We start from the raw sequence: 111800 nt of genomic DNA on the forward strand, positions 1-111800 counted from the left end.
CGCGGCGCTCATCCTTGTCGGCATATTCGTCCCAGGCGCTGTTGAACGCCTCCTTGTAGATCTCCTGCGCGTGCTTCGGCACATGGCTGCGCACGGCATCGGGCAATTCGCTGATGGATGAGTACGGCATGGCTCGGACTCCGCAGCTGACGAAACGCTGCCGGCAACCGTGGACCACGCGCGATCAAACCGCCGTCAACTTCATGTTGCCTCCGCGGCAACCACGACGCTCCGTTCAGCGACGCGAGACGTGCGGGTCGCCAGGCACGTACCAGCGCCAGGGTTCGTCCATTGCCCGGCTGATGCCGACGCGCGCCGTGGCCACTGGCGCAGCGGGCGGCGGCATGCCGTCGTCGACGATGCTGAATCCGCCGGCGCCCCCGACCAGGTCGATGCCGTCCTGCGCGCGGCCGATGCCCATGGCCTGGCACAATCGTGCCGGCCCGCGGCACAGGTCGCGGTCGCTGCGGCAACCCGCTCGCGCCGCACGCATCGAGGCCAGTCCGTCCAGCGGCGCCAGCGCGCGCAGCAACACCGCGACGCCTTCGCCCTCCTCGCCGCAGACCGGGTTGCAACACCAGTGCATGCCATAGGTGAAGTACACATAGAGCAACCCGGGCGCGCCGAACATCGTTGCATTGCGCGCCGTGCGACCGCGCCACGAGTGCGCGGCCGGATCCAGCGGCCCGCAGTAGGCCTCGGTTTCCACGATGCGGCCGCTGCGACCGTCTGCATGCAGCAACACCTTGTTCAGCAGGTCGGGCGCGACCGCGCGCGTATCGCGCCGGTAGAACGCGCGATCCAGCGCCACGGGCCGGTCAGGCATGCTCGCGCATCCGCGACACGAACGCCGCTGCCGGCTTGCGGCGGGACAGCAGCGGCGCCACGCTCAGCCCGCCGACTTCGGCTGGTAGCTGCCCACGTCCGCGCGAAAACCGATCGCCAGGCGGTTCCAGCCGTTGATGGTGATGATGGCCAGGGTGAGGTCGACCATCGACTTGTCGTCGAACTGCGCATGCACCTCGTCGTACAGGTCATCGGGCAGTTCGTTCGTCGACACCAGGGTGACCGCCTCGGCCCAGGCCAGCGCGGCACGTTCGCGTGCCGAGTAGAACGGCGCCTCGCGCCACGCCGCCAGCACATGCAGGCGCTGTTCCGTCTCTCCGGCGGCGCGCGCGTCCTTGCTGTGCATGTCCAGGCAATACGCGCAACCGTTGATCTGCGACACGCGCATCTTCACCAGCTCGATCAGCGAGTGCTCCAGGCCCGAGCCGTGCACATACATTTCCAGGCCCAGCATGGCCTTCAGGCCCGCCGGTGCCGCCTTGCCGTACTCAATACGCTTGCTCATTGCAGACTCCTCGATGAAAAAACTGCCTGCGTCGCTCAGGCCGGCTCGAACAGCCGCTGTGCGTCCGCATAAGTGAAAGTTGCCGCCAGGCCGTCGAAGCGGCCGCTCTCGCGCAGGGCCGCGGCGGCGCGATCCACTGCCGCCATCGCCAGCGTGGCGAAACGCGTGGCCGTGCTCACGCGGGCCACGCCGAGCCGGGCCAGTTCAGCCAGCTCGGGCATGCCGGGGCCAGCAGCCACGTTGACCGGGGCAGCGACCGCCTGCACCAGCGCGGCCAGCGTGGCGCGGTCGCCTAACCCGATCGGATAGATGCCGTCGGCGCCCGCCGCCAGATAGGCCTGCGCACGCTGCACGGCATCGGCGAGCGGTGCGGCCGGGTCGGCAGCGTGCTGCATCCAGTTGTCCACCCGCGCGTTGATCATGATCGGCACGCCAGCCGTCTCGGCTGCCCCGCGTGCGGCGTGGATGCGGGCCGCGGCTTCCTCGACGGGTCGCAGCGGGCCGTGGCCGGGGCGCCCGTCCTCCAGGTTGATGCCCACCGCACCCGCCGCGATCACCGCGCGCACCGTGGCGGCCACCGCCTCCGGCATCTCGCCGTAGCCGGTCTCGATGTCCGCCGTCACCGGCAGCTCGACCACCCGCGTGATCCGCGCGATCGCCGCCAGCACTTCGGCCAGCGGCACCTGCTCGCCGTCGGCGTAGCCGAGCGACCAGGCCATGCCGGCGCTGGTGGTGGCGATCGCCGCGAAGCCGCGCTGCGCGAACAGCCGTGCGCTGCCCGCGTCCCACGCGTTCGGCAACAGCAGGATCGCGGTGCGGTCGTGCATCCTGCGGAACGCCTGCGCCCGGTCGATCTGCACCTGCTTGTCCATGGCTTGCAACCCTTGTCCGCCGATGGCGGTGAAACGCGCAGCGTACGCCGCTTGCGCCCCGCGCGGAAACTACTGAAAAATGGCCGCCTCCGGTGCCGGCAGCCCACGCCGATGGCACGTCCTTCGAAAGAGAACCAGCATGCTCCGAACCGCACGCCTCCTGCTCGGCCTGGTCGCCGCGCTGACGCTGGGCAACGCCACGGCGGCCGCCGTCGACAGCGCCGCCGCGGACCAGGCCTTCATGCACCTGGCCGACGGCTACTTCGACAGCTACTACTTCCCAACCAACCCCTCCACCGCCACCCTCGACGGCATCCACGCCTACGACAACAAACTCGAAGGCTATTCACGCAGCGACATCGAGGCCAACGTCAAGGCGCTCAGGCAATGGGAGCGGCGCGTGGCGGCGGTCGATCCCGCGCCGCTGGGCGAGCGCGTGCGTGGCGATCGCGAGCTGGTGCTGAACAACATCCGCAGCACCCTGCTGACGCTGGAGACGATCCGGCCGTGGCAGAAGAACCCGGACATCTATTCCAGCGGCATCACCAGCAGCGCGTTCACCCTGATGGAACGCAAGTTCGCCCCGCCGGAAACCCGCCTGCGCGCGCTGATCGCACGCGAACGGCTGATGCCGGCGGTGCTCGCCGCGGCACGCCGCAATCTCGACAACCCGCCGAAGATCTACGTGCAGATTGCGCTGGAACAGCTGCCGGGGCTGGTGCAGTTCTTCCGCAACGACGTGCCGGCGGCCTTCACCGCAGTCACCGACGCGGAGCTGAAGCGCCAGTTCGCCAGCAGCAACGCCGCCGTGATCCAGGCGCTGGAGGATTACCAAGGGTGGCTGAAGAGCGCCGTGCTGCCGGGCGCGCACGGCGACTTCCGCATCGGCGCCGCCGCGTTCCGCGACAAGCTGAAGTACGACGAGATGGTCACCCTGCCGCTGGACCGGCTGCTCGCCATCGACATGGCCGACCTGCGCCAGAACCAGCGCCACTTCGCCGAAGTGGCGCACCAGCTCGACCCGACCAAGACTCCGCGCCAGGTGCTGGCGGAACTTGGCTCCGACTACCCTCCCCCGGACAAGCTGCTTGAGAGCTTCCGCGCCACCTTCGACCACCTGACCGCCTTCATCCGGCAGAAACGGATCATCACGATTCCCTCGGACGTGCGGCCGATCCTGGAGGAAACCCCGCCATTCATGCGTGCCACCACGTTCGCCTCGATGGACACGCCCGGGCCGTACGAGACCGTCGCCAGGGAGGCCTACTTCAACGTCACGCTGCCCGAGCCCGGCTGGAACAGCCAGCGCACGCAGGAGTTCATGGCGCAGTTCAACTACCCGGTGATCAGCTCCGTCGCCACCCACGAGGCCTATCCCGGCCACTACATCCAGTTCCTGTGGATGCAGCGCCTCGATGACCGCGTGCGCAAGCTGCTCGGCGCCAACACCAACGTCGAGGGCTGGGCGCACTACTGCGAGCAGATGATGCTGGACGCAGGCTTGGCGCAGTTCGAATTCCCGCACGACCGGCGCCAGCAATTGCTGCTGCGGCTCGGCCAGCTGCAGGATGCCCTGCTGCGCAACGCGCGCTTCGTGGTCGGCATCAAGCTGCACACCGGGCAGATGACGATGGACCAGGCGGTCGACTTCTTCGTCAACGAGGGCTACCAGTCGCGCGCGGTCGGCGAGGTCGAGACCAAGCGCGGCACAGCCGATCCCACCTACCTGTACTACACGCTGGGCAAGCTGCAGATCATGAAGCTGCGCGCCGATCTCGAAGCGCGGCAGGGCAAGGACTTCAACCTGATGGCGTTCCACGACGGCTTCATGCAGCAGGGTTTCGCGCCGATCCGCATCGTGCGCCGGGCGATGCTGCACGACGACTCGCCCACCTTGTAGGAACGACACCGGCCGGTCGCGGGTGCCGCCGATACCATTCGCGCGGCACTGGCCGGGCACGGCATCACGGCCTAGAGTCGGCGCAGACGAACCGGACGACGGAGGGCGCCATGGCCACGCGCAGGCTCGTGCTGCTGTTCGACGGCACCTGGAACAAGCCCGAATCGAACACCAACGTGGAGCGCCTGCGCCGACTGCTGGCGCCGCGCGACGACGCCGGCAACGCGCAGCTCATCAACTACATCCCCGGTGTGGGCGTGAAGCCCGGCCTGGCCCACCTGCTCGGCGGCGCGTTCGGCTACGGCCTGTCCGGCAACGTGCTCGATGGCTACCGCTGGCTGTGCGAAACCTGGCAACCCGGCGACCTGCTCTACCTGTTCGGCTTCAGCCGCGGCGCCTATACCGCGCGCAGCCTCGGCGGGCTGATCCGCAAGTGCGGCCTGCTCCGCTGCGATACCCACGGCCGCGTGGCCAGGCCGGACGTCTCCGCCGCCTATGACTTCTATCGCGACACCCGCAGCAAGCCCGACGACCCGGCCGCGGTGGCATTCCGCGCCAGCCATTCGATCGTGATCGACATCCACTTCATCGGCGTGTGGGACACCGTCGGCTCGCTCGGCATCCCGGGCACCGCCTCGTGGTTTCCCTTTGCGCGCAAGCGCTACCAGTTCCACGACACCGAACTCAGCAAGATCGTGAAGTATGCCTACCAGGCGCTGGCGCTGGACGAGCACCGCGCCGACTTCGCGCCCACGGTATGGACGCGCAATCCGTACACGGTGAAGCCCGGCGAGACGCTGACCTCGAAGAAGCTCGAACAGATCGAGATCGAGCAGCGCTGGTTCATCGGCGCGCACTCCGACGTCGGCGGCGGCAACCAGTGCGATGGCGCCGGGCGCCGGCCCGACCCGCTGCCCGACCTGCCGCTGGCGTGGCTGCAGCGCAAGGCCATCGCCGCCGGACTGGCCAGCGACGCGCTGTTCCTGCCGGAGGACGACGCCGACTGCGGCGTGCCGCGCAATTCGTACGCTGAGTTCATGGACGGCCTCTACAAGGAGTTCAAGCCGCCGTTCGACCGCAGGCTCGGCACCGGCGTCAACGAGAAGATCGACGGTTCGGTATGGCAACGCTGGCTCGCCGACTCCAGCTACCGCTCGCCTTCGCTGGTCAGCGCACTGGCCGACAACAGCGCTCTGGCATTGGCAGATGCCGTGACGCGCATCCCCGCTGCCATGCCGGGCTCACCGGCGTAGCCAGTGCGGCGGCGCCTCAACGCGGCTCGGCGATCCCTGCCTGAATCCCGGCCGCCGTATCGACGTCGGCCAGCGGCGGCTCCAACGGATAGCGCGTGATGCGGTGATACCACCACCACGCCAGCACGCCGAGCAGGGTCAGCGCCGACGCGCCCAGCGCCAGCTGCAGCATGCTCGCCGACAGCAGCGGCGACATCACCCCGGCCACGAAGCTGCACAGCAGCAGGCTGGCGAACGCCTGCACCGAGGAGATCCCGCCGCGGTGATGCGGGAAGCGGTCCAGCAGCAGCAAGGTCAGCGTCGGGAACGCCAGCTGCACGCCGATGCCGTGCAGGATCAGCGGCAGCATCGACCACGGCAGCCGCGGCGCAGGCAGTGCCAGCGCCAGCAACAGGTGCGCCGCGCACGCCAGCAGCATCACCGCATAGCCCAGGCTCACCGTGGATTTCGCGCTGTGCCGCCCGGCCATCCACCCGGACAGCCAGGCGCCGCCGATCAGTCCACTCACCACCGGCACGAACAGCCACGGAAAACCCTGCGCCGACAATTGCAGCAGCCCGCGCACGATATGCGGCGCCGAGGCGATGTACAGGAACAGCCCGGCGAAATTGACCGAGCTGGAAACCAGCAGCGGCCAGAACACGCCGTCGCGGCCGAACGACAGGTAGCCTGCCAGCAGCGGCCGCGGCGCAAACTGCGTGCGCCGTGCCGGCGGATGGGTTTCGTCCAGGAACTGCTGCAAGGCCAGCGCCAGCAACAGCGCGAACACGGCGAGCAGCCAGAAGATGCCGTGCCAGCCGCCCAGCGGCAGCAGCAGCGCGCCGACCATCGGCGCGATCACCGGCGCCACCCCGAAGATCATCATCACCTGCGACATCAGCCGCTGCGCAGCCGGCCCTTCCAGGCTGTCGCGGATCACCGCCCGGCCCACTACCAGCCCGGCGCCGGCGGACATGCCCTGCAGCGCGCGGCACGTCAGCAGCATGGCGAACGAGCTGGATACTGCCGCGCCCACCGACGCCACCGCGTACACCAGCAGGCCGGCGACCACCACCGGCTTGCGCCCCACCGCGTCGGAGATCGCGCCATGGAACAGACTCATCACGGCATAAGTGGCCAGGTACACGCTGACCAGCTGCTGCAGCGCCGTGGCGTCCACGCCGAAGCGTGCGCCGACCAGCGGAAACGCCGGGAACACCGCGTCGATCGAGAACGGCCCGATCATCGACAGCGCGGCCAGCAGCCACGGCAGGCTGCGGCGCACGGGGCGATGGGCTGGGCTCATGGCGGCACGGTGGCTACGAGGGGCCGCGCAGTATAGAACCGCTGCGCTTGACGATCGACCGGCCCGATCCATTAGGATGGCCGCTCGGAGATGGCATGCCTCCTGTTCCGGCACCTTCATGCGCGCCGGGCCAAACCGCTACTCGCGATCCTGCGTTGAAGCTGATGATGCCTGCACCTCCGGTTCCCGGCGGCGCAGGCGCGCCTGCCGCGGCAACCGGACACTTTCACTGTCGGGAGGCACGCACGTGGGCTTGAACGGATTTGTGGCAATCGGCATCGGCGGCGCGCTGGGCTGCTGGCTGCGCTGGGGACTGGGCGTGCTGCTCAACCCCGTCTTCCCCACCCTGCCGCTGGGCACACTGGCGGCGAACCTCGCCGGCGGCCTGCTGATGGGCTGCGTGATGGGCCTGTTCGACCACTTCCAGACGCTGTCGCCGGCGCTGCGGCTGTTCGTGTTCACCGGCTTCCTCGGCGGACTGACCACGTTCTCCACCTTCTCGGCCGAGTCGGCCACGCTGCTGCTGCGCCAGCAGTACCTGTGGTTCAGCGGCCACGTGGCCGTGCACGTGGCCGGCTCGCTGGCGATGACCGTGCTCGGCATCGCGCTCACCCGCAGCCTCTTGCGCCACTGACCGGGGGTACCGCATGAACCACGAAAACCTGCAGCAAGGCGTGCACCTGACCTTCTATTGCCACTCACGCGCGAAGCACGACGGCATGCTGCTGTCCGAGTGGCTGCTGGAACAGGCCAGGGCGCATGGCCTGGGCGGCGGCTCGGTGTTCCGGGCGATCGCCGGCTTCGGCCGGCATGGCGTGCTGCACGAGGAACAGTTCTTCGAGCTCGCCGACGACCTGCCGGTGAAGATCGAATTCCTGCTGCGCGAGGAGCAGGTCGAACTACTGCTGCAGCTGGTGCGCGCAGCCGGTGTCGACGCGACGTATGCACGTTCGCCGGCAAGCTTTGCCGTGCTCGGCGGCCGCTGACCGCCGCGATTCCATCCACCGCGAGACGACGCATGAGCCAGGACGACTTGAAGAATCGCGCCAGCGAACTGCTCGAACAGGCCGGCATCCACATCGACGGCGACGCCCCGACCGACCTGCGCGTGCACGACAAGCGCCTGTACGCGCGTGTGTTCGCGCACGGCTCGCTGGGCCTGGGCGAGGCGTACATGGACGGCTGGTGGGATGCCGACGACCTGCCCGCGCTGTGCACCCGCCTGCTCACCGCCGGGCTGGACCAGGAACTGCGAACACTCGACACCCTGCTCGCCCACCTCAAGGCGCGCTTCGTCAACCTGCAACGCGGCGAGCGCGCGTTCGAGATCGGCAAGGTCCACTACGACCTCGGCAACGACCTGTTCCACGCCATGCTGGGCAAGCGCCTGGTGTATTCCTGCGGCTACTGGGCCAAGGCCGGCAACCTCGACGACGCGCAGGCCGCCAAGCTCGACCTGGTCTGCCGCAAGCTGCAGCTGAAGACCGGCCAGCGCGTGCTGGACATCGGCTGCGGCTGGGGCGAGGCGCTGAAATACGCAGCCGAACACTACGGCGTCGAGGGCGTCGGCATCACCGTGTCGCAGCAGCAGGCCGATTACGCGCGCGAGCTGTGCAGCGGGCTGCCGATCGAGATCCGCCTGCAGGACTACCGCGAGGTCAACGAGCAGTTCGACGCGGTGTATTCGATCGGCATGTTCGAACACGTCGGCGGCAAGAACTACCGCACCTATTTCGAAACCGTGCGCCGCTGCCTCAAGGACGACGGCCTGTCGCTGCTGCACTGCATCGGCAGCAACGGCGCGCCGGCGCAGCCCGACCCGTGGATCGAGAAGTACATCTTCCCCAACTCGATGATCCCCGCCGCCAGCCAGGTCGCCGCCGCGCTGGAGGATCTGTTCGTGGTCGAGGACTGGCACAACTTCGGCGCCGACTACGACCGTACGCTCACCGCGTGGCGCGCCAACGTCGAAGCCGCCTGGCCCAGCCTGCCGGCCAGCTACGACGAACGCTTCCGGCGCATGTGGCGCTATTACCTGGCCGTATCGGCCGCGGTGTTCCGTAGCCGCCGCGACCAGCTGTGGCAACTCACCCTGAGCCCGCGCGGCGTGCCGGGTGGGTATCGGGTGCCGCGGTGAGCTTTGCGCGGCTGTTCGCGTGGCGAGCATTGCGAAGAAGCACCGCACAGGCCAGTTCCTGCCACGCCCGAACGGTGGTCGTATGGCGATGTAGGATGACCGGCAGGGGTATTTCGAGACGGTGCCGTGTCTTCGCGAGATGACCTGACATGACGCGTCGAAACGCTGCGAAATCAGATTGCGCCACCAAGCTGCGCAGGACAAGCCAAGTACTGAATCAGGTAGTAAAAGCCGGAAAGATGTCACCACTGGTGTGGGATAAGCCGCGGGCTTACGCTGCAATTTGAAATCCAATTCGAGTGAGTCGCCATGGACGCATTGCGTCGCATGCTCATGCTTCGAGAAAGCCTGTCTTGGACCGAGGCCGCTAACACCTTGACCGAATCGGGCGAGCATTTCGACGCTGCCACACTTCTTCGACTGCTCGCTTTTGAGTTGGCCTTGAAAGCTCTTGTAGAGCAATACACCACCTCTCAAGCGCCGAAACATCATCGGTATGCCGAGATCTTCAAGTTACTCCCGGACGATATTCAGCGGCGCTTGCTGGAGGTGGCTGGGGAGCGCATCGGCCCATCTAGGCTCGGACGGGATGCAAACGCAGTGCTGGAAGAGCTCGGGGAGAATTTCAAGGGTCTTCGATATCCTTGGGAGCGGTACGCCGGACTCTCCGAGGAGCAGTATTCCCGGTTAGGGCAAGACTGGATCGCTGCAGGAGCCCAAACGGACCACGCAGCATTCCGCTTTTACCCAGAGGAGCTCTTCGGACTTACATATGCGGCACGCCATCTGGCTGGCTGCTGACAATTAGCCCCAGCCGACACCACTTTCATACGATGGGTTAGTGCATCGCCATGCGCCACAGCAAAGTCGCAACCGACATAACAGAAAGGTGTCAGGAGCAATTTTCTCACATACCCTTCCAGATCCGGTGAGCCGGCGTATCTGGTCTTGTGCAATGTGGAATAACAGTTCGTTCGAGGCGGACGGCTGCGGCGCCACTCAACTACAACGTTAATCTATCTCAAGGGACAATAGTGATGAAAGGCAAGCTTCTTTCTCTCCTTGCAACGTTTCTTGTAGCACCGGCGCTTGCTACGACACCTGTCCCGGTTTGCGACATCGAGATGCAGAGCAATCAGATGGAACGGGGCATGTGCGCTGCTCGCCTTTATAAGCAGGCGGACGACTACCTCAATCAGCTTTATAAGCAACAGGTCAAGTATGAGGTCGATGCCAAAGACCTCCGTGATGCTCAGAAAGCCTGGCTTGAGTACCGGGATAAATCTTGTGCTTATGAAGCCCCTCAAAGCCCGCCTGACGTACAGGGTGGAAGCGACGAAGCCGAGGAGAAATATCGGTGTCTTGCCTCTTACACGCTCGAACGTGCACGAAGGCTTGAGGACTACATTGAATGTCAGTCCTGGAATGGGCCATGCATAAGCGGCAGAGCATCGAAATAACAGGACGGATGAAATTGAGTCAGCCCTTCGAGCAAAGTAGGCGCAGGTGATCAATTTGATGTAATCACCTTCGCCCCGAAACCATCACCACACGCGATCCGCCGACCGAACATGACCACCTCAGCCCTGGTACTTATCCTGTTCCTCGCCTGGACGCTGCTCCTGCTGGTCGTCATGGAGGCGCTGCGCGGCTACCTCGTGGTCACGGGCCGCGTCCGTTCGAATGAGTTCAAGCCCGACAACGCGAATATCTCGCCGTTCATGCAGCGGCTCGCCCGCGCACACGCCAACTGCGTCGAGAGCCTGCCGGTCCTCGGCGGCCTGCTGCTGGTCGCCATCGTGATGGGCCGGGCGGAAGTCACCGATACGCTTGCGCCCTGGCTGCTGGGCGCCCGGATCGTCCAGTCCGGCATTCACCTGGCCTCGACCAGCGTCATCGCCGTCAATGCCCGCTTCACCGCCTTCGCCGTGCAAATAGGCATAGGCGTCTATTGGGTCTGGAAGCTGCTTGGCCTGTAGCCATGGACGGCCATTGCAAACCCCGCGGGCTCGATGCCGGGACTTTTTTCCTCGCGGCCGATTGAACAACTACGAGCTTGCCGCGACACTCCCCGCATGAAACCCTCGCTTACCCTGCGCCTGCTCGCCTGCCTCGCCCTGCTGTTCGCCTGTACCTCGGCGCTGGCGAATCCTGCCTTGTGGGTGGTGAAGAAAGCCGACGCCACGATCTATCTGTTCGGCACCGTGCACCTGCTGCCGAACGACGCCAGCTGGCATTACCCGGCGCTGGACCGCGCGCTTTCGGACAGCCAGACGCTGTATATCGAGCTGGTTGACGACGATGCGGCGAACATGGCCGCGCTGGTGCTGCGCCACGGCATGGACCCGACGCACCCGCTGTCGACCCAGCTTGGCGAGGCGGATGCGCAGCGGCTGCGCATCCTCGCGAACAAGGCCGGCGTACCCGGTGGCATGCAGACGCTGGACATGATGCGTCCGTGGCTGGCCGCGCTGACACTCACCGTGTCGCCGCTGCTGAAAGCCGGGCTCGATCCGGAGCATGGTGTGGACAAGCAGCTGAAGGCGCAGGCCTCCGCCGCCGGCAAGCCGGTGCTGGGACTGGAAACCGCGGAGCAGCAGATCCGCCTGCTCGCCGACATGCCGCGCTCGGTGGAACTGGACTTCCTGCGCTCGACCATGCGCGAGGCGGCCGACGACTCGGCCAAGCTCACCGAGCTGATCGATGCCTGGAAGTCTGGCGACGTGGATGCGATCGCCCGCATCGGCAACGACGACATGCGCCGGCGCGAACCGAAGCTGTACCAGCTGCTGCTGGTACAGCGCAACGAGGCCTGGGCAACCAGGATCGCCACCATGCTGCAACAGCCCGGCACCGTCTTCATCGCGGTCGGCGCCGCCCACCTGGCCGGGCCGGACAGCGTGCTGGTGCAGCTACGGCAGCTGGGCATCGAGGCGGTGCGCGAGTAGACGCCGCCGGCCCCACGCCGTAGGGCGGGCACCGCCCGCCGGCTTTTGACCGGTGGCGGCAAAGAGCGGCGGGCGGTGCCCACCGTACGCGGCGCCGACCCTGCGCTCCTACAAGAACAGGGAGCTTTCTGGCACCATCGACCGGTTATCCCGCGCGTCGCGCGCCACTTCCCTGATCCAACCGCATGAACCTGCAAGCCAATTACGAACAGATCCCGCTCAAGGAATACGCCGAGCGGGCCTATCTCGACTACTCGATGTATGTGGTGCTGGACCGCGCGCTGCCGTTCGTGGGCGACGGCCTGAAGCCGGTGCAGCGGCGCATCATCTACGCGATGAGCGAGCTGGGCCTGGCCGCGACCGCGAAGCCAAAGAAATCGGCGCGCACCATCGGCGACGTGATCGGCAAGTTCCATCCGCACGGCGATTCCTCGTGCTACGAGGCGATGGTGCTGATGGCGCAGCCGTTCTCGTACCGCTACCCGCTGGTGGACGGCCAGGGCAACTTCGGCTCGCCGGACGACCCGAAAAGCTTCGCGGCGATGCGTTACACCGAGAGCAAGCTCAGCCCGATCGCCGAGGCGCTGCTGGGCGAACTGGGCCAGGGCACGGTGGACTGGGTGCCGAACTTCGACGGCACGCTGGAGGAACCGAGCTGGCTGCCTTCGCGCATGCCGCACGTGCTGCTGAACGGCTCGATGGGCATCGCGGTGGGCATGGCCACCGACATCCCGCCGCACAACCTGCGCGAGCTGGTTACCGCCTGCATCCGACTGCTGGACGAGCCGGACGCCACCATCGCCGACCTGTGCGAGCACGTGCGCGGGCCGGATTACCCGACCGAGGCGGAGATCATCACCCCGCGCGCCGACCTGCTGGCGATGTACCAGAGCGGCGGCGGCTCGGTGCGCGCCCGCGCGGTGTACCAGCGCGAGGAGGGCAACATCGTGATCACCGCGCTGCCGCACCAGGTCAGCCCGTCGAAGATCCTGGAGCAGATCGCCGCGCAGATGCGCGCGAAGAAGCTGCCGATGATCGAGGACCTGCGCGACGAGTCCGACCATGAGAACCCGACCCGGCTGGTGATCGTGCCGCGCTCGAACCGCGTCGACGCGGACGAAACCATGCAGCACCTGTTCGCCACCACCGATCTGGAGAAGAGCTTCCGCGTCAACCTCAACATGATCGGCCTGGATGGCCGGCCGCAGGTGAAGGACCTGAAGAAGATCCTCGCCGAGTGGCTGACGTTCCGCACCAGCACGGTCACCCGCCGACTCAACCACCGCCTGGCCAAGGTTGAGCGTCGCCTGCATCTGCTGGAAGGTCTGCGCATCGCCTACCTCAACCTCGACGAAGTCATCCGCATCGTGCGCAGCGAGGACGAGCCCAAGCCGGTGCTGATGGCGCGCTTCCGGCTCAGCGAGGAGCAGACCGACTACATCCTCGAAACCCGGCTGCGCCAGCTGGCACGCCTCGAGGAAATGAAGATCAACGCCGAGCGCGACCAGCTCGAAGAGGAGCGCGCGCGCATCAACGTGTTGCTGAAATCGCCGGCCAAGCTGAAGGGCCTGATCAAGGACGAGCTGCGCGCGGATGCGGCGAAATTCGGCGACGACCGCCGCTCGCCGCTGGTCGAGCGCGAGGTGGCGCATGCGCTGGACGAGAGCGCGCTGGTGGCGAGCGAGCCGGTCACCGTGGTGCTCTCGCAGAAGGGCTGGGCGCGCGCGGCGAAGGGCCACGACGTCGACGCCGATGCGCTCAACTACCGCGAGGGCGACGGCCTGCTCGCCGCGGTGAAGGCGCGCACCACGCAGCAGGTGGCGTTCATCGACTCCACCGGCCGCGCCTATTCCACACCCGCGCACACCCTGCCCTCGGCGCGCGGCAACGGCGAGCCGCTGACCGGCCGCTTCAGCCCGGCCGCGGGCGCCAGCTTCGACGCGGTGATCGCCGGCGACAACGACACCCGGCTGATCCTCGCCACCGACTTCGGCTATGGCTTCGTCACCCGCTTCGAGGCACTCACCGGCCGCAACAAGGCCGGCAAGCAGATCATCTCGCTCAGCGACGGCGCGAAGGTGCTGGCGCCGCAGCTCAGCGCCGACCCGGCGCGCGACCGCATCGTGGTGGTCAGCAGCGAAGGCCACCTGCTGATGTTCTCGGTGGCCGAGCTGCCGGAACTGGACAAGGGCAAGGGCAACAAGCTGATCGAGATCCCGAAGAAGCAGTTGGCCGAGGGCGAGCGCGTGGCCGGCGTGGCCGTGGTCAGCGAGGGCAAGGGCGAAGTGACAATGTACGCCGGCGCGCGCAAGCTCACCCTGAAGTGGGCCGACCTGGTCGAGTACGGCGGCAACCGCGCCACCCGCGGCGGCCTGCTGCCGCGCGGCCTGCGCCACGTCGAACGGATCGAAACCACCGGTTGAACCAACCCGCATTCCATCCGCAGGACGGCTTCGCAGGGCGGGTATTGCCCGCCGGCTCTTCAACAGGCATCGCGGCCAGCAGCGGCGGGCATTGCCCGCCCTGCGGCGAGAGGCAGGAACTTGTCGGCGCGCGACCTTTCCAACAGGGATGTACACGCCAGCGCAGCCTTGCGCGTTGGATCCGTGACAGCCTCGGAGCACGCATGAACATCCCACGTTTTCTTCCCGCCCTGCTGGTCACGCTGCTCGCCGCGCCGGCATGGGCGCAGAGCGCCAGCAAGCCGCTGAACCTGAAACTGCCGCCCGACAGCCTGCCGGCCGCCAGCAGCACCGCCGCGGCACCACCGCGCCACGACGCACCCGGCACGTACTACGGCGATACCAGCGGGCGCATGGGCAACAACAACACCGTCGACACCGCGACGGGCACCGACTGCGATGATTACAGCTACAACCAGCCGCAGATGCACGGCAGCGTCGGCATGGGCGTGGTCGGCGGCAACCACGTCAGCGGCAATTACCAGACCGGCACGGTGAATCTCAGCCAGGCCTTCGGCAGCTGCGACCATCCCCGCGGCGGCGTCAGCATCTCGATCGGCGCCGGCACCGGCCACTTCCACGACCGCGGCCACTGAATACGACGATAGTGGGGGTGTCCAGGCGGCGCGTCGACTTCGTTCGCTGGCGCGAACTACGTTCAGCGTGATCGGTTCGGGGCGGCGGGTTTTCCCCCGAGCCAGCCGCAAGGCTTCATGCTGCACCCTGTGTAAATGGGCTCATCGCGGATCAGTGTGGGTGGATTGATCGCCACGCCCGCACCGCCGCGCGTTATGCTGCCGCCATGAACATCGATGCGCCATCGCTGCAACATCTGCAGGCCCACCGGGAGGGCCTGGCCACGCTGTGCCGCCGCCACCGCGTGCGCCGACTGGCAGTGTTCGGCTCGGCGGCACGGGGCGAGGCCAAGGCCGGCAGCGATTACGACTTCCTGGTGGAGTTCGATACCTTGCCGCCGGGTGGTTACGCCACGGCTTTCTTCGGTCTGCATGAGGATTTGCAGGCCTTGCTGGGCGCGCCGGTCGAGCTGATCGTGGAACGCGCCATCCGCAACCCGTACTTCCGCCAGTCGGTACAAGCTCAGCGCCAGGAGTTGTATGCGGCTTGAAACCGCCAAATATCTGTACGACGTGCAGAGCGCAGCCACTGCGCTTGCCGGGTTCGTGGACGGATACGACTGGGCGGGATACCAGCGCAATGCCATGCTGCGCGCCGCCGTGGAACGCCAGTTCGAAATCATCGGCGAGGCGCTGGCCCAGCTCGCCCGCCACGATATGGCGCTGCTGGCGCAGATCGAACACCACCGCCAGATCATCGCGTTCCGCAACATCCTGATCCATGGCTACGCGGAGGTCGACGATGCCCTGGTCTGGGATGTGGTGCAGTCACGATTGGAGCCGTTGCGCCGGCAGATAGACGAGCTGCTCGTGGATCGCTGATGGCAGCGCGGGGTCACACCACAGCGCCGCCACCACACCGCCGCGCGACCCGCCGGGCGTCTACTACGGCGACACCAGCGGGCGCATGGACAACAACAACACCGTCGACGCCACGACGGGCACCGACTGCGACGACGCCACCTACAACCAGCCGCAGATGCACGGCAGCGTCGGCATGGGCGTGGTCGGCGGCAACCACGTCAGCGGCAATTACCAAACCGGCACGGTGAATCTCAGCCAAGCGTTCGGCAGCTGCGACCATCCCCGCGGCGGCGTCAGCATCTCGATCGGCGCCGGCACCGGCCATTTCCACGACCGCGGCCACTGAGCGGGCAAAGCTATAATCGCCGGATCACGCAAGGGACGCTCTCGATGCACGGCGAATACAAGATGCCCGGCGGCAAGCTGGTGGTGATCGACCTTGAGCTGCGCGACGGCTGCCTTGCCGACGTGCAGCTCAGCGGCGATTTCTTCCTCGAACCGGACGCCGCGCTGGGCGCGATCAACGGTGCGCTGACAGGTCAGCCCGAGCATGCCGACGAAGCTGCGCTGGCCGCCGCCGTGCGCGAGGCGCTCGCTGCCGACGTCATGATGTACGGTATTTCCCCGGAAGCCATCGCGGTGGCCGTGCGCCGCGCCCTGCACAAGGAACCCGCCGCATGATGCGCACTGACTGGCGCGACCACGACTGGCAGCTGATCCACACCGCACCGCAATCACCCACCCTGCACATGGCGCTGGACGACGTGCTGACCCACGAAGTCGGCGCCGGCCGCCGCGTGCCCACCCTGCGCATCTGGGAATGGGCCTCGCCGGCGGTGGTGATCGGCCGCTTCCAGTCGCTGCGCAACGAAGTGGACGGCGCGGCAGCGAAGCGCCACGGCATCGAGGTGGTGCGCCGGGTCTCCGGTGGCGGTGCGATGTTCATCGAGCCGGGCAATACCATCACCTATTCGATCTACGCGCCGCAGTCGCTGGTCAAGGGGCTGTCGTTCCAGGAAGCCTATGCCTTCTTCGACGCGTGGGTGCTGCAGGCGCTGGCCGAACTGGGCATCAAGGCGTGGTACCAGCCGCTCAACGACATCACTTCCGAAGGCGGCAAGATTGCCGGCGCCGCGCAGGTGCACCGCGGCGGCGCGGTGCTGCATCACGTCACCATGGCCTACGACATCGACGCGGCGAAGATGCTGGACGTGCTGCGTATCGGCCGCGAGAAACTGTCCGACAAGGGCACCGCCAGCGCGGCCAAGCGGGTCGACCCGCTGCGCAGCCAGACCGGCCTGCCGCGCGAGGCGGTGATCGAACGCATGGTCGCCACCTTCCGCCGCCTGCACGGACTCAGCGACGACCACCTGCGTGCCGACGAACTGGCCCAGGCCGAAGCGCTTGCGCAAAGCAAGTTCGGCAGCCACGAATGGACGACCGACGTGGCCTGACCTGCGTCGGTTCCACGCCGCCAGCGCTCACAGCCGGCTGTACGACCACGACTGCATGCGGCCATCCCGGTACGGCATCACGCCGTGGAACGGGCGTGGGTCGGCGTCGAACACCAGCGGCAGGAAGTGGCGGTCGCCTTCCCACATCGGCAGCTCCATCAGGCGCGCCCGCGGCACCCATTCCAGCGTGCCCTCGTGGTTGCCCTGGTGCGCCTCGCCACTGAAGCTGTCAATCAGGAAGATGAAACCCAGCCAGTCCTCACCATGCTTGCCAAAGCCGGGCCAGTTCAGCGTGCCGCGCAACTGCATCGACGCGCATTCGATGCCGGCCTCCTCGCGGATCTCGCGGCGCATGCAGGCGGCGATGTCCTCGCCCGGTTCCATCTTGCCGCCGAGGCCGTTGTACTTGCCCAGGTGCAGGTCGTCCGGGCGGGCGTTGCGGTGGATCATCAGCACTTCGCTGCGATCGGGCGACAGTACATAACCGAGAGTCGCCACTATCGGGGTATAGGGCATGGCCGGGCACCGCGAAAAGAACCGAGTTTAACGGCAGCCGTCCCCCGACGCAGGGGCGGGCTTGCACCCGCACGGCTGGGCGGCGACCATCGACGGATGCGTCCATCCACTTTGCTGTCCCGCCGCTTTCCACTCCCGCCACTGCAGCGCGTGTTGCCGCCGGTGTTGTTACTCTTGCTGCTGTTCGCCGGCGTGCCCGGCTGCACTCCGGGCGCACGGGCGCTGGACAGCCGCGAGCTGGCGTTCGAGGGCCAGAACTACCGCATCGTGCACGTGAACCTGAAACGCGAGGCGCTGAGCCTGCACTGGCGCGAACCGGCCAGCGGCCAGCCGTTCGGCAGCATCGAGGCGCTACGCCAGTGGGGCGAGGCGCATGGCCAGCGACTGCTGTTCGCGGCGAATGCGGGCATCTACGACCACAAGTTCGCGCCGCTCGGCCTGCACGTGGAGAACGGCAGGACCGTGGTGCCGCTGAACCTGGCGCACGGCAACCCCGCTTCGGGCAATTTCTCGCTACTGCCGAACGGCGTGTTCGCCATATACCCGGACGGCCATGCCGCGGTGCGTACCAGCGCCGCGTTCAAGGCTGACGGCAAGAGTGCGCAATGGGCTACCCAGTCCGGGCCGATGCTGCTGATCGACGGCAAGCTCAACGAGCAGTTCGTCGACGACTCCGCCAGCATGAAATGGCGCAGCGGCGTGTGCGCGAAAACTCCCACCGAGGTGGTATTCGCCGTGAGCGAGACGCCGGTGAACTTCCACGCATTCGGACGGCTGTTCCGCGACAAGCTGGGCTGCCGCGACGCGCTCTACCTGGACGGCAGCATCTCGCAGCTGTACGTCGACGGCGAAGGCTACGCCGGCGCGCCGGCCTTCATGGTCAAGCCGTACGCAGGCATCTTCGCGGTGTTCGCCAAGCCATGACGTCCACGTCTGGGACGACGTCCGGCCGGCACGTCCTGCGCGGCTTGCTGCTGGCCCTGCTGGCCCTGCTGGCGCTGTTGCTGCTGGCCTTCCTCGTGCTGTGGTGGCTGCTCGCCGGCAGCCGGGCGCAGCTTGACGGCACGCGCCAGGCCGCCGGCCTGACGGCGCCGGTCAGCCTCGACCGCGACGCGCTGGGCACGGTCACCCTCGTGGGGAAAAGCCGCACCGACCTCAGTTACGCGCTGGGCTACGTGCATGCGCAGGAGCGCTTCTTCGCGATGGACCTGATGCGCCGCATGAGCGCCGGCGAGTTGTCCGCGCTGGTCGGGCCGGCTGCGCTGAAGGTCGATCTCGACCATCGCCGCCACCGCCTGCGCGCCGTGGCCGAGGCCGCCTACGCGCAACTGCCGCCGCAGCAGCGGCACGAACTCGACTGCTACCGCGACGGCGTCAACGCCGGCCTTGCCGACCTGCGCGTGCGGCCGTGGGAATACCTGCTGCTGGGCAGCCAGCCGCAACCGTGGCGTCCGGAAGACAGCATGCTGGTGATCGCCGCGATGTACCTGGACTTGAACAGCGACGGCCGCAATGAACGCGAGTTGCGCATGGCGCAGATGCGCGCGGTGCTGCCCGGCGCACTGGTGGATTTCCTGCTGGCACCCGACCCCGACTGGGAAGCGCCGCTGAGCGGCCGCTTGTCGCGCCCGCCGGTGGTTCCCGGCGCCGACGTGTTCGACCTGCATCGGCTGCCGGCCGCTGCGGCCTCGACCAGCCTGGTCGCCGCACTGGCGCCGGCACTCGACGCCGCACGCCCCGGCAGCAACAACTTCGCGGTCGCCGGTGCGCTCACCGGCAGCGGCGCGGCGATGCTGGCGAACGACATGCACTTGGGCCTGCGCGTACCGAACATCTGGTTCCGCACCCGCCTGCGTTATCCCGATCCCACGGCACCGGGCGGCCAGCGCGACGTCAACGGCGTCAGCCTGCCCGGCACGCCGGCGATCGTCGTCGGCTCCAACGGCCAGATCGCCTGGGGCTTCACCAACAGCTACGGCGACTGGCAGGACTGGGTACGCGTGTTGCGCGATCCGGCCGATGCTTCCCGCTACAAGGTGCCTGAGGGCTGGGCCCGCGTGGAAAGCCACGACGAGCACATCCGGGTCAAGGGCCAGCCCGACACCATCCTCAAGGTCGAGGACACCCGCTGGGGCCCGATCATGGGCCAGGACGCCGACGGCACGCCGCTGGCGCTGGCCTGGATCGGCGGTCGGCCACACGGCTACAACGTCGAGCTGATGCAGCTGGAGCGCGCCACCGACGTGGCCGCCGCGCTGGCGCTGGCGCCACGGCTCGGCATGCCACCGCAGAACCTGCTGGTCGCCGACCGTGCTGGCCACATCGGCTGGACCCTCGCCGGCAACAGCATCCCGCTGCGCGCCGGCATCGACCCGCTGCTGCCGTCGGACTGGTCGAAAGCCGGCAGCGGCTGGCAGGGCTGGGCCATGCCGGCGCAGTACCCGCGCATCGAGAACCCCGCCGACGGCCGGTTGTGGACGGCGAACAACCGCACCGTCGACGGCGAGGCGCTGGCCCTGCTCGGCAACGGCGGCCACGACCTCGGCGCCCGCGCCCAGCAGATCCGCGACGACCTGCGCGCCCACGCCAGCTTCACCCCCGGCAACCTGCTCGACATCCAGTTGGACGACCGCGCCGTGTTCCTCACCCGCTGGCAACGCCTGCTGCAGGACACCCTGGCCGACAACACCGAACCAGCGCTGCAGCAGCTGCGCCAGCTCACCGCTTCATGGCGCGGCCACGCCGCCGTCGACAGCGTCGACTACCGGCTGGTACGCGCGTTCCACGACCGGGTCAGCGAAGCGGTGCTGGCCCCGTTCGCGGCACGGGTGCAGCAGCGCTACCCGGACTTCAGCTGGCCCGGCGAGAACAGCGCGGAAGCCGCCGTGTGGGCATTGCTGCGCGCGCAGCCCGCGCACCTGCTCGATCCAACATACCCCGACTGGCACGCCCTGCTCGTCGACGCCGCCCGCCAGGTGGCAGCCGAACTCGGCCGGCAACCCGGCGGCCTCGCCGCACGCCGCTGGGGCGCGCACAACCGCGCCGACATCCGCCATCCGCTTTCCCGCGCCCTGCCGCGCTGGCTCGCGCACTTCATCGACATGCCCGACCAGCCGATCCCCGGCGACCACAACATGCCGCACGTCGCCGCGCCCGGCTTCGGCGCCTCCGAACACCTGGACGTGGCGCCCGGCCACGAAGCCGACGGCATCCTCAACATGCCCGGCGGCCAGAGTGACCACCCGCTGTCGCCGTACTTCGGCGCGGGGCATGCGGATTGGGTCAACGGCCGCCCCACCCCGCTGCTGCCCGGCAAGAGCGAGCACACGCTGACGCTGCAACCGGCGACACGCTGAGCGCCCTGCATCCACGACGACCGGGCACCCGTTTACCGCGCTTGCCCGCCCCGGCGAGAGGCAAGGCAGCGCTGGCCGCATGGTCAGTCGGGAAAATGCGAAAAGTGTGATGCAAATCATGTTCATTGGTACTATCTTGCGCTAGGCGGGGACAGCCAGCACGGCAGGCACGGGGGTTGCCGCCGGCCATCTCGATGCAGGGGACCATCCGGCAAGGACTGCTTGACCAGGCACGGGAGTGCCGGATGTCATGACGCAGGACTCAGCTTCACCAGCCTTCCGCTATTACGCCTTCATCAGCTACAGCCACCAGGACCGGGCCTGGGCCGACTGGCTGCACAAGGCGCTGGAAACGTATGCGGTGCCGAAACGGCTGGTCGGCCAGGCCACCGCCGTCGGCATCGTTCCCGGGCGCCTCACGCCGATCTTCCGCGACCGCGACGAGCTGGCCAGCGCGCATGACCTCGGCCGCAAGGTCAACGAGGCACTGGCGCAATCGGCCAACCTGATCGTGATCTGCTCGCCGCAAGCGGCGACGTCGCGCTGGGTCAACGAGGAAGTGCTGGCATTCAAGCGGCTGGGCCGCAGCGAGAACGTGTTCTGCCTGATCGTCGCGGGCGAACCGAATGCTGCTGCGTTGCCCGGTCGCGAAGCCGAGGAATGTCTTGCGCCGGCGCTGCGCCAGCTCCTGGATGCGAATGGCGAACCGACGGCCGAACCTGCCGAACCGATCGCCGCCGATGCGCGCCCCGGCAAGGACGGCAGGAACAACGCCAAACTGAAGCTGATCGCCGGCCTGCTGGGTCTGGATTACGACAAGCTCAAGCAGCGCGAGCTACGGCGGCACAACCGGCGCATGGCCGCGATCACCACGCTGGCGCTGGTGGTCATGGCGCTGACCACCACGCTCGCGATCGCTGCCTTGTTTGCACGCCATGCCGCCGTCGTCGCCCGCCTCGATGCCGAGCGTCGGCAGAAGCAGGCGGAAGACCTGGTCGGCTTCATGCTCGGCGATCTCAACGACAAGCTGGCGCAGGTGGCGCGCCTGGACATCATTCAAAGCGTAGACGACAAGGCGATGGAGTATTTCGCTGCATTACCTACCTCAGACGTAACCGACGAGGCACTTGAACAGCGAGCCAAGGCGTTGGAAAAAATCGGGACTGTGCGCCTGGACCAGGGCGCTCTGCCGGCGGCGCTGAAATCGTTTCGGGCCTCCGCCCAACTCTCATTGCAGCTGGCTGCCGCCGCTCCAACGGACATCGCTCGTCAAGCGGCTTATGCACGCACGTTGTCCTACATCGGCATGACCGAATGGACCCAAGGGAGCCTGGACGCCGCCCAGCAATACTTTGAATCTGCGCACAAGGCACTGCTGTTGGCGCAATCGCACTCCATCCATGACTTGTCGCTGAAATTCGAACTTCAAACGACCGAAAACAATATTGGCCACGTCTTGGAAGCACGCGGACAATCGGACGCCGCCGCCATCGCGTATCAAGAAAAGCTGAAGCTGTCAGGCGAGCTGGTCGCTGCCAATCCAGCCAACACCAAATGGATGTCCGCGCTGGGTGACGCACACAACAATCTCGGCAAGCTGGCGTTGCAGCGCGGCGATCTGGCCGAGGCCGCTGCCGAATACCACGCCGACGACATCATCGAGACTCGCTTGTCGGTGCGCGATCCCCGCAACAACTCCCAGCGTGAGAACGTGCTGCGGGTACGCGCCATTCTCGGCCGTACCCTGGCAATGACCGGCGACATCGACAACGGCATGCAGGACCTGCAACAGGCGATCGACATTGCCACCCAGCTGGTTCAGATAGATCCAAAGCAAACCAGCTTTCAGCTGAAATTGGCGATCTATCTTTCGCAGCTGAGCCGACTGAAACGCCTGAATGGCGATCTGCCAGCGGCACAAGTCATGACCGACAAGTCGCTGAACATTCTTTCAAAGCTGATCGAGCTGGATCCAGCCAACGCCAGCTGGAAACAGTACGGCGCCGAAGTGCAGATCGAGCAGGCTGCCGAATCCCTGGCTAGTGGGCAAGCCAGCAGAGCGCGTGCGCAGGTGCAAACTGCGCTGGACACACTCAAACCTCTATTCGCCAAGCAACCTGAAGATCGCAGCCTGCTGCTGGATACAGTGACAGCGAACTTGCTGCTCGCCGATGCAAGCAGCGACAGGCAATCGGCACAGCGGCTGCGGTCCGACGCTTTGAAGGTGACACAAGGGGTGAATGGTGAAGACTCCGACCCCCGCTTGCTCGCGCTGAAAGTCGAGGCGCTGCTGAACTTGCAGAAACGTTCCGAAGCCACACCGCTGATTCAACGATTGTGGAAAGCCGGCTATCGCGACCCCGCACTGCTCGCAGTATTGCAGCGAACAGATGTCGACTATCCGGTCAACGCCCCGTTCGCGAACCGCATCGCACAAATCATGCAGGTCGATGCCACCCAAGTCGCCCATCCGACCCCAGTCGCGCAAACGATGGGCAAGCGGTAGTGCCACAAGGCGTTGCGGGCCGCCTCTCGTGCCTCGCGTGAATTTCCCGGAGCAGACCATGCCGAATGTAATTCTCAAGGTGTCACTCAAGGACAACAGCCTGGACGTCGATCAGGCAGGAAATGGAAACCAGATGGGCCACGGTCAGGTGACCACGATCTCCTGGCAGCTGACCGGCAACGCGGCCGGCGGGTCATTCAATTCCATCAACGCTACCAGCCCAGGCTTTGCCTGGATCCAGACGCCAACCAATAATGTGTTTACGGGACTGCAGTTAACGAACAACGGAGAAATCCAGATAACGGACAACAACAACGACCCTGGCGGCATCAGTTCGATAGGCGAATGGATTTACCAGCTGTGCGCCACCATCAATGGCAAACCGTATTCCACGATAGCTACTTCTCCTCGGGCAACCACAACAGACCCGACGATCAAGAACTTGTAGCGGCCCAAGATCGCTCGGAAGAACCCGCCGAGACTGGACCAAAGGGGTCGGACCAAAGGGGGTCAGGTCCACTTTTCCACGCCGTGGTCATCCAGGGTGGTGAACCCGAATCCCGCTGGCAGATCCCTGAAAGCCAGCAGGGCCCCGTCAGGGAGTCGTCACAACGGAACGCAGGTACAGCTGCGAGATTTCATGATGCAAGGCTCGAGACTTACCTGCGTTCTGCTATTACACCTTCATCGGCTACAGCCACCAGGACCGGGCCTGGGCCGACTGAAACGTATGCAGTGCCGAAACGGCTGGTCGGCCAGGTCACCACCGCCGCCATCAACACCGCTTCAGGGGCACCGATGCTGATCTGTCCTGCCACCATGCGAACGTCATGCAAGCCCATGCGTGCAGCCATCACGTACTGGTCCACACCATGATGACGCCTGAAAATTCCATCCTGCCGATCACCGTGCCCCTGGTGGTCGGCGTGACCAGCCACCGCAACATTCCCGCCCACGAAGTCGCGATGGTCCGGCGACGCGTGCGGGGATTCTTCACGCAGTTGCAACACGATTTCCCCACGCTGCCGCTGGTGGTGCTGTCGGCGCTGGCGGAGGGCGGCGATCAACTGGTGGCGGAGGAAGCGCTGGCCGTCGGCGCGCGACTGATCGCGCCCCTGCCGCTGCCACGCGATCTCTATGTCGAGGACTTCCACCACCAGGCCACCCGCGCCATCTTCGATGCGCTGTGCGCCCGCGCGCAGGTGATCGACCTGCCCCTGCTGCCGGACAGCACGCACCACGGCATCGGCAGCGATGGCCCCCAGCGCGATCGCCAGTATGGGCAGGCTGGCGTGTTCATCGCCCGTCACTGCCATCTGCTGCTGGCGATCTGGGACGGCAAGCACTCGGCCCGGCTCGGCGGCACCGCCCAGGTGACGGAGTATTTCCTCAGTGGCGTGATGCCCGGCCTGATCGAACGCCGCCGTGGCGGCCGCCGGCATTTGCTGGGCAGCGGCGACGAGCGCCTGGTCTGCCAGATCGTCTGCTCGCGCGATACGGCAGACGGCGTACCGCTGCCGCCGCTGCAGCCAGGGCAGCTGCTGTGGCGTACGCAAACGGAGATCTCACCACCCGATACGCCCATGCCAATGGCGTTTCAGCATACCTTCGCGCACATGGCCGAGTTCGATGCGGATGGCGCGAAGTACCACCAGCAGATTGAAGACCACGCGACAGCCGGCGGCACGCCCGCAAGCAGCGCCGCCACGCTGGCGCGCCCCGAGGCGGCGCTGTTCCGCGCGGCGGACTGGCTGGCGGTGCATTTTCGCCAGCGCGTCCTGCTGGCGATGCGGGTGATCTACACGCTGGCGGCAGTGATGGGCATCGCCTTCACGATCTACGACAACCTGCCCGACCAGGACGACTTCATCTACGTGTTCCTGCTGTTGTTCGCCAGCGGCGTGTGGCTGAGCACGCTCGCCAGGCGGCGCGGCTGGCATCGCAAGTACCTGGACTATCGCGCGCTGGCGGAGGGGCTGCGGGTACAGGGCTACTGGCGCCGTGCCGGGATCTCGCTCACCGGCGACCCCGAGTTCGCGCAGGACAGTTTCATGCAGAAGCAGGACATCGAACTGGGCTGGACGCGCAACGTGATGCGCAGCGCGGGACTCGACCGCGCAGCCGCACGCCTGGGCGACCCGGACGAGGAGTTGCGCGAAGTCATCAGTGAATGGATCGGCGACGCCGCGCACGGCGGCCAGGTGGACTACTTCCGCAGCAAGGCCGTGCAGCGCGCCCGGCAGCACCACCTCACCGAGATGCTGGGTTTTGCCAGCCTGTTTGCCGGCATCGGCATCAGCATCGTGCTGGCCGCGCTGGCGCATCGGTTGTCGGCCGACACCAAGAATATCCTGGTGGTGGTCATGGGCATCCTGTCGATCCTCGCCGCGGTGCGCGAGGCTTATGCGTTCAAGAAGGCCGACAAGGAGCTGATCAAGCAATACCGCTTCATGCAGCGCATCTTCGACGAGGCGCGCGAGGCGCTGGCCAGGACCAGCGACGCGACGGAACAACGCGAGATCCTGCGCGCGCTGGGCGAGGCGGCGCTGGCCGAGCACGCCGAGTGGGCGCTGATGCATCGCCAGCGGCCGCTGGAGCACGGCAAGATGTAGCTGTCGCAAGCCGCTGCGCACCCGTGGCCGCGACGCCGTTTGCGCAAGGACAGGCCCGTCAGCGCGGGCCTGTCCGGCCAGCGTGTTACCTGGTGATGACCACCGGGTGCATCGGCGCCAGCTTCGCCAGCAGTTTGTTCTGCGCGCGGAACGGAATGTCGTGCTTGTTCATGGCCACCTGCAGGTCCTCGACCAGCGCATTGAAGGCCGCGCGGTTGATGCCGAGGTTGCGATGCACCTTCTCCATGTCCCTGCCGGTGTAGGTGCAGGGGCCGTCGAGGATCACGCAGAACTGGTCGACCAGTTCGACCTTGATGTGCTCGCGATCGGAGTTGGCGAAGTACGGGCGCGTGCGCGCATCGGCCATCAGGTTGGCCATGAAGTCGTTCATCAGCGCCACCAGCCCCGGCTTGCCGCCGAACTGGTCGAACACTGGTTTGAGCGCGGGATCACGCGGCGCGCTGGCGGCCATCGCCGCCGACTCCGGCGACATCGAGGCGGCATCCTGCGCGATGGCGCCCTGGGCAAACAGCAAAGCGATGGCGAGCAGCGCGGTGCGCGGAAGGCATGTATTCATTGACGTACTCCGAAGCAAGGGGGAATGATCAGAAACCGACCTGCACCGAGGCATACAGGCCGCGTTGCTTGTCCTTGATGACGATATTGCCGAGGTCCGCATACGCCAGCGTCAGCGAGACGTGCTTGGTCGGCGCCCAGGCGACGAACGCGTCGTACCAGTCGTCCTCCTTCGCGATGCCGAGGTTGTTCGGCTTCTGCCGATACTCCGCACCGACCGCCCAGTGGCGGCTGAGCAGGTACGCCACCGAGCCTTCGAATTCCGGCTTGTACGCGTTGTTCCGGTCGCCGCCGAAACCGAGGATGCCGATCTGGTTAGCGTTGGTCATGCGCAGCGTGGCGTTGACCAGCAGGCTCTGGTTGAGGAACAGCTTGGTCGCGTTGACGTAGTAATCGGTGCCTTCATCGGACCTGGCGCCCACGAAGGCCAGTACGGCCGCCTGGTTGTTCTTCTTGTGCTGCGCACCGATCGACACCTGCGGCATCCAGCTGTCCTGGTCGAGCACCACGTCGCCGAACAGGCGGACCTTCACGCCGATGATGTTCTGCTGGAACGTGAATCCGCGGCCCAGCCCCAGCGCCGCGCCCACCTGTTCGGTGTCGAAACGCTGCTGCGCGAACGACACCTCCACGCGGTTGTACAGGCCGACCATCGCGCCGACTTCGTTGACGTGGTAATCCGGCAGGTTGATGTGGGTGACGAACGCGTTGGCGCCGATCTCGTCACCGGTGCCGTAACCACCGATCACCGCCCACGGCGTCAGCCCGCCACCGGCCGAACCTTCGACCTGCGTCACGCCGCCAGTGAGCAGCAGCTTGTCGCTGAACGCGGTTGCGCCGGTGCCATCGGCTGCCATGGCGGTCGATGACGCCAGGCAAACGCCGAGCACGCACCCGGTCAGCCAGGCGATCCGGTTCCTTCGATTGTTCTGCATGGGTAGCCCCTTCAAGACGCGCGGAATGCGCATGTGCATGCAGGTACGCAGGACATCGCCGGACGGATGCACGCGGAGGTGGGTTGCATCAATGCACCACGTGCCAGTTGCCGTTCACGCCATCGCCGGCGCGATCGCCCGGCTTGTCATCGCCGGCGAAGAGGTACAACGGAGAACCCCGGTAAACCCATTGGCGGCTGCCGTCGGCGCGCGTGGCCAGCTGGTAATCGCCGGCGGCCTTGCTGTCGGCATCGGCCAGATACGGCGGCCACGCGGCCGCGCACGGACCGCTGCACTGGCTGTGGCCGGACGCAGCATCGACGTCGTAGCGGTACAAGGTGTGGCCGCTGCCATCGACCAGCAGGCCCTGCGCATCATGCTGCGGAAGGGATGCCGCCGCGGTCGCGCCGCTCAGCATCAACAACGCGACAGCCCATCGGGAAACGTTCATGGCGAGGCCTCCGGCACGCAGGCCGGTTGCCTGCTCCAGCTTGTACGCAGCAGCCGGCCGCATGGACGCACGCAAGGCGGTGGCGCCGCCGGACGGACCACTTGCCAGCGCGCAAGGCCCCTTTCATGCTATGAGACGTAACCTCCCGTCGCTGCACGCCGGCCGGGACCGATCACTACAGGATGGTTTGCCCATGAGTGTCAGCAGTCCTGCCGAGCGTGACGAGCTGAATCAGCTGTTGCTGCAGACCGGCCGCAATGACCAGAAAGCGTTTGCCGAGCTGTACCGGCGCACCTCGTCCAAACTGTTCGGCGTGTGCCTGCGCATGCTGCGCGACCGCGGCGAGGCGGAGGAAGTGCTGCAGGAAACCTACACCACGGTGTGGCGCCGCGCCGCCACGTTCGATGTGACCAAGGCCAGCGCCATCACCTGGCTGGTCACACTGTCGCGCAACAAGGCGATCGACCGGCTGCGCCAGCATCGCGAGGAGCTGCTGGACGATCCGGCACGACTCGACGAAACCGTGGACGAGCAGCCCACGCCGGCGGCCGGCGCGGAAACCAGCCAGGAGTACCAACGGCTGCAGCAGTGCCTGGATGAACTGGAGCCGCAACAGCAGCGTTCGGTGCGTGAAGCCTTTTTCACCGGCGCCACGTATAACGAACTGGCGACACGCTGCAAGGTGCCGCTCGGCACCATGAAAAGCTGGATCCGCCGCAGCCTGATGCAACTCCGCACGTGCCTGGACTCATGAACACGCCCATCGATGACGGCAACCACAACCTGCGCTACGCCGAGTACGTGCTTGGCGTGCTGGACGCCGACACCCGCGCGGAAGTGGCGCGCGAGGTGCTGGCCTCGGACGAGGCCGCCACCGCCGTGGCCTTGTGGCAGCGCCGCCTGATTCCGCTGGCCGAGACGGTCGGCGACGTCGCACCCGCCCCGTATGTGTGGGCGCGCATCCACGACGCCCTGCAGCTGGATGCACCGGCCCGGACGCCGCTGGCGCAGCCGCGCCGCGGACTGTGGAACAACCTGGCGCTGTGGCACTGGCTCGGCATCGGCGCCAGCGCAGTGGCCGTGGCGCTGCTGGTGGTGGTCTCGCTGCCGCGCCCGGCGCCCACGCCCAAGGTGGCCGGCATCGCCTACATGGCCTCGACCATTCAGCAGGACAACGGCACCACCGGCTGGACCGCCACCATGGACCTGCAGCACGCGCGCATGGTCGTGGTGCCGGCGACGCCGGTCGCCTTCGCGCAGGGGCATGCGCCGGAACTGTGGCTGATTCCGGCCGGTGGGAAACCCATCTCGGTGGGCATGATCGCGCGCGACAAGCCCACCACGATCGCACTTGATCCTGCGATGCTGGCACGACTCGGACCGACCGCCGCGCTCGCCGTGTCGGTGGAACCGGTCGGCGGCTCGCCGACCGGCCAGCCGACCGGTGCAGTGATCGCCAAGGGCGCGATCGGTGCGGCACCGGATGCCGGCGCCGGCAAGGTGGCCATGCTCGGCAACGTGCGGGCGGATCGACCCTGGATCTGAGCACGCTTGATCTGAACAGGACGCCCGTCCGCCCATGAGCACGGCCATCGTGCTGTTCCGGCGCGACCTGCGCCTGGCCGACAACCCCGCCCTGGCCGCGGCCTGCGCGGCGCACGCGCAGGTACTGCCTGTGTATGTCCACGCCCCCGGCGAAGACGGCGCATGGCCGGCTGGCGCAGCCAGCCGCTGGTGGCTGCACCATGCGCTGGCCGCGCTCGATGCGCGGTTGCGCACACACCATGCCGCGCTGCACCTGCGCCGGGGCGATACGCTGGAGCAATTGCGCGAGCTGATCCGCCACAGCGGCGCCGGTGCGGTGTACTGGAACCGATTGTACGAACCGGCCTCAATCGCCCGCGACACGCGCATCAAGAGCGCGCTGCGCCAGGAAAGCATCGAGGTGCACAGCCACAATGCGGCACTGTGGTGCGAACCATGGACGATCGCCACGCAGCAAGCTGACCCGTACAAGGTGTTCACGCCGTACTGGCGCAACCTGCGGCCGCAGTTGCAGGTAATCGAACCGCTGTCCGCGCCGATCCTGCATGGCTGGCACGAACTGCCCGGCGGTCTGCCGCTGGAAGCCCTCGGCCTGCTGCCGCGCATCCCCTGGGATGCCGGGCTGGCCGGGGCGTGGCAACCGGGCGAACACGGTGCGCACGAACAGCTGGAAATCTTCGCCGACGATGCCATCGGCGACTATGCGCACGCGCGCGACCTGCCCGCACGGCACGGCACGTCGCGGCTGTCGCCGCACCTCCACTTCGGCGAAATTTCGCCACGGCAGATCCACGCCGAACTCGATCGCCGCGCACGCGCGACGGACGCCAGATGCCGGCCGGACATCGAGCCGTACCTGCGTGAACTGGGCTGGCGCGAGTTCGCCCACCACCTGCTGTTCCATTTCCCGCAGACGCCGACCGACAACTTCAACCCGCGCTTCGCCGATTTCCATTGGGAACCGCGCGATGCGGCCGCACTGGAACGCTGGCAGCGCGGCCGCACCGGCATCCCGCTGGTCGACGCCGGCATGCGCGAGCTGTGGCACACCGGCTGGATGCACAACCGCGTGCGCATGGTCGCCGCCAGCTTCCTGACCAAGAACCTGCGCCAGCACTGGCAGCACGGCGCACGCTGGTTCTGGGACACGCTGGTGGACGCGGATCTGGCCAACAACACCCTGGGCTGGCAATGGGTGGCCGGCTGCGGCGCCGATGCCGCGCCGTATTTCCGCGTGTTCAACCCGGTCACGCAGGCGAAGAAGTTCGACCCGGATGGCGTCTACCTGCGACGCTGGCTGCCCGAACTGGCCGACGCAACGACCGCCCTGCTGCACGAACCGTGGAAGGATCCCGCCCTGCTCATGCGCAGCGGCTATCCCGCGCCGATGGTGGATCTGGCCGTCTCACGGCAGGACGCGCTGGACGCGTACAAGCGGCGCGACTGATCCACGAGAGCACGGGGCAATCATCCCCACCGGATTGCCGCCGCTTCCCGCGCGAAACAACCCGGACACACGGGACTGCCTGCATCCCGCGGCGGCTCCTGCACGTATCTGCTGGCGTACCCCGAAGATTCAACCTCGGATCTCGCGGAGCGCGGTCAATGCCCGCGTATCGCGTTCACCGGCTTTTGCAGGAAAACCGCATGCCATCGAACCCCACTTTCGCGCCTCATCATGCAGGCAGGCGCGGCCTGCTCGTCACGCTGCTGTTGCTGCTAGGCAATGCTTTGCTCACGGGATGCCAGGCGACGCTGTTCCGCAGCCTCAACGCCACCAGCAGCAAGGCCGATGTGGTGGTACGGCGCGACGTGACATATGACCCCACGCATCGACTGGCGCTCGATGTCTACCGGCCACGGGACGCTCACGATGCGCCTGTCGTGGTGTTTTTCTACGGCGGCAGCTGGAAATCCGGCAAACGCCAGTGGTATCACTGGGCCGGCGAGGCCTTGGCGCAGCGCGGGCTAGTCGTGGTGATCCCGGACTACCGCCAGTGGCCGCAGGTGCGGCTGGACGGTTTCATGCAGGACGCGGCACATGCCGTCGCGTGGGCCCATGCGCATGCCGCCGAGTACGGTGGCGACCCGGCATCGTTGTTCCTGATGGGCCATTCTGCCGGTGCCCATATCGGCGCCTTGCTGGCCACCGATGCCCACTGGCTGGCCGGTGTCGGCATGCAGCCCCGCCAGCTGGCGGGTTTCATCGGCCTGGCCGGCCCGTACGATTTTCTGCCGCTGAAAGATCCGGATTTCGTCGACATGTTCGGCAGTACACCTGCGGCGCAGCTGCGTTCGCAGCCCGTGCATTTTGTCGACGACGACGAGCCGCCGATGCTGCTGATGCAGGGCACCACCGACAAGGTGGTATGGCCGCGCAATGCCACCTCACTCGCCGCCGCACTGCAACGCAAGGGCGAACCCGTCGAAACGAAGATGTATCCGGACATCGGCCACGCCGCGATCCTGCTGGCCATATCACGGCCGTTCCGGCGCAAGGCGCCGGTGCTTGACGATGCCGTGCAGTTCATCAGGATGCATGCCGCGAAAAAACCGACTGAAGCCGACACGCTCGACATTATCCTCGGTCAGCCGGCGCGACTCAGCCCAGGGCCTGCAAATTCATCTGCCATACCGCGAAATTCAGCGCCGCGGCAAAGCTGACCCAGCACAGGTACGGAACCAGCAGCGCGCCGGCCATCACGCGCACGCGCCAGAACCCGACCAGCGTGACCACGATCAGCAACCACAGCAGCACGATGTCGGCGAAGGCCAGTCCACCGCGGTGCCATCCGAAGAACAGCCAGCTCCACAGCACATTGACCGCCAGCTGGAGCACGAACAGGGCGAGCGCGCCGCGCTGCCGATGCCAGCCGCCTTCGCGCCAAGCCAGCCAGGCGGCGATGCCCATCAGCGCATACAGCACGGACCACACCGGGCCAAACACGTACGACGGCGGTGCCCAGGAAGGTTGGGCCAAATGCTGGTAGAAGATGGCCGCCTGCACCGAAGCGATGGCTCCCATCGCCGCCGCGGCAAAGCTCAGCAGCAGCCAGCCGGCCAGTCCAATGATCTGTCTTGTGCGAGTCATGCCCTGCTTCCTTGTGTGCCCCGTCATTCCAGCGTCTCGACTTTTCAACGGCTTGGAACCACGGGATGACCAGTATGCCTGTCGCAGGGATCTGCTGGCTTGCGCCGGGATGGTGATCCCGTTGAATACCGCCATGTAGCGCGTCCTGCCTTCGTTCCGTCAAGGTCCGCCGGGCTTTCTACGCGCTCGTGCATCCAAGTAGCCGCCTCGTCCGTATCTGGGGGTGACACGAAGACAGGTGCGTTCCCATGGCAGGCTTCAGACCCCACCCGAACACGCAGTATGAGGGCGTTCCGCCAGCCCCTGCGGGTACGGCTGATTCGCGCTTCTGGCTGGCACGTACGCTGCGCCGCTGGTTCGATACGAGTGCGGCGGTAACGCTCGACGAAAGCCGCGAGGATCGCATCGACTGGCTGCGCGCGGCACCGTTCATCGCCATGCACCTGGCCTGCATCGGCGTGATCTGGGTCGGCGTGTCGCCGATCGCGCTGCTCGTGGCTGCCACGCTCTACGTGGTGCGCATGTTCGCGCTCACCGCGTTCTACCACCGCTACTTCTCGCACCGCACGTTCCAGACCTCGCGCGTGGTGCAGTTCGGGTTCGCACTGATCGGCGCATCGTGCGTGCAGCGCGGCCCGCTGTGGTGGGCCGCACATCATCGCCATCATCACCGCGTGACCGATACGCCGGACGATCCGCATTCGCCGCGCGTGCACGGCTTCCTGTGGAGCCATGTCGGCTGGTTCCTCACGCCGCGCAATTTCCGCACCGATCTGGCGCGCGTGCCGGACCTGGCGAAGTTTCCCGAGCTGCGCTGGCTCGACCGTTTCGACATCGCCATTCCGGTCGCGCTTGCCATGGCGCTGTACGGCCTGGGCGCGCTGCTGCAGCACGTGGCGCCGCAGCTGGGCACCACCGGCGGCCAGATGCTGACCTGGGGTTTCTTCGTTTCGACCGTCGTGCTGTTCCACGCCACGGTGACGATCAACTCGCTGGCGCACCGCTTCGGCAAGCGCCGCTTCGATACCAAGGACGACAGCCGCAACAACGTCTGGCTGGCCCTGCTCACCTTCGGCGAAGGCTGGCACAACAACCATCACTTCTTCCCCGGCTCCAGCCGGCAGGGCTTCCGCTGGTGGGAAGTGGACCTGACCTGGTACGGGCTGAAGCTGATGTCGGCGCTGGGCCTGGTGCGCGGGCTGAAACCGGTGCCGGCCTGGGTGCTGGCCAGGGCGAGGAGCTGAGCATGCGCATCGCCATCGTTGGATCGGGCATCACGGGGCTGGCATCGGCGTGGCTGCTGTCGCGCCGGCACGGGGTGACGCTGTTCGAGGCCGACAGCTATTTCGGCGGCCACACGCATACGCATGAGGTGGAGCAACACGGTCGCCGCTATCGCATCGACAGCGGTTTCATCGTGCACAACCCGAACCACTATCCGCTGCTGACGCGGATGTTCGAGCAGGTCGGCGTCGCCTCGCAGCCGACCACGATGAGTTTCTCGCTGCACAACGAAGCCAGCGGGCTGGAATACAACGCGGCCACGCTGGACACGCTGTTCTGCCAGCGGCGCAACCTGCTCTCGCCACGCTTCATCAGCATGGTGCGTGACCTGGCGCGTTTCTACCGCGAGGCACCGGCGTTGCTGGACTCGCCCGACCAGGGCCCGACGCTGGGCGACTACCTCGCCGAGCACCGCTACGGCGCCGCCTTTCGCGACGAGCACCTGGTACCGATGGCGTCGGCGCTATGGTCGTCGCCGGCCGCGCAGATCCTCCGCTTCCCCGCGCGTTATCTGGTGCAGTTCATGGCCAATCACCAGATGCTGCAGATCAATGATCGGCCTGAATGGCGCGTGGTGCGCGGCGGTTCGTCCACGTATGTGCAAGCGCTGCGCGAGCGCTGGTCGGTACGCGAGCGGCTGCATTGCGCGGTGCGCTCGATTCGCCGCCATGCCGCTGGTGCCGAGATCACCAGTGCCGCAGGCGTCGAACATTTCGATCATGTCGTGCTGGCCTGCCACAGCGATCAGGCACTGGCCTTGCTGAGCGACGCGGACGAACGCGAGCGATCCATCCTCGGCGCGATGCCGTACCAGCTCAACGACACCGTGCTGCATACCGACGCCAGCGTGTTGCCGGTGCGGCGCAAGGCATGGGCGGCATGGAACGCGTGGTTGCCGCGCAATCCGGACGAGGCATGCACGGTCAGCTACTGCATGAATCTGCTGCAGGGCATCGAATCGCCGGAACCGTTCGTGGTCACGCTCAATCGCACGGCTGCGATCGACCCGGACAAGGTGCTGGCACGCATGCAGTACCACCATCCGGTCTACAGCCACGCGTCGGTGGCGGCGCAGATGCGCAAGGCCGAGATCCAGGGCCAGCGCCACACCTGGTTCGCCGGTGCCTACTGGGGCTGGGGATTCCACGAAGACGGCATGCGCAGCGCCGTCGACGTGGCGGCCGCCCTTGGCGTGCGCTGGCCGGTAGGTGTCGGTGCCATCCACGCGGTCGCATCACGTGCCGGGGAGATCGCGGCGTGAATGCCGAAGCGGGCAGGCCGCTGGCAAGCGCCGTGTACGAAGGCGTGGTGCGTCATCGTCGCCTCGTCCCGCATCCACACGCCTTCGATTACCGGATGGCCCAGCTCTATCTGGATCTCGATGAAGTCGATCGGGTGTTCCGGCAGCGCTGGCTGTGGTCCAGCAAGCATGGCAACGTCGCGCAGTTCCGCCGCAGCGATTATCTCGGCCCGACCGGACTGCCGCTGGCCGAAGCCGTGCGCCAGCGCGTCGAGCAGGCCACCGGGCATCGCCCGGTCGGGCCGGTTCGGCTGCTGACCCATCTGCGCTACTTCGGTTTCGTGTTCAACCCGGTCAGCTTCTACTACTGCTACGCCGAGGACGGCGTGAGTCTGGCCTGCATCGTGGCGGAGATCACCAACACACCGTGGAAGGAACGCCACGCCTACGTGCTGCCGATCGAAACTGCGAAGCCGCGTGGACGCGCGCTGCACTGGGCCTTTCCCAAGACGTTCCACGTATCCCCCTTCATGCCGATGGCGCGCGAATACGACTGGAGTTTCACCGTGCCCGCCGACGACCTGCACGTGCACATGGATGTGCTGCGCGATGGCCAGCGCGAGTTCGATGCCACCCTCTTCCTGCAACGCAAACCGTTGAACGGCACTTCACTGGCCCGCGTGCTGTGGCGCTATCCGCTGATGACGGCACAGGTCGTCGGTGCGATCCACTGGCAGGCATTGCGACTGTGGCTGAAGCGGAATCCCGTCCACGACCATCCCTCCCTTTCCTGACGCTGCACCGAGGTTCGCCATGAACGACATTGCCAAGACCGCCGACTACGACAGCCCCGGCATCGGCGCCTTCGATCGCTTCCTGCGTCAGCAGCTGCTCGATCGACTGCGCCAGCTACGGCACGGCCGACTGCTGCTGACCGATGACGGCGTGCAGCTCGAATTCGGCGAGGCCACTGCCGAACTACAGATCCATATGGAAATCCGCGACCCGGCCTTCTATCGCGCGATCGCAACCAACGGCAGCGTGGGCGCCGGCGAAGCCTACATGGACGGCCTGTGGCACTGCGACAACCTGGTCGGGCTGGTGCAGTTGCTGGTGCGCAACCGCGACCTGCTCGATGGCATGGAAAGCGGCCTGGCCCGGCTCGGTGGCATGGCGATGCGCGGCTGGCATGCGCTGCGCCGCAATACGCGCGACGGCAGCCGCCGCAACATTGCCGCGCACTACGACCTCGGCAACGATTTTTTCAGCCTGTTCCTGTCCCCAGACCTGATGTATTCGTCCGCGATCTGGACGGACCCGGCCGACACGCTGGAAGACGCCTCCACCCGCAAGCTCGAACGCATCTGCCGCAAGCTCGATCTGAAACCGGGCGACCGGGTGATCGAGATCGGCACCGGCTGGGGCGGCTTCGCGCTGTACGCCGCCCAGCATTACGGCTGCCACGTCACCACCACCACGATCTCGCGCGAGCAGCACGCACTGGCCAGCGAACGGGTCGCCGCCGCCGGCATGGGCGCGCAGGTCGAGCTGTTGCTGGAGGATTACCGCGACCTGCGCGGGCAATACGACAAGCTGGTCTCGATCGAGATGGTCGAGGCGATCGGCGCGCCCTACCTCGATACCTATTTCAGGCAGCTGGGTGCCTTGCTGAAACCAGACGGGCTGGCCCTGCTGCAGGCGATCACGATCGAGGATCACCGTTATGCGCAGGCGCTGAGCTCGGTCGATTTCATCAAGCGCCACGTCTTTCCCGGCAGCTTCATCCCGTCGATCAGCGCACTGCTCGCCTCGAAGACTCGCGCCAGCGATCTGGCGCTGGTCCAGCTGGAGGACTTCGGCCACTCGTACGCGCTGACCCTGAGGGCCTGGCGCGAGCGCTTCATGGCGCATCTGCCGCAGGTGCGCGCACAAGGTTTCGACGAACGCTTCATCCGCCTGTGGGAGTTCTACCTGGCGTATTGCGAAGGCGGTTTCCGCGAGCGCTCGATCGGCGTCGCGCACCTGCTGCTGGCCAAGCCCGGCAACCGACAGGCGACATGGCTGCCGCAGATCGAATCAGCCCAGGGCCTGCCGGCATGAAATTCTGGAGCAGCCTCGTCGGCTATCAACTGGTCTGGTTCGCTGCCGTGATCGGCGCCGGGCACGGACTGGCGTGGCCGGGGATCGCCGGCATGCTGGTTTACGCAACATGCCAGCTGGCGGTCGGGCGGCAGTACCAGGCGGATCTGTCGCTGATGCTGACGGCGATCGTGCTGGGACTTCTGCTGGATGGCGGGTTGATCCGCGCAGGACTGGCCAGCTATGCAACGCCATGGCCATCCGCCGCGATGGCGCCGGCATGGATTCTCGCGCTGTGGGTCACCTTCGCGCTGACCTTCACCCAATCGCTGGCGTGGCTGCAGACACGTCTGTGGTGGGCCGCGTTGCTGGGAGGGATCGGTGGCCCGCTGGCTTATCTGGGTGCATCACGAGGCTGGCACGTGGTGACGTTCGCGGCGCCCGCGTGGCGCGGACTGCTGTGCCTGGCGGTCGGCTGGGCCATCGCGACACCGCTGCTGGCGTGGCTGGCCCGGCGCTGGTCGAACGTGGCGATTCCCGCGTCTGCGCCCGTGCAAGGTCGTGCGTCATGACTGCGTGGCTTCAACTGGCCTGCCTGTGGCTGCTGGCGGCGTTGATCATGAGCCTGGGCTGGTTGTGGCAGCGCAAGCACGCCAATGCCGGCATCGTCGACGTGCTGTGGGCAGCCGGCGTGGGCAGTGGCACCGTGCTGCTGGCCCTGCTCGGCGCGGGCGCTGCGTCATCCCGGCTGGCGCTGGCGATACTTGGCGGACTGTGGGGCGCACGACTGGCAGCGCATCTGTGGAAGCGTGTGCGTGGCGAGCCGGAGGATGGCCGCTATCAGCATCTGCGCACGCACTGGCATGGCAGTCAGTCCAGGTTTTTCCTGTTCTTCCAGTTCCAGGCCTTGCTGATCGTGCTGTTTTCGCTGCCGTTCCTGGCCGTGGCGCGCAACCCGCGCGGATTCAGCCCGTGGCTGCTGGTCGGCATCGCGATCTGGCTGCTCAGCGTGATCGGCGAATCGATCGCCGACCGCCAGCTCGCCCGCTTCCGCGCCGACCCAGCCCATCGCGGGCAAACCTGCCGTGACGGCCTGTGGCGTTATTCGCGCCACCCCAATTATTTCTTCGAATGGATCCACTGGTTCGCCTACGTCGGCCTGGCGATCGGATCGCCAATCGCGTGGCTGGCCTGGGCCGGGCCGCTGGTGATGTATGTGTTCCTGCGCTGGATCAGCGGCATTCCCTATACCGAGACACAGGCACTGCGCAGCCGCGGCGACGATTACCGCGCCTATCAACGCAGCACCTCCATGCTGATTCCCTGGTTTCCGAAAAGGAGCGATCCATGAATACCGTCGCCACGGCTTCCCACGAGTTGCCGCATGAGCGGCCCGCCACCGGCCTGCTGGGTCTGGCCGAACGAGGGCATCTGCCCGATGCGCTGCTGCGGCAAGGCATCCGGCGCATGTGCGCGCAGCGCCTGCGCGAGGAGATGAGCGGCGGGCTGGATCAGCAAGCCGCCCGCTTCGCCGAACGTATCAACATGCTTCGGCACAGCCCGGTGGCGATCCACACCGACGCCGCCAATGCGCAGCATTACGAACTGCCGCCGGCGTTCTTCGAACTGTGCCTCGGCAAGCGCCTGAAGTATTCGGGCTGCTATTACCCGCGCGGCGACGAGTCGCTGGATCAGGCAGAGGAGGCCATGCTCACGCTGTATGGCGAACGCGCCGAACTGGCGGACGGCCAGACGATCCTCGAACTTGGCTGCGGCTGGGGCTCGCTCACGCTGTGGATGGCCGAGCGCTATCCGAATGCTCGGATCAAGGCAGTATCCAATTCGCACCAGCAGCGCGAACACATCGAGGCGCAGTGCCGCAAGCGCGGTCTGTTCAACGTGCGCGTGGCCACCTGCGACGTGAACCTGCTGGAACTCGACGCGGCGCAATTCGACCGCTGCGTGTCGGTCGAAATGTTCGAACACATGCGCAATTACGACATCCTGCTGGGCCGCATCGCCAGCTGGCTGCGACCCGGCGGCAAGCTGTTCGTGCACATTTTCGCGCACCGGACGCTGATGTATCCGTTCGAGACGACAGGCGAGGACAACTGGATGGGCCGGCACTTCTTCACCGGCGGCCTGATGCCGGCCTCCGACACCTTGCTGTGGTTTCAGCGCGAACTGCAGATCGAGCAGCGCTGGCATGTCGACGGCACGCACTACCAGCGCAGCGCCAATCACTGGCTGGCCAACCAGGACGCACGCAGGGACCAGGTGATGGCCACGCTGACTGACGCCTACGGCAGCAAGGCCGCATCACTGTGGTTCCAGCGCTGGCGGATGTTCTGGATGTCCTGCGCGGAATTGTTCGGCTACGCCAACGGCCAGGAATGGCTGGTGGCGCATTACCGTTTCGTGCGGCCTTGAGCGCCCCACTCCATCACCTTCCTCTTTCGCCTCGGAGTCATGGCATGTCCCTTCCAAGAACCTTGTTGATGGCCTGCGCCCTGGCGGCCGCCAGCACCGGCGTTCACGCCGGTGATCTGCCGCCGATCAAGCCGGTCGCCCATGTCGACCTGCCGCGCTTCATGGGCAAGTGGTACGTGATCGCCACCATCCCCACGCGTTTCGAAAAGAACGCCTACAACCCGGTCGAAACCTACACGTTGCAGCCGGATGGAAACATCTACACCCAGTTCCACTTCAACAACGGCGGCTTCGACAAACCGGTCAAGACGATCCACTCCACCGGCTTCGTGAAGGCGGACAGCGGCAATGCCGTCTGGGGCGTGCAGGTGTTCTGGCCGATCAAGGCGCAATACATCGTGGCGTACCTGAAGGACGACTACAGCCAGGTCATCGTCGCCCGCGACGCGCGCGACTACGCCTGGGTCATGGCGCGCACGCCCACCGTGTCGCAGGCTGACTACGACGCGCTGGTCGCTCGCGTGGTGCAGATGGGCTATCCGGCCGCAGACATCCGCAAGGTACCGCAACGGTGGCCGGCAACCGCCGACTGACGTTTCGCCGAACGGTCCCCTGGCCGGGAAATACCGATGCACCGGTTCGGGTCGCGGAGTTCTGCGGCCCAGTGCCTGAACGTGCTCATGCGTCATTCGACCACACGAACCGACCGGCCAAACCTGACTAAGGTCAAAAGCATCGCCTTCGGGCACGCGCATGATCCGCCTCGTCCACAAGGCGGATTCGTTCATGATCAGCTGCGACACTGTCATCATCGGTGCAGGCCCGGTCGGCCTGTTCCAGGTTTTCGAGCTGGGCCTGCTGGGGCTGGATACGCACGTGATCGATGCCGTACCGCATGCCGGCGGCCAGTGCGTCGAGCTGTATCCGGACAAGCCGATCTACGACATCCCGGCGCTGCCGGTGTGCAGCGGGCGCGAGCTGATCGAGCGGCTGCAGCAGCAGATCCGCCCGTTTGCGCCGAAGTTCCACCTGGGCCATACCGTCACCGCGCTGCAGCGCATGGACAACGGCCGCTTTCACCTGCAGACCAGTGGCGGCCTGGCCTTCGACGCCGGCGTGGTGATCATTGCCGGCGGCCTGGGCGCGTTCGCACCGCGCACGCTGGACCTGCCGGAAGCCGCACCGCTGGTGGGCCGCACGCTGCACTACAAGGTGACGCAGCCGGCGCTGTCCGACGACCAGGACATCGTGATCGCCGGCGGCGGCGACGCGGCGCTGGATTGGGCGCTGGCCCTGGTCGAGCGGGTACGCAGCCTGGTGCTGGTGCATCGCTCATCCAGCTTCCGCGCGGCACCGGCCAGCGTGGCGCGCATGCAGGCGCTGTGCGACGCGGGCCGCATGCAGTTCTGCGAAGGCGACATCGTCGGGCTGGAGACGGCCGCTGGCGCGCTGTCGCAGGTGCGCGTGCGCACCCGCAGCGGCATGGTCCAGCGCATCGAGGCGTCGCAGCTGCTGGTGTTCTGGGGCCTGCATCCGGCGCTGGGGCCGATCGCCGACTGGGGACTGGCCCTGGAACGCCAGCAGCTGGTGGTCGATCCATCGACGCTGCAGACCTCGGTGCCCGGCGTGTTCGCGGTGGGCGACATCAACACCTATCCCGGCAAGAAGAAGCTGATCCTTTCCGGCTTCCACGAGACGGCGCTGTGCGCCTTCGCTGCGCATGCGCACCTGCACCCCGGCGACAAGGTGAACCTGCAGTACACGACCACCAGCCCGGCGCTGCAGCGGCGGCTGGGCGTGCGCGATGCCAAAGGCACCGGTGTCGTGGCGCAACCGCCGCCACGGGTCGAAGCCAGCGCGGCCTGACGCCCCACACCTTTCGCCTTCGCACCAAGACGCACACCGGGAGGTCCTCCCATGCACCGCTCCATCGAACCCACCGAGCCGCGCTCGCCCGAGCGCCGGCGACTGCTGCGGCAGGCCGGCCAGCTCGCCATCGCCGGCGGCCTGCTGGCCGGCGGCGGCTGGGCGGTGCTCAAGCGCAAGCAGAACCTGTGGCAGGTGCGCCGCGAGCGCACGCTGATGCAGACCTCCGTTTCGGTGACCTGCCTGGCCGACGATGTGCAGGCCGCCGGCGTGGCGATCGAGGCGGCGTTCGCGCGCATGGCGGCGACCGCCGCGCAGCTGACCCGCTTCGACCCGGCCAGCCCGCTGGCGCGACTGAACCACGACGGCCAGCTGGCGCAGGTGCCCGCGCAGCTGGACGCCGTGCTGCGCCAGGCGCTGGCGCTCTCGCGGCTGACCGACGGCGCGTTCGACCCGACCGTGCTGCCGGTGCTACGCTACTTCGAGACGCTGCGCGGCGCAAGCCGCACCGACGCGCACGAGCAGCGCGTGGCCGAGGATCGCGATGCGCTGGTCGGCTACCGCGACCTTGCGCTGGACGCGCACGGCGCACGACTGTCGCGTCCGGGCATGGCGATCACGCTGGACGGCATCGCCAAGGGCCACGTGGTCGACCAGGGCATCGTGGCGCTGCGCGGCGCCGGCATCGAGTACGCCCTGGTCGACGCCGGCGGCGACATCCACGCGATCTGCGGCAACGACCCCGGGCGGCACTGGAACGTCGGCATCGTCGACCCGCGCGACGTGAGCCAGGTGGCGGCGGTGCTGCAGCTGCGCAACGCGGCGCTGTCCACTTCCGGCAACTACCGCGTGTTCTTCTCCGCCGACCGGCGCCTGTTCCACATCGTCAACCCGCGCACCGGCTGGTCGCCGCAAAGCTATTCGAGCGTCACCGTGATGGCGCAGCGTTCGGTGCTGGCCGACGGCATGAGCACGGCGGCGTTTTCGCTGGAGCTGCCGCGGCTGTCGTCGTTGATGGACGCGCAGGGCCACCAGTGGCTGGCGTTCTCGCGCACCGGCGAACGGCGCTGGCGCTCGCGCGAACTGCCGCTGATCGCCGGCACGGCGGAGCTGGCCTGATGCGCGACGCCCGCTCCCGCTCCCTCATCGCCCGGCTGCTGCTCGCGCTGCTGTTGCTGCTGCCCGCCTCCGCGGCGCTGGCCGGCATCGACGCGAAGTATCCGCAGCTGCACCAGGTATTCCCCGAGGCCGAGCGCTTCGGCGACATCGAGGGCACCCCGCCCGCCGCGGCCGTGTACCACGGCGACAAGGTGATCGGCTACGTGTTCGAGACGGTGATGGTGGCGCCGGTGCCGGCCTACTCCGGGGCACCGATCAACATGCTGGTGTCGATCGGCACCGACGGCACCATCCGCGACGTCCGCGTGCTGGAGCAGCACGAGCCGATTCTGCTGGTCGGCATCCCGGTGCAGAAGCTGTACGACTTCGTGGCGCGCTACATCGGCCATCGCGTGGACGACCAGATCGTGGTCGGCGGCGGCAGTAGCGGCAGCGTGCGCATCGACGCGATCAGCAGCGCCACGGTGACCTCGATGGTGGCCAACGAGACCATCATGAACTCGGCGCTGAAGGTGGCCGCCTCGCGCAAGCTGATCGCCGGCGCGGTCGACACCGGCGCGGCCGCCGCGCAGGTCCGCGCCGACTACTTCGTGCCGGCCGACTGGCAGACGCTGACCGGCAACGGCGCGATCGGCCACCTGCGGCTGGCGCGGCAGGCGATCACCGACGCCTTCAAGGGCCAGCCGGAAAGCGGCCTGGTCGACGACCCCACCGCACCAGCGCCCGGCCACGGCGCGGACACCTTCATCGACCTGTACTTCGCCGACGTCACCCCGCCCACGGTGGGCCGCAACCTGCTCGGCGAGGTGGCCCACGCCGACCTGATGAAGCAGCTCAAGCCCGGCGACTCGGCGATCGCGGTGATGGCCAACGGCATCTACTCGTTCAAGGGCGTGGGCTACGTGCGCGGCGGCATCTTCGACCGCGTGCACCTGCTGCAGGACGGCAAGCTGGTGCTGTTCAAGGACACCGACCTGGTGCAGTTGAACGACACTCCGCTGCGCGGCAAGCCAGCCTTCGCCGAGCAGGCAATCTTCATCGTGCGCCACGGCGTCAGCGGCTTCGACGCCACCCGGCCGTGGACGCTGCAGCTGATGGTGAACCGCCAGGTCGGTCCGCTGCAAAGCATCTACCACACCTTCACCCGCGACTACCGCATGCCGGCGGCCTACACCACGCGCCCGGAAGCGGCGACCGAAGCCGATACCGACGCGCTGCCGGCCGATGCGCCGCTGTGGCAGAAGATATGGCACGGGCGCCGGCTGGACATCGCGCTGCTGCTGGCGGGGCTGTCGGTACTCACCCTGATCCTGATGTTCCAGGACTGGATCGTGACGCGGCCGCACCTGCTCGAACGCCTGCGCGTGGGCTTCCTCATCTACACGCTGGTGTTCATTGGCTGGTACGGGCTGGCGCAGCTGTCGGTGGTGAACATCCTCACCTTCATCCAGGCGGTGCTGCACGGCTTCCACTGGTCCACCTTCCTGATGGACCCGCTGGTGTTCATCCTGTGGGTGTTCGTGGCCGCCACCCTGCTGCTGCTCGGACGCGGCATCTACTGCGGCTGGCTGTGCCCGTTCGGCGCGCTGCAGGTGCTGGTGAACAAGCTGGCGCGCCGGCTGCACGTGCCGCAGTTCGAGGTGCCGCAGTACCTGCACGAACGGCTGTGGGCAATCAAGTACATCATCCTGCTGGTGCTGTTCGGGATGTCGCTGCAGTCGCTCAACATGGCCGAGCACTACGCCGAGATCGAGCCGTTCAAGACCGCGATCACGCTGCACTTCGCCCGCTCCTGGAGCTACGTGCTCTACGCGGTGGCGCTGGTGGCGGTGTCGGCGTTCAACAACAAGTTCTACTGCCGCTACGTGTGCCCGCTGGGCGCCGGGCTGGCGGTGTCCGGCCGCTGGCACCTGTTCGAGTGGCTGCGCCGGCGCAAGGAATGCGGCCGTCCGTGCCAGATCTGTGCGAACGAGTGCGAAGTGAAGGCGATCAACGCGATCGGCCAGATCAACTTCAACGAATGCCACTACTGCCTGGACTGCCAGGTCACCTACGCCAACGACCAGAAATGCCCACCGCTGGTGGAGCGCCGCAAGAAGCGCGAACGCGCCGCGCGGCCGCTGCCCACCCCGGTGCTGACGATCATCCCGGCGGCGACGCCGGAAACCCACGAGCCGGCGAAGGTCGCCGACTGACCCACCACGATCCGAACGGATGAATGCCATGCACGACGAATCGAGCAACCAACCCGGCCAGTCCGGCCAGACCGCGGAACCGGGCAACCCCGCGCGCCGCAACTTCATGAAGAACAGCGCGCTGGCTGGCCTCGCTGGCGCGGCGGGACTGGCGTTGGCGGGCTGCGGCAAGAAGGGTGAGCCCGCGGGCGCAGCCGGCGCCGCTGCCGGCCCGGCCAAGGCTGCCTCGGCCGCGGGCGAACTGTCCGACCACGTGCCGCCCGGCCAGCTCGACGAGTACTACGGCTTCTGGAGCGGCGGCCAGTCCGGCGAGGTGCGCCTGGTCGGCGTGCCCTCGATGCGCGAGCTGATGCGCATCCCGGTGTTCAACCCCGACTTCACCATCGGCTGGGGCGTCACCAACGAGAGCAAGCGCGTGCTCGGGCCGAACTTCCCGCCCGGCGGCGACTGCCACCACCCGCACATGAGCCAGACCGACGGCCACTACGACGGCCGCTACATCTTCATCAACGACAAGGCGCACACCCGCGTCGCGCGCATCCGCTGCGACGTGATGCGCACCGACCGCATCACCGACGTGCCCAACGTGCAGGCGATCCACGGCCTGCGCGTGCAGCGCGCGCCGCGCACCGGCTACGTGTTCGCCAACGGCGAGTTCCTGATTCCGGCGCCGAACGACGGCCGCGACCTGGACGATCCGGCCAAGTACCAGACCATGTTCAGCGCCCTCGACGGCGACACCATGGAAGTCGCCTGGCAGGTGCTGGTGGACGGCAACCTGGACAACACCGAGGCCGACTACGCCGGCAAGTACGCCATCTCCACCTGCTACAACAGCGAGAAGGGCATGGACCTGCCCAGCACGATGCAGGCCGAGCGCGACTGGGCGGTGGTGTTCAATCTCGCGCGCATCGAGGAGGCGGTGAAGAAAGGCGAGTTCAAGACCATCGGCAGCTCCAAGGTGCCGGTGCTGGACGGCCGCCACGGTTCCTCGTTCACGCTGTACATCCCGATCCCGAAGAACCCGCACGGCATCAACGCCAGCCCCGACGGCAAGTACGTGGTGGCCAACGGCAAGCTCTCGCCCACCGTCACCGTGATGGAATGGAGCCGCATCGACGACTGGTTCGCCGGCAAGCTCAAGGACCCGCGCGACGTGGTGGTGGCCGAACCCGAGCTGGGCCTGGGGCCGTTGCATACCGCCTACGACGGCCGCGGCAACGCCTACACCACGCTGTTCATCGACAGCCAGATCGCCAAGTGGAACATCGCCGACGCGATCGCCGCCCACGACGGCAAGAAGGTCAACTACCTGCGCCAGAAGATCGACGTGGCCTACCAGCCCGGGCACTGCCATACCTCGATGGGCGAGACCCGCGATGCCGACGGCAAGTGGCTGGTGTCGCTGAACAAGTTCTCCAAGGACCGCTTCCTGCCCACCGGCCCGCTGCACCCGGACAACGACCAGCTGATCGACATCTCCGGCGAAACCATGAAGCTGGTCGCCGACGGCCCGGTCTACGCCGAGCCGCACGACGTGATCCTGCTGCATCGCCGGCTGCTGATCGACAAGGTCAAGAAGAGCTGGGAGCGCGACGACCCGTTCTTCGCCGAGACGGTGGCGATGGCCAAGAAACACGGCGTCAACGTGCTGTCCGACAGCAAGGTCATCCGCGAAGGCCGCAAGGTGTTCGTGTACATGACCTCGGCCGCGCCGATCTTCGGCATGGGCAGTTTCACGGTGAAGAAGGGCGATGAGGTGACCGTGGTGGTGACCAACATCGACGCGGTGGAGGACGTGAGCCACGGCTTCTGCATCGTCAACTACGGCATCAACATGGAGATCAGCCCCGGCGCCACCGCCTCGGCCACCTTCACCGCCGACAAGGCGGGGGTGTTCTGGTACTACTGCACGTTCTTCTGCCATGCGATGCACATGGAGATGAGCGGGCGGATGCTGGTCGAGGCCTGAGCCGCGCCGTGCCGCCGCGCCGCAAGCGCGGCGGCACGGCCGGGTCGTCCACTGCTGCCATGGACATGCTCCGTCTCCTTGCCATCCTCGCGCTGGCGCTGCCGCTGGCGACGCCGGCGCACGCGCGCGAGCCGCTGGAACAGGCCGTGGCCGACGCGGCGCCGGGCGCCACCGTCCACGTGCCAGCTGGCATGCACGCGGTGCACCTCAAGCTGGACAAACCCATCACCCTGCTCGGTGAGACCGGCGCGATCCTAGATGGCGGCGGCTCAGGCGACGTCGTGCGCATCCGCGCGTCGAACGTCACCGTGCGCGGTCTCACCGTGCGCCGCAGCGGCACCGACCTCACCGCGATGAACGCCGGCATCTTCGTCGAGCGCACGGCGCGCGAGGTCACGCTCGAGGGCAACCGCATCGAGGAAAGCCTGTTCGGCGTCTACCTCGACGGCGCCGCCAACGTACGCGTGGCGCACAACGTGGTGCGCGGCATGCGCTCGCTGCGCGTGGCCGACCGCGGCGACGGCATTCACCTGTGGAACGACACCGGCTGCACCATCGAGGACAACGACGTGGCCGACTCGCGCGACGGCATCTATGTCTACGTCAGCCCGCACAACACCATCGCGCGCAACGTGGTGCATGGCGTGCGCTACGGCATCCACTACATGTATTCGCAGGACAACCTGCTGCTGGACAACGTCAGCCGCGGCAACCTGGCCGGCTACGCGCTGATGTCCTCGCACCACCTGAAGGTGATCGGCAACAGCTCCGAAGACGAGCAGTCCTACGGCTTCCTGCTCAACTACATCGCGCACAGCGAGATCGCCGGCAACCGCGTGCACCGCATCGACGGCCAGCGCGACGACGCCGGCGGCACCGTCGAGGGCACCGATGGCAAGGGCCTGTTCGTCTACCTGTCGCAATTCAACGACTTCCACGACAACCTCGTCGCCGACTCGCAAATCGGCATCCACGTGACCGCCGGCTCGGAGAACAACCGCCTGTGGAGCAACCGCTTCGTGGACAACCGCATCCAGGTGAAATACGTGCAGAACCTCGCCCAGGAATGGTCGGCGCACGGCCGCGGCAATTTCTGGAGCGACTACCTGGGCTGGGACCTGGACGCCGACGACATCGGCGACGTGCCGTTCCGCCCCAACGACGGCGTCGATGTGCTGCTGTGGAAATACCCTTCCGCGCGCAACCTGATGTCCAGCCCCGCGGTGCTGCTGATGCGCTACGTGCAGCGCGCATTCCCGGTGTTCACGCCACCCTCGGTGCAGGACAGCCACCCGCTGATGAAAGCCTCCGGCCCCAACCCATGAACCACGCCATCGAACTGGACGCCCTGGCCAAGCGCTACGGCGCGCTCGCCGCGCTCGACGGCGTCACCGCCTGCGTGCCGCGCGGCCAGGTGATCGGCCTGCTCGGCCACAACGGCGCGGGCAAGTCCACGCTGATCAAACTCATTCTTGGCCTGATCGCGCCCAGCGGCGGCCGCCTCGAGGTGCTCGGCCAGTCGCCGTGGCGCGCGCACGCGTTGCGCCGGCGCATCGGCTACCTGCCCGAGAGCGCCACCTTCTACGCCAGCCTGAGCGGGCGCGAACTGCTCGACTACCTGGCCCGGCTGAAGCAGGCGCCGCGCAGCCAGGTAGCGGCGCTGCTGGAGCGCGTCGGCCTGGCGCACGCCGCCGACCGCCGCGTCGGCACCTACTCCAAGGGCATGCGCCAGCGCCTGGGCCTGGCGCAGGCGCTGCTCGGCTCGCCCGAACTGGTGCTGCTGGACGAACCGACCACCGGCCTCGACCCGCAGGCCACCCGCGAGCTGTACCGCATCGTCGGCGAGCTGCGCGCGGACGGCCGTTGCGTGCTGGTCTCCTCGCACCTGCTGGCCGAGCTGGAGCCGCACATCGACGGCGCGCTGATCCTGCGCCAGGGCCGCCTGCTCGCCGCCGGCAGCCTGCATGCACTGGGCGAGGCGGCCGCACTGCCGGCGCAGGTACTGTTGCGCCCGCGCGAGCAGGCCATGCCGGAATTGCTCGCACGCCTTGAAACCGGCGGCCTTTCCGCGCAATCGCGCCCCGATGGCCGGCTGGAGCTGCAGGTGCCGCGCGCCAGCAAGCTGCACACGCTGCGCGAACTGCTGGCCGACCCCGCGATCGTCGATCTCGACGTGCGCGAACCCACCCTGGCGCAGCTCTATGACTGGCTCGGCGCCGGACCCCAGGCTACCGCGGAGGCCCGCGCATGAACCCGATTCTGACCGTCGCCGCCAAGGAGTTCCGCGACGACTTCCGCAACCGCTGGACAGTGGCGCTGACCATCCTGTTCGCGCTGCTGGCGCTGGGCATCGCCTGGTTCGGCAGCGCGGCGGCCGGGCGCGTGGGCTTCACCTCGTTCGACGCCACGCTGGCCAGCCTGACCACGCTGGGCGCGTTCGTGATCCCGCTGATCGGCCTGCTGATCGCCTACGACACCATCGTCGGCGAGCGCGACGACGGCACCCTGCTGCTGATGCTCAGCTACCCGCTGGCGCGCGGCCAGCTGGTGGCCGGCAAGTTCCTCGGCCACTGCGGCGCGCTGGCCGTGGCCACGCTGGCCGGCTTCGGCCTGGCGGTGGCGATCATGCAGTGGCTGCAGCCACCGGCGCAGATGGCGCAGGCGTGGCTGCAGATCGGCCGCTTCATCGTGAGCGCCTCGCTGCTGGGCGCCTGCTTCGTCGGGCTGGCCTGCCTGATCAGCGTGCAGACCGCCGACAAGTCGCGCGCCGCCGGCCTGGCGCTGATCGGCTGGCTGGCCAGCGTGGTGCTGTTCGACCTCGCGCTGCTGGCGCTGCTGGTGGTCAGCGGCGGCAACCCGCTCGAGCGCGCGGTATATCCGTACCTGCTGCTGCTCAACCCGGTCGACGTGTTCCGGCTGGTCAACCTCACCGCACTGGGCGACGGCGCCGGCAACGACCTGCTGACCGGCATGACCGCCCACCACGCCTATTCGCCGATGCTGCTGGACCTGCTGTTGCTGGGTTGGGCGGCGGTGCCGTTCGCATGGGCACTGCTTGCGTTCCGGCGCAAGGAAGTCTGAAGGAAACCCACGTATGCAGCCCTTGCCGATGACCACCATCCACCGCGCCGCCCTGGTGCTTGCACTGGCCCTGTTCGCCGGCTGCGGCGGCAACCCGTCACCGGCGAAGCACGCCGTCGACACCCACGCGGACGACGCCTGCGCCGTGTGCGGCATGTACCTGGACGGCTCGCCCGGCCCACGCGCGGAGGCGTGGACCGCGGGTCGCGCCAAGCCGCTGGTGTTCGACTCCACCCGCGACTTCTTCGCCTACGTGCTGCAGCCGGAGAACCAGGCCGCGCTGCAGGAGCTGTTCGTGCAGGACAGTGCCCACATCGACTGGAAGCAGCCCAGCCACGCCGCGGTCAGCTTCATCGACGCGCGCCGCGCCTTCTACGTGGCCTGGCAGCCGCTGCCCGGTTCGATGGGGCCGACCCTGGCGCCGTTCGCCACCCGTGAGGCGGCGGAAGCCTTCGTACGCGAACACGGCGGTGCCGTGCTCGGCTTCGACGAGATCACGCCCGCGTTGGTGGCCGCACTGGACTACCGCTGCCCTGCCCGGGCAACCGCCGACGCCGGCGGCCCGCTGCAATGCCAGGCCGCACCCGCGGCATCCGCCGGCCTGCTGGCCACACCACCACCGGCTTCGCCTGCCTCGCAGGAGCGGCCGCTTCATCCACTTCCATAACGGGAATCCACACATGTTCGGATTGGACAGCTTTTCGCACTGGATCGTGTTGCTGGTGCTGGCACTCCTGGTGTTCGGCACCGGCAAGCTGCGCAACGCCGGCCGCGACCTCGGCAGTGCCATCGCCGATTTCCGCAAGGGACTCAAGGACAACCCACCGGACGAGAGCGTGCCGCAGGCGGTGCGGCTGGATGCCGATGGCGAGCAACGACACTGATGCGCTGATTACCTGGTGCGGGCACCGCAACGACGGTCGGCAATCGCCGGCCGAAGCGTCATCGCCCGGTCAGGTCCCGGCAAGCAGCCGCTCGCACACCGCCCGATACACCGCCGGCAGCTTCTCAAGCTCCGCCACATCCACACACTCGTCGACCTTGTGGATGGTCGCGTTGACCGGGCCGAGCTCGACCACCTCGGCGCCCAGCGGCGCGATGAAGCGGCCGTCGGAGGTGCCGCCGCCGGTGCTTTGTTCGGGGTCGATGCCGCACAGCTCGCGGCACACGGCCACCACCGTTTCACGCAGGATGCCACCGGGCGAGGTGAGGAACGGTTCACCGGAGAGGTTCCAGTCCAGCATGAAGTCCAGGCCGTGCCGTTGCAGGATTTCCTCGGTGCGCGCGCGCAGGTCGTCGGCACGACTGGCGGTGCAGTAGCGGAAGTTGACCAGTGCGGTGAGTTCGCCGGGAATCACGTTGTTCGCACCCGTGCCGGCGTTGAGGTTGGAGACCTGGAACGAGGTGGGCGGGAAATCGCCGTTGCCTTCGTCCCAGCGCGTGGCGGCGAGTTCGGCCAGGGCGGGAGCGAAGGCGTGGATCGGGTTCAGCGCTTTTTCGGGGTAAGCCACGTGACCCTGCACGCCGCGCACGACGAGCGTGCCGGAGAGCGAGCCACGGCGTCCCACGCGGATCAGGTCGCCCAGTGTCTCCTTCGCCGATGGCTCGCCCACCACGCACCAGTCGATGCGCTCGCCACGTTCACGAAAATGTTCGACCACCCGGCGCACGCCGTCGAGGTTGGTCGGGCCTTCCTCGTCACTGGTCAGCAGCAGGCCGAGCCGGCCGCGGTGATCCGGATGCGCCGCCACGAACTGCTCCAGCGCCACCACCATCGCCGCCACCGAGCCTTTCATGTCGGCAGCGCCGCGGCCGTATAGACGGCCATCCTTGAGGGTCGGCTCGAACGGCGGGCTTTGCCACGCGATTTCCGGGCCACTGGGCACCACGTCGGTGTGGCCGAGGAAGATCAACGTGGGGCCGGTTGCCCCATGGGTCGCCCACAGATTGTCGACTTCGCCGTAGCGCAGGTGTTCGACGTGGAAGCCCGCGCGTTCCAGGCGTTTGCCGATCAAGGGCAGGCAACCGGCGTCTTCCGGCGTCACCGAACGGCGGCGGATGAGGTCACGGGCAAGTTCGAGGACGTCGGACATGGTTCTTTGCGCGCTGCGTCGTGGCTGATGACGCAGCATACCAAGCTAGCTCAGCACCACGCCGAGCAGGTGCCCCACGCCATAGGTGATCGCGGCGGCGGCGGCCGTGATGCCGAACTGGCGGGCGATCGAGAACAGCATGCTGCGTCCGGTGAACAGCGAGGTGCCGATGCCGATCAGGGCCAGCCCGGCGGCAGTGGAACACGCGCTGGCCAACAGGGCGGAATAGCCGCCGAGGAAGAAATACGGCGCCACCGGGAACAGCGCACCGCAGGCGAACAGGCAGAACGAGGAGATCGCCGCACCCCACGCCGACCCGCCCAGTTCGGCCGGATCGACGCCCAGGTCTTCGCGCACCAGCATGTCCAGCGCGGCACGTGGCGTTTCGGCGATGTGTTCGGCCAGGTGCTCGGCGGCGGCTGGCTCCAGGCCTTTCTCGCGATAGAAACCGGCGATGTGTTCGAGGCCGTCTTCCGGCGCCACGGCCAGGCGTTCGGCGCGTTCGGTGATCTGCGCCTGGTAGAACTCGCGCGAGCTGTTGACCGAAAGCCATTCGCCCAGCGCCATCGAGCACGCGCCCGCGACCAGGCCTGCCAGCCCCGCCAGCAGCACGGCGCGATCGCCGGTGGCGGCGCCGGCCATGCCCATCACCAGGCTGACGTTGGAAACCAGCCCGTCGTTGGCGCCGAGCACGGCGGCACGCAAGGTGTTGCCGCTCTGTGCGCGATGGCGCAGCCCGTGCGGACCGGCCGCCTGCGACAACGGGAAATGATCGCGATGGCCGCTGCGATCGACCGGCGTGACCTGATGGTCGGCATGCGCCAGCCGCACCACGGTCGGCATCACGAATTCGGTGCCGAAACGCTGCGCGAACCAGCTCAGTGCGCGCACGCGCGGGCCGATCCGCGGTGGCGGCACGGCCTCGCCCACTTCGCGCAGGCGCGCTTCCCAGAACTGCGCATTGCTGTGCTCGCCCGCGGCAATGCGCCGGTAGACCTGGCTCAGCCGCGCATCGTCGGCCAGCTCGGCCAACCGGCCGTAAAGCGCGGCGTTGTCGCGCTCGATGCGAAGGTTGTTGCGGAAGTGGCGGGTGCGGTGATCGGCCATCTTCAATCGTCGAGCTCGTCGTCGCGCTGGCCCAGGCAGACCAGCGCCAGCAAAAGCACCACGACGAAACGGAACGCACTGGCCAGCCCGTTCCACTGCGTGGACATCCACATGCCGAACCATTCGCCGCCGATCGCCATGAAGCCGCCCAGCCACAGCAGCAGGCCCAGCGTGAGCCCGGCCACGGCGACACGTGCACTCCGGCGGAACAGCGCAGCCGGCGCGCGGCGCGCACGCCACAGGCGCCACGCACCCAGCCCGCACAGCACGGCGGCCAGCGTTTCGATGGCGATGATCAGCACATAGGCCGCATGCTGCAGCAGCGGCGCATGGATCGCGCGGTAGTGGATGCTGGCATCGGGGAAGATCGAATCCATCGCCAGCACGTGCTGCACGAAGACCAGGTTGCTGCGGTAGTCGGTGAGGTTGCCGAACGCGACCAGCGCCAGCCACAGCGCGATCGTCGCCACCAGCACGATCTTCGAGAGGCGCAGCGGCATGTCAGTGCGCGAACAGCTTCTTGAAGCCGTTGTCGGTGAAGCCCACGCTCACCGAACCATCGGGAAGCACCACCACCGGGCGGCGGATCAGCGCGGGATATTCCTTCAGCAGCAAGGTCCATTCCGGATCGCTGCCCGGGTTCTTGCGTTGCGGCAGCAGGTTGCGCCAGGTGGTGGAGGACTTGTTGACCAGCTTCTCCCAGCCGCCGAGCTGCGCCGCCCAGGCTTTCAGCGTGGCCGCTGGCACCGGGTTGGCGCGGTAGTCGACGAAGTCGTGCGCCACCTCGAAGCGGGCCAGCCAGTTGCGCGCCTTGCGGCAGGTGTCGCAGGTGGGCAGTCCATAGAGGACGGGATTCATTCGCCGCTCCTGAGCAGTTCGTTGATGCTGGTCTTGCCCCGTGTCTTCGCGTCCACCTGCTTGACGATGATCGCCGCGTACAGGCTGTGGCTGCCGTCGGCCGCCGGCAGGCTGCCGGCCACCACCACGCTGCCGGCCGGCACGCGGCCGTAGCTGACCTCGCCGGTGGCACGGTTGTAGATACGGGTGGACTGGCCGAGGAACACGCCCATGCCGATCACGCTGCCCTTCTCCACCACCACGCCCTCGACCACTTCCGAGCGCGCACCGATGAAGCAGCCGTCCTCGATGATGGTGGGGTTGGCCTGCAGCGGCTCCAGCACGCCGCCGATGCCGACGCCGCCGGACAGGTGCACGCCCGCGCCGATCTGCGCGCAGGAGCCGACCGTGGCCCAGGTATCGACCATGCTGCCGACGCCGACGAAGGCACCGATGTTGACGTAGCTGGGCATCAGCACCGCATCCTTCGCGATGTGCGCGCCGCGGCGCACCAGCGCACCGGGCGCCACGCGTGCGCCGAGTTGCTGCAGTTCGGCGTCGTTGCCGTGGGCGAAGCGCAGCGGCACCTTGTCGAACGCCTGCGCCGGGCCACCGTCGACCACGCGGTTGTCATTGATGCGGAAGTACAGCAGCACCGCCTTCTTGAGCCACTGGTTCACCGTCCAGCCGCCATGGCCGTCCGGCTCGGCGACGCGGCGCTCGCCGGATTCGAGCAGGTCGAGCACCTGGTCGATGGCGGGCCGCAGGTGGGTCTCGATCTCGGCCTGGGTGAGTGCGTTGCGGCGCTCGAAGGCGTCGTCGATCAGGGTTTCGATGGCTTGCATGAGGCTCGTTCGCTTGGGGCCGGCGCCGAATGCGGCGGCGACCAGGAGTACGTGCCGCGACGACGACGGCCGCGGCGGGATTCAGCCATCCACGATGGCAGGTTCTCCATTCTTCCACAGCCGGCCGGCCAGCCGCGAGTCGGACCATGGTCAAGCGGCGCGGGAGATTCCATTTTCACCGCGCCGAGACGATGGCTGTGCCCATCATGCGCCACGGCCCGCTACCGCCTCGCGGGGCCCTCCGCCAACCCGCCCCGGGGGATCACGACATGCACGATCAGATCAACGAGGGTTCCATGGTTTTCGTCGCCGACGGCAGCGAGGGCATCGGCTCCGTCCGCGAGATCCGGCATGGGCTGCCGGAGCTGTTGGTCTACATCGAGAACGCCGGCGATTTCGTGGTGCCGATGTCGGCCGTCAAGGCCGTGCATTCCGGCAAGGTCGTCCTCGATTTCGACCAGTTGGACCTGCGCCTGCGCAACGCCATCCGCCATGCGCGCGACTCGGAAGACCCGAACTACTTGTCCCCTTCGTCGGAGGACGAATAGAAGCGCCCCGCCCGGCGCAGGCGGCAGCGGCCGGTTTGCCGATACGATGGCGCCTTTCCGGTGCAAGGTAGCCTGCGTGGCATGATCGACAAGGACGAGGACAGGCTGAACCGGCAACTCGACCGCTTCGAACGGCAGTTGCCACAAGGCGTCGGCCGCAGCCTGCGCTGGCTGCGCGAACCGTCGGCGCGCTGGCTACGCATTCCGGTGGGGTTGCTGCTCGTCGCCGGGGGCATCTTCAGCATCCTGCCGCTCCTGGGCCTGTGGATGCTGCCGCTCGGCCTGTTGCTGCTGGCGCAGGACCTGCCCTTCCTGCGCCGCCCGACGCGGCGGGCCCTGTTATGGGCGGAACGGCGCTGGGTTCGATGGAAACGATCCCGCCGCCGTACGCGGCAGGGCAAGGGCTGAAATCCGCCCCCGACCGGCACATCGCTGCCCTCTGGCAGGGCCGCGCGGCCGGTTACCACGATACCGCCATCAAAATCCCGCCGCCTCGCGTTGGCCGATGGCACCACGATGACGGCGGCCCCAATCCGACCCGGCCAGCGACCGGTTTGGCATGAACGAAAAAGCCGCCCATGAATGGGCGGCTTTTCCTGGATTGCTGCGTACGACCGCGATGGAAGATGAATGCCAGCGCCACCGTATACAAGGTGGTGGGCGGTACAAGGATCGAACTTGTGACCCCTACCATGTCAAGGACCAAGGTCTAACCTCCTGATTGTAGACGGCTAAACGCCTCCTAGAGAACTCCCGTTCACACCTAAGGAGTTCACAACATGGCCAACATCCGCCAACTGCCTAGCGGCAGCTACAACGCTCAGGTACGTATCAAGGGACACCCTCAGAAGTCTAAGACCTTCCCCACAGAGGGGGAGGCTCAGGTATGGGCTAAGCAACAGGAAGCTCTCAGCAAGGAACACAAGGCTCATACCATCTACACCCTAGGCATGTCCTACAGGGAAGCCAGGCTGAAAGGGAGAGGAAGCTATGGGCAAGCTCTCATCATCCTTCAGCAACTGTCTACAGCCTTCCCTCAGCCAATACATGAGATCACCAAGGAGCAAGTGAACAAGTTCAAGCTAGACAGGCTCAAGATTGTGAAGCCTTCCACTGTCAGAACTCAGCTGTCTTTCCTGTCTAGGTTCTACAGGTGGGCAAAGAGGGAACTACTGATAGACGTAGTCAACCCTGTTGCAGACATAGCCCTACCAGCTCCGTCTAAGCCTAGTGACAAGGTGGTCAGTCCTGAGGAGCTAGCCCTTGTCATCAAGGAGCTTCCTAAGACTATGTCCCTCATAGTCGAGCTAGCCTATGAATCAGCCATGAGAAGGTCAGAGATGACTAAGCTAACTCCTTCCTGCCTACATCTAGAGGAACGGATAGCAGACGTCATAGACGGTAAGAACGGGACAAGGTCTGTCCCTCTCACTAGGAGGGCTGTAGAGCTTCTACAGGAGGCTCTAGCGCTCATGGGAGAGCATGCCTCTCCTAAGTCTCAGGTGTTCCCTGTCACCCCTCATGCTGTCTCTACAGCGGTTAGAAGGGCTAGGAGGCTGGCGGGGCTAGATGAGAGCGTGAAGCTCCATCAGCTTAGGCATACACGGATAACTAACGTAGCTAAGAGGGGGTTTAACAATAGTCAGATAATGATTGTGTCAGGTCATAGGGACACTAGATCAGTGGCTAGATATTCCCATCTAAATGCTAAGGATGTCTTACACCTGATAGATTGACTATAGATCAGGGGCTAGTGAGCCTCTGAGCCTTCCATAGAGCCTCTCTAAGAGCCTCCTAGGACATGACTAGTACGGATGTATTAGTTAGCCCCTAGGACAGCCTTAGAGAGGCTTATTTGTTATTGGTGCTAGATAAGAGCCAAGCCTTAGAGTTATGCGGTGTGGGACAATGGTACAAAAATTGTAGAAAATATCTTGGCGGATAACACCTACCCAAAATACTTTAACCAATCCTTGGTTTTTTTTCCACTTTTGGGGTCTATATACATATATAGAAGTAATTCTCTAGAGGAAGTAAGTACTATTCCCTAAATTCCCGATACTAGTATATATACCTGTACAGAAATATTTCCTGGATTGTCCAAATTTCCGGTAATAGTATATATAGAACTAATACTCTTAGAGGACTATATCTCTAACCTATTGATCTATCTACATTATCAAAAATAGTTGAAGTTTATTTACTCGATTGTCTAAATTTGAGGTCTATACACATATAGGAAAAGATTTCCTAGGGGATATTATTCATCATTAATACATAACTTCCCTAAGTAGGGAACAACAAGGAGTAATTATGAGCATCACCATTGAAGACGTAGTCAAGCTACAGCATGAGCAACTAAGAACCGTTGGACAAAAGATCATCTATCTAACTATCCGTAATGGTGGGCAAGAGAATGGATGGGCTAGTTTTAGTCTATCTGAGCTAGCTAGGGATACAGGACTCACTAGGAGAGGCTTGTATAAGACTCTCCATAACATGAAAGATTGTGGACTGGTAGAAATCTATAACGATAGAGCTACTACTACTTCTAAGAATAAATATCGAGCCATTGAACTATAAGGAACTAATAATATGAATGATCTATTTGAAGGAAACGTTAACCTATTTGATGAGCAAGAGGCAGAGAGTCAGCCTCAAGCTACTGCTACCACTAAACGTAAGCTCAACCCTAAGAATGACAAGGATGCAAGAGAGCTAATGACCTTGCTTCAGATCAAGGCTATGAGTGATCTATACAAGAATGATCCACTAGTTAGACAGGACATGGATGCTCAAGCGGCTAAGGAAGCTGCTAAGGCTTTACAGCAAGCTAAGGAGAGCAATGTTAAGCGTGATGCTCTAGGTAATGTCTCAGGGATTAACCATTCAGTGGTGACAGGTGTACACGCCACAGTTAAGAATCAGGTAGAGCTAGCTAAGGCTCTACAGGCTGAGACTTATAAGCGTCACGGTATTCAGTGAATATCTACCATCTAAAAGGACAGGTACATAACTATAAGGGTATTAGCTATAAGATGAACAATCTAGCCCTGTATGAGTGTGTGAACCTTCCTCCCAATAATGTATTGAATGGTATGTTTACTTCTACCGTAGACCTGCACGCTGCTATTGATGCGCTAGAAGTTCAGGCAAGAGAGAAGCTAACCAGCAACGTCCCTCAGGGTAAGCATTGAGTACGCTGTACATTGCTGAAGCATTACCCGGCTCAGGTAAGACAGAGAGATTGATAGCTAAACTTCCTTCTATCCTTGATGAAGGCAAAAGGGTTGTCTACTCACTCCCTACCAATAAGCTAACCAAGGAACTACAGGTTAGGCTTAGGACAGCAGGTGTAGAGGCTCGCTGTATCAATTCGGAGAGCACTACTTCAGTTATAACCAAGGTTGAGGAGGCACTAGCAGAACGTGCCTCAGACGTTCTAGTGATCACCCATGAAGCCCTACAGAGGCTTAGCCCTGTACTACTTCAAGGATGGACATTGATGGTTGATGAGGTGCCTAGCATCTCCTCCTGTCAGAGTCATAACTTCAACCACAATAGTTACCAGAAAGGGTTAGCTCCCTTTGTCATTGTGGATGAAACAGGAAGGGTTACAGTAAGCCCTGAGTATCGAGGAGAGCTAGAGGCTATAGTCAGGGAGGGAGCTAGTCAGAGTGCTTACCAGCAGACTACGCTAGAAGTATTTGAGGCTCTCCTAGATTGGCACTCAGTAGTAGAGGTAGATGGCCTAGATAAGAATATGAAACGTCTAGTTAGGATAGTTGCTTATAAAGACTACCTGTCTAGATTCTCTCAGGCTAAAGAGGTCCATATTCTAGCTAACAATGTTCGTAATACATTGCTAGGTGTACACGCTAAAGCCCACGGATGGGAGTTCAAGCCTTCCCCTTTTACTCCTGAGTTCGACGGCTATAACTGCCTAGTGACTATCTACCCGATGGTTACAGGTGACAGGTGGTCTAAGTCTCTCTGTCTAACTACCCCAGATGGAAGAGTACAAGACAAGTGGTCAGACGATGTACAAGGTAAGAAGCTCTTAGATAACCTCTATGAGTATGTAGAGGGTGAGCCTGTCCTAGTGTTCGCCCACTCATGGATGAACTACCAACACCCAGCTAATGGGCAAGAGTGCAGCATAGACAGTAGAGGCTTGAATAACCTACAGGGCTATCATGCTGCGGCTTGCTTCCAGCATGGGAATATGAGTCCAGACGATGCCAGGAGCTTAGACACTCTCAGTCAGATGATGGACGTATCTAATGAGAGGATTAGAGAGGCTCTAACCTATGAGCGTTTCTATGAGTCTAGCCTTCAGTGCTTTCTCAGAACTGCCATTAGGGACAGAGACAACCAGTCTAACGTTTCCCTATTTGCTCAGAATGAAGACATGGCTAAGCATCTAAAGGACTGTCTAGGACGTACAGCGTTCATAGACACAAGCCTAGCTCATAGCCCTTACCCTAGGGTCAAGAGTAATGAGGTAATGGCCAAGAAGGCTCTTAGGGATGAGGCTCAATACTTAGTTATTGAGCATGGTATGTCTAAAGCAGAGATAGCTAAGATACTTAACCAGCCGCTAGGAACGATCTATAGATGGACTAAGGGACTGATTAAGGTTGCCTAGCTTCGATTCTCAGCAGCGTCATAGGATTCTCAAAAAGCCTTAGGAGCTTCTAAGGGAAAATGAGAATGTCTAAGAACGGATTATTGGAGCTTGTTCTAAGACCTACTATATATAATATAGTGGAAAGTAGAACAGACCTAAGGAGCAAGGATGCCCCCAAGCGTAACCGGATGGGAAACTATTAGGCATTTTTCTAAGAAAATTCTAAGCCGGATATATCCTAAGTATATTGCTACTCCGTAGCCAATACTAAATTTAGTGAAAGAAGGAAGTATGCCCTATGTTGTAAAGAGCAACAACATAGGTGAAAGAGCAAAAGCATGCCTACGGCGTTAAAGAGCATGAAGTAAATCAAGAGCAAGAGCATTAGTCTAAGTAATTATATGCTCTTGATCTTGTCTTTTATTCGTGCTCTTGCTCTTGATCTACTACCTGTATCAGCTTGCTGATATAGGACACACTTCTTTGTTTTCTTATTCATTCATAACTATAAGAGACGTAGTCTCAATTATATATAAGAGGACTTATGAGCATACCTAAAGATGGTAAACAGAAATACAAGGAGGCATATTCACATAATCTCCTGGCTAAGGATTGGGATATTAGCCTAGCTGCCCTAGATAGCTACGCTACAGAACAGGGATGGGACAAGGAACATAAGCTATATTGGCAAGACGTAGCCCTAGAAGTTCTTAAGAAGGGCACTGAGGAGCATAACCTTGTAGCCACTAAGGAACTACTGAGGGCTGTAGGCATCACTAGACCTGTGGGACGTCCTTCTAAATCAGAGGTGCAGAAGCATTTAGCCATAGAAGCCCATATAGCTAATGAATTTGCTGAAGATGTGGCTAGATTGAAGGCTGTTAAGTAATTACGTTAGTAATTATAGTTATTTATTTAGTTAGTATTGGTGCATTGACCTAGAGGCCCATGTTCCAATCTCTAAGGCTCTACAATCAATTACTACACTGTAGGTAATAGCCTCTCCTAGGCCCACTGCTAGGAGGCTCTTACAGGAGCTTACAGAAGCTCTCAGAGGCTAATAGAACTCAGGGTCAATGTGTTTCACTACTACTGTAACCCCAGCGGTTAGCTCCTGTAATTGTTTAGTGGTTTCAATAGTCGAGTAGAGACTAATCCTAATAGAGACAGGCTGTGAGCTAGAGCTAGCCTCTACAGGTTGGGGTGATGTTGTACGAAAATTTGCATATTTGTCGATTGCATCCTGTTTTTCATACTCTGTGGACTTTGGGTCTAGAGCAATCTTTACAAGCCTTTCCTGTTCCTTTTCATCATCTATCTTTTTCTGTATGCGTATATGCCTCTCCTCTTCTGTTTCCTCATGAACAGGAGTAGGAGCCTTCTCTAGATGAACTGTAAAGGCTTCGTCTGAGAAGCATTGAAAGGACGTGCTAAAAGGGGCTGTTACAGTATCGAAGTAATACCATCTATTAGTAAGAATGTTCTTACTTCTGTTTCCTCTCCATGCCTCTAGCTCAATCCTTGCTCTAGCTAATCTGTGAAAGGTGTAATTATGGACAGTGACACCGATACGTTTAGATATTGGACAGTTACTTGGTTCATAGCCAGCATGTGCGACCCTAGCCTCTACCCTCACCCCATAGAACGAATAGGCAGCAATAGAGACAGCAACTAGCACTGTGCATATAAGCCAGAAAGTTCTTTTGGAGATGAGGACTAGCAGCCGTTGCTTCACTGGCAATTTAGACAATTCTGTCAAAGCTCTACCCTCCCCTGTAGGGCCAGCCTAACTCATAGGGACACGTTGCATGTCATCTATGTCTAGCGTTCGGCACTAGCAACCGGTCTCACCCTCCGAAGCTTGAGACACAACCCTCCCCATGTACTCACCCATAGGGCTAGGTGGGAGATTTACAGACTCTCTAGTCAGGAGCTAGTTTCCCTAGACGCCACAAGCCCGACCTAAGGTCTCTTGCAGTGGCTAGTTCCGCCAGTACCCAATGACCTAATGTCATCTACAGTTGGCTCCTGAGAGCTGGCCCGTTTGCCATTTGGCTATACACCGTACAGGAATGTTAAGAATTTGTCAAGCCCTAGGAATTTTCCCCAGAAAATATCTAGCTGCAATTAAGTATATACAGGGCAGCCCTACACCCCCTGCCTACCCCTGAGCATGGTTCTCAGCCGTTGCCCACAGAAACCAACCCTTACCTTTTCCCTGTCAGATACAGGACAGCGGGGACGGTTAGCTCAGCGGTAGAGCTACATGGACGCTAGGCCATGTCCACTACCTTCACAACGTAGGACTCTCCCTAAGTCTATCAATCACTTAGGCCAAGACGTGCACACTTTCCCATGTGAACCTGTCTCCGTGCACATTGCGTAGTGTGAACGGAGGGGGTAATTTGTGAACGTTCCTCAGGCACAAACGAAAGAAGCCACCCCTAAGAATGGCTTCAGACGTGGCTCTGAGATTGGTGGGCGGTACAAGGATCGAACTTGTGACCCCTACCATGTCAAGGTAGTGCTCTACCGCTGAGCTAACCGCCCGCTTCGCGCCGATGTACCGGCTACGCGAGCCGCGCAGTATACGGCAGCCGCCGGCGCTCGACAATATCCCGCGAACCACGCCGCTGACGGCTCAACGCAGGGCCTGCTCGCGCAGCTGGTGGATCTGGTCGCGCAGGCGGGCGGCGTCCTCGAATTCCAGGTTCTGTGCGTGCTTGTACATCTGGGTTTCCAGCTTCTTCAGCATGCCTGCCGCCTGCGGCGCACTGAGCCCGGCGTAGTCGGCGGCCTGCTCGGCCACCGCAGTACGGCCACGCGAGGACGACTTGCTGCCGCGGCGGTTGCCCACCTCGCTGCGCGCACCTTCCATGATGTCGGCGATGCGCCGCACGATGGTGGTCGGGGTGATGCCCTGCTGCAGATTCCACGCCATCTGCTTCTCGCGGCGGCGTGCGGTCTCGTCCATCGCCGCCCGCATCGAGCGGGTGACGTTGTCGGCATACAGGATCGCCTTGCCGCGCACGTTGCGAGCGGCGCGGCCGATGGTCTGGATCAACGAACCGGTGGAACGCAGGAAGCCCTCCTTGTCGGCGTCGAGCACCGCCACCAGCGACACCTCGGGCATGTCCAGGCCCTCGCGCAGCAGGTTGATGCCGACCAGCACGTCGAACTCGCCCAGGCGCAGGTCGCGGATGATCTCGCTGCGCTCGACCGTCTCGATGTCCGAGTGCAGGTAGCGCACCTTCACGTCGTGCTCGGCCAGGTATTCGGTGAGGTTCTCGGCCATCCGCTTGGTCAGCGTGGTGACCAGCACGCGGTCGCCCATCGCCACGCGCTTGTGCACTTCGCTGAGCAGGTCGTCGACCTGGGTGCGCACCGGGCGCACTTCCACTTCGGGATCGACCAGGCCGGTCGGCCGCACCACCAACTCGGTCACCGCGTCGCCGGATTTGTGCAGCTCATAGTCGCGCGGGGTGGCAGAGACGTAGATCGCCCGCGGCACGCGTTCCTCCCACTCCTCGAAACGCAGCGGGCGGTTGTCCACCGCCGACGGCAGGCGGAAGCCGAACTCGACCAGGGTCTCCTTGCGCGAGCGGTCGCCCTTGTACATCGCGCCCAGCTGCGGCACGGTGACGTGCGATTCGTCCACCACCAGCAGGCCATCGGCCGGCAGGTAGTCGAACAGCGTGGGCGGCGGCTCGCCCGGTGCGCGCCGGGTCAGATGGCGCGAGTAGTTCTCGATGCCCTGGCAGTAACCGACCTCGGCCATCATCTCCAGGTCGAAGCGGGTGCGCTGCTCCAGCCGCTGCGCCTCGACCAGCTTGTTCTCCTTGTACAGATATTCCAGCCGTTCCTTCAGCTCGACCTTGATCGTCTCGATCGCGTTGAGCACGCTCTCGCGCGTCGAGGCGTAATGGGTGCGTGGATAGACGGTATAGCGCTGCACCTTGCGGATCGTCTCGCCGGTGAGTGGATCGAACAACGCCATCTTTTCCACTTCGCCGTCGAACAACTCGATGCGCAAGGCCTCGGTCTCCGACTCGGCCGGGAACACGTCGATGATCTCGCCGCGCACGCGATAGGTGCCTCGCCGCAGCTCCATCTCGTTGCGGGTGTACTGCAGCTCGGTCAGCTGATGGATCAGCTTGCGCTGGTCGATCCGCTCGCCGGTGGCCAGAATCAGCCGCAGCGACAGGTAGTCCTCCGGATTGCCCAGGCCGTAGATCGCCGACACAGTGGCGACGATGATCGAATCGCGCCGCGACAACAGCGCTTTGGTCGCCGACAACCGCATCTGCTCGATATGCTCGTTGATCGACGAATCCTTCTCGATGAAGGTGTCCGACGCCACCACGTAGGCTTCCGGCTGGTAATAGTCGTAGTAGCTGACGAAGTACTCCACCGCGTTGTGCGGAAAGAATTCCCTGAACTCGCCGTAGAGCTGCGCCGCCAGCGTCTTGTTCGGCGCCATCACGATGGTCGGGCGCTGCACCCGCTCGATCACGTTGGCGATGGTGTAGGTCTTGCCCGAGCCGGTCACGCCGAGCAGGGTCTGCGCGGCCAGGCCGGCTTCGAAACCCTCGGCGAGGCGCGCGATCGCCTGCGGCTGGTCGCCGGCGGGCTGGTAGGGGGCGGCGAGTTGGAAGCGGTCAGTCATCGGCTACAGATGTGGGCGAGATGGGTCATTTTAAATCGCCCCTGCTGACAGCACGCGTCAGCAGGCACCGACATCCGGAGGGCGGCCGGACGGCTGGCCAGGCGAGGGCAACGCCCTAGCATGAACCTCCCGGACCACGCAGGAAGCGATGCCGTGTCGGACTCGAGGAACGCCCGGCCACGGTGCCGGCAACGGGGCATGAGCCTGATCGAACAGATCATGGTGCTTGCCATCATCGCCGTACTCCTGGGCATTGCCACGCCGCCCCTGCGGCAACTGTTGAGCCGCAACGCGCTGCGGGTTGCCCAGGCCGATTTCATCACCGCCCTGCGGTATGCGCGCGAGACGGCCATCATCAGCGGCAAGCGCACGCTGTTCTGTCCCACCCGGGACGGCAACAGCTGCAACGGCGCCACCCGCTGGGAGAACGGCTGGCTGCTCGGCCGTGACGGCAACCTCGACGACCAGCCTGACGACGGCCCGCTGCACGTTGGCCAAAGCTACGACGGAAAGGTCATCATCCACAGCAGCAATGGCCGGCATGCCGTGCGTTTCCAGCCCGACGGCAGCGCCCGCGGCAGCAACATCACCCTGCTGTTCTGCCAACCCTCCAGCGCGAGCCGCACGCTCGCCGTGGTGGTCTCCAATGCCGGCCGCATCCGCGGCGCTCCCGCCAATGCCGACCAGGTCGCCACCTGCGCCCAGCTGAACTGACCCGCCTCGGCACCATCCGCACGCCGGCATGGCATCCACTTGATCCCGGTCAACACCCGGATATGCCGGCGCGCACATGCTGTGCCACGATCCCCGCAGGAGGCACGGCCATGGGCAGATTGAGCGGCAAGGTAGCGCTGGTGACCGGCGCTGCGGTGGGCATCGGTGCCGCCTGCGCGCGCCGCATGCTGGAAGCCGGCGCGCGGGTGGCCCTGGTTGACCTGCACGACAGGCCGGGACAGCAACTGGCGGCGGAATTCGGCGACAACGCGCGCTACTTCCATGCCGACGTGGCGGTGGAGGCCGAGGTGGCCGCGGCGATCGCCGGCGCGGTGGCAGCGTTTGGACGTCTGGACGTCCTGGTCAACAATGCCGGCATCGCCGGCGCGAACAAGCCGACCCACGAACTCACCGAAGCCGAGTGGGACCGGGTGCAGGCGATCAACGTGAAAGGCGTGTTCTTCTGCACCAAGCACGCGATCGCGCCGCTGCGTGCCGCCGGCGGCGGCAGCATCATCAACCTGTCGTCGATCTACGGCCTGGTTGGCGCGGCGGATTCGCCGCCCTACCACGCGTCCAAGGGTGCGGTGCGACTGATGAGCAAGACCGACGCGATGCTGTATGCCGCCGACCGCATCCGGGTCAACTCGATCCACCCCGGCTTCATCTGGACGCCGATGGTGGAGCAGCACATCGCCTCGATGGGCGGCGACCCCGCCCAGCACCGGCGCGAAACCGGCGCGCTGCATCCGCTGGGCCACATGGGCGAGCCTGACGACATCGCCTGGGGCGTAGTCTACCTGGCGTCCGACGAATCGAAATTCGTGACCGGCAGCGAGCTGGTCATCGATGGCGGCTACACCTGCCGCTGATCACCCCGAGCAAGAGGAGCTCACCATGTTCAAGCACATCCTGCTGCCCACCGACGGTTCCGAACTGTCCCTGCGCGCGGTCGACACCGGCATCGAGCTGGCCGCCAGGCTGGGAGCCAGCGTGTACGCGTTCCATGTGATCGCGCCGTTCCCTGCTTCTGTCTACTTTGCCGAGTTCGTCGTGGCCAATGAGCCGAGCTACACCCGCGACGCCATCGCCAATGCCGAACGCTACCTGGCCGACGTGCGCCAGCGTGCGCAGGCCGCCGGCGTTCCCTGCGAAGGCAGCCACGAGATCGACGCGCGGCCCTATTCGGCGATCGTCGGCGCCGCGCGCAAGCAGCAGTGCGACCTGATCGCGATGGCCTCGCACGGCTGGCGCGGCTTCGACCGACTGCTGCTGGGCAGCGAGACGCACAAGGTGATACTCAACGGCGAAGTGCCGGTACTGGTTTGCCGTTGAGCAACACTCTCAGGCCGAGCGGCATCCGGACCGATTCATGAGCGAAGCAACGCCGTCGCAACCGGCCAGCCGCCCCGGGCTTGACCCCGCCGAGGCCGCGCGCCGACTGGCCGAACACGGCCCGAACCTGCTGCCGGGGAGCACGCCCAAGGGCCTGCTTGCGATCGTCGGCAGCGTGCTGACCGAACCGATGTTCCTGATGCTGCTGGTCGCCGGCGGCCTGTACCTGGCGCTGGGCGACCGCGCCGAGGCGGTGTTCCTGCTGTCGTTCGTGTTCGTCGTCATCGGCATCACGCTGGCGCAGGAGCGCAAGACCCAGCGGGCGCTGGAATCGCTGCGCGAGCTGTCCGCGCCGCGCGCACTGGTGATCCGCGGCGGCGAGGAAGTCCGCGTGCCAGGCCGCGAGGTGGTGGTCGGCGACCTGCTGGTGCTGCACGAGGGCGATCGCATCGCCGCCGATGCCGTGTTGCTGGACGGCCATCTCGACGTCAACGAATCGCTGCTCACCGGCGAAGCGGTGCCGGTGACCAAACTCCCCGGCGAGGACAGCGGCCAGCTGTTCGCCAGCACGGTGGCGACCAAGGGTGTGGGGGTCGCCGAGGTCCGCGCCATTGCCGGGGCCACCGCGGTCGGCCGTATCGGCCAGGCGCTCAGCGCCACCGTGGAACCGGTATCCGGCCTGCAGCAGGCCTCGCGCCGGCTGATCCGCAACCTCACCGTCGGTGGCCTGCTGCTGGCCACAGCCTACGCGCTGCTCGGCTGGCTGTGGGACGGTCACGGCCTGCTGCAAAGCGTGCTGGCCGGCATCGCGCTGACCATGGCGATCCTGCCGGAGGAGATCCCGGTGATCCTCACCGTGTTCCTGGCGCTGGGTGCATGGCGGATCTCCAAGCACAAGGTGCTGACCCGCCGCGTGCCCGCGGTGGAGGCGCTCGGCGCGATCTCGGTGCTGGCGGTGGACAAGACCGGCACACTGACGCAGAACCGCATGCAGGTCGCCGAATTGCGCCTGGTCGACGGCAGTTCGCACGACCGGGACGCGGCCGAGCTGCCCGAGCCGTTCCACGCGCTGGTCGAGTTCGCCATGCTGGCGACGCCGGCCGATCCGTTCGACCCGATGGAGAAGGCGATCCAGCAGTTCGGGCTGCGCTGGCTCACCGATACCGAGCATGTGCACGCCGAGTGGGCGCCGGAATTCGAGTACGCATTGTCGCCCGAGATCCTGGCGATGACCCATGTGTTCCGCGGCGATGCGCGCGACACGCACCTGCTGGCCACCAAGGGCGCGCCGGAAGCAGTGATCGACCTGTGCCACCTGGATGCGGACGCGGCGGCCGCGATCCTGCGCCAGGTCGAGTCGATGGCCGAGCGCGGCCTGCGCGTGCTCGGCGTGGCGCGCGGCGAGTGGCAGGGCGAAGCATGGCCGCGCAGCCAGCACGACTTCGATTTCCGTTTCCTCGGCCTGCTCGGTTTCGTCGACCCGCCGCGCCCGGAAGTACCGGCGGCGATTGCCGAATGCCGCAGCGCTGGCATCCGCATCATCATGATGACCGGCGACCACCCGGCCACCGCGCGGGCGATCGCGCGCGAGGTGGGTCTGAGCGAACGCGCCGAGGTGATCACCGGTGCGGAAATGGCTGCACTGGACGACGCCGCGCTACGCGAACGCCTGCGTCACGTCGACCTGTGCGCGCGGCTCAAGCCCGAGCAGAAGCTGCGCCTGGTGCAGCTGCTGCGCGAAGACGGCGAAGTGGTGGCGATGACCGGCGACGGCGTCAACGACGCGCCCGCGCTGAAGGCCGCCGACGTCGGCATCGCGATGGGCGAGCGCGGCACCGACGTGGCGCGCGAGGCGGCCGCACTGGTGCTGCTGGACGACAGCTTCGCCAGCATCGTCAGCGCGATCCGCCAGGGCCGGCGCATCTACGACAACATCACCAAGGCCACCCGCTTCGTGTTCGCCGTGCACATGCCGATCATCGCGCTGGCGCTGGTGCCCACCCTGCTGCACTGGCCGGTGCTGCTGATGCCGGTGCACATCGTGCTGCTGGAGCTGCTGATCGACCCGGCCTGCTCGGTGGTGTTCGAGGCCGAGCCCGCCAGCGATGACATCATGCGACGACCGCCGCGCGCACCGTCGGATTCCCCGTTCGCCCCCGCCAACCTGCGCCATGCAGTGCTGCAGGGACTGGGCTTCGCCGCCATCCTGCTGCTCGGCTACGGCCTGCTGCCCGGCCAGGGGCTGGATGCCGTGCAGAGCCGCAGCACGGTGTTCATCGCGCTGATCGTTGGGCTGTTCCTGCTGACCCTGGCCAACCGCGACCTGTCCCATCCCGCACTGGCCCGTCATCCAGTGCATAACCCCTGGCTGTTGCGCATGTTCGGCGCCGTGGCGGCGATGCTCGTCATCGTGATCGGCGTGCCGATCTTCCGCGACGTGATGGGCCTGGCGATACCGAACACGCCCATGCTGCTCGCCGGCGCGGTGATGCTGGCCGCCTGCATCGCCTGGCTGGAACTGCTGCGTCGCACGGGGCAACACTGGGACCTGGCAAGCCGGCTGAAATGAGTTCGGTCAGGGTGCGCGGCGCAGTACGCCGGACAACTGCGCGCCCGGCGCCACGGTGTTGAACACCGTGCCGAACTTGCGCACGTTGTCGTGCAGCAGGGCCAAGCGCTGCTCGCTCTCGTCGCTGTCCACCAGGATCTCGTAGTCGATCGATTCCAGCCGCGGCGGCACGTCCTGGCGCACGCCGTGTACGCGCACCTCGACCCCGCGCAGCTGGAACTGCAGGATCGGCGTGACACGCTCGATGCCCTTGAGCATGCAGGCCGACACCGCGGCCAGCAGCAGTTCAGCGGGGTTGAACGCATCGAGGCGGCCGGCCAGATCGGTGTCCAGCAACAGTTCGGCATCCTTGCAGCGGGCGACGCTGCCGTGGGCATCGGTGCGATGTGCCAAGACATGGAAACTCAGCTTGCGAGCGGGATCGGTCATGCGAGTTCTCCAGAATGAGACGGCCGATGGATCAAACGTAGCCGGGCGCATGCGCCGCGTCGGTCGCCACGCGCGGCAGGCTGAAACTGACCTGCGCGCCACCCTGCGCGGAGCGGCCGAAGGCCAGCTCGCCGTGATGCAGTTTGGCGATCGCCTGGGCGATCGACAGGCCCAGCCCGCTGCCTTCACCGACGCTGCCTTCGGGGCGGTGGAAACGCTCGCCCAGTCGCGCCACATCGGCCGCCGCGAAGCCGCTGCCGTTATCGTTCACTTCCAGCGTCACCTGTTCGTTGCGCCCGCCGACGCGCACGTTCACCTGGCCGTGGTCGGGCGCGTGGCGCAGCGCGTTGTCGAGCAAGTTCTGCACCAGGATGCCAAGCAGGCTGCGACTGCCCAGCACGAAGTCGTTGCCGTCGTGGTCCAGCGACAGCTCGATGGAGCGCGCCGCCGCGCGCTCGCTGGCGTCGCGCAGGGCAGCCTCGACCACGCTCACCAGGCGCAACGGTCCGGCGTCGTCCAGTTCGGCCAATTTCTCGACCCGCGCCAGCATCAAGAGCTGGGCCACCAGTCGCTGCATGCGATCCAGTGCCTCCTGCGCGCGCTGCAGGTGCCGCGCGCGGGCGACTGCATCGTCGCCGCGCCCGGCCAGGTCCAGCTCCAGCCGCAGCGCCGCCAGCGGATGGCGCAGTTCGTGCGCCGCATCGGCGGTGAAGCGGCGCTCGTGCTCGAGGCTGCGTTGGAGTCGCGCCACCAGCCGGTCGATCGCTTCGGTGAACGGTGCCAGCTCCACCGGCACCCGCGCATCGGTGAGCGAGGCGCCTGCCGCGTGGGTGTCGGCGGACAGCTGCCGGGTCAGCCGGCGCAGCGGCTTCAGCCCGCTGCGCAAGCCGGCGAACACCATCGGCGGCACCAGCACCAGCAGCGCCAGCAGGGACAGCAGGGCCGGCGCCAGCAGCTTGCGCATCAGCTCGTCGCGCTCATCCAGTGGCGCGCCGACCTGGATCCAGTACTGCCGCTGCGCATCCCAGCGCTGGAACACCCGCCAGCGCCGTTGCCCGTAGGTGACCGAATGGAAGTGCGCATCGCCCGGATCGAAACTCAGCGCGGGCAGCTCCGTGCTGCGAATCAGCAGCTGTCCGCTGGCATTACGCACGGTGATGGCCGGGCGCTGCGCGGTGGCATCGGAGTCCAGCGCATGCCGGTCCGGCAGGCGCGCCGTCCCACCCTGCACCGGCGTAGCTGGCATCACCGCGAACACGCTGGCGGCGGTGCGCACCAGCATCTGGTCGAAGATCTCATCGACCTCGTGCAGGCTGCGCCAGGCCAGCCAGCCGGCGGCGGCACACCACACCAGCACGATGCCGGCCAGCAGCCGCAGCACCAGCCGCCGGTTGAGCGAGGGGCGGATCATGTCGCCGGCCCGCCGGGCGGGTTGATCGCGTAGCCGATGCCGCGCAAGGTGCGGATCCAGCCCGGCCCGAGCTTGTGGCGCAGGTAGTGGATGTGCACTTCCACCGCATTGCTGGCTACCTCCCGGTCCCAGCCATACAGCGCTTCCTCCAGTTGCTCGCGCGAATACGCGCGCCCGGGATGGCGCACCAGCATCTCCAGCAGCGCGTACTCGCGCGCGGTCAGCTCCAGTGCCGCGCCGGCCAGCGTGACGCTGCGCGCGGCCGGGGTGACTTCCAGCGCGCCCAGGCGGATCGCCGGCTCGACCTGGCCATCGGCCCGGCGCAGCAAGGCGCGCAGGCGGGCGGCGAGTTCGTCCAGGTGCACCGGCTTGACCACGTAGTCGTCGGCACCGGCATCCAGTCCGGCGACGCGGTCGGCCAGTTCGTCGCGGGCGGTCAGCAGCAGCACCGGGGTGGCATCCTGGCGTCGGCGCATGCCGGCGATGATCGCCGGGCCGCTGCTGCGCGGCAGGTTCCAGTCCAGCACCGCGGCGGCATACGTCGTGTCGGCCAGCGCGGCGGCGGCCTGGTTGCCGTCGGTGATCCAGTCCACCGCATAGCCGAGCTGGCGCAGGCCGTCGGCCAGCGCCTGCCCCAGTGCCCGGTCGTCTTCGGCTAGCAGGATGCGCATGGCCTCATTCTTGTCGTGCAGCTGGACGGCTTACTTGACTTGCCGCAAGTCGCGGTGCTTTTTCAGCAGCTGCGGCATCCTGCCCCAGCGCGCGCTTGCGGCCGTGGATCATCGCGGCGACCAGGTTCTCGCCGTAGTGCACGCTCTCGCCCACCGCGGCCAGGATGTGCAGCACGACGAGTCCCAGCACGCCGTAGGCTAGCGCTTCGTGCAATTCCTCCAGCCACCCCTCCCCGAAGAATCGGTCGGTGGTCTGCAACCAGCCGGTGACGCCCACCAGCAGCACGCCGACCAGCAGTGCCAGGATCATCACGGCGGCCGCCGGGTTGTGCCCAAGCTGCCGCCGCGAGCGCCCGGCCACACGCTCGCTTAGGTAGTCACGCACGCGGCGCGGGCCGGGCACCCAGTCGGCGAAGCGCGCGTGCCGCGTGCCGACCCAGCCCCACACGAAGCGCACCGCAAGCAGGGCCAGCACGGCGTAGCCGATCCCACGGTGGACCAGCTCGCCGTCCTCGGTGAAAAAGTTGGCGAGGAACAAGCCCGCCAGCGACCAGTGAAACAGGCGGACCAGGGGGTCCCAGACCTTGACTGTGGCATGCATGGGCTTGTCCTCGCGTCAGTGGTTGATCAGCCGCCCTTCTGCTTGACGATGCGGCCGTCGGTGGGGTCGAAGTAGATCTCCACGTTCTTGCCGGCCTTGTCCTTGCCGTAGATCTCGTAGCAGTTGCCCGAGACCTGGAACACCTTGATGGTGTAGCCCTGGTCGAGCACCTTCTGCCTCATCGCCGCTTCGGTCAGCCACTGCGCACGCGGTGCGCTGGTGCATTGCGGTGCGGCGAAGGCGGACGCCGACAGGACGGCGGCAGCGAGGAACAACGGTGCGATGACGATGCGTTTCATGGTGCGTCTCCGGTATCGGCAGGATTGCCTTGGACGGCATTGCAACCGGGACGGCTTATGTGGGTCTTAAGGACCCGTGATGGCGTGCGGAAAGGTTTCCGCCCGGACCGCCTGCGGCAGCGCGATCGCCGCCACCGCCTGGTCCCGCCCCGCATGCTTGGCGTCGTACAGCGCGGTGTCGGCGCGCCGGATCAGGTCCTCGGTGGTCTCGCCAGCGGCGGCCTGTGCCACGCCGATGCTGACCGTGACCGTACGCTGTGGCCAGGCGAAGCCGCGGAACGCATCGAGCAGGCGCGCTGCCACCTCGCTGGCGCCGTGCAGGTCGGTATCCGGCAACAGCAGCACGAACTCTTCGCCGCCGTAGCGTGCGGCCATGTCCGATGGACGCAGCGCCGCGCGCAGCAGCTGGCCGGTGATGCGCAGCACCTGGTCGCCGACCAGGTGGCCGAAATCGTCATTGAAGGACTTGAACCGGTCCAGGTCGAGCATCAGCAGCGAGAACATCGCGTCGTGCTCGCGCTGGCCGCGCAGCAGGCTGGCCAGCGCCTCGTCGAGCGCGCGCCGATTGGCCAGCCCGGTCAGGATGTCGGTGTCGGCATCGTTGCGCAGCAGGATGCTCTTGCGGTGCTGGCGCTCCAGCTCGTCGAACAGGTTGGCCACCCACCACACCAGCCCGGCCACCGCGCCGCCGCTGAACAGGGCCAGCAACACGAACGCCAGTGTTTCGGACAGGCCCAGCCAGGACTGCAGCAGCTCGAACACGAACGCAAAGACCGCTGGCAGCAGCAAGGCCGGCAGCAGCAGGCGGCGCGCCAGCGCACCACCCAGCGTATCTGCCGTGGCCACCCGGGTCAGCCCGAGGGTGGGCGTGACGCACAGCCAGCCTAGGGTCGCCAGCAGCATCAGCAACGAGGTGTGGATCGGCATACGTCCAAATGGCATGCCACTCTTGCCGACCAGCGCGATGCCATAGGAGGCCAGGCCGCTCATCGAGATCACCAGCAGGCCGATGGCCAGTCCCTCGCGCAGATACAGCCAGCGCCGCACGAGCGGCAGCGCGCCCAGGCCACCGAGCAACACGAACCCCACCGCCACCGGTTCGGTCATGCGTCCGGGCCAGCGGCCGGACCACCATGCGGGCGGACCGGCAAACAGGTGGTCGATGCCGGGATCCATCATCCAGAGGTATTCCAGGAGCGTGACCGCACCGATCGCCAGCACGGCCAGCGACAGCCAACGGCCGAAACCCGACCACCATGGCGCGGGGTTCTGACTGAGCAGCAGCGAACTGCCGGACAGTACGAAGCCGATCGCCGCATTCGCCGTCATCGCGGCCTGCCCCGGCCATATCGTGACCAGCAGCGGCCGGTCCCACCACCAGCCGGCCAGCACGACCAGCGCCACCGCGCAGACCAGCAGGGCGACGGCGCGCGAGAAGCGCAGGAAGCCCTGCACGACGACCAGATCGTGGTGGAAAGGCACTGTGATCATGGCGACCCCCATCCATGCCGGGAAGCCTGCCGCCACTCGTGCACGGCAGTACAACGGCACGGCACACACCATGGCACAGTCGGCGGGCGCCCCGAATTGACGACGATCAATCCGGCTATCGAGGTACTCTGCCACAGTCTGCCGCGAGCCGTCCGGACGGCCGTCATCCGCACAGTCGGGGAACGCATGATCATCTACAGTTGCCACGGCGCCGCCAAACAGGTTACCGGCTCGTGCCACCTCGTCACCTGCAACGACCGCCGCGTGCTGATCGACTGCGGCATGTTCCAGGGCAGCGAAGACGTCGAGCGGGCCAACGCCGAACCGTTCGGCTTCGACCCGGCCGGCATCGACGTGCTGCTGCTCACCCATGCCCATCTCGATCATTGCGGCAGGATCCCGTTGCTGGTGCGCCAGGGGTTCCGCGGACGCATCATCACCACCGCCGCCACCCGCGAACTGGCGCGGGTGGTGATGCTCGATGCCGCCGGCCTGCAGGAGGAAGAGGCGCGCCGGGCGCAGCGCCGCAACCACAGCGGCGAGGCGGTGACGCCACCGCTGTACACGCTGGACGACGCACTGCATGCACTGGACTTCTTCGGTGCCGATGTCGGCTATGACGAGACTGTGCAAGTCGTCGAGGGCATCAGCGCGCGCTTCCTCGACGCCGGCCACATCCTCGGCTCGGCCTCGATCCTGCTGCAGCTCGACGACGGCAAGCAGCAGCGCCGCATGCTGTTCTCCGGCGACCTCGGAAACCCTGGCCGGCCGCTGCTGCGCGACCCGACGCCCGCGCCGGCCGCCGACTATGTGGTGATGGAAAGCACCTACGGTGACCGCCCGCACCGTTCGGTGCCCGACTCCGTGGACGAGATGTACCAGGCCATCCGCGAAACGGTGAACCGCCGCGGCAACGTGGTGATTCCCACCTTCGCGCTGGAGCGCACCCAGGAAATCCTCTACTACCTGCACCGCGGCATCGCGGGCGGCGCGATCCCGTCGCACGTGCGGGTGTTCCTCGACTCGCCGATGGCGATTTCCGCCACCGAGATCTTCCGCCGCCATCCGGAATGCTTCGACAAGGGTTTCCTGGATGAACTGCAGCACGGCGATCCGTTCGCCATGCCCGGCCTGCACTTCACCCGCGAGACGGCCGAGTCGATGGCGATCAACAACGTCGACGGCGGCGCGATTATCCTGGCCGGCTCGGGCATGTGCAACGGCGGCCGTGTGCGCCACCACCTCAAGCACAACCTGTGGCGCGAACGCAGCAGCGTGGTGTTCGTCGGCTATGCCGCGGAAGGCACGTTGGCGCGGCGGATCATCGACGGTGCGGCCAGCGTGCGCGTATTCAATGAGGAGATCCCGGTGCGCGCGCAGGTGTGGACCATCAACGGCTTCTCCGCCCACGCCGACCAGCCCTCGCTGCTGGCCTGGCTGGGCGATGTGCCGCGGCGCAAGGTGTTCCTGGTGCACGGCGAGTACGGCCGCGGCATGCGGGCGATGCAGGAGGTGCTGGCCGCGCGCGACGTCGCCTGCCAGCTGCCCGGCCTGCACGAGCCGATCAAGATCGACTGACGGCCGACGCGTGCGGGCGGATGCGCCCGGGAAAGACGCCCCCGCTTGACGTGGATCAAACGCGGTGGCTCCCCCCGCTTCTATATTCTGCCCGCCCGGTACGCGGATCCCTCGGGGAGGGATCCAGTGGTCATCGACGTTTTCGGGTCGCGCTCGAACCAATCTTGGGGAGCAATCGCATGACGCAGCGGATCACTGATCTGACGCTTTCGGTGCTGGCCTGTGTGGCAGCCGTCCTGTTGTCCTGGCCATTCTGGCGCAACTACGAGTATTGGCCCGAATCACACCTCGCGTGGTGGGCCTACTTCGTAATCGGTTTCGTCCTGGCGGTGTACGTGTTCTACGTATTCATCGGCAGCCTGCGCATCCTGTTCCTGCACGACACGCAAGAGCAGGCCGCAACCACCACGGACAAGGCGAAACTCTCATGAGCTGTGGAGTCGGCGGCAGCAGTTGCGAAACACCGCGGCGTCGCGGGGCCTTCGTGGTCCTGGGCATCCTCGCGCTGATCTTCATCGCACTGTCGATATTCTCCTTCCTGAAGTCACGCGGCCAGGTCACCCCCGACACGGTGTCCTTCGGACCGTACAAGGCCACCGACGGCAAGCGGGTCTTCCAGGCCTACAACTGCATGGGCTGCCACACCATGGTCGGCAATGGCGCCTATCTGGGCCCGGATCTGACCAAGGAGTACAGGCGCGCCGGACCTGCGTGGCTGGCGGCGTTCCTGCCTTCCGCGGGCGGCTGGCCGACCAACGCGGCGGTGCGCGCGCAGCTGCTCGATCCGAACCAGCAGGCCGATGCCGGCAGCGATTCGATCGATGCCTACCTGAAGAAGTTTCCGGGCGCCGCCGAGCGCATCGAACGTCGCGGCGGCGGCACCACGATGATGCCGAACCTGCCGCTGACCAGGGACGAAATCGGCCAGCTGATCGCCTACCTCAAGTACACCTCGGCGATGAACACCGAGGGCTGGCCACCGAAGGTCGAGGTGGAAGGACTCGATCATCGCCTGCAGCTTGCACATGGCACCGTGGCGGCAGCGCCGGCACCGGCGCCGTCCGCAGCGCCGGGCCCGGCCAGCGCCGCACTCGATCCCGCCGCGCACGGCGCGCAGCTGGTGAAGGACAACGGCTGCCTGGCATGCCATGCGACCGACGACAAACGCCTGGTCGGCCCGGGCTGGGGAGGCCTGTACAACGCGAAGGTCGCCCTGGCTGACGGCAGCACGGTCACCGCCGATGACGCCTATCTGCAGGAATCGATCCGTCAGCCCAACGCAAAGATCGTGGCGGGTTATCCGACGGGCGTGATGCCCGCCTACGGGACCTTGCTGAAGGACGATGAAGTCAACGCCATCGTGGCCTACCTCCACACCTTGGAGAAGCAGTGATGCAGATCGAATACCAGACCCAAAGGTTGAGCCTGCGCTTCTTCATGCTGATGCTGGTGCTGTTCGTGATCCAGGTCGGTTACGGCCTGCTGCTGGCCACCCAGCAGGTTGACCCGACCGTGCTTGCCGGCGTGATGAACTTCAATGTTGCCCGCGCCGAACACCTCAACCTCGGCATCCTGTGGATCCTGTGCGGCTTCATCGGCGCGATCCTGTTCGTCGGCCCGATCCTGTCCAAACGCGACATGGTCGCGCCATGGCTGATCAAGCTGCTGTTCTACGCGTTGATCGTGATCGCGGTGTGGAACTTCTTCACCCTGCGCCTGGCCCAGGTCGGCATCGCCGGCTGGTGGGAAGGGCAGCCGTGGCTGCAGCAGGGGCTGGAATACCTGGAGGCCGGGCGCATCGCCGGCGTGCTGGTGCTGGTCGGCTTCGCGATCCTCGCCTTCGTGGTGCTGCGCACCTTCCCGCCGGTACGCCAGTGGAACGAGATCCACTGGGGCCTGGGCCTCGGCGTCAGCGCACTGATGGCGGTGTGGGTGTTCGGCCTGTTCTACGTGGCACGGCTGGACCTGCAGGAATATTTCCGCTGGTTCGTGGTGCACTACTGGGTCGAGGGCGTGTGGGAGGTGATCCACATCACCCTGGTCGGCTTCCTGCTGGTGCTGATGTTCAAGGTCGACGTCAAATCGGTGGGCTTCGCCGTGTTCTGGGGCGTGGCACTGGTATGGCTGTCCGGGCTGATCGGCAACGCGCACCACTATTTCTGGATCGGCACGCCGGCGTTCTGGCAGTTCTGGGGTTCGGTGTTCAGCGCGCTGGAGCCGCTGCCGCTGGTGTTCTGCTTCTGGCACATCTACCTCGACGCACACACCAACAAGCGCCCGCTGGAGAACGCGCCCGCGTTCTACTTCATCCTCGGCTCGGTGGTGCTGGAGCAGATCGGTGCGGGCATCCTGGGTTTCAGCATGACCTTCGCGCTGACCAACGTGTGGTCGCACGGCACCTGGGTCACCCCGGGGCATGGGCATCTGGCCCTGTTCGGCACCTTCGGCATGCTGGGTATCGCCGCCGCCTACTTCGCGGTGCCGATCATGCGCAAGGTGACCAATTACGACCAGCGCCTGGGCAAGCTCGGCTTCTGGCTGGTGCTGGTGGGCATGCTCGGCATGGCATTCGCCTTCAACCTGGGCGGCACCGTGCAGATCTACGTCTACCGCATCCTCGGCCTGGACTGGTTCGGCGGTGACGTCGCCCGCTCCATGGGCGTGTTCAAACTGCTGCTGCCGCTGTTCGGCGTCGTCTTCGCGGTGGGTGCGGTGGTGGTGGCCTACGACCTGTTCACGCTGGGGCGTCGCATCAGCGTTCCGGCAGGCACGGATGTGCACGGCGGTTCGGCGGACGTCCACCCGGTCACCCGCTGGAGTCGCCCGCTGAGCGGCTTCGAAGCCGGCATCTGGTTGTTGATGATGTGGGTGTTCGGCACGATCATCACGCTCGGCCTGCTCAGCTTCAACCTGCCGCGCGTGCGCGTGGCTGGCGACCCGACCCTGCCCTATCTGCTGGCGGGCATTGGCTACCCGGGGTTGATGCTGGTGACCCTGCTGTTTGTGTGGCGCTTCCTGGCTTCGATGGAAGCTCGCACGAACGCGGCGAGCATGCCGTCACTGCTGCGGGTGCTGCCCGCGCAGGCCTGAGCACGGGGTGGTGAAGTGACAAGAAAAGGCCGCCGGGGAAACCCGGCGGCCTTTTGCATGGGCTAATGCGTCCGCCGTCTGTCGCCGCTCCTGCAGCGGCCGCTGGCGCCAGCGGCATCGACGAACGGTGTCACGACATGCGCCCACCACGCCGCGGCAACATGCGCAGCAAGGTGTTGTCCCGGTTCACGTAGTGGTGCACCAGCGCAGCCGCCGCGTGCAGGCCGACCAGGTAGTAGCCGATCGTGCCGATGGTCTCGTGGATCTCTTCCAGCGAGTCGGCGAGCGCCTTGTCTGCCCCCATCAGCGCCGGCAATGACAGGCCGAAGAACGGCACCGGCTTGCCCTTGGCGCTGAGCACCAGCCAGCCGAGCAGCGGCATCACGATCAGGAAGGCGTACAGCGCCAGGTGCATCAGCGCGGCCAGGCGCTCCTGCCACACCGGCGGCGCCGGCCGGATCGGTGGCGTCGCCCCCGCTGCGAAGCGGATCGCCAGCCGCACGAAGACCAGTGCGAACACGCCCAGGCCAAGCATGAAGTGCCAGGTCTTCAGGCCCTCGCGCAGATCGCTGCCACGCGGGTAGAAGCCGCGCAATTCGATGCAGGCATAGACGGCGACCAGCAACAGCAGCATCAGCCAGTGCATGCCGATCGACAGCGAGCTGTAACGGTCCTTGGTGTTTTTCCAGTTCATGGCGATCTCTGCAAGTGGAATGTGGGACGGCCCCGGTCCAACCGCCACCGCACGTGGACCCGGCCGTGCCGACAGCCTGCGGCGAAAGGCCCATGCGCCACTTGACCACGGTCAAATACGCACAGAATTGACGCCTTGCCATGCTAAGGTGCGGCCATCTGCCCCGGCTGCCTAAGGGGCCCGCGAAAGCCCGTTTCAAGCCCTGTGAGGACGTCGATGGCCCCCGCAGCCACCGTGCTTGACCTGAACCTGCTGCGACGCAGCTGCTCAACCTGCGCCCTGAGCGAATTGTGCCTGCCCGCCGGCATCGGCAACAACGACCTGGAGCAGCTGGACACGGCGGTCCGCGACAAGCGTACGCTGGACCGCGGCGGCGTGCTGTACCGCGATGGCGATCCGTTCGATGCGCTCTACGTGGTGCGTTCCGGTTCGCTGAAGACCTTCGTGCTGGACGATACCGGCGACGTGCAGATCCTCGGCTTCCACCTGCCCGGCGAAATCATCGGTTTCGACGCGCTGGCTTCGAACCGGCACGTCAGCCAGGCCGAGGCACTGGAACGCAGCAGCATCTGCGAGCTGCCCTATGACCGGTTGCAACAGGTCACCAGCGAGGTACCCGCGCTGCACCGGCAACTGATGCGGGTGATCAGCCGCGAAGTGATCGAGGAACATCGCCACCTGGTGATGATGGGCAAGCAACAGGCGCAGGAGCAGCTGGCGATCTTCCTGAAGGGCCTGGCCGACCGCTACCAGCGCCTGCAGCGCGATGGCACCGCCCTCACCCTGTCGATGTCGCGCTACGACATCGCCAACTACCTCGGCCTGGTGGTCGAAACGGTCAGCCGGCTGTTCTCGCGCCTGGAGGAAATGGGCGTGCTCGAGGTCAACCGCAAATCCGTGCACATCCGTCGCCCCGACCTGCTCGCCGAACTCTGCCGCAGCAATGCCACGGCGTCGTCGAAGCAGCGCGACGCCGGCTGAACCCGCCGCCGCGTTCATCCCGGATTGACCAGGGTCAATTCGAGCCACGGCCAGCCGGCGTAAAACTTGATCCTGCAAGGAGCCATGCCGCGATGGTCACCCGTCCCGGCGTGGGAATCGATCACGATTCACCCGCCGCGGGAACAGCTCATGTCCAATGTCCACCACACCCCCGTCACCACCCCCGTCACGCCGTTCGGCGCCATCGAGGGCACACACTGGATCGAGACCCTGAATGACGGCAGCCCGGTGCTGATCCGCCCGCTGCGCCCGGAGGATCGCCAGCGCGAAACGGACTTCATCAACCGGATGTCGGAGCAGGCCTGCCGCTTCCGCTTCCTGGGCAACCTGAAGGAAGCAAGCCCGGCCCTGCTCGACCAGCTGATGAACGTCGACTACCAGGACCGGATGGCTTTCGTGGCGCTCGCCCACGACAACGGCGAATTGCGCGAAGTCGGGGTCAGCCGCTACAGCGCGAGCGGCGACGAAAAGCAATGCGAATGCGCGGTGACGGTGGCCGACGACTGGCGCCATCGCGGCCTTGCCGTGCTGCTGATGAGGCGCCTGATCGACATCGCACGCAAGAACGGATTCCGCACGATGTTCTCGATCGACGCCGCCGAAAACGAGCCGATGCGCGAACTGGCCGGCTACCTGGGCTTCCGCCGCCGGCTCGACCCGGATGACGCCACCCAGGTCATCCATGCACTCGATCTTTGATCGCCACCGAATCGGCAACCCCGCCATGACCAGCACCGAACAGACACCGCGCGTGACGCGCCCGGGCGACATCCTCGCGCTGGCAACCTCGACCGACCCATGGAGCCCCGCTGTCATCGCCGGCGTCGCCATCGCCTCGCGCTGGGGCAGCAACCTGACCGGCTGCTACATCGACCCCGCGTTGCGGAAGCTCATCGACACCGAAGCCGGGGCCGAGCCCACCGTGCTCGGCCTGCTGCTCGAACCACAAAGCGGATTCGCCGACAATCACGCTGCCTTCGAGTCCCTCGCGCGCCAGTCCGGCGTACGCAACGCCGACTGGATCGTCGCCCGGACCGGCATCGCCCATAGCTTGCGCTGGCTCGGCGCGCGGCACGACCTGGCGGTGATCGAGCGCGACATGGTGCAGGCATCCGGCCTGCTCGACATCCTCGGCGAGGCGATCCTGTCCTGCCGCCTGCCCTGCCTGATCCTGCCTCCGCGCTGGAACCGGGAAATCCGCTTCGAACGCATCGTGATCGGCTGCAATGGCAGCCTCGAGGCGATCCGCGCGATCCATTCAGCCCTGCCATTCCTCAAGGTCGCCCAGCAGGTCACCCTGGTCGATGGCGATGTGCGCGACGGTGACGAACAACGTCCGCGTTTCGACCCGTTCGTCTACCTGCTGCGCCATGGCATCACGGCCAGGCCCAGCTACATCCGCTCCTCCTCCGCGATGGCCGGCGAAATCCTGCTGAAGGAAGTCGAAAGCATCGACGCGGACCTGCTGGTGATGGGTGCCTATGGCCGTTCGCGCATGCGCGAACGCGTGTTCGGCGGCGCCACCCGGCACGTGCTGGAAGAAGCCACCGTGCCGGTGCTGATGCAGCACTAGACCCGTACGCCCGCACTGTCAGCGTCTGACGGATTCCACTGCTGGGGCGCCATGCCGGCGGCGGGATCGGGCCACGCCAGCAGCACCAGCACGTTCTCCATCAGCCAGCCCTGGCGCTAGTGCGGCGCGATGCCGGGAGCCATTGCGGCGACCAGGAACACCGCCAGCAGCAGCAACGGAAATCGCACCCCTTCCGGTCCGGGTCGATCGTTCATGCCTGCCCGCACTCCCCTCATGCGCAACGCGCCATGCCGATCATGCCATGGCGACCATGCGCATCCGGCGGCGGCCGCGACAATTTGCGCGACGCGAGGTGGTGACCGTTTGACCTGCATCAAGATCGCCACGCCCTGCCTCGCCGAGCATGCGCGCACTTTTTAGGGAGAAGCACTGATGAGTACCACCCGAAAACTCTGGCTCGGACTGGCGGCGTTGCTCGTCGCGTCCTTCGCCGTCCTGCTGTGGGTCGGCAAGGAGGTCCACCAGCAGGCACCGCCGCTGCCCACCGCCGTCGTCACCGCAGACGGCCAGACGCTGTACACCAAGGCCGACATGGAAGAAGGCCGCCAGGTGTGGCAGAGCATCGGCGGCCAGCAACTGGGCTCCATCTGGGGCCACGGCGCGCTACTGGCGCCGGATTGGAGCGCCGACTGGCTGCACCGCGAAAGCATGGCGATGCTTGAGCTGCTTTCCCGCGACGCCGGCCTGGGTCCCTACGACTCGCTGACGGCGCAGCAGCAGGCACCGCTGAAGGCACGCGTGCAGGAAGAACTGCGTACCAACACCTGGGACGCGGCCAGCAACACCATCACCGTCTCGGCGCTGCGCGCGCACGCGATGGAAGCCGTCGCGGCGCATTACATGAGCCTGTTCGGCAACGACCCGGCCACGCACAAGCTGCGCGAAGGCTATGCCATGCGCGAGAACACCGTGGCCGAGATGGAACATCGGCGCGAGGTCACCGCCTTCTTCTGGTGGACCAGCTGGGCCGCCGCCACGCAGCGCCCGAACGAGGCGATGAGCTACACGCAGAACTGGCCATACGAACCGCTGGCCGGCAACACGCCGACCTCGACCAGCTTCCTGTGGTCGGTCTTCAGCATCCTGTTCATGATCTTCGGCATCGGCCTGCTCGGCTGGCATCACGCCCGCCAGGTCAGTCACGAACCGCTGCCGGTCGTTCCGGCGCGCGATCCGCTGACCGAGTTCAAGGCCACGCCGTCGATGAAGGCCACCGGCAAGTATTTCTGGACCGTGCTGGGGCTGTTCCTGGCGCAGATCCTGCTGGGCGCCACCACCGCGCACTACCAGGTGGAAGGCCAGCAGGCCTACGGTTTCGCACTGGCCAACTACCTGCCATACAGCCTCACCCGCACCTGGCATACCGAACTGGCGGTGCTGTGGATCGCCACCGCATGGCTGGCCACCGGCCTGTACATCGCACCGCTGATCTCCGGCCATGAACCGAAATTCCAGCGGCTCGGGGTGAACTTCCTGTGGGTCTGCCTGCTGGTGATCGTGGTCGGCTCCTTCGCCGGCCAGTGGTTCGCGGTGATGGACAAGATGGGCCTGAAGTACAACTTCTGGTTCGGCCACCAGGGTTGGGAATACACCGACCTCGGCCGCTTCTGGCAGATCTTCCTGTTCATCGGCCTGATGCTGTGGCTGTTCCTGGTCGGCCGCGCGCTGTGGCCGGCGATGGACCGCAACAAGGAAGGCGCCTCGATCGTGGGCCTGCTGTTCCTGTCCACCGTGGCGATCGGCCTGCTCTACGGCGCCGGCCTGATGTGGGGCGAACACACCCACATCGCGATGGTCGAGTACTGGCGCTGGTGGGTGGTGCACCTGTGGGTGGAAGGCTTCTTCGAAGTGTTCGCCACCGCGGTGATCAGCTACCTGTTCGTGCGCCTGGGTCTGCTGCGGGTGACCACGGCCACCACCAACGTGCTGTTCGCCACCATCGTGTTCATGGCCGGCGGCGTGCTGGGCACCCTGCACCACCTGTACTTCAGCGGCACCACCACGGCGGTGATCGCCCTCGGCGCCAGCTTCTCGGCACTGGAAGTGGTACCGCTGGCCTTGATCGGCCTGGAGGCCTACGACACCTGGAAGAAGCAGCACGAGGCACCGTGGATGGTGCGTTACCGCTGGCCGATCATGTTCTTCGTGGCGGTGAGCTTCTGGAACCTGGTCGGCGCGGGCCTGCTCGGCTTCCTCGTCAACACGCCGATCGCGCTGTACTACATGCAGGGCCTGAACCTCACCGCCACGCACGGCCACACCGCGCTGTTCGGCGTGTACGGCATGCTCGGTCTGGGCCTGATGCTGTTCTGCCTGCGCGGCATCAGGCCGGACGCCGAGTGGCGCGAAGGCTGGCTGAAGAGCTCGTTCTGGCTGCTCAACATCGGCTTGTCGCTGATGGCCGCGCTGACCCTTCTGCCGCTGGGCATCCTGCAGCTGAAGGCGGTACTCGACCACGGTTACTGGTTCGCCCGTTCGGCCGAGTTCATGGACCGCCCGCTGATCCACATGCTGGTGTGGATGCGCGTTCCGGGCGACACCCTGTTCGCCATCGGCGCGCTGCTGATCTCCGTGTTCGTCGCGGCCCTGTGGCTGGCGCCGAAACGCCGTACGGCCAGCCTGCCGCTGCCGCAGGGGCAAACCGAGGGCGCATGACAAACCGCTGACATGACCCACGTCAGGGCGCGCCGCAAGGCGCGCCCTGATGCTTGCAGCATCGCGGAAACGTTACGGAAATCCGGTGTTCGAGTTCTATCCCCAAATCAAGTGGGTACACATCGCCTGCGTGCTGGCCAGCGGTTCGCTGTTCGCACTGCGCGGCCTGCTGGTGCAGGCCGGCCATGCCGGAGCCGCGCAGTGGATGCCGGTGCGCTGGCTCAGCTACGCGATCGACACCACCCTGCTCACTGCCGCGCTGATGCTGCTGAGCATCCTGCCCGGCGCGCTGTTCGCCAACGGCTGGCTCACCATCAAGCTGGTGCTGCTGGTGCTCTACGTGGTGCTTGCCACGCTGGCGCTGAAACGGGCTCGCACGCCGCGTGCGCGAACCGGCTTTTTCATCGCGGCGCTGGTCACCTATCTCTACATGCTTGGAGTGGCGCGCATGCATCACCCACTGGGCTGGCTGCACGGGTGGCTGGCATGAGCGCCGCACAACCCTTCGACAACGGCGAGCCACGCGACCACACGCTGGACGCCTGCTTCCTTGGCCCCTACGGCGAGAACGACACGCTGCTGGAAAAGATGATGGTCGAGTTCCTGCGCGACCACGTGTACTGGCGGCGCAACTTCCACCCGGAGGACCCACCGGCGATCGCCACCGCCGCCGCGTATCATCCGGACTACCTCGCCTTCGAATCGCGCATGCGCCGCGAGCTGCACCAGCTCTCCGCCGCACTGAAGAAGTCGGTGCCGTTCCACAGCCCGCGCTACATCGGCCACATGGCCTCGGACCTGCTGCTGCCGGGACTGGCCGCGCAGATGCTCACGCTGCCGTACAACCCCAACAACGTCAGCGAGGATGCCGCACCGGTCACGGTCGACATGGAAGTGCAGGCCGGCCTGCAGCTGGCGCGCATGCTCGGCTATCCGCACGACCCGGCGCAGGACGCCTGCGCGTTCGGCCACCTCACCTCCGGCGGCACCCTGGCCAACTACCAGGCGCTGCGCCTGGCCCTGGCGCTGAAGGCGTTCCCGGTCGCGCTGCGTGCGGCGCAGGTGCCGGAACTGGCCCTGCCGGCGGACGACTGGAGCGCATTCAACCTGACCCAGGCTGACGGCATCGCCCTGCTGACGGCGTGGCAGTCCTGGCTGGCGGCGCAGACGCCGGCCGAGCGTTCGCGCTGGCTGCAGCGCGTCGAACGCGAGCGCGTCGAACAGCGCGGCCTGGCCGGCTTCTTCGCTGCGCACCCGAGCCTGAAGGTGCCCCTGGTGCTGGCACCAATCACGGCGCACTACTCGTGGAGCAAGGGTGTGAAGCTGCTCGGCCTAGGCCGCGACCAGCTGGAGCTGTTGCCTACCGAAGGCATGCGGCTGGACCCCGCCGCCTTGTGCATCACGCTGGAACGCTGCGCACGCGAGCACCAGCCAGTGCTGATGTGCGTGGCCGTACTCGGCGGCACCGAGTACGGCACCATCGACCCGATCGATCAGGTGCTCGCCGCCCGCGAGGCGTCGCGCGGGCGCGGACTGGATTTCGCGGTACACGTCGACGCCGCCTGGGGCGGCTATCTGGCCACCCTGTTCCGCAACGAGGATGGCTCGCTGCGCCCGCGCAACGAGGTCGCCGGCGACTACGTGCAATTCCCCACGCCAGCCGTGCATGCCGCGTTCGCCGCAGTGGGCGCGACCGACTCGGTCACCGTCGACCCGCACAAGCTTGGTTACCTGCCCTACGGCAGCGGCGCCTTCATCTGCCGTGACCATCGCGCGATGGCCTTGCTGGCCGAACGTGCCGACTATGTCTTCCATGGCGGCACGCCGAAGGATTATCTGGCGCGCTACCGCAGTCTGGGCCAGTTCATTCCGGAAGGCTCCAAGTCCGGGGCCGCGGCAGCGGCGGTCTACGTCACCCACAAGGTGCTGCCGCTGGACCACGCCCACTTTGGCCGGCTGCCGCGCGCCACCGTGCGCGCGACCGAGATCTTCCACGCGCGCGCGCAGCGTTTCGCGCTGGAACTGGCCGGCTGCGTCCACGCACTGGTGCCGTTCGCGCCGGACAGCAACCTGGTCTGCCTCGCGCTCAACCCGCACGGCAACGCCTCGGTGGCGACGGCGAACGCGTTCGTGCGCGCGCTGCACGACGAACTGCGCTGCGATCCGCAGCATCCGCTGCAGCTGAAGGAGTTCTTCGGCTCGGTGACCAGCCTGCGCCCGGAGATGCTGGGCCCGGCGCAGACCGCACGCATCTTCGGCGCGCTGGGCCTGGACCCGGCCAGCCTCGACGCCGGCGACGACCGCCTGCTGATCCTGCGCCACACGCTGATGAACCCCTACCTGATCGACCACGAGAACGGCATCAGCTACATCGACCGCTACTTCGACTTCCTCGGCCGGCGCGTGCGCGCCCTGCACGCCGCCGCCGATTCCCACCCATGATCACGGAGCCTCCGATGGACAGCGTCCTGCGACTGGCCAACCCGCAACGCGAAAGCGATCGCCGCTGGGTGCACACCGCGCTGGCGAAGCTGGCGCAGGAAGCGGCGCGTTCGGCCGACACCCACCTGCTCAAGCTGAACTTCCCCGGCTTCCACGGCATCGACTTCTACTTCAAGGACGAAGCCGCGCATCCCAGCGGCAGCCTGGAGCATCGCCTGGCCCGTTCGCTGTTCCTGTACGCGCTGTGCAACGGCCGGCTGCGCGGCGGGCAGACCGTGGTGGACGCTTCCTCCGGCAGCACGGCGATCTCCGAGGCGTGGTTCGCGCGCCTGCTCGGCCTGCCGTTCATCGCGGTGATGCCGGCCTGCACTGCGCCGGGCAAGATCCGCGACGTGCAGGCGCTGGGCGGTGAGTGCGACCTGGTCGACGATCCCGCGCAGGTGCACGCGCGTGCCGCCGAACACGCCGCCCGGGGTGCCTGCCACCTCGACCAGTTCGGCCTGGCCGAGCGCGCCACCGACTGGCGCGGCAACAACAACATCGCCGAGTCGATCATCGGCCAGCTCGCACTGGAAGCCGAGCCCGAACCGGCCTGGATCGTCTGCGGCGCCGGCACCGGCGGCACCTCGGCCACCATCGGCCGCTACCTGCGCTATCGCCGGCTGCACACGCAACTGTGCGTGGCCGAGCCGAGCGGCAGCGGCTTCGTGCACGGCTGGCGCAGCCGCGACACGCAGGCGGTCGCCAGCCAGCCCACCCTGATCGAAGGCATCGGCCGGCCGCGGGTCGAACCGGGCTTCATCTTCGACGTGGTCGACCGGGTGATCGAGGTACCCGACGCCGCCTCGATCGCCGCCGCCTGGCTGCTGGAGGAACTCATCGGCCATCGCTACGGCGGCTCGTCCGGCACCAACCTGGTCGCCTGCCTGCAACTGGCTGCCTCGATGCGCGCCCGCGGCGAGCGCGGCAGCATCGTCAGCCTGCTGTGCGATCGCGGCGAACGCTACGCGCAGACGCTGTTCGATCCCGACTGGCTGGCCGCCCACGACATCGACCTCGCGCCGTGGACGGCCGCGCTGCGCACCAGCCTGGCCAGCGGCCGCTCACCGCTCACGGCATGAATGCCGCCAAGCCACGCGAACCCGCGCCACCCGCCACGACGTTCGCCGTGCTCGGCTACGGCCGCTTCGGCCAGGCCTTCGCCGACTTGCTGGTGCAGGCAGGCCATCCCGTGCGCGTGTGGGATCCGCACGCGGATGTCCCCGCTGCGCTGGCCGCCGCGTCGATGCCGGCCGCGGTCGACGGCGCAGCGTGGATCGTGTTGGCGATGCCGGTGCCGCACATGCGCGCGGCCCTGCTCGCACTGCGCCCGCTGCTGCACGCCGGGCAGACCGTGATCGACGTGGGCAGCGTCAAGATGCATCCCTGCGCGACGATGGACGAACTGCTTGGCGCGGCCATCCCGCACGTCGGCACGCATCCGCTATTCGGCCCACTCAGCCTGGCCCGCGGCGAACGCCCGCGGCGCGTGGTGATCTGCCCCGCCGCGGGTCACCCGCAGGCCGCCGCGCACGTCGGCGCGCTGTTCCGCGCACTCGACTGCGAAGTCATCGAGCAGGATCCGGAGGCCCACGACCGCGCCATGGCGATGACCCATGCGCTGGCGTTCTTCGTCGCCAAGGGATTGCTCGACATCGGCGTGGACGACGGCCTGGCGCTGGCGCCGCCCTCGTTCCAGGGCATGCAGCACATGCTGGCGGCGGTACGCGGCGACGCCGGCCACCTGTTCGCCGCGATTCAGCGCGAGAACCCGTTCGCCGCCGAGGCGCGCGCACAGCTGCTGGCCGAACTTGAGCGAGTGCACCGGCAGCTGCTGGCCGACGCGGATGGCGACAGCCTGGCGATCCCCGCTCCACCCGCATGAGCTTCCGCGAGCTGCGCGGTTTCCGGGCGCCGCCTCACTCGTGCAGGGATGATTCCGGCACGCTCGCCAGCACCGCCAGCGCGTCGCGCAGCTCGGCCTGCAAGGCCAGCCACGAGCGCTCCCATTGACCTTCATGCGGCGTGGCCAGGGCAAAGCGCTGCAGCATCGCGCGGGCCTGCGCAAGCTGTGCGTGCAGCGCGGCGATTTCCGCCAGTGCGCGTTCGTGCACCTCCTTGCCGACCATCAGGATCCTGCGGTCGCGGCACACGCCGATGCACGGCTGCGGCGCCTCGATCTTGCCGCAGCCGATGCATTGCCAGGCCTGGATCCAGTCAGTCACGTACCGGAGCCCGTTCAGGGTTCGTCGTGCATCTCGTGCGTGGCCGGGGCCGGCTGGTCCCAGCCGGGGTCGTTGAAGTACTGCGGATAGTGCGCGATCGCCGCGCGCATGTCGGCCACCACCGAAACCTTCTTCGGGTCGGCCTTCAGCGTCTGCGCCGCGCTCATCAGCGGTACCAGGATGCCGTGCAGGGCAGCATCGGGCTCGGCCGACAGCTTGCAGTTGGCGAACATGTAGGTCACGGCGTCTTCCACCTCGGTGGCGCGATCGACCGCCATCGGCGCGCTCATGTGGCCCATCTCGTAGTGACGCAACGCGTCCACCGCGGCATGCGCGCGGCGCATGCCATCGCTCAACGGTGCGTCGGGTGTCCAACGCTGTGCCGGTGCCACTGCGGCGGATGTGGCGGCGGGTGCAGCATGGCTTTCGTGCGAGTGCTGCGGCGATGCCTGCGCCGCCACCGCCAGGCCAAGGCCACATGCCAGCGCAAGAACGGTATTCACGGATTTCATGCGGGATACTCCAGCAGGCGGCACGGGTGCCGCGGATGGAAGGAGGTTAGCGCGCAGGCGCGTGGACGCGACTGACCCACGTCAACATCGCGGCAGACGTCCCGAGCGGCATTCAGCCAGGCCCGGACACATGCAGCACGGCACCCGTTGCGTCACGGACGCTGACGTCCACCGCGACACCTTGCCGCACGCTTTCGGTCACCACGCAGAAGTTCTCGAACTGCTGCAGCAGGCGCTCGATCTGCGCATAGTCGGCGGCAACCTCCGGCAGCTCGATCGCCACCGCGATGTGCGCGACACGAAGCCGCTTCTGTTCGTTGCGCTCCAGTGTCGCCTTCGCCCGGCTGACGATGCGGCCCGGTGTGTTCTTGTACTTGCGCAGTGAGAACAGCAGGCTGGCGCTGAGGCAGTTGGCCACCGCCGCGACCAGCATGCGCGACGGGTTGGGGCCGGTGTCGCCACCCAGCGGCGCCGACTCGTCGGTGTGCAGCGCTGGTATCGCCGTGTCGTCGAATTCGATGCGGAAGACGTAATCCGACTCCTGGGTCAGGGTCAGCGTGAATTCCTGGGTGTCGCTCATGTTCAAGCTCCTTCGATGGCGGGTGTTCCAGCGGCCGGATGGCGTTGCAGCCACACGTAGTACAGCAGCGGGATCACCAGCAGGGTCAGCGCGGTCGAGACCAGGATGCCGAAGATCAACGACACCGCCAGGCCCTGGAAGATCGGGTCGTCGATGATGAAGAAGCCGCCGATCATCGCCGCCAGCCCGGTCAGCACGATCGGTTTGGCGCGCACCGCCGCCGCGTCGATCACCGCCTCGCGCAGCGGCCGCCCGGCGGCCAGCGCGTGGTTGATGAAGTCGATCAGCAGGATCGAGTTGCGCACGATGATGCCGGCCAGCGCGATCATGCCGATCATCGAGGTGGCGGTGTACTGCACGCCGAGCAGGGCGTGCCCTGGCATCACGCCGATCACGGTCAGCGGAATCGGCGCCATGATGATTAGCGGCACCACGTAGCTCCTGAACTGGCCGACCACCAGCAGGTAGATCAGCAGCAGGCCGACCGAATAGGCCAGCCCCATGTCGCGGAACGTCTCGAAGGTGATCTGCCACTCACCGTCCCACTTCACCGCGGCGCGGGTGGTGTCGGTGGGCTGCGCGGTGAAATGCTGCTGCAGCAGCTGGCCGTCCAGCCGTTCGTGGCCGAGTTCGCCGACCAGCGAGAACATGCCGTACAGCGGGCTGTCGGTGGCGCCGGCATCGTCGCCGGTGACCGTGGCATAGGGCAGCAGATCCTTGTGGTAAATCGCCTTGTCACGATCTGCCGGCTGCACGCCGACCACCTCGGACAGCGGCACCAGCACACCGCTGCGTGCACGCACGCGCAGCGCCAGCAGTTGCCCCATCGCTGCCTGGTCGCCGGCATTCAGGCGCAGGCGGATCGGCACCGCGTATTTCGCGTGGCCGTCCATCAGGTAGGTGGCGTCGTCGCCGGACAGTGCCGTGCGCAATACCTGCGCGATGGCCGCCTGGTCCAGCCCCAGCCGCGCGGCGCGTGCGCGATCGACCACCAGCACCTCGCGTGGCGCGTCCGCCTCCACGCTGGTGTCGACATCCACGATGTCAGGGTTGGCCCTGAATTTCCGTGCCAGTTCCAGCGCCATGCGGCGCACGCCGGCGTAGTCGGGACCGTAGACCTCGGCCACGATCGGCGCCAGCACCGGCGGCCCGGGCGGCACCTCAACCACTTTCACCGACGCGCCGTAGCGCGCACCGATCTTCGCCAGCGCCGGCCGCACGGCCAGCGCAATGGCATGGCTCTGGCGCGAACGCTCGTGCTTGTCGACCAGGTTCACCTGCAGGTCGCCCACGATCGGGCCACTGCGCAGGTAATACTGGCGCACCAGGCCGTTGAAGGTGATCGGCGCGGCGGTGCCGGCGTAGCCCTGCCAGTTCATCACCTCGGGCACCTTCGCTACCGCCTGCGCCAGCTCGCCGAGCAGGCGGTTGGTGCGCTCCAGCGTGCTGCCCTCGGGCATGTCCACCACGATCTGGAACTCGGACTTGTTGTCGAACGGCAGCATCTTCAGCACCACCGCCTTGACCACCACCAGCCCCACCGCGGCCAGCACCAGCACGCCCATCGCGGCAAACAGCAGGTGGCGCCGGCGCGGCGCGCGGTCGCCGTCGAGGAACGGCAGCATCAGGCGACGAAAGACGCGGTGCAGGCGGCTGCCGTTCGCGGCGTCGCCTTCTGCGGTACCGCGGTCCGCCGGCGCGGTATCGGCGTGCCGGTGGCGGCCAAGCAGTTTCAGCGCCAGCCACGGCGTCACCACCAGCGCGACCGCCAGCGACAGCAGCATGCCGGCCGAGGCGTTGATCGGGATCGGCCGCATGTACGGCCCCATCAGGCCGGACACGAACGCCATCGGCAGCAGCGCGGCGATCACCGTGAAGGTAGCCAGGATGGTCGGCCCGCCGACCTCGCTGACCGCCGCGGGAATCGCCTCGCGCAGCGAGCGTCCGCCCCGAGCCGTCTCCGATCCGGCCATGTGCCGGTGGATGTTTTCCACCACCACGATCGCGTCGTCGACCAGGATGCCGATCGAGAAGATCAGCGCGAACAGCGAGACGCGGTTGATGGTGAAGCCCATCGCCCACGAGGCGAACAGGGTCAGCGCCAGGGTGATGATCACCGCGCTGCCGACCACGATCGCCTCGCGCCAGCCCATCGTCAGCAACACCAGCAGCACCACTGAGAAGGTGGCGAAGATCAGCTTGTGGATCAGCTTGTCCGCCTTGTCGGTGGCGGTCCGGCCATAGTCGCGGGTCACCGCGACGTGCATCCCGGCAGGGATCGCCACGCCTTCGAGCGCGTGCAGGCGCGTGGCGATCGCATCGGTGATGTCGGCCGCGTTGGTGCCAGGCTTCTTCGCCACGGCAAGGGTCACCGCCGGGGCGTTGCCGCTGGCGGGACCGGCCTTGCCGGCGGGCGCGCCGAACCAGACATAGCGGCTGGGCAGGTCGGCACCCTGACGGACCGTGGCCACGTCGGAGAGGAATACCGGCTGGCCGTTCTTCAGGCCGATCACCAGCTGCGCCACGTCCGCCGCGTCGGCGAGGAAGCGTCCGGCGGTCACCGGCACCTCGCGGTTGTCCGTCACGCGGTCGCCGGCCTGGGTGACCACGTTGGCCGCGCGCAAGGCATTCGCCAGGTCGCCGACCGCCATGCCATAGGCAGCCAGTTTCGCCGCATCCAGGTCCACCACCACCGCACGCTCGGGCGCGCCGATGGTATAGACGTCGCGCGTGCCGGGCACGCGCTTCAATTCGGTCTCCAGCGTGTGCGCCACCTCGGCCAGTTGCACCGGCCCCTGCGCCGGGTCATCGCTCCACAGCGTGAGCGCCATCACCGGCACGTCGTCGATGCCCATCGGCCGCACCAGTGGCTGGCCCACGCCCAGGTTGGGCGGCACGAAGCCCTGGTTCTGGAACACCTGGTTGTACAGCCGCACGATCGCGGCCTGCCGCGGCACGCCGACCTGGAACTCCACCGTCATCACCGCCATGCCGGGCCGGCTCACCGAGTAGACGTGCTTGACGCCCTCCAGCTCGGCCAGCTTCTGCTCCAGCGGAAACGCCACCAGGTTCTCCACGTCGCGCACGTCGGCGCCGGGGAACGGCACCATCACGTTGGCCATGGTCACGTCGATCTGCGGCTCTTCCTCGCGCGGCGTGATCATCACCGCGACCAGGCCCAGCAGCAGCGCCGCGATCGCCAGGATCGGGGTCAGCGGCGAAGTCTGGAAGGCGTGCGCGATGCGGCCGGAGAAGCCCAGCCGTGATTCGCTCATGGCGCCGCTCCTGCACGGTGATCGGCCGTCAGCCAGCGCGCGGCGGCGGCCGGGTCGGTGGCGATCCGCTCGCCGTCATCGAGCCCGGCCAGTACCTCGACCTTGTCCGCGATACGATGGCCGATGCGCAGCTGGCGCAGGGCCACGCCGTGCTCGTCCAGCACGTACACGCCGACCAGCTCGCCACGTTGCACCAGCGCACTGGCCGGCAGCAGCAGGCGCTTCACCTCGCCGGTGGCGAAGGCGACCTTCACCGTCATGCCCGGGTACAGGCCGCTATCGCCCGCGGGCAACTGCAGCCGCACGGTGAAGGTGTGCGTGTCCGGATCGGCATACGGAAACACCTTGACGCTGCTGGCGGCCACCCGGCGCGCACCGTCGTCGCCGGGCAGCACATCGGCCGCATGGAAACGGCGGATGGCATCGACCGCGCTCTGCGGCACCTGCACGCTGACCCGCAGCTCGTCCAGCGACTGCAGCGCGATCAACGGCTGCGGCGACGGCGGACCGGCCTGCACCGCCTCGCCCACCTGCACGTAGCGCCGGGTGATGATGCCCGCATAGGGCGCGCGCAGCACCGTGTAGTCCAGCGCCTGGCCCACCTGCTCGGACTGGGCCCGGGCCGACGCCAGTGCCGCCTGCGCCGCGTCGCGCTGGGCGCGTTGTTGATCCATCTGCGTGGCGGAGACGAAACCCTTCGCGTAGACCGCCTTGATCCGCTCGTACGTCGCGGCAGCTTCCCGGTAGGTCGCCTCGGCCGCGGCGACCTGCGCCTGCGCCGCGCTGCGCGCCGACTTCTGCTCGACATCGGTGAAGCGCACCAGCACGTCGCCCCTGGCCACGACATCGTTGACGTCATGCGGCAGCTCGATCACCCGCGCATTGGTCTGCGCGGTGATGGTGGCCTGGTTCACCGCCTCCACCACGCCATCCCAGACCTGTTCGTCGCGCGCCGCCTGCGCGTGCACGACCAGGCCAGCCAATGCCGGCGACGCAACCTTCGTAGCGGCCGGCGGATTCCGGTTGCCGCAACCGGCCAGCGCAACGACAACAAGCGACATGGCGACATGGCGCAGGACAGACTTCATGGCAACGGACTCTCGACAGTGGATCGGGAAACGACACGAACGGGTTGCCGGCGGGCAGACCCGGCAGGCCCGGGCAACCGCCCGGGCAATGACCCTGCGGCATGCATCATTGACGGCCGGGCTGCGTCCCGGGCTTGAGCCGCTCGATGCCGATGGCCTTCATCACGTACTTCTCGTACACCGGCTCGGTGTTGCCCGAGCGGATCTTGCGCATGTAGTACTTCTCGAACGCGACCTTGGCCAGGTGCACCCACTTGCCCTCCTTCGCCCAGGTGACGTTGCGCGGCGGGATTTGCGGAATGGCCACGAACGCCGCGCCGCTGTCGCCCATGTCCGCCAGGCACACCGCGTTCCAGGTCGCCTCGGCGATGGCAGGGGTGCCGTCGATGGCGGCCTTGATGTTGGCGGTCAGCGCGCTGACCATCGACTCGATCATGAAGCCGGTCTTCGGCGCCCCGGTCGGCACTGCTGTCGCTTCCACCGGCGGGATCGCCACGCACACGCCGGCGGAAAAGATGTTCGGAAATGCCGGATTGCGCTGGTGCTTGTCGATCAGCACGAACCCGCGCGGATTGACCAGGCCCTCGACGCTCCGTACCGCGGCCACGCCGGTGAACGCGGGGATCACCATCGAGTAGACAAATGGCAGCGCATGGGTCTGCAGCACCTGGCCGCGCGCGTCATGCTCGCTGACATGCATCAGGCCGGGCTCGACCTGGTCGATGCGTGCGTTGGTGACCCACTTGATATGGCGCTGGCGCAGTTCCTTCTCCAGCAGCCCCCTGGAATCGCCGACGCCGCCCAGGCCCATGTGGCCGATGTACGGCTCCGGCGTCACGAAGGTCATCGGCACGCGGTCGCGCAGCTTGCGCCGGCGCAGGTCGGTGTCCAGGATCATCGCGAACTCATAGGCAGGGCCGAAACAGCTCGCACCCTGGGCGGCGCCAATCACCACCGGGCCGGGCGCTTTCAGGAAATCCTGGTACGCGTGCCAGGCTGTCGTCGCATGCGGCGTGGTGCAGACCGATTGCGTGTAGCCGTCGAGCGGCCCCAGCCCGGGGATCTCGTCGAAGGCCAGCCGGGGACCGGTGGCGATGACCAGGTAGTCGTACTTCAGCTCGCGGCCATCCTGCAGCAGCACGCGGTTTTCCGCCGGATGGACCGCGCTGGCCGGCGAATCGACGAACGCGATATCGTGCCGGCCCAACGCCGACGCGGCGTCGATCTGCACGTCGGCCGGCTCGCGCCAGCCGATGCCGACCCAGGGGTTGGATGGCGTGAACGAGAACTGACGCCCCTCGCCGACCACCGTGACCCGGTGAGCGGTGCCCAGCGCAGCCTTGATTTCGTAGGCGGCGCTCATGCCACCCAGACCCGCACCGATGATGACGACGTCGCACATGGCAGACTCCTGCTCAAGGGTTGCTGACAGCGTGCGCTGCCAGGAACGAAACGGACTTGAGTTCGATCAAGTCAGCAGTAAATGGCTGGTTGCCGGCAAGCCAGGGTCGCACCGACATCATCGGTAAGCTGCGCCAACATCGATTACCTGGCCTCGTCGATGATCCGCGTGACCACCTGCTCCACCTCGTTGGCCGTCGCCACCAGGGCAGGGTCGGTCGAGAGCATCCCCAGCATCGGCACCGGCCGGATCATGCCGATCCAGGTCTTGCCGGCATCCGTGTAGACCGAGACGCGGCACGGCAGCGCCATGTTCAGCCGCATGTCCGTCGCCAGTACGCTGGCCGCCTGGCGCGGATTGCACACTTCGAACACCTTGCACTCGCGCTCGAAGGCGACGCCCTTGCTGCGCAGGGTGGCGCCCAGGTCGTGCACGTGCAGCACGCCGAAGCCATGGCGCACGACGGACTCGGCCAGGTCGGCCGCGGCCTGTTCCGGTGTCTTCGCTGTTTCAACGATGTAATACACGGTTCACCTCGATCGGACGGGACGGCGTTCAGGACGGAAATGCGCAACCGGGCCTCAGCCCCAGCTTGCGCAGCAGCATCGCCAGCGGGCAGAAGCCGGTGAACGAGGACTGCAGCAGGTTGGCGCCTACGAACACCGACAGCCAGATCCAGCCGGGCGCCACGAAATGCGCCAGCGCGATACCGACCAGCACGACCGTGCCGGCAAAACCCAGAACCATGCGATCGACGTTCATGGCGAACTCCTGAAGTGAGTGGAACCTTGTGTGCAACCGGCCGGCATGGACCGGGCGGTAGACTGAGAATTCATCTAATCTAAATTAGATTTATCTTAATTAGATCTTTGTGGTAAAGTCAACCCCATGAAACAGACAGCCGCACCCTCCCGGAAGCATCCGAAGTTGAACATCCTTGCCGATGCGGATCTCGACCTCATGCAGTCGCGCGCCGAAGAAGCGTCGCAGCTGCTCAAGACCCTGGGCAACGCGCAACGGCTGCGCGTGCTGTGCCTGCTGCTGGACGGCGAGATGTCGGTGGGCCAGATCAACGAGCAGTTGCCCGAGCTCAGCCAGTCGGCGCTGTCCCAGCACCTGGGCCGGCTGCGCGACGAGCATCTGGTCAGCACCCGGCGCGAGGCGCAGACGGTGTGGTACACCCTGCCGCCGGGCCCGGTGCAGGCCATCATCGCCACGCTGTACGGGATCTACTGCGCAGTCGACGCCGACTTGCGCGGCGCCAAGCGCCGGCGCACGCAGCCGGCGTCCGCTCGCACGCGCCGCACCGGCTGACAACCACGGGGGCCGATGCAGTCCACGCGGGCTTCCGCGACCAGGCCGACGTCCACACCTTTCCCGGGTTGAACTCCAGCAACGACGAACTGCGCGAGGCGACGCACGCCGAGCGGCACGAGATGCCCGAGCTTGAGGCGATCATGTTCGGTCGGTTGCTGCTGGCCTGGTCCGCGCGTTGCTTCACCCCGCACCCTGGACGTAACCAATACCGGCACGGCGAGCCGGGCATGCAGGTACCGAAAATCGCGTGATTCGCCTGTGCTAGTCGTGCACGCCCGGCGGATCGAACCAGTTCCTGTCGTGTGCCAGGAACGCATCGAGGATCTGCGGATCGTGCTTGGTGCCCCGTTCGCTGGCCAGGATGGCTACCGTGGATTCGTGCGACTGGGCGGCATGGTAGGCGCGACGATTGCGTATCGCATCGTAGCTGTCCACCACGGACAGCACCCGCGACGGCAGCGGAATGGCCCCTCCGCGCAGGCCATCCGGATAGCCGACGCCATCGTAGTGCTCGTGATGGTGGCGCACAGCCAGCGCGATCTCGTCGCCAAAGGGCAACTCCGGATCCATCCGTATGATGTGCTCACCGTGAAGGCTATGGCCCTTCATGATTTCCCACTCGGCGTCGTTCAGCGCCCCGCGCTTGTGCAGGATCGCATCGGGGACGCCGATCTTCCCCACATCATGAAACCGGGCCGCCACATCCAGAATCAGCCGTTCTTCGTCGGCCAGGCCAATATCCCTCGCGAGCGCCAGGGCCAGCCAACCGACCCGCCCGCAATGGGTCGACGTGTGAATGTCACGCCGCTCCAGCGCAGCGTCCAGCACCGGCTCCACGCGCGAGAACCACGCTTCCATGTATTCGTCGCTCACGATCGCCTCCGCTGCTGTCGCAGTGCCATGCCGCCGACGTCGGCGCCCGGCAGCACGCGTCCACCGAAATCTTATCGCGTCAGCACTCCGCGGCATACCCGGCCAGCGGCAGGTACCGACGCCGCTGCAGGCTGTGGTCGGTGCACGCAATAGCTACCAGCACGACGGGCCGGGCATGCGGCCGGAGCGTGCGGCTCCGGTCGGCGTGACCTGATCGACCCGCTCTGACTAACCAGCCTTGATCAACCTGTTCTGATCAACCTGTTCTGTTCGTCCTGCCCTGATCACCCGGCCGGGGCCGGCAGCAGGCTGTCGAGTACCAGCGCGGTCATCCGCGACAGGCCCTGCTCGCGCTGCATGGCCGGCATGTGTGTGCCGCGTTGCACGTGGTCGCTGACGGTCAGTACCGACAGTGCCTGGAAGCCCTCGCGCATGGCCACGCCGTAGAGGCCGGCCGATTCCATCTCGATGCCGTGGATGCGGTGCTGCTGCAGCCGCGCGGCCAGCTCCGGGTCGCCGCCATGGAAGCAGTCGGTGCTGAACACGCCGCCGACGCGCAGGCCGATCGCCTGTGCCGCAGCGGTGTCGACCACCGCGCGCATCAGGTCGAAATCGGCGCAGGCAGCCAGGTCATGGCCACCGAAGTGCAGGCGGTTGAAGTTCGAATCGGTCGACGCCACCTGCGCCAGCAGCAAGTCGCCCAGTTCGATATCGCCCACGCCGCCGCAGGTACCGACCCGCACGATCCGGCGCACACCGAACACGCGAGCCAGCTCGATCGCATAGATCGCGCAGGAGGGAATGCCCATGCCGCTGCCCATCACCGACACGCGCATGCCGCGATAGAAGCCGGTGTAGCCGAGCATGTTGCGGCGCGTGTTCACTTCGCGCCCGTCATCGAGAAATTCGTGGGCCATGTGTCGCGCGCGCAGCGGATCGCCAGGCAGCAACACGGTGTCGGCGATCATGTCCGGGGCGGCGTCGAGATGGGGTGTGCTCATGCGATGGCAGTCATGCAGAGGGGAGAAAGCTGTGACCGGCCGCCAGCGGCGGCAGTCCCAGATGGACGGCCACGCTCTGGCCGATGTCGGCGAAGCTGTCGCGCCGGCCCAGCGCCTGCGGCGCCAGCCCCGGGCCGGATATCAGCACCGGCACGCATTCACGGGTGTGGTCACTGCCCGGCCAGGTCGGGTCGCAGCCGTGGTCCGCGCTGATCGCCAGCAGATCGCCCGGGCGCAGCGCATGCAGCAGTTCCGGCAACCGCGCATCCAGCGCCTCGAGCGCGGCAGCGTAACCGAACACGTCGCGCCGGTGGCCATACACCATGTCGAAATCGACGAAGTTGGTCGCGATCAGGCTGCTTTCGCCAGCCTGCGCCATGGCAGCCAACGTGGCGTCGAACAGCTCGTCGTGACCGTGCGCCTCAATACAGCGCGACACGCCACGGTGGGCAAAGATGTCGCCGATCTTGCCGATCGCGACCACCTCGCCTCCGGCGGCCAGCAGCGCGTCGAACAACGTCGGCGCCGGTGGCGGCAGGGCATAGTCGCGCCGATGCGGGCTGCGACTGAAACCGAATTCGGCCGTGCCGGTGAATGGCCGCGCGATCACCCGGCCGATGTTGTAGTCGGCGAGCAGCCGGCGCGCCAGCTCACACAGGCGGTACAGGCGATCGCGGCCGAACGCCTGCTCGTGTGCGGCGATCTGGAACACCGAATCGGCCGAGGTGTAGACGATCGGACGACCGCTGCGCAGATGCTCCGCGCCGAGCCGCTGGATGATCTCGGTGCCGGAGGCATGGCAGTCGCCGAGCACGCCGGGCAGTCCTCCCTGTGTCACCAGCGCCTGCAGCAAGACGGGCGGAAACGTATGCTCCGCCCGCGCGAACACGCCGAACGGTTCGCTCAGCACCACGCCGGCGGTTTCCCAGTGGCCGGACGGCGTGTCCTTGCCGCAGGCGCGCTCCACCGCGTAACCCCACAGGCCCGCAGGCGCGGGTAATTTCCCGAAGCCCGGCGCCGGCTGCCCATGCGCCGCGGCATGTGTCTGCGGCAGGCCCAGCGTGGTGAAATTTGGCAGGCGCAACGGGCCGCGTGGTGCGGCGGCGCAGGCGGCGGCGATATGGCCGAAGGTATCGGCACCCGCGTCGCCGTAATCCGCGGCATCAGGGGCCGCGCCCACGCCCAGTGAATCGAGTACAAGCCAGATCGCGCGGTTCATGCCATCTGCTCCATCGGCGCGTGCCATTGCCACAGCGGTGCGCAAGGCGGGGCTTCCGGCGCGATACGGAAGGCCTGACGCACGCTCGCCTCGGCCTTGTCCGCCGCAGGCACCGTGCGCGCGTGGATGATCGCCAGCGGCTGGCCAGCATCGACGAGGTCGCCCCGCCCAACCACCTCGGCCAGGCCCACGGCATGATCGATGGCCTGGCCCAGATGCGTGCGTCCACCGCCCAGATCCACCACCACCTGCCCCAGCGCCCGCACGTCGACCGCGGCGACATGGCCCGATGCAGATGCCGGTACCACGCGCTGGACCAGTGCGCTCTCCAGATACGCATCCGGCCGCTCCAGCAGATCGGTCGGACCGCCCAGCGCGGACACCATCCGCGCAAAGCGCTCCGCGGCAGCGCCCGAGGACAGTGCGGCGCGCACGCGCCGCCCGGCATCGGCACGGTCACGGCTCAGGCCGCCCATGCACAACAGCTCGGCAGCCAGTTCGAGGGTCAGTGCACGCAACCGCGGGTTGTCGCCACGATCGCGCAGCAGGTCCAGCACGGCGCGCAGCTCCAGCGCATTGCCTGCCTCGCGGCCAAGCAGCTGGTCCATGTCGCTGAACACCACGCGCACGTCCAGGCTGGTACCCCGCGCCGTCGCCAGCATGCGTTCGGCCAGATCGCGCGCTGCCGCCACACCCGGCAACTGCGCGCCATTGCCGATCTTGATGTCGAGCACCAGCGCCTGCGCGCCGCCGGCCAGTTTCTTGGACAGGATCGAGGCCACCATCAACTCGGCCACGTCCACCGTCGCGGTGACGTCGCGCACCGCATATAACCGGCGGTCGGCCGGCACCAGCTCGTCGCCCTGACCGACGATGGCGCAGCCCACGCCTTCGACGACCTGGCGCAAGCGCGCCATGCCCGGATGAACGTCGTAGCCGGCCACGCTTTCCAGCTTGTCCAGGGTGCCGCCGGTATGCCCCAGGCCACGGCCGGAAATCATCGGCACATAACCGCCGCACGCCGCCAGCAGCGGCGCCAGCAGCAGGCTCACGCCATCGCCGACGCCGCCGGTGGAGTGCTTGTCCAGCGTCGGTCCGGGCAGATCATCCCAGCGCAGGCAATGGCCGGAATCGCGCAGCGCCAGGGTGAACTGGCGACACTCCGGCGTACTCATGCCGCGCCACGCCACGGCCATCGCGAATGCCGCGATCTGGCCTTCGCTCCAGGAACCGTCGCCGATGCCCTGCGCCACCGCACGCAGCGCGCTGGCATCGAGTTCGCCGCCGTCGCGCTTGCAGCGGATCAGGCCGGCGGCATGCTGCGCGTTCACCACGCTGCCGCGACCAGCTCGCCGAACAGCGCGCTGGCACCGATGCGGAAATACGCCGGGTCGGCCCAGCCCGCGCCGAGCCGCGCCTCGGCCAGTTCCAGATAGGCGGCCGCATCGGCCAGCGTGCGGATGCCGCCGGCCGCCTTGAAGCCGCAGCGCCCGCCTGCTTCGGCGATCGCGTCGAGCATCACCGCCGCGGCCGCAAGGGTCGCGTTGACCGACACCTTGCCGGTGGAGGTCTTGAGGAAATCCACGCCGGCCTCGAGCCCGAGCGCGCACGCCTGGCGAATGCGTTCGGTGCTGCCCAGCTCGCCGCTCTCGATGATCAGCTTGAGCACGATGCCGTCGCTGCAGACCGCGCGAGCGGCACGCACTACCGCGCCGGCGGTGGCCGCATCGCCAGCCAGCAGCGCGCGGTACGGCAGCACCAGGTCGATCTCGTCGGCACCGGCCGCCAGCGCCCGCTGCGTTTCGCGCTCGACCCGCGCCGGGTCGCCGCCGCCATCGGGGAAATTCACCACCGTCGCCAGCCTGATCGCGCTGCCCTGCAGTTGGCGCCGTGCGCCGGCCACGTGCTCCGGGTAGACGCACAGCGCCGCGGGCGGCACCGGCGCGGCCAGCGCGGCTGCGCACAGCGCGTCGATCTGCGCCGGCGTGTCGTTCTCGCCCAGGCTGGTCAGGTCAAGCAGGGACAGCAGACGCGTCGCCAGGGCGCGTGGACTGCGGATGTCGTCGGGCACGGGTTACTCCACGGATCGTCGGCGATGCAGCCTAGGCCACGCAGACGGGAGCTTCCTTGACCTGCGGCAAGTCGATCAGAACGCGTAGAGCAGCACGGCGAAGAAGTGGCAGGTGGTGCCGGCCAGCACGAACAGGTGCCAGATGAAATGGCTGTAGCGCAGCTTCTCGTCCAGCACAAAGAACACCACGCCCAAGCTGTAAGCCAGCCCGCCGGCGGCCAGCCAGACCAGCCCGCCGGCTTCCATGCGCACCCACAGCGGGTGGATCGCGATCACGCCCACCCAGCCCATGGCCAGGTACAGCGCGGTGGAAACGTGCGGGAAGCGCATCCCGCCCAGCGCCTTGAACAGCATGCCGGCCAGGGCCAGGCCCCAGACCAGGCCAAACAGCCCCCAGCCCCAGCCACCGCGCAACACGCCCAGCGTGATCGGCGTATAGGTTCCGGCGATCAGCAGGTAGATCGCCGCGTGGTCGAGCGCGCGCAGGATCGCCTTGGCCTTCGGATGTGCCATCGCGTGGTACAGCGTGGAGGCCAGGTACAGCAGCACCGCGCTGCCGCCGAAACTGAGCGCGCCGGCCATCGCGTAGCCGCTGTCGAGGTGGTCGGCCCGCACCACCAGCACCGGCAAGCCGGCAATGGCCAGCAGCAGGCCCAGCCCGTGGCTGAGGCTGTTGGCCAGTTCCTCGCGCCAGCTCTGCGGCCGGCCGATCGTGGCGGTGCGGGTCGGTGACATGCCGGTGGCTTCTCTGTGTCGGCTGGAGCGCGCCGTCACACCCTGGCGAATACCAGGCTGCCATTGGTGCCGCCGAAGCCGAAGCTGTTCGACATCACCGTGGTCAGTTTCGCCGGGCGGCTTTCGCGCAGGATCGGGAAGCCCTCGGCGCGCGGGTCGAGTTCGTCGATGTGCGCCGAGCCGGCCATGAAGCCCTCGTTGAGCATCAGCAGGCTGTAGATCGCCTCGTGCACGCTGGCCGCGCCGAGCGAATGGCCGGTCAATGCCTTGGTCGAGGACAGCGGCGGCACCGCACTGCCGAACACCTCGCGCACCGCATTGAGTTCGACGATGTCGCCCAGCGGCGTGGCGGTGCCATGGGTATTGAGGTAGTCGACCGGCGCGTCCACGCCGGCCAGCGCCATCTGCATGCAGCGCACTGCGCCTTCGCCCGATGGCGCCACCATCTCGGCGCCGTCGGAAGTGACGCCGTAGCCGACCAGCTCGGCGTGGATGTGCGCGCCGCGCGCCTTCGCGTGCTCGTACTCTTCCAGCACCAGCATGCCGCCGCCACCGGCGATGACGAAGCCGTCGCGACTAGTGTCATAGGGACGCGAGGCGGTGGCCGGCGTGTCGTTATGGTGGCTGGACAGCGCACCCATCGCGTCGAACTGCGCGGTCATGCCCCAGTGTTCTTCCTCGCCGCCGCCGGCGAACATCACGTCCTGCGCGCCGTGGCGGATCAGGTCGGCGGCGGCACCGATGCAGTGCGCCGAGGTGGCGCAGGCCGCGGAGATCGAATAGCTCAGCCCCAGGATGCCGAAGGCCGTGGCCAGCGAAGCGGACACAGTCGAGCACATCGTGCGCGGCACCATGTACGGGCCGATCTTGCGCACGCCCTTCTCGCGCAGGATGTCGCCGGTCTCGATCTGCCACTGTGCGGAGCCACCACCGGAACCGGCGATCACGCCGCTGCGCGGATGGCGGATGTGCTCGATGGCCAGCCCTGCATCGGCGATCGCCGAACGCATCGCCACGTAGGCGTAGGCGGCGGCATCGCCCATGAAACGCTTCAGCTTGCGGTCGATCGCGGCGTCCAGGTCGATCTGCGGCACGCCCGCCACGTGGCTGCGCAGGCCGCGCTCGATGTATTCCGGGATCGCCCGGATGCCGCTCTGGCCATCGCGCAGCGCGCGCGCCACCGTGGCCGGAAGATTGCCCAGGCACGACACGATGCCCATGCCCGTCACTACGACACGCCGCATCTCAAAAACCCTCGGTGGTCTGGAACAGGCCGACGCGCATGTCGCTGGCCTCGTAGATCAGACGATCGTCGACGAAGGTCTTGCCGTCGGCGATCACCAGCCGCAGCTTGCCGCGCATTACGCGGCGGATGTCGATCTCGTAGCGCACCAGCTTCGCTGTCGGCATCACCTGGCCGGAGAACTTCACGTTGCCCACGCCGAGCGCGCGGCCACGGCCGGGTTCGCCCAGCCACGGCAGGAAGAAGCCGCTGAGCTGCCACATCGCATCCAGCCCGAGGCAGCCGGGCATCACCGGATCGCCGATGAAGTGGCAGTCGAAAAACCACAGCTTCGGATGGATGTCCATTTCGGCGTGGATCAGACCCTTGCCGTAGGCACCACCTTCCTCGGAAATCTGCGTGATGCGATCGAACATCAGCATCGGCGGCGAAGGCAGACGGGCATTGTCGTCGCCGAACAGCTCGCCGCGACCGCAGGCACGCAGCTGTTCGTAGTCGAAGGAGGAAGGACGTGTCATGAAATACTCGCGGGGTGAGGAACGCCCAGTGTGCCAGCTGCGCGCCGTCCTGTCTTGACGCCGATCAACCGTGCCAGCCCGTACGCGCGCGCATTGAAACCGGCCGCCATCGCGCATGCCGATCGCTTCAGCGCGGACAGCCGCGATCCTCCCGCCAATGCGCGCCCAGCGCATGCCGGCGCAGGCACATCGCGCGCAGCAGCGCCTTGCCCAGCCGCGCCTGCCAGCCGAGTTCGGCCAGCGCCGCGCAGGCCCGCCATGCATCGCGCAAGGTACCGGCCTCGCGCATCGGGCCGGCCGAGCGCCACAGCAGTTCGCGCAGCGCGGCGAGCTGGGCCGACGGCAGGCTTTCGCCACGCTCGATCACGCGAAGCGGGCCGTTGCCGGACGCCGGTACCGTCGCGTCCGCCAGCAACCGGCCCAGCCGGCGGCCGCACAGCACGCCTTCCAGCAGCGAATTGCTGGCCAGCCGATTGGCGCCGTGCACGCCATTGCAGGCCACCTCGCCTACCGCGTACAGGCCCGGCACGCTGGTGCGCCCGTCCGCATCGGTGGCCAGCCCGCCCATGTGGAAATGCGCCGCCGGCGTCACCGGCAGCGCCTGCCGGCGCGGATCGAAACCGTGCGCCAGGCATGCAGCCAGCACGGTGGGGAAACGCTTTTCCCAAGCGCCGTCCACCGCGGTCGCGTCTAGCCAGACCCGCCCACCCGCTGCCTGCTCTGCAGCCACGCGCCGCGACACCACGTCGCGCGGCGCCAGGTCGCCCAGCGGATGCAGCCCCGCCATCAGCGCGTTGCCGTCGGCATCGTGCAGGCGGGCACCGGCGCCACGCAGCGCCTCGGTGATCAGCGGCAGGCAGTGGCCCGGCACGTCGAACGCGGTGGGATGGAATTGCACGAACTCCAGGTCGCGCGGTGCAGCCCCCGCCGCCAGCCCCAGCGCGAGACCGGCGCCATCGGCACCCGGCGGATTGCTGGTGCGCGCGTACAAGGCACCGATACCGCCGGTGGCCAGCACCACGGCCGCCGCCTCGACCTGCTCATGACGGCCGCGCTCGTCGCGGGTGCGCACACCCACCACGCGCCCTTCGCGCAGCAGCAGGCCATCAACATCGACACCGCCGCGCCACTGCACGTGCATGGCTGCCTGCGCCTTGGCGCGCAACGCCCGCACCAGCGCGGCGCCGCTGGCATCGCCGCCGGCGTGCACGATGCGTGCCGCACCGTGGCCACCTTCGCGGCCAAGCTGCAGATGGCCCTGCGCATCGCTGTCGAACACAACCCCCTGCGCCTGCAGCCAGGCGATCGCCGCGGGCGCCTCGGCTGCCAGCCACTGCACCATCGCCGCGTCGTTGTGCTGCGCACCGGCGGCCAGCGTGTCGGCAGCATGCGCGGCGGCGCTGTCGCGCGGATCAAGCGCCGCGGCGATGCCGCCCTGGGCCAGCGCACTGGCGCTGCCGCAACCATCGTGGGCGCGGCACAGCAGCCGCACCGGTGCCGGCGCCATCGCCAGCGCCGTGGCCAGCCCGGCCACGCCGCCACCCACCACCACGATCGGCAGGTGAGCGTGCCTCACACGCTTTCGCGCCGCCCGATGGCCAGCATGCGCTCCAGCGCAGCGCGCGCACGCACACTGACGTCGGCGGGAATCTCGATCGCGTGGCGCATGTCGCACAGGCAGGCGTAGATGTTCTGCAAGGTGATCCGCTGCATGTGCGGACACAGGTTGCACGGCTTGATGAACTCGGTCTGCGGAAACTGCGACTTGAGGTTGTCGGCCATCGAGCACTCGGTGATCATCGCCACCCGCGCCGGCTTCTCGCGCGCCAGCCACTTGCCCATGGCGGTGGTGGAGCCGACGAAGTCGGCCTCGGCCAGCACCTCGGGCGAACATTCCGGATGCGCCACCACCCTGGTGCCGAACTGCTCGCGCACGTGCCGCACTTCCTGCGCGGTGAAGCGCTCATGCACTTCGCAGCGGCCGTGCCACAGGACGATTTCCACCTGCGTCTGCTTGGCGATGTAGCGACCGAGGAACTCGTCGGGCAGGAAGATCACCTTCGGCGCGCCCATCGCCTCCACCACCTGCACCGCGTTCGCCGAGGTGCAGATCGCATCGGACTCCGCCTTCACCGCGGCCGAGGTGTTGGCGTAGCTGACCACCGGCGCGCCGGGGTGCTGCGCGCGCAACGCACGCACGTCGGCCGCGGTGATCGAGGAAGCCAGCGAGCAACCGGCTTCCAGGTCGGGCAGCAGCACGGTCTTTTCCGGCGCCAGGATCTTCGCGGTCTCGGCCATGAAGTGCACGCCGCACAGCACGATCAGCTCGGCGTCGCATTCGGCCGCAGCTTGTGCCAGGCCGAGCGAATCGCCGGTGATGTCGGCCACGCCGTGGAAGATCTCCGGCGACTGGTAGCTGTGCGCCATGATCACCGCGCCGCGCTGCTTCTTCAGCTTGTTGATCGCGTCGATCCACGGCAGGTGCAGCGGGATCTCCAGGCACGGCACCAGCGGTTCGAGCCGCTCGGCCAGCGCGGCGTATTCGTGTTCCAGTTCGTCGCGCCAGACCGGCACGGGCAGGTTTGCGGAGGCGGTCATGCTGATCGCTTTTCGATGGAGGGAAACGGACGGGCTCAGGCGGTGGCGGCGCGGCAGACGGATGCGGCGTGCCGGCCCGGAGGCTCCGCCGCCCGCGGCAAACGGCGCGGCAATGGCCGTGGAAGGATCGCGCTGAAAATTGGGCCGGGCATGGTGGGCGGCATCATGGCCGGCCCGACCGCTCGCGCGCCTTGACCCACGTCAACCATCCTGCCCGGTGGCGGCGAGTGCCTGTGCCGCCGGCAGCACGTCGGCGGCGTACAACCGCTGCGCCTCGGCCGGATCGAAGTCGGCGTGCTGGCGTTTCTTCACGCCATGCTCGGAGAGCACCACATGGATATCGGCCGCTACGCCCGCGTTGGCAAGACAGGCCGCAACGCACTTCAGCACGCAACCGTCCAGCGCCAGGATGCGCCGCCCGCTTCGTGCGGTGCGCACCAGCCCGGTGACGCCGCCGCCGACGCCGGCGATGCAGGACATCTCGGCGACGCCGGCGCGATCGAGTTGCAGCGCCAGGTGATTGGCCATCTGCGCCGCACTGGAGCAACCGGAACAGGAATAGACGAGCGGCAACTTGACACTCACGGGCGAGGCTCCACGGTCGACAGGAATTGATTCGCGCGCCGGCGCACGCCGCGCAGCGTCCACCACGCGACGCCCCACGCCAGCACCAGCGCCAGCCCGGCGACACGCGCCAGCCACGCCGATGGCCACAGCGCGGCAGCCGGCAACAGCAGCAGCGGCAGTTGCGCCAGCAGCGCGCGGGTCTTCTCAGGTGTCGGCAGCAGCCGCTGCACGCCGGGCAGCTGCACGCCACGGCCGATGCGCCGGTGCAGCTCGATCCAGCCGATGAAGGGCACGATCTCCAGCATCATGCCAGTGACCAGCAACGGCAGCGCGACACCTAGCCCCAGCGCGCCGGCCAGCATGCCGCCGCGCACGTCCGCGAGCAGCGCCAGCGCGGCCAGCGCCAGCGCCATCAGGCCGGCGCGCCAGCTCCACAGCAACGGCCCGCGGCGCAGTCGTGGCGCACACCATTGCAACCACAGCCCGGCGACGGCGAACGCCAGTGTGAGCACGGCCACCGTGCCGACCAGCCAGGCGCCACTGCCATCGGCCAGCCGCCAGACAGCCGCGCCGAGCAGCATCAGCAGCGCGCTGCCCAGCCACGCCGCCTGCACCGGTTCGCGCAGCGTGCCGGTACCCTGGAACATCGGCATCACCACCCGCGCCACGCTGGCCATCAGCACCACCACCCAGCCCAGCACGCCCCAGCTCGCATGCACGTCGGCGAGTGCTGCCAGCGGCAGGGCCAGATAGCCGGCAAGACCCAGCGCCAGCAGGCCGCCGAGCAGCGCGGTAAGCACGGCGAATCCGATCGCCACGCCGAAGCCCGCGCGCAGCAGGCGCTGCCCGGCCGCGGTCAGCAAGCCGGGCACGGTCATCGCCGCCAGCAGCACGAAGGCCAGCGGCAGCAGCAGCGCCGCGGCGATCAGGGCGATGCGCCAGCGCTGGTGCAAACCCGCCATCAGCAGCAACACACCGAGGTTGAACAGGCCATGCAGCCACGGCCCCAGCGCCGCGCTGCCGCGCACCCGCACGCCGGCGGCGGCAGGCAGGAACTGCAACACGCTGCCGAGCATCGCGTTGCCCAGCACGCCCAGCGTGAACACGTGTACCAGGGCCAGCGTGGCTGGGTTCCAGCGCATGCGCAGCGCCGCATCGCCGTCGACGATCAGCAGCGCGCCGGCCAGCACGCCCCAGCACGGCGCGCCGAGCAGGAAGCGCCGCGGCAGCGAGGGTGCCGGTGCCTGCTCAAGCCGCAGCTGCGTCATCGCCGTCCGGGCAGCGGATCAGCACGCGCGCACCGCCGGTCGGTAAGGCAAACGCTGTCGCCTGCAGGCCGCGAGATGCCAGCGCGTCGAGCAGCGGCGTGGGCATCAGCGGGGTGAGCACCTGCACCGCCTGTCCCGGCAGCAAGGCGTCGGCCGCCGCCAGCGCACGCAGCATCGGCTCCGGCGACGGCAACCAGCGCAGGTCGAGTTCGGGGAATACCGCGTCGTCGACGCGGTGTCGGGGTGAGGGCTTCGCTTGCATGGCGCCATCTCAACGCAGCGGCGGCACGAGCGCGCTGACCTGGATCAACGCGCCCGCCGGCGTTACCGCTTCGTTCAACGCGCGCCGGCCAGTGCCTGCTGGCCACGCCACTCCAGTTGCAGCCACAGCTTCGCGCTGTCGTGGCCGAAGCCATCGGCACGATAGTTCGCCACCTTGAGCAGACCGCTGAGGCCCTGCGCCAGCGGAAACGCCAGCGAGGCATCCCACTCGCTGCCGTAGCGGCCGCCGCGATCAGCGCGGTAGTCGTGGTAGGCCACCGCCCAGCCCAGCTTGCTGGCCACACCATGGCGACCGAAGTTGCCGTTGACGCCGGCGTAGCGATCGTCCAGCCCGCCAGCCGGGGTCACGGTGAACTGGTCGTCCCAGCCGTTGAACGCGTGCAGCGTGGCCAGCGGTGTCTGCAGCGCATGCCGGCCGTTGCCGCCCAGGTGTTCCCAGCCCAGCTTCGCGGTGATCCCGGACTGCGTCCAGCCCGGCTCCAGCAGCCAGTAGCTGTGCGCGAAGCGCTGTGGGTTGTTGGCGTAGTCATATTGCCGCGCTCCTTCCAGCGTCCAGCCGAGGCCATTGCCCTGGCGCAACGCCTTGCCGCTCCAGCGCACGCCGTAGGTGGCGCTGGAAGCGCTGGCCACATCGCGGTCCTCGTGCAGGTAGGCATAACCCGTCCACTGCTGCGCGTCCTGAGTCCACCCCAGATTGAGCAGATGGGTGTTCAACTTGCGCTCGCGCGCGAGCGGGTTCAGCGCATCGCGGCCGGCCACCCGGTGCACGCGATCGAGCCAGTCGTAGCGTACCGTCAACGCCGCCAGCGGTTGCCAGCGCAATTCGACCGCATCGAAGGTCTGTTCGTGCTGGCGCCAGCCCACGTTGCCGACCCAGCGCTGGTTATCCAGCAGCAGCCGCTGGCGACCGGCGGTGGCACCGAACCGGTCGCCCTGCCAGCGCAGCCAATACTGGTTGAACTCGCCGCCGCGCGGGTCGGTCACCGCCGGGTACAAGGTGCGGCCATTGGCGCCGCTGTTGTAACGGTCGCCGGCACTGGCCACGCCGGCGCCTTCGACCAGGCCGCTCCAGCCATGCCCGAACTCGCCATGCAGAGCGAGGCGCAGGCGCAAGGTGTCAGCCCGGGCGTCGCGCGCGAACGCGTCGTCGTCGACCTGTTCGTGGCGCAGGCGGGCATCCCACTCCAGTTGCCACGACGGTGCGGATGCCGCCGGGCCGCCGGCGTCGGCGGTTGTGCCGGCCGCCCAGGCCGGGGCGGCCAGGATCGCGAGCAGGCAGGCGGCCGAAAGATGATTGCGTGCATGTTTCATGGTGTGGCTCCCTTGAGGTCCGCGGCAGTCTCGGGATGTGCACGCGCGACCAAGTTGATTTCGGTCAATCGCCACTGGTGTCGGCTGCGGCTGTGACAACGCGCCGCGGCCGCGCGGTGCGACCAGACGACAACGCCGGCCATGAGGGCCGGCGTTGCGTATTCCTGTTTATCATTTTGGACGTTTTTACCGCCAAAATATTGGCGCGATCATCCCGGTCAGTGTACTGGCGCCGCGACTGCGGGTGCCTCGGCGCGTGCCTTGGCTACCTCTTCCTTGCTGATCTGCCCGCCCGGGTTGCCCCAGCTGTTCAGCACGTAGGTCAGGATGTTCGCCACCTCGTCGTCATTGAGTTGGCTCATCGGCGGCATCACCGAGTCGTACTCGTGGCCGTTCACCGTGACCTTGCCGGTCAGGCCG

112 protein-coding genes, 1 tRNA gene, 2 pseudogenes and 1 riboswitch (1 of these 116 only partly in view) are annotated in these 111800 nt (G+C 66.5%); of the genes and pseudogenes, 67 read left to right on the forward strand and 48 right to left on the reverse strand.

Annotated elements, in window-relative coordinates:
- From chaB to IMW82_RS16035, 4 genes are all read right to left on the reverse strand, one after another.
- Nucleotides 1–130, reverse strand: the 5' portion of a protein-coding gene (chaB, locus tag IMW82_RS16020; RefSeq protein ID WP_108471111.1) for a putative cation transport regulator ChaB. It extends 98 nt beyond the left edge of the window; the window shows 130 of its 228 coding nt (coding positions 1–130); the start codon lies at nucleotides 128–130; its stop codon lies off the left edge, out of view.
- A gap of 105 nt (nucleotides 131–235) precedes the next feature.
- Nucleotides 236–826 carry a DNA-3-methyladenine glycosylase gene (locus IMW82_RS16025; RefSeq protein ID WP_211005285.1) on the reverse strand — a complete coding sequence of 197 codons (591 nt, stop codon included), beginning with the start codon at nucleotides 824–826 and terminating at the stop codon, nucleotides 236–238.
- A 63-nt stretch (nucleotides 827–889) separates the two neighbouring features.
- Nucleotides 890–1351 (reverse strand): carboxymuconolactone decarboxylase family protein, encoded by a 462-nt coding sequence (locus IMW82_RS16030; RefSeq protein WP_108471109.1) that lies wholly within the window; start codon nucleotides 1349–1351, stop codon nucleotides 890–892.
- A 35-nt stretch (nucleotides 1352–1386) separates the two neighbouring features.
- Nucleotides 1387–2223 carry an isocitrate lyase/phosphoenolpyruvate mutase family protein gene (locus IMW82_RS16035; RefSeq protein WP_211005286.1) on the reverse strand — a complete coding sequence of 279 codons (837 nt, stop codon included), beginning with the start codon at nucleotides 2221–2223 and terminating at the stop codon, nucleotides 1387–1389.
- A gap of 139 nt (nucleotides 2224–2362) precedes the next feature.
- On the opposite strand from IMW82_RS16035, the gene IMW82_RS16040 reads away from it, so the two are divergent.
- Nucleotides 2363–4123, forward strand: a complete 1761-nt coding sequence (locus IMW82_RS16040) for a DUF885 domain-containing protein (RefSeq protein ID WP_211005287.1) — start codon at nucleotides 2363–2365, stop codon at nucleotides 4121–4123.
- A 110-nt stretch (nucleotides 4124–4233) separates the two neighbouring features.
- On the forward strand, nucleotides 4234–5376 hold the full coding sequence (locus IMW82_RS16045; RefSeq protein ID WP_211005288.1) for a DUF2235 domain-containing protein: 1143 nt from the start codon (nucleotides 4234–4236) through the stop codon (nucleotides 5374–5376).
- A 16-nt stretch (nucleotides 5377–5392) separates the two neighbouring features.
- Here IMW82_RS16045 and IMW82_RS16050 read toward each other — a convergent pair whose 3' ends face one another.
- Nucleotides 5393–6661 carry a multidrug effflux MFS transporter gene (locus IMW82_RS16050; protein WP_211005289.1) on the reverse strand — a complete coding sequence of 423 codons (1269 nt, stop codon included), beginning with the start codon at nucleotides 6659–6661 and terminating at the stop codon, nucleotides 5393–5395.
- 77 nt (nucleotides 6662–6738) lie between these two features.
- Nucleotides 6739–6842, forward strand: a riboswitch (Fluoride riboswitch).
- Nucleotides 6843–6908: 66 nt separating this feature from the next.
- On the opposite strand from IMW82_RS16050, the gene crcB reads away from it, so the two are divergent.
- From crcB to IMW82_RS16120, 14 genes and pseudogenes are all read left to right on the forward strand, one after another.
- Entirely contained in the window at nucleotides 6909–7295 is a 387-nt protein-coding gene (gene crcB, locus IMW82_RS16055; protein WP_027494033.1) for a fluoride efflux transporter CrcB, read from the forward strand.
- Nucleotides 7296–7308: 13 nt separating this feature from the next.
- Nucleotides 7309–7647, forward strand: coding sequence for a DUF190 domain-containing protein (locus IMW82_RS16060; protein WP_211005290.1), 339 nt, complete (start codon nucleotides 7309–7311; stop codon nucleotides 7645–7647).
- A gap of 32 nt (nucleotides 7648–7679) precedes the next feature.
- The gene (gene cfa / locus IMW82_RS16065; RefSeq protein ID WP_211005291.1) at nucleotides 7680–8798 is read left to right on the forward strand and encodes a cyclopropane fatty acyl phospholipid synthase; all 1119 of its coding nucleotides are present in this window, start codon (nucleotides 7680–7682) and stop codon (nucleotides 8796–8798) included.
- Nucleotides 8799–9107: 309 nt separating this feature from the next.
- On the forward strand, nucleotides 9108–9599 hold the full coding sequence (locus IMW82_RS16070; RefSeq protein WP_211005292.1) for a HEPN domain-containing protein: 492 nt from the start codon (nucleotides 9108–9110) through the stop codon (nucleotides 9597–9599).
- Nucleotides 9600–9835: 236 nt separating this feature from the next.
- Nucleotides 9836–10258, forward strand: a complete 423-nt coding sequence (locus IMW82_RS16075) for a lysozyme inhibitor LprI family protein (RefSeq protein WP_211005293.1) — start codon at nucleotides 9836–9838, stop codon at nucleotides 10256–10258.
- A gap of 111 nt (nucleotides 10259–10369) precedes the next feature.
- Complete coding sequence (locus IMW82_RS16080) at nucleotides 10370–10777, forward strand: MAPEG family protein (protein ID WP_211005294.1); 408 nt, start codon at nucleotides 10370–10372, stop codon at nucleotides 10775–10777.
- 96 nt (nucleotides 10778–10873) lie between these two features.
- The gene (locus IMW82_RS16085) at nucleotides 10874–11746 is read left to right on the forward strand and encodes a TraB/GumN family protein (RefSeq protein WP_211005295.1); all 873 of its coding nucleotides are present in this window, start codon (nucleotides 10874–10876) and stop codon (nucleotides 11744–11746) included.
- Between the two features lie 185 nt (nucleotides 11747–11931).
- Nucleotides 11932–14169 (forward strand): DNA topoisomerase IV subunit A, encoded by a 2238-nt coding sequence (gene parC / locus IMW82_RS16090; protein WP_211005296.1) that lies wholly within the window; start codon nucleotides 11932–11934, stop codon nucleotides 14167–14169.
- Nucleotides 14170–14372: 203 nt separating this feature from the next.
- Nucleotides 14373–14804, forward strand: coding sequence for a hypothetical protein (locus IMW82_RS16095; protein ID WP_211005297.1), 432 nt, complete (start codon nucleotides 14373–14375; stop codon nucleotides 14802–14804).
- A 206-nt stretch (nucleotides 14805–15010) separates the two neighbouring features.
- On the forward strand, nucleotides 15011–15334 hold the full coding sequence (locus IMW82_RS16100) for a nucleotidyltransferase family protein (RefSeq protein WP_211005298.1): 324 nt from the start codon (nucleotides 15011–15013) through the stop codon (nucleotides 15332–15334).
- On the forward strand, nucleotides 15324–15665 hold the full coding sequence (locus IMW82_RS16105; RefSeq protein WP_211005299.1) for a HepT-like ribonuclease domain-containing protein: 342 nt from the start codon (nucleotides 15324–15326) through the stop codon (nucleotides 15663–15665). Before IMW82_RS16100 ends, IMW82_RS16105 begins: the two co-directional genes overlap by 11 nt.
- Nucleotides 15666–15717: 52 nt before the next feature.
- Nucleotides 15718–15993, forward strand: a pseudogene (locus IMW82_RS16110) (hypothetical protein); the annotation flags it as partial.
- A gap of 44 nt (nucleotides 15994–16037) precedes the next feature.
- A complete protein-coding gene (locus IMW82_RS16115) occupies nucleotides 16038–16328 on the forward strand; it encodes a biotin--protein ligase (RefSeq protein WP_211005300.1) in 291 nt (96 codons plus the stop codon).
- Entirely contained in the window at nucleotides 16325–17101 is a 777-nt protein-coding gene (locus tag IMW82_RS16120) for a biotin/lipoate A/B protein ligase family protein (RefSeq protein ID WP_211005301.1), read from the forward strand. The genes IMW82_RS16115 and IMW82_RS16120 overlap by 4 nt, the downstream gene beginning before the upstream one ends.
- Nucleotides 17102–17128: 27 nt before the next feature.
- Here the strand turns inward: IMW82_RS16120 and IMW82_RS16125 are convergent, their stop codons facing one another.
- Nucleotides 17129–17617: an 8-oxo-dGTP diphosphatase gene (locus tag IMW82_RS16125; protein WP_108471092.1), complete on the reverse strand. Its 489-nt coding sequence runs from the start codon at nucleotides 17615–17617 to the stop codon at nucleotides 17129–17131.
- A gap of 150 nt (nucleotides 17618–17767) precedes the next feature.
- Between IMW82_RS16125 and IMW82_RS16130 the strand changes: the two genes are divergently transcribed.
- The 5 genes from IMW82_RS16130 (at nucleotide 17768) to IMW82_RS16150 (ending at nucleotide 26091) form a co-directional block, all read left to right on the forward strand.
- Nucleotides 17768–18541, forward strand: coding sequence for a phosphodiester glycosidase family protein (locus IMW82_RS16130; RefSeq protein WP_211005383.1), 774 nt, complete (start codon nucleotides 17768–17770; stop codon nucleotides 18539–18541).
- Complete coding sequence (locus tag IMW82_RS16135; RefSeq protein ID WP_211005302.1) at nucleotides 18538–20973, forward strand: penicillin acylase family protein; 2436 nt, start codon at nucleotides 18538–18540, stop codon at nucleotides 20971–20973. Before IMW82_RS16130 ends, IMW82_RS16135 begins: the two co-directional genes overlap by 4 nt.
- A gap of 250 nt (nucleotides 20974–21223) precedes the next feature.
- Nucleotides 21224–23479, forward strand: a complete 2256-nt coding sequence (locus IMW82_RS16140) for a TIR domain-containing protein (RefSeq protein WP_211005303.1) — start codon at nucleotides 21224–21226, stop codon at nucleotides 23477–23479.
- Nucleotides 23480–23537: 58 nt separating this feature from the next.
- Complete coding sequence (locus IMW82_RS16145) at nucleotides 23538–23927, forward strand: hypothetical protein (protein ID WP_211005304.1); 390 nt, start codon at nucleotides 23538–23540, stop codon at nucleotides 23925–23927.
- 424 nt (nucleotides 23928–24351) lie between these two features.
- On the forward strand, nucleotides 24352–26091 hold the full coding sequence (locus IMW82_RS16150) for a hypothetical protein (protein WP_244754385.1): 1740 nt from the start codon (nucleotides 24352–24354) through the stop codon (nucleotides 26089–26091).
- Between the two features lie 85 nt (nucleotides 26092–26176).
- Here IMW82_RS16150 and IMW82_RS16155 read toward each other — a convergent pair whose 3' ends face one another.
- The 3 genes from IMW82_RS16155 to IMW82_RS16165 form a co-directional block, all read right to left on the reverse strand.
- On the reverse strand, nucleotides 26177–26668 hold the full coding sequence (locus tag IMW82_RS16155) for a group 1 truncated hemoglobin (protein ID WP_211005305.1): 492 nt from the start codon (nucleotides 26666–26668) through the stop codon (nucleotides 26177–26179).
- A gap of 28 nt (nucleotides 26669–26696) precedes the next feature.
- Entirely contained in the window at nucleotides 26697–27602 is a 906-nt protein-coding gene (locus tag IMW82_RS16160) for a DUF3034 family protein (protein WP_211005306.1), read from the reverse strand.
- 88 nt (nucleotides 27603–27690) lie between these two features.
- Complete coding sequence (locus IMW82_RS16165; protein WP_211005307.1) at nucleotides 27691–28053, reverse strand: hypothetical protein; 363 nt, start codon at nucleotides 28051–28053, stop codon at nucleotides 27691–27693.
- A 193-nt stretch (nucleotides 28054–28246) separates the two neighbouring features.
- On the opposite strand from IMW82_RS16165, the gene IMW82_RS16170 reads away from it, so the two are divergent.
- The 4 genes from IMW82_RS16170 to IMW82_RS16185 all read left to right on the forward strand — a co-directional run bounded on the left by IMW82_RS16170 (nucleotide 28247) and on the right by IMW82_RS16185 (nucleotide 32262).
- Nucleotides 28247–28807, forward strand: a complete 561-nt coding sequence (locus IMW82_RS16170; protein ID WP_211005308.1) for a sigma-70 family RNA polymerase sigma factor — start codon at nucleotides 28247–28249, stop codon at nucleotides 28805–28807.
- Entirely contained in the window at nucleotides 28804–29598 is a 795-nt protein-coding gene (locus IMW82_RS16175; protein WP_211005309.1) for an anti-sigma factor, read from the forward strand. Before IMW82_RS16170 ends, IMW82_RS16175 begins: the two co-directional genes overlap by 4 nt.
- A 34-nt stretch (nucleotides 29599–29632) precedes the next feature.
- Nucleotides 29633–31045, forward strand: coding sequence for a deoxyribodipyrimidine photo-lyase (locus tag IMW82_RS16180; protein WP_211005310.1), 1413 nt, complete (start codon nucleotides 29633–29635; stop codon nucleotides 31043–31045).
- A 200-nt stretch (nucleotides 31046–31245) separates the two neighbouring features.
- Entirely contained in the window at nucleotides 31246–32262 is a 1017-nt protein-coding gene (locus tag IMW82_RS16185; protein WP_211005311.1) for an alpha/beta hydrolase, read from the forward strand.
- On the opposite strand, the gene IMW82_RS16190 is transcribed toward IMW82_RS16185, so the two are convergent.
- The gene (locus IMW82_RS16190) at nucleotides 32201–32689 is read right to left on the reverse strand and encodes a TspO/MBR family protein (protein ID WP_211005385.1); all 489 of its coding nucleotides are present in this window, start codon (nucleotides 32687–32689) and stop codon (nucleotides 32201–32203) included. The genes IMW82_RS16185 and IMW82_RS16190 overlap by 62 nt on opposite strands.
- Nucleotides 32690–32937: 248 nt before the next feature.
- Here IMW82_RS16190 and IMW82_RS16195 point away from each other — a divergent pair, with 248 nt between their 5' ends.
- The 17 genes from IMW82_RS16195 (at nucleotide 32938) to tatA (ending at nucleotide 50839) form a co-directional block, all read left to right on the forward strand.
- Nucleotides 32938–33933, forward strand: a complete 996-nt coding sequence (locus IMW82_RS16195) for an acyl-CoA desaturase (protein WP_211005312.1) — start codon at nucleotides 32938–32940, stop codon at nucleotides 33931–33933.
- 2 nt (nucleotides 33934–33935) lie between these two features.
- Nucleotides 33936–35234, forward strand: a complete 1299-nt coding sequence (locus IMW82_RS16200; protein ID WP_211005313.1) for an FAD-dependent oxidoreductase — start codon at nucleotides 33936–33938, stop codon at nucleotides 35232–35234.
- Nucleotides 35231–36007, forward strand: coding sequence for a DUF1365 domain-containing protein (locus IMW82_RS16205; RefSeq protein WP_345777142.1), 777 nt, complete (start codon nucleotides 35231–35233; stop codon nucleotides 36005–36007). The genes IMW82_RS16200 and IMW82_RS16205 overlap by 4 nt, the downstream gene beginning before the upstream one ends.
- A 19-nt stretch (nucleotides 36008–36026) precedes the next feature.
- Nucleotides 36027–37313 carry a cyclopropane-fatty-acyl-phospholipid synthase family protein gene (locus IMW82_RS16210; protein WP_211005314.1) on the forward strand — a complete coding sequence of 429 codons (1287 nt, stop codon included), beginning with the start codon at nucleotides 36027–36029 and terminating at the stop codon, nucleotides 37311–37313.
- Nucleotides 37310–37864, forward strand: a complete 555-nt coding sequence (locus IMW82_RS16215) for a DUF2878 domain-containing protein (RefSeq protein WP_211005315.1) — start codon at nucleotides 37310–37312, stop codon at nucleotides 37862–37864. The genes IMW82_RS16210 and IMW82_RS16215 overlap by 4 nt, the downstream gene beginning before the upstream one ends.
- Nucleotides 37861–38643 carry a DUF1295 domain-containing protein gene (locus tag IMW82_RS16220; RefSeq protein ID WP_211005316.1) on the forward strand — a complete coding sequence of 261 codons (783 nt, stop codon included), beginning with the start codon at nucleotides 37861–37863 and terminating at the stop codon, nucleotides 38641–38643. Before IMW82_RS16215 ends, IMW82_RS16220 begins: the two co-directional genes overlap by 4 nt.
- The gene (locus IMW82_RS16225) at nucleotides 38640–39722 is read left to right on the forward strand and encodes a cyclopropane-fatty-acyl-phospholipid synthase family protein (RefSeq protein WP_211005317.1); all 1083 of its coding nucleotides are present in this window, start codon (nucleotides 38640–38642) and stop codon (nucleotides 39720–39722) included. Before IMW82_RS16220 ends, IMW82_RS16225 begins: the two co-directional genes overlap by 4 nt.
- A gap of 44 nt (nucleotides 39723–39766) precedes the next feature.
- The gene (locus IMW82_RS16230) at nucleotides 39767–40315 is read left to right on the forward strand and encodes a lipocalin family protein (RefSeq protein WP_211005318.1); all 549 of its coding nucleotides are present in this window, start codon (nucleotides 39767–39769) and stop codon (nucleotides 40313–40315) included.
- 160 nt (nucleotides 40316–40475) lie between these two features.
- On the forward strand, nucleotides 40476–41588 hold the full coding sequence (locus IMW82_RS16235) for an NAD(P)/FAD-dependent oxidoreductase (RefSeq protein ID WP_244754386.1): 1113 nt from the start codon (nucleotides 40476–40478) through the stop codon (nucleotides 41586–41588).
- Nucleotides 41589–41639: 51 nt separating this feature from the next.
- Nucleotides 41640–42707 carry an FAD:protein FMN transferase gene (locus tag IMW82_RS16240; RefSeq protein ID WP_211005319.1) on the forward strand — a complete coding sequence of 356 codons (1068 nt, stop codon included), beginning with the start codon at nucleotides 41640–41642 and terminating at the stop codon, nucleotides 42705–42707.
- On the forward strand, nucleotides 42707–44902 hold the full coding sequence (locus tag IMW82_RS16245; RefSeq protein ID WP_211005320.1) for a NosR/NirI family protein: 2196 nt from the start codon (nucleotides 42707–42709) through the stop codon (nucleotides 44900–44902). Before IMW82_RS16240 ends, IMW82_RS16245 begins: the two co-directional genes overlap by 1 nt.
- A gap of 28 nt (nucleotides 44903–44930) precedes the next feature.
- Nucleotides 44931–46874 (forward strand): TAT-dependent nitrous-oxide reductase, encoded by a 1944-nt coding sequence (nosZ, locus tag IMW82_RS16250; RefSeq protein WP_211005321.1) that lies wholly within the window; start codon nucleotides 44931–44933, stop codon nucleotides 46872–46874.
- Nucleotides 46875–46939: 65 nt separating this feature from the next.
- Nucleotides 46940–48199, forward strand: a complete 1260-nt coding sequence (locus IMW82_RS16255; protein WP_244754387.1) for a nitrous oxide reductase family maturation protein NosD — start codon at nucleotides 46940–46942, stop codon at nucleotides 48197–48199.
- Nucleotides 48196–49125: an ABC transporter ATP-binding protein gene (locus IMW82_RS16260; protein ID WP_108471074.1), complete on the forward strand. Its 930-nt coding sequence runs from the start codon at nucleotides 48196–48198 to the stop codon at nucleotides 49123–49125. Before IMW82_RS16255 ends, IMW82_RS16260 begins: the two co-directional genes overlap by 4 nt.
- Nucleotides 49122–49955 carry an ABC transporter permease subunit gene (locus IMW82_RS16265; protein WP_211005323.1) on the forward strand — a complete coding sequence of 278 codons (834 nt, stop codon included), beginning with the start codon at nucleotides 49122–49124 and terminating at the stop codon, nucleotides 49953–49955. The genes IMW82_RS16260 and IMW82_RS16265 overlap by 4 nt, the downstream gene beginning before the upstream one ends.
- A 28-nt stretch (nucleotides 49956–49983) precedes the next feature.
- Complete coding sequence (locus tag IMW82_RS16270) at nucleotides 49984–50622, forward strand: nitrous oxide reductase accessory protein NosL (RefSeq protein WP_244754388.1); 639 nt, start codon at nucleotides 49984–49986, stop codon at nucleotides 50620–50622.
- Between the two features lie 13 nt (nucleotides 50623–50635).
- Nucleotides 50636–50839 (forward strand): twin-arginine translocase TatA/TatE family subunit, encoded by a 204-nt coding sequence (gene tatA, locus IMW82_RS16275; RefSeq protein ID WP_108471071.1) that lies wholly within the window; start codon nucleotides 50636–50638, stop codon nucleotides 50837–50839.
- A gap of 69 nt (nucleotides 50840–50908) precedes the next feature.
- Here the strand turns inward: tatA and dapE are convergent, their stop codons facing one another.
- Genes dapE through dapD form a run of 5 tightly spaced genes read right to left on the reverse strand, consistent with a single transcriptional unit; the run spans nucleotide 50909 to nucleotide 54837 of the window.
- A complete protein-coding gene (gene dapE / locus IMW82_RS16280; RefSeq protein ID WP_211005325.1) occupies nucleotides 50909–52048 on the reverse strand; it encodes a succinyl-diaminopimelate desuccinylase in 1140 nt (379 codons plus the stop codon).
- Nucleotides 52049–52093: 45 nt separating this feature from the next.
- Entirely contained in the window at nucleotides 52094–53155 is a 1062-nt protein-coding gene (locus IMW82_RS16285; RefSeq protein ID WP_211005326.1) for a VIT1/CCC1 transporter family protein, read from the reverse strand.
- 2 nt (nucleotides 53156–53157) lie between these two features.
- Nucleotides 53158–53655, reverse strand: a complete 498-nt coding sequence (locus IMW82_RS16290; protein ID WP_211005327.1) for a DUF2165 domain-containing protein — start codon at nucleotides 53653–53655, stop codon at nucleotides 53158–53160.
- Nucleotide 53656: 1 nt separating this feature from the next.
- A complete protein-coding gene (locus IMW82_RS16295; RefSeq protein ID WP_211005328.1) occupies nucleotides 53657–54013 on the reverse strand; it encodes a Spx/MgsR family RNA polymerase-binding regulatory protein in 357 nt (118 codons plus the stop codon).
- Nucleotides 54010–54837: a 2,3,4,5-tetrahydropyridine-2,6-dicarboxylate N-succinyltransferase gene (dapD, locus tag IMW82_RS16300; RefSeq protein WP_211005329.1), complete on the reverse strand. Its 828-nt coding sequence runs from the start codon at nucleotides 54835–54837 to the stop codon at nucleotides 54010–54012. The genes IMW82_RS16295 and dapD overlap by 4 nt, the downstream gene beginning before the upstream one ends.
- A 269-nt stretch (nucleotides 54838–55106) precedes the next feature.
- Here dapD and IMW82_RS16305 point away from each other — a divergent pair, with 269 nt between their 5' ends.
- The 7 genes from IMW82_RS16305 (at nucleotide 55107) to IMW82_RS16335 (ending at nucleotide 60904) form a co-directional block, all read left to right on the forward strand.
- The gene (locus IMW82_RS16305) at nucleotides 55107–55385 is read left to right on the forward strand and encodes a hypothetical protein (protein ID WP_108471065.1); all 279 of its coding nucleotides are present in this window, start codon (nucleotides 55107–55109) and stop codon (nucleotides 55383–55385) included.
- Between the two features lie 81 nt (nucleotides 55386–55466).
- Entirely contained in the window at nucleotides 55467–55793 is a 327-nt protein-coding gene (locus IMW82_RS16310; RefSeq protein WP_108471064.1) for a hypothetical protein, read from the forward strand.
- A 371-nt stretch (nucleotides 55794–56164) separates the two neighbouring features.
- Nucleotides 56165–57121 (forward strand): site-specific integrase, encoded by a 957-nt coding sequence (locus tag IMW82_RS16315; RefSeq protein WP_211005330.1) that lies wholly within the window; start codon nucleotides 56165–56167, stop codon nucleotides 57119–57121.
- A gap of 577 nt (nucleotides 57122–57698) precedes the next feature.
- On the forward strand, nucleotides 57699–57968 hold the full coding sequence (locus tag IMW82_RS16320) for a hypothetical protein (protein WP_211005331.1): 270 nt from the start codon (nucleotides 57699–57701) through the stop codon (nucleotides 57966–57968).
- A 12-nt stretch (nucleotides 57969–57980) separates the two neighbouring features.
- Complete coding sequence (locus tag IMW82_RS16325; protein ID WP_211005332.1) at nucleotides 57981–58370, forward strand: hypothetical protein; 390 nt, start codon at nucleotides 57981–57983, stop codon at nucleotides 58368–58370.
- Between the two features lie 208 nt (nucleotides 58371–58578).
- The gene (locus IMW82_RS16330) at nucleotides 58579–60033 is read left to right on the forward strand and encodes a DEAD/DEAH box helicase (protein WP_211005333.1); all 1455 of its coding nucleotides are present in this window, start codon (nucleotides 58579–58581) and stop codon (nucleotides 60031–60033) included.
- Between the two features lie 526 nt (nucleotides 60034–60559).
- A complete protein-coding gene (locus tag IMW82_RS16335; RefSeq protein ID WP_211005334.1) occupies nucleotides 60560–60904 on the forward strand; it encodes a hypothetical protein in 345 nt (114 codons plus the stop codon).
- Between the two features lie 168 nt (nucleotides 60905–61072).
- On the opposite strand, the gene IMW82_RS16340 is transcribed toward IMW82_RS16335, so the two are convergent.
- The 3 genes from IMW82_RS16340 to uvrB all read right to left on the reverse strand — a co-directional run bounded on the left by IMW82_RS16340 (nucleotide 61073) and on the right by uvrB (nucleotide 64681).
- Complete coding sequence (locus IMW82_RS16340; RefSeq protein WP_211005335.1) at nucleotides 61073–61756, reverse strand: hypothetical protein; 684 nt, start codon at nucleotides 61754–61756, stop codon at nucleotides 61073–61075.
- Nucleotides 61757–62490: 734 nt separating this feature from the next.
- Nucleotides 62491–62565: transfer RNA gene (locus tag IMW82_RS16345), tRNA-Val, on the reverse strand.
- 91 nt (nucleotides 62566–62656) lie between these two features.
- Nucleotides 62657–64681, reverse strand: a complete 2025-nt coding sequence (gene uvrB, locus IMW82_RS16350; RefSeq protein WP_211005336.1) for an excinuclease ABC subunit UvrB — start codon at nucleotides 64679–64681, stop codon at nucleotides 62657–62659.
- A gap of 120 nt (nucleotides 64682–64801) precedes the next feature.
- Here uvrB and IMW82_RS16355 point away from each other — a divergent pair, with 120 nt between their 5' ends.
- The 4 genes from IMW82_RS16355 to IMW82_RS16370 all read left to right on the forward strand — a co-directional run bounded on the left by IMW82_RS16355 (nucleotide 64802) and on the right by IMW82_RS16370 (nucleotide 69299).
- Nucleotides 64802–65395, forward strand: a complete 594-nt coding sequence (locus IMW82_RS16355; protein ID WP_280518379.1) for a GspH/FimT family pseudopilin — start codon at nucleotides 64802–64804, stop codon at nucleotides 65393–65395.
- Nucleotides 65396–65505: 110 nt separating this feature from the next.
- Nucleotides 65506–66267: a glucose 1-dehydrogenase gene (locus tag IMW82_RS16360; protein ID WP_211005338.1), complete on the forward strand. Its 762-nt coding sequence runs from the start codon at nucleotides 65506–65508 to the stop codon at nucleotides 66265–66267.
- Between the two features lie 25 nt (nucleotides 66268–66292).
- Nucleotides 66293–66730 (forward strand): universal stress protein, encoded by a 438-nt coding sequence (locus tag IMW82_RS16365; protein ID WP_211005339.1) that lies wholly within the window; start codon nucleotides 66293–66295, stop codon nucleotides 66728–66730.
- Nucleotides 66731–66767: 37 nt separating this feature from the next.
- A complete protein-coding gene (locus IMW82_RS16370; protein ID WP_211005340.1) occupies nucleotides 66768–69299 on the forward strand; it encodes a cation-translocating P-type ATPase in 2532 nt (843 codons plus the stop codon).
- A 6-nt stretch (nucleotides 69300–69305) separates the two neighbouring features.
- Here IMW82_RS16370 and IMW82_RS16375 read toward each other — a convergent pair whose 3' ends face one another.
- From IMW82_RS16375 to IMW82_RS16400, 6 genes are all read right to left on the reverse strand, one after another.
- The gene (locus IMW82_RS16375) at nucleotides 69306–69728 is read right to left on the reverse strand and encodes an OsmC family protein (protein ID WP_211005341.1); all 423 of its coding nucleotides are present in this window, start codon (nucleotides 69726–69728) and stop codon (nucleotides 69306–69308) included.
- Between the two features lie 31 nt (nucleotides 69729–69759).
- Nucleotides 69760–71139 (reverse strand): ATP-binding protein, encoded by a 1380-nt coding sequence (locus IMW82_RS16380; protein ID WP_211005342.1) that lies wholly within the window; start codon nucleotides 71137–71139, stop codon nucleotides 69760–69762.
- Entirely contained in the window at nucleotides 71136–71810 is a 675-nt protein-coding gene (locus IMW82_RS16385) for a response regulator transcription factor (protein ID WP_211005343.1), read from the reverse strand. Before IMW82_RS16385 ends, IMW82_RS16380 begins: the two co-directional genes overlap by 4 nt.
- Nucleotides 71811–71814: 4 nt before the next feature.
- Nucleotides 71815–72411 carry a cytochrome b/b6 domain-containing protein gene (locus IMW82_RS16390; protein WP_211005344.1) on the reverse strand — a complete coding sequence of 199 codons (597 nt, stop codon included), beginning with the start codon at nucleotides 72409–72411 and terminating at the stop codon, nucleotides 71815–71817.
- Nucleotides 72412–72437: 26 nt separating this feature from the next.
- Complete coding sequence (locus tag IMW82_RS16395) at nucleotides 72438–72710, reverse strand: PepSY domain-containing protein (protein WP_211005345.1); 273 nt, start codon at nucleotides 72708–72710, stop codon at nucleotides 72438–72440.
- A 66-nt stretch (nucleotides 72711–72776) separates the two neighbouring features.
- Nucleotides 72777–74201: a GGDEF domain-containing protein gene (locus IMW82_RS16400; RefSeq protein WP_211005346.1), complete on the reverse strand. Its 1425-nt coding sequence runs from the start codon at nucleotides 74199–74201 to the stop codon at nucleotides 72777–72779.
- A gap of 186 nt (nucleotides 74202–74387) precedes the next feature.
- Between IMW82_RS16400 and IMW82_RS16405 the strand changes: the two genes are divergently transcribed.
- The 4 genes from IMW82_RS16405 (at nucleotide 74388) to IMW82_RS16420 (ending at nucleotide 78869) form a co-directional block, all read left to right on the forward strand.
- Nucleotides 74388–75779, forward strand: a complete 1392-nt coding sequence (locus IMW82_RS16405; RefSeq protein WP_211005347.1) for an MBL fold metallo-hydrolase — start codon at nucleotides 74388–74390, stop codon at nucleotides 75777–75779.
- Nucleotides 75780–75958: 179 nt separating this feature from the next.
- A complete protein-coding gene (locus IMW82_RS16410) occupies nucleotides 75959–76210 on the forward strand; it encodes a hypothetical protein (RefSeq protein ID WP_211005348.1) in 252 nt (83 codons plus the stop codon).
- Nucleotides 76207–77172 (forward strand): c-type cytochrome, encoded by a 966-nt coding sequence (locus IMW82_RS16415; protein ID WP_211005349.1) that lies wholly within the window; start codon nucleotides 76207–76209, stop codon nucleotides 77170–77172. Before IMW82_RS16410 ends, IMW82_RS16415 begins: the two co-directional genes overlap by 4 nt.
- Nucleotides 77172–78869: a cbb3-type cytochrome c oxidase subunit I gene (locus IMW82_RS16420; protein WP_211005350.1), complete on the forward strand. Its 1698-nt coding sequence runs from the start codon at nucleotides 77172–77174 to the stop codon at nucleotides 78867–78869. The genes IMW82_RS16415 and IMW82_RS16420 overlap by 1 nt, the downstream gene beginning before the upstream one ends.
- A 130-nt stretch (nucleotides 78870–78999) precedes the next feature.
- On the opposite strand, the gene IMW82_RS16425 is transcribed toward IMW82_RS16420, so the two are convergent.
- Complete coding sequence (locus IMW82_RS16425; RefSeq protein WP_211005351.1) at nucleotides 79000–79563, reverse strand: cytochrome b; 564 nt, start codon at nucleotides 79561–79563, stop codon at nucleotides 79000–79002.
- A 216-nt stretch (nucleotides 79564–79779) separates the two neighbouring features.
- Here IMW82_RS16425 and IMW82_RS16430 point away from each other — a divergent pair, with 216 nt between their 5' ends.
- The 8 genes from IMW82_RS16430 (at nucleotide 79780) to IMW82_RS16470 (ending at nucleotide 89180) form a co-directional block, all read left to right on the forward strand.
- Nucleotides 79780–80544 carry a cyclic nucleotide-binding domain-containing protein gene (locus tag IMW82_RS16430; RefSeq protein ID WP_108471048.1) on the forward strand — a complete coding sequence of 255 codons (765 nt, stop codon included), beginning with the start codon at nucleotides 79780–79782 and terminating at the stop codon, nucleotides 80542–80544.
- 150 nt (nucleotides 80545–80694) lie between these two features.
- The gene (locus IMW82_RS16435) at nucleotides 80695–81264 is read left to right on the forward strand and encodes a GNAT family N-acetyltransferase (protein WP_211005352.1); all 570 of its coding nucleotides are present in this window, start codon (nucleotides 80695–80697) and stop codon (nucleotides 81262–81264) included.
- A gap of 25 nt (nucleotides 81265–81289) precedes the next feature.
- A complete protein-coding gene (locus IMW82_RS16440; protein ID WP_211005353.1) occupies nucleotides 81290–82138 on the forward strand; it encodes a universal stress protein in 849 nt (282 codons plus the stop codon).
- A 393-nt stretch (nucleotides 82139–82531) separates the two neighbouring features.
- Complete coding sequence (locus tag IMW82_RS16450; RefSeq protein WP_211005354.1) at nucleotides 82532–84814, forward strand: nitric-oxide reductase large subunit; 2283 nt, start codon at nucleotides 82532–82534, stop codon at nucleotides 84812–84814.
- An 85-nt stretch (nucleotides 84815–84899) separates the two neighbouring features.
- Nucleotides 84900–85304: a SirB2 family protein gene (locus IMW82_RS16455; RefSeq protein ID WP_211005355.1), complete on the forward strand. Its 405-nt coding sequence runs from the start codon at nucleotides 84900–84902 to the stop codon at nucleotides 85302–85304.
- A complete protein-coding gene (locus IMW82_RS16460; protein WP_211005356.1) occupies nucleotides 85301–87256 on the forward strand; it encodes a pyridoxal-dependent decarboxylase in 1956 nt (651 codons plus the stop codon). The genes IMW82_RS16455 and IMW82_RS16460 overlap by 4 nt, the downstream gene beginning before the upstream one ends.
- Before the next feature lie 14 nt (nucleotides 87257–87270).
- A complete protein-coding gene (locus IMW82_RS16465) occupies nucleotides 87271–88377 on the forward strand; it encodes a PLP-dependent cysteine synthase family protein (protein ID WP_211005357.1) in 1107 nt (368 codons plus the stop codon).
- A complete protein-coding gene (locus IMW82_RS16470) occupies nucleotides 88374–89180 on the forward strand; it encodes a prephenate dehydrogenase/arogenate dehydrogenase family protein (protein WP_211005358.1) in 807 nt (268 codons plus the stop codon). Before IMW82_RS16465 ends, IMW82_RS16470 begins: the two co-directional genes overlap by 4 nt.
- 34 nt (nucleotides 89181–89214) lie before the next feature.
- On the opposite strand, the gene IMW82_RS16475 is transcribed toward IMW82_RS16470, so the two are convergent.
- The 8 genes from IMW82_RS16475 to IMW82_RS16510 form a co-directional block, all read right to left on the reverse strand.
- A complete protein-coding gene (locus IMW82_RS16475; protein ID WP_211005359.1) occupies nucleotides 89215–89520 on the reverse strand; it encodes a hypothetical protein in 306 nt (101 codons plus the stop codon).
- 14 nt (nucleotides 89521–89534) lie between these two features.
- Nucleotides 89535–90032 (reverse strand): DnrO protein, encoded by a 498-nt coding sequence (locus IMW82_RS16480; protein ID WP_211005360.1) that lies wholly within the window; start codon nucleotides 90030–90032, stop codon nucleotides 89535–89537.
- Between the two features lie 112 nt (nucleotides 90033–90144).
- Nucleotides 90145–90612, reverse strand: a complete 468-nt coding sequence (locus IMW82_RS16485) for an OsmC family protein (protein ID WP_211005361.1) — start codon at nucleotides 90610–90612, stop codon at nucleotides 90145–90147.
- Between the two features lie 2 nt (nucleotides 90613–90614).
- A complete protein-coding gene (locus tag IMW82_RS16490) occupies nucleotides 90615–93887 on the reverse strand; it encodes an efflux RND transporter permease subunit (RefSeq protein ID WP_211005362.1) in 3273 nt (1090 codons plus the stop codon).
- Complete coding sequence (locus tag IMW82_RS16495) at nucleotides 93884–94975, reverse strand: efflux RND transporter periplasmic adaptor subunit (protein WP_211005363.1); 1092 nt, start codon at nucleotides 94973–94975, stop codon at nucleotides 93884–93886. The genes IMW82_RS16490 and IMW82_RS16495 overlap by 4 nt, the downstream gene beginning before the upstream one ends.
- A 106-nt stretch (nucleotides 94976–95081) precedes the next feature.
- Nucleotides 95082–96377: an FAD/NAD(P)-binding oxidoreductase gene (locus IMW82_RS16500; RefSeq protein WP_211005364.1), complete on the reverse strand. Its 1296-nt coding sequence runs from the start codon at nucleotides 96375–96377 to the stop codon at nucleotides 95082–95084.
- A 143-nt stretch (nucleotides 96378–96520) separates the two neighbouring features.
- Complete coding sequence (locus IMW82_RS16505; RefSeq protein WP_211005365.1) at nucleotides 96521–96904, reverse strand: DUF302 domain-containing protein; 384 nt, start codon at nucleotides 96902–96904, stop codon at nucleotides 96521–96523.
- A gap of 28 nt (nucleotides 96905–96932) precedes the next feature.
- Nucleotides 96933–97139, reverse strand: a complete 207-nt coding sequence (locus IMW82_RS16510) for a DUF2892 domain-containing protein (RefSeq protein WP_211005366.1) — start codon at nucleotides 97137–97139, stop codon at nucleotides 96933–96935.
- 198 nt (nucleotides 97140–97337) lie between these two features.
- Between IMW82_RS16510 and IMW82_RS16515 the strand changes: the two genes are divergently transcribed.
- Together IMW82_RS16515 and IMW82_RS16520 are read left to right on the forward strand one after the other, a co-directional pair.
- Entirely contained in the window at nucleotides 97338–97691 is a 354-nt protein-coding gene (locus IMW82_RS16515) for a metalloregulator ArsR/SmtB family transcription factor (RefSeq protein WP_211005388.1), read from the forward strand.
- Nucleotides 97692–97759: 68 nt separating this feature from the next.
- The gene (locus IMW82_RS16520; protein WP_211005367.1) at nucleotides 97760–97945 is read left to right on the forward strand and encodes a hypothetical protein; all 186 of its coding nucleotides are present in this window, start codon (nucleotides 97760–97762) and stop codon (nucleotides 97943–97945) included.
- 10 nt (nucleotides 97946–97955) lie between these two features.
- Here IMW82_RS16520 and IMW82_RS16525 read toward each other — a convergent pair whose 3' ends face one another.
- The 15 genes and pseudogenes from IMW82_RS16525 to IMW82_RS16595 form a co-directional block, all read right to left on the reverse strand.
- The gene (locus IMW82_RS16525; protein ID WP_211005368.1) at nucleotides 97956–98567 is read right to left on the reverse strand and encodes an HD domain-containing phosphohydrolase; all 612 of its coding nucleotides are present in this window, start codon (nucleotides 98565–98567) and stop codon (nucleotides 97956–97958) included.
- A 284-nt stretch (nucleotides 98568–98851) separates the two neighbouring features.
- On the reverse strand, nucleotides 98852–99568 hold the full coding sequence (gene deoD, locus IMW82_RS16530) for a purine-nucleoside phosphorylase (protein ID WP_211005369.1): 717 nt from the start codon (nucleotides 99566–99568) through the stop codon (nucleotides 98852–98854).
- A gap of 10 nt (nucleotides 99569–99578) precedes the next feature.
- Nucleotides 99579–100787 carry a phosphopentomutase gene (locus IMW82_RS16535; RefSeq protein WP_211005370.1) on the reverse strand — a complete coding sequence of 403 codons (1209 nt, stop codon included), beginning with the start codon at nucleotides 100785–100787 and terminating at the stop codon, nucleotides 99579–99581.
- Nucleotides 100784–102118, reverse strand: coding sequence for a thymidine phosphorylase (locus tag IMW82_RS16540; protein WP_211005371.1), 1335 nt, complete (start codon nucleotides 102116–102118; stop codon nucleotides 100784–100786). The genes IMW82_RS16535 and IMW82_RS16540 overlap by 4 nt, the downstream gene beginning before the upstream one ends.
- A complete protein-coding gene (deoC, locus tag IMW82_RS16545; RefSeq protein ID WP_211005372.1) occupies nucleotides 102115–102858 on the reverse strand; it encodes a deoxyribose-phosphate aldolase in 744 nt (247 codons plus the stop codon). The genes IMW82_RS16540 and deoC overlap by 4 nt, the downstream gene beginning before the upstream one ends.
- A gap of 75 nt (nucleotides 102859–102933) precedes the next feature.
- A complete protein-coding gene (locus tag IMW82_RS16550; protein WP_211005373.1) occupies nucleotides 102934–103593 on the reverse strand; it encodes a hemolysin III family protein in 660 nt (219 codons plus the stop codon).
- Between the two features lie 35 nt (nucleotides 103594–103628).
- Nucleotides 103629–104837 carry a beta-ketoacyl-ACP synthase I gene (fabB, locus tag IMW82_RS16555; protein WP_211005374.1) on the reverse strand — a complete coding sequence of 403 codons (1209 nt, stop codon included), beginning with the start codon at nucleotides 104835–104837 and terminating at the stop codon, nucleotides 103629–103631.
- Nucleotide 104838: 1 nt separating this feature from the next.
- Nucleotides 104839–105354: a 3-hydroxyacyl-[acyl-carrier-protein] dehydratase FabA gene (gene fabA, locus IMW82_RS16560; RefSeq protein WP_008439404.1), complete on the reverse strand. Its 516-nt coding sequence runs from the start codon at nucleotides 105352–105354 to the stop codon at nucleotides 104839–104841.
- 127 nt (nucleotides 105355–105481) lie between these two features.
- The gene (locus IMW82_RS16565) at nucleotides 105482–106930 is read right to left on the reverse strand and encodes an FAD-binding protein (protein ID WP_211005375.1); all 1449 of its coding nucleotides are present in this window, start codon (nucleotides 106928–106930) and stop codon (nucleotides 105482–105484) included.
- A complete protein-coding gene (gene nadA / locus IMW82_RS16570) occupies nucleotides 106927–107952 on the reverse strand; it encodes a quinolinate synthase NadA (RefSeq protein ID WP_211005376.1) in 1026 nt (341 codons plus the stop codon). The genes IMW82_RS16565 and nadA overlap by 4 nt, the downstream gene beginning before the upstream one ends.
- Nucleotides 107953–108153: 201 nt before the next feature.
- On the reverse strand, nucleotides 108154–108537 hold the full coding sequence (locus tag IMW82_RS16575) for a putative zinc-binding protein (RefSeq protein ID WP_211005377.1): 384 nt from the start codon (nucleotides 108535–108537) through the stop codon (nucleotides 108154–108156).
- On the reverse strand, nucleotides 108534–109787 hold the full coding sequence (locus tag IMW82_RS16580; RefSeq protein WP_211005378.1) for a hypothetical protein: 1254 nt from the start codon (nucleotides 109785–109787) through the stop codon (nucleotides 108534–108536). Before IMW82_RS16580 ends, IMW82_RS16575 begins: the two co-directional genes overlap by 4 nt.
- A complete protein-coding gene (locus tag IMW82_RS16585) occupies nucleotides 109768–110049 on the reverse strand; it encodes a DUF2249 domain-containing protein (protein WP_108471025.1) in 282 nt (93 codons plus the stop codon). The genes IMW82_RS16580 and IMW82_RS16585 overlap by 20 nt, the downstream gene beginning before the upstream one ends.
- A gap of 74 nt (nucleotides 110050–110123) precedes the next feature.
- The gene (locus IMW82_RS16590; RefSeq protein WP_211005379.1) at nucleotides 110124–111380 is read right to left on the reverse strand and encodes an alginate export family protein; all 1257 of its coding nucleotides are present in this window, start codon (nucleotides 111378–111380) and stop codon (nucleotides 110124–110126) included.
- A 218-nt stretch (nucleotides 111381–111598) separates the two neighbouring features.
- Nucleotides 111599–111800 (reverse strand): annotated as a pseudogene (locus tag IMW82_RS16595) (cytochrome c); the annotation flags it as partial.

Source organism: Rhodanobacter sp. B2A1Ga4 (assembly GCF_018101315.1).
Classification (GTDB): Bacteria; Pseudomonadota; Gammaproteobacteria; order Xanthomonadales; family Rhodanobacteraceae; genus Rhodanobacter; species Rhodanobacter thiooxydans_A.

Bases quoted from the DNA above. Each gene is read 5' to 3' on its own strand.
- IMW82_RS16265 (WP_211005323.1), top strand. From the start codon at position 49,122: ATGAACCCGATTCTGACCGTCGCCGCCAAGGAGTTCCGCGACGACTTC.
- IMW82_RS16435 (WP_211005352.1), top strand. From the start codon at position 80,695: ATGTCCAATGTCCACCACACCCCCGTCACCACCCCCGTCACGCCGTTC.
- IMW82_RS16270 (WP_244754388.1), top strand. From the start codon at position 49,984: ATGACCACCATCCACCGCGCCGCCCTGGTGCTTGCACTGGCCCTGTTC.
- IMW82_RS16315 (WP_211005330.1), top strand. From the start codon at position 56,165: ATGGCCAACATCCGCCAACTGCCTAGCGGCAGCTACAACGCTCAGGTA.
- fabB (WP_211005374.1), bottom strand. From the start codon at position 104,837: ATGCGGCGTGTCGTAGTGACGGGCATGGGCATCGTGTCGTGCCTGGGC.
- IMW82_RS16245 (WP_211005320.1), top strand. From the start codon at position 42,707: ATGCGCGACGCCCGCTCCCGCTCCCTCATCGCCCGGCTGCTGCTCGCG.
- IMW82_RS16225 (WP_211005317.1), top strand. From the start codon at position 38,640: ATGAATACCGTCGCCACGGCTTCCCACGAGTTGCCGCATGAGCGGCCC.
- IMW82_RS16260 (WP_108471074.1), top strand. From the start codon at position 48,196: ATGAACCACGCCATCGAACTGGACGCCCTGGCCAAGCGCTACGGCGCG.
- IMW82_RS16470 (WP_211005358.1), top strand. From the start codon at position 88,374: ATGAATGCCGCCAAGCCACGCGAACCCGCGCCACCCGCCACGACGTTC.
- IMW82_RS16515 (WP_211005388.1), top strand. From the start codon at position 97,338: ATGCAGTCGCGCGCCGAAGAAGCGTCGCAGCTGCTCAAGACCCTGGGC.
- IMW82_RS16135 (WP_211005302.1), top strand. From the start codon at position 18,538: ATGACGTCCACGTCTGGGACGACGTCCGGCCGGCACGTCCTGCGCGGC.
- nosZ (WP_211005321.1), top strand. From the start codon at position 44,931: ATGCACGACGAATCGAGCAACCAACCCGGCCAGTCCGGCCAGACCGCG.
- IMW82_RS16490 (WP_211005362.1), bottom strand. From the start codon at position 93,887: ATGAGCGAATCACGGCTGGGCTTCTCCGGCCGCATCGCGCACGCCTTC.
- IMW82_RS16450 (WP_211005354.1), top strand. From the start codon at position 82,532: ATGAGTACCACCCGAAAACTCTGGCTCGGACTGGCGGCGTTGCTCGTC.
- IMW82_RS16210 (WP_211005314.1), top strand. From the start codon at position 36,027: ATGAACGACATTGCCAAGACCGCCGACTACGACAGCCCCGGCATCGGC.
- IMW82_RS16410 (WP_211005348.1), top strand. From the start codon at position 75,959: ATGACGCAGCGGATCACTGATCTGACGCTTTCGGTGCTGGCCTGTGTG.
- cfa (WP_211005291.1), top strand. From the start codon at position 7,680: ATGAGCCAGGACGACTTGAAGAATCGCGCCAGCGAACTGCTCGAACAG.
- IMW82_RS16095 (WP_211005297.1), top strand. From the start codon at position 14,373: ATGAACATCCCACGTTTTCTTCCCGCCCTGCTGGTCACGCTGCTCGCC.
- IMW82_RS16370 (WP_211005340.1), top strand. From the start codon at position 66,768: ATGAGCGAAGCAACGCCGTCGCAACCGGCCAGCCGCCCCGGGCTTGAC.
- nadA (WP_211005376.1), bottom strand. From the start codon at position 107,952: ATGACCGCCTCCGCAAACCTGCCCGTGCCGGTCTGGCGCGACGAACTG.
- IMW82_RS16160 (WP_211005306.1), bottom strand. From the start codon at position 27,602: ATGCAGAACAATCGAAGGAACCGGATCGCCTGGCTGACCGGGTGCGTG.
- IMW82_RS16120 (WP_211005301.1), top strand. From the start codon at position 16,325: ATGATGCGCACTGACTGGCGCGACCACGACTGGCAGCTGATCCACACC.
- IMW82_RS16580 (WP_211005378.1), bottom strand. From the start codon at position 109,787: ATGACGCAGCTGCGGCTTGAGCAGGCACCGGCACCCTCGCTGCCGCGG.
- IMW82_RS16460 (WP_211005356.1), top strand. From the start codon at position 85,301: ATGAGCGCCGCACAACCCTTCGACAACGGCGAGCCACGCGACCACACG.
- IMW82_RS16040 (WP_211005287.1), top strand. From the start codon at position 2,363: ATGCTCCGAACCGCACGCCTCCTGCTCGGCCTGGTCGCCGCGCTGACG.
- IMW82_RS16420 (WP_211005350.1), top strand. From the start codon at position 77,172: ATGCAGATCGAATACCAGACCCAAAGGTTGAGCCTGCGCTTCTTCATG.
- IMW82_RS16255 (WP_244754387.1), top strand. From the start codon at position 46,940: ATGCTCCGTCTCCTTGCCATCCTCGCGCTGGCGCTGCCGCTGGCGACG.
- IMW82_RS16480 (WP_211005360.1), bottom strand. From the start codon at position 90,032: ATGAAATCCGTGAATACCGTTCTTGCGCTGGCATGTGGCCTTGGCCTG.
- IMW82_RS16050 (WP_211005289.1), bottom strand. From the start codon at position 6,661: ATGAGCCCAGCCCATCGCCCCGTGCGCCGCAGCCTGCCGTGGCTGCTG.
- IMW82_RS16195 (WP_211005312.1), top strand. From the start codon at position 32,938: ATGGCAGGCTTCAGACCCCACCCGAACACGCAGTATGAGGGCGTTCCG.
- IMW82_RS16355 (WP_280518379.1), top strand. From the start codon at position 64,802: ATGAACCTCCCGGACCACGCAGGAAGCGATGCCGTGTCGGACTCGAGG.
- IMW82_RS16335 (WP_211005334.1), top strand. From the start codon at position 60,560: ATGAGCATACCTAAAGATGGTAAACAGAAATACAAGGAGGCATATTCA.
- parC (WP_211005296.1), top strand. From the start codon at position 11,932: ATGAACCTGCAAGCCAATTACGAACAGATCCCGCTCAAGGAATACGCC.
- IMW82_RS16030 (WP_108471109.1), bottom strand. From the start codon at position 1,351: ATGAGCAAGCGTATTGAGTACGGCAAGGCGGCACCGGCGGGCCTGAAG.
- IMW82_RS16485 (WP_211005361.1), bottom strand. From the start codon at position 90,612: ATGAGCGACACCCAGGAATTCACGCTGACCCTGACCCAGGAGTCGGAT.
- IMW82_RS16140 (WP_211005303.1), top strand. From the start codon at position 21,224: ATGACGCAGGACTCAGCTTCACCAGCCTTCCGCTATTACGCCTTCATC.
- IMW82_RS16395 (WP_211005345.1), bottom strand. From the start codon at position 72,710: ATGAAACGCATCGTCATCGCACCGTTGTTCCTCGCTGCCGCCGTCCTG.
- IMW82_RS16375 (WP_211005341.1), bottom strand. From the start codon at position 69,728: ATGACCGATCCCGCTCGCAAGCTGAGTTTCCATGTCTTGGCACATCGC.
- IMW82_RS16285 (WP_211005326.1), bottom strand. From the start codon at position 53,155: ATGGCCGATCACCGCACCCGCCACTTCCGCAACAACCTTCGCATCGAG.
- IMW82_RS16385 (WP_211005343.1), bottom strand. From the start codon at position 71,810: ATGCGCATCCTGCTAGCCGAAGACGACCGGGCACTGGGGCAGGCGCTG.
- IMW82_RS16035 (WP_211005286.1), bottom strand. From the start codon at position 2,223: ATGGACAAGCAGGTGCAGATCGACCGGGCGCAGGCGTTCCGCAGGATG.
- IMW82_RS16240 (WP_211005319.1), top strand. From the start codon at position 41,640: ATGCACCGCTCCATCGAACCCACCGAGCCGCGCTCGCCCGAGCGCCGG.
- IMW82_RS16440 (WP_211005353.1), top strand. From the start codon at position 81,290: ATGACCAGCACCGAACAGACACCGCGCGTGACGCGCCCGGGCGACATC.
- IMW82_RS16220 (WP_211005316.1), top strand. From the start codon at position 37,861: ATGACTGCGTGGCTTCAACTGGCCTGCCTGTGGCTGCTGGCGGCGTTG.
- IMW82_RS16170 (WP_211005308.1), top strand. From the start codon at position 28,247: ATGAGTGTCAGCAGTCCTGCCGAGCGTGACGAGCTGAATCAGCTGTTG.
- IMW82_RS16070 (WP_211005292.1), top strand. From the start codon at position 9,108: ATGGACGCATTGCGTCGCATGCTCATGCTTCGAGAAAGCCTGTCTTGG.
- IMW82_RS16045 (WP_211005288.1), top strand. From the start codon at position 4,234: ATGGCCACGCGCAGGCTCGTGCTGCTGTTCGACGGCACCTGGAACAAG.
- IMW82_RS16105 (WP_211005299.1), top strand. From the start codon at position 15,324: ATGCGGCTTGAAACCGCCAAATATCTGTACGACGTGCAGAGCGCAGCC.
- IMW82_RS16400 (WP_211005346.1), bottom strand. From the start codon at position 74,201: ATGATCACAGTGCCTTTCCACCACGATCTGGTCGTCGTGCAGGGCTTC.
- IMW82_RS16125 (WP_108471092.1), bottom strand. From the start codon at position 17,617: ATGCCCTATACCCCGATAGTGGCGACTCTCGGTTATGTACTGTCGCCC.
- IMW82_RS16200 (WP_211005313.1), top strand. From the start codon at position 33,936: ATGCGCATCGCCATCGTTGGATCGGGCATCACGGGGCTGGCATCGGCG.
- IMW82_RS16155 (WP_211005305.1), bottom strand. From the start codon at position 26,668: ATGAATACATGCCTTCCGCGCACCGCGCTGCTCGCCATCGCTTTGCTG.
- IMW82_RS16425 (WP_211005351.1), bottom strand. From the start codon at position 79,563: ATGAACTGGAAAAACACCAAGGACCGTTACAGCTCGCTGTCGATCGGC.
- IMW82_RS16290 (WP_211005327.1), bottom strand. From the start codon at position 53,655: ATGCCGCTGCGCCTCTCGAAGATCGTGCTGGTGGCGACGATCGCGCTG.
- IMW82_RS16060 (WP_211005290.1), top strand. From the start codon at position 7,309: ATGAACCACGAAAACCTGCAGCAAGGCGTGCACCTGACCTTCTATTGC.
- IMW82_RS16100 (WP_211005298.1), top strand. From the start codon at position 15,011: ATGAACATCGATGCGCCATCGCTGCAACATCTGCAGGCCCACCGGGAG.
- IMW82_RS16365 (WP_211005339.1), top strand. From the start codon at position 66,293: ATGTTCAAGCACATCCTGCTGCCCACCGACGGTTCCGAACTGTCCCTG.
- IMW82_RS16325 (WP_211005332.1), top strand. From the start codon at position 57,981: ATGAATGATCTATTTGAAGGAAACGTTAACCTATTTGATGAGCAAGAG.
- IMW82_RS16145 (WP_211005304.1), top strand. From the start codon at position 23,538: ATGCCGAATGTAATTCTCAAGGTGTCACTCAAGGACAACAGCCTGGAC.
- IMW82_RS16185 (WP_211005311.1), top strand. From the start codon at position 31,246: ATGCCATCGAACCCCACTTTCGCGCCTCATCATGCAGGCAGGCGCGGC.
- IMW82_RS16230 (WP_211005318.1), top strand. From the start codon at position 39,767: ATGTCCCTTCCAAGAACCTTGTTGATGGCCTGCGCCCTGGCGGCCGCC.
- IMW82_RS16190 (WP_211005385.1), bottom strand. From the start codon at position 32,689: ATGACTCGCACAAGACAGATCATTGGACTGGCCGGCTGGCTGCTGCTG.
- IMW82_RS16180 (WP_211005310.1), top strand. From the start codon at position 29,633: ATGAGCACGGCCATCGTGCTGTTCCGGCGCGACCTGCGCCTGGCCGAC.
- IMW82_RS16390 (WP_211005344.1), bottom strand. From the start codon at position 72,411: ATGCATGCCACAGTCAAGGTCTGGGACCCCCTGGTCCGCCTGTTTCAC.
- IMW82_RS16310 (WP_108471064.1), top strand. From the start codon at position 55,467: ATGATCGACAAGGACGAGGACAGGCTGAACCGGCAACTCGACCGCTTC.
- tatA (WP_108471071.1), top strand. From the start codon at position 50,636: ATGTTCGGATTGGACAGCTTTTCGCACTGGATCGTGTTGCTGGTGCTG.
- IMW82_RS16115 (WP_211005300.1), top strand. From the start codon at position 16,038: ATGCACGGCGAATACAAGATGCCCGGCGGCAAGCTGGTGGTGATCGAC.
- IMW82_RS16085 (WP_211005295.1), top strand. From the start codon at position 10,874: ATGAAACCCTCGCTTACCCTGCGCCTGCTCGCCTGCCTCGCCCTGCTG.
- IMW82_RS16295 (WP_211005328.1), bottom strand. From the start codon at position 54,013: ATGAATCCCGTCCTCTATGGACTGCCCACCTGCGACACCTGCCGCAAG.
- IMW82_RS16215 (WP_211005315.1), top strand. From the start codon at position 37,310: ATGAAATTCTGGAGCAGCCTCGTCGGCTATCAACTGGTCTGGTTCGCT.
- IMW82_RS16075 (WP_211005293.1), top strand. From the start codon at position 9,836: ATGAAAGGCAAGCTTCTTTCTCTCCTTGCAACGTTTCTTGTAGCACCG.
- IMW82_RS16415 (WP_211005349.1), top strand. From the start codon at position 76,207: ATGAGCTGTGGAGTCGGCGGCAGCAGTTGCGAAACACCGCGGCGTCGC.
- IMW82_RS16165 (WP_211005307.1), bottom strand. From the start codon at position 28,053: ATGAACGTTTCCCGATGGGCTGTCGCGTTGTTGATGCTGAGCGGCGCG.
- IMW82_RS16380 (WP_211005342.1), bottom strand. From the start codon at position 71,139: ATGATCCGCCCCTCGCTCAACCGGCGGCTGGTGCTGCGGCTGCTGGCC.
- IMW82_RS16405 (WP_211005347.1), top strand. From the start codon at position 74,388: ATGATCATCTACAGTTGCCACGGCGCCGCCAAACAGGTTACCGGCTCG.
- IMW82_RS16080 (WP_211005294.1), top strand. From the start codon at position 10,370: ATGACCACCTCAGCCCTGGTACTTATCCTGTTCCTCGCCTGGACGCTG.
- fabA (WP_008439404.1), bottom strand. From the start codon at position 105,354: ATGACACGTCCTTCCTCCTTCGACTACGAACAGCTGCGTGCCTGCGGT.
- IMW82_RS16535 (WP_211005370.1), bottom strand. From the start codon at position 100,787: ATGAACCGCGCGATCTGGCTTGTACTCGATTCACTGGGCGTGGGCGCG.
- dapD (WP_211005329.1), bottom strand. From the start codon at position 54,837: ATGCAAGCCATCGAAACCCTGATCGACGACGCCTTCGAGCGCCGCAAC.
- dapE (WP_211005325.1), bottom strand. From the start codon at position 52,048: ATGTCCGACGTCCTCGAACTTGCCCGTGACCTCATCCGCCGCCGTTCG.
- IMW82_RS16430 (WP_108471048.1), top strand. From the start codon at position 79,780: ATGGCCCCCGCAGCCACCGTGCTTGACCTGAACCTGCTGCGACGCAGC.
- IMW82_RS16320 (WP_211005331.1), top strand. From the start codon at position 57,699: ATGAGCATCACCATTGAAGACGTAGTCAAGCTACAGCATGAGCAACTA.
- IMW82_RS16590 (WP_211005379.1), bottom strand. From the start codon at position 111,380: ATGAAACATGCACGCAATCATCTTTCGGCCGCCTGCCTGCTCGCGATC.
- IMW82_RS16305 (WP_108471065.1), top strand. From the start codon at position 55,107: ATGCACGATCAGATCAACGAGGGTTCCATGGTTTTCGTCGCCGACGGC.
- IMW82_RS16150 (WP_244754385.1), top strand. From the start codon at position 24,352: ATGATGACGCCTGAAAATTCCATCCTGCCGATCACCGTGCCCCTGGTG.
- uvrB (WP_211005336.1), bottom strand. From the start codon at position 64,681: ATGACTGACCGCTTCCAACTCGCCGCCCCCTACCAGCCCGCCGGCGAC.
- IMW82_RS16465 (WP_211005357.1), top strand. From the start codon at position 87,271: ATGGACAGCGTCCTGCGACTGGCCAACCCGCAACGCGAAAGCGATCGC.
- IMW82_RS16235 (WP_244754386.1), top strand. From the start codon at position 40,476: ATGATCCGCCTCGTCCACAAGGCGGATTCGTTCATGATCAGCTGCGAC.
- IMW82_RS16585 (WP_108471025.1), bottom strand. From the start codon at position 110,049: ATGCAAGCGAAGCCCTCACCCCGACACCGCGTCGACGACGCGGTATTC.
- IMW82_RS16510 (WP_211005366.1), bottom strand. From the start codon at position 97,139: ATGAACGTCGATCGCATGGTTCTGGGTTTTGCCGGCACGGTCGTGCTG.
- IMW82_RS16360 (WP_211005338.1), top strand. From the start codon at position 65,506: ATGGGCAGATTGAGCGGCAAGGTAGCGCTGGTGACCGGCGCTGCGGTG.
- IMW82_RS16175 (WP_211005309.1), top strand. From the start codon at position 28,804: ATGAACACGCCCATCGATGACGGCAACCACAACCTGCGCTACGCCGAG.
- IMW82_RS16025 (WP_211005285.1), bottom strand. From the start codon at position 826: ATGCCTGACCGGCCCGTGGCGCTGGATCGCGCGTTCTACCGGCGCGAT.
- IMW82_RS16550 (WP_211005373.1), bottom strand. From the start codon at position 103,593: ATGTCACCGACCCGCACCGCCACGATCGGCCGGCCGCAGAGCTGGCGC.
- IMW82_RS16495 (WP_211005363.1), bottom strand. From the start codon at position 94,975: ATGAAGTCTGTCCTGCGCCATGTCGCCATGTCGCTTGTTGTCGTTGCG.
- deoD (WP_211005369.1), bottom strand. From the start codon at position 99,568: ATGAGCACACCCCATCTCGACGCCGCCCCGGACATGATCGCCGACACC.
- IMW82_RS16500 (WP_211005364.1), bottom strand. From the start codon at position 96,377: ATGTGCGACGTCGTCATCATCGGTGCGGGTCTGGGTGGCATGAGCGCC.